Raw genomic sequence first — 115343 nt, 5'->3', positions numbered from 1 at the left:
TCGACTTCGACAACCGCATGGAGGAGCTGATTGCCGGCGCCAAGGCGGTTGTCGCGATGGGCGGTTACAACACCTATTGCGAGATCCTGTCTTTCGACAAGCCCGCGCTGATCGTGCCGCGCGTCGAGCCCCGCGAGGAACAACTGATCCGAGCACGGCGCGCAGCCGAACTCGGCCTCATCGAAATGCTTTTGCCGGAAAAAGCCGAGGACTCCCAGCGGTTTGCCGATGCACTGGAGGTGTTGCCGGACCGGCCCCGCCCATCGCAGAGCAATCCGCATCTGACGCTGGAAGGGCTGCCTCATATTTCCGAAATCGTCGCCGAACTGCTCGACCGGCGGGCCGGCCTTCACCTTTCGGTCATCGAAGGCATGAGCTGAGTTGCAACATCGCAAAATCGTCGTGGTTCTGAAGGGCTATCCGCGGCTGTCGGAAACCTTCATCGCGCAGGAGCTGCTCGGTCTGGAGCGTGCGGGGTTCGACCTTATACTCGTCGCGCTCAGGCGGCCGACCGACGCAAAACGCCACCCCGTCCATGACGAGATCAAAGCGCCCGTCCATTATCTGCCGGAATATCTGCATGAAGAGCCGCTGCGCGTAGCCCGCTCGCTGTTTGCTTATCTGCCGCGGCCGGGCTTCTGGCGCGCGCTCGGATCGCTGGCTACCGATATCCGCCGCGACTTTACGCGCAATCGCGCGCGCCGCTTTGGGCAAGCGCTCGTGCTGGCAGCCGAATGGCCGCAAGACGCGGGCTGGCTGCATGCACATTTCGCGCACACACCGGCATCGGTGACGCGCTACGCCAGCCAGCTTCGTGGACTGCCTTGGAGTTGCTCGGCCCATGCCAAGGACATCTGGACTTCGGCGGACTGGGATCTGGCTGGCAAGCTTTCCTCGGCGCGCTGGACGGTCACTTGCACGAAAGCCGGCTTCGACCGCCTGAAAAAACTCGCTAACGGCAGCTCGACTGTGCATCTGAGCTATCATGGGCTCGACCTTGATCGCTTCGGCAGTTTCGGCGCGGAGCGAAAACAGCATGATGGCTCGGCGCCGGGCGAACCGGTTGTCGTTCTGAGCGTCGGGCGCGCCGTTGAAAAGAAAGGTTACGATACCTTGCTGGAGGCGCTTGCCCTCTTGCCTGGCGAATTGGCGTGGCGTTTCGAGCATGTCGGCGGCGGCGAGCAACTTGAACGGCTCAAGGCGCTGGCGCAAAAGCTCGGACTGGATGGTCGCGTCTCCTGGAAAGGCGCACTTGCGCAGGAGGAGGTGCTTGAGCACTACCGAGGCGCCGACATTTTCGCCCTGGCCTGCAGGATCACCGCAAATGGCGACCGGGACGGTCTGCCGAATGTTCTGGTGGAGGCGGCCAGCCAGCGGCTTGCCTGCGTGTCGACCGATATTTCCGGCGTGCCGGAGCTTTTGTCGCCGGATGAAACCGGGCTGCTGGTTCCGACGGAAGACCCAATTGCCCTGGCGCAGGCGCTGGAGCGCCTGATCCGTGATCCCGCGCTGCGCGCCCGCCTCGGCGAGGCCGCGGAGCGGCGCGTGCGAAGCAATTTCGATCATATGGCAAGCATTGGACAGCTCAAGCAACTGTTCCAGCAGGAGTGGCAGGCTGCCGAATGAAGCGGCTGCGCGCTTTCTTCTATGTCCAGCACCTGCTCGGTATCGGCCATCTCGCGCGCGCCAGCCGCATTGCGGCGGCTCTGGTCGATGACGGGTTTGACGTAACCGTCGTGACCGGTGGAGCGCCGATCGCGGGGTTTCCGGGACCGGGTGTAAAATCTGTAACCTTGCCACCCGTCACTTCCGGTGATGAGGGATTTTCCGCGCTTGTCGACCTGCAGGGCAAACCCATCGACGATGATTTCAAGAAATGCCGTTCAGAGATGCTGCTGCAGGCATTCCGGGATTGCAGGCCCGATATCGTCATTGTCGAGGCGTTTCCATTTGGACGCCGGCAGATGCGTTTCGAACTCTTGCCGCTGATCGAGGCCATCGAGGCGACGTCGCCCAGACCGCTGCTGGCGACGTCCGTCCGGGATATCCTTCAGGAGCGCGTCAAGCCGGGCCGAGACGAGGAAACGGTCGATCTCGTCAACAGGCATTTCGACCTTGTCATGGTCCACGGTGATCCGGCTTTCGCAACCATCGACAAGACATTTCCGCTGGCCGGGGCGATCAGGACCGAGGTCACCTACACAGGGCTCGTTGCCGCGCCGCCACCGCCCGCGGCCGCCGAGCGCTTCGACGTTCTGGTGTCGGTTGGCGGCGGGGCTGCCGGAAAGAGCCTTGTCAGCTCCACCATCGCAGCGGCGCGGAAGGCCAGCAACGCTTGGAAATGGTGTTTGATCACCGGCCCAAACCTGCCGAAAGACGAGTTTGACCCGATCGCACGCGATGCGACGCCGGGCCTGTCCATCTTCCGGTTCCGCGAGGATTTCGCCAGCCTGCTGACCGGCGCCCGCCTGTCGGTCTCGCAGGCGGGTTACAACACGGTCTGCGATGTCCTGCGCGCGGGTTGTCGCTCCCTGCTCGTTCCGTTTGCAGCCGGCGGGGAAACCGAACAGACGGTACGCGCCCTGATGCTCGAGGAACTCGGTCTTGCAACGGTGCTGATGGAAAAGGACCTGACGCCTGGAGGTTTGGCGCAAGCGATCGAACAGGCGCTTGTGGGACCGACGCCATCCGCGCATCGTCTCGATCTGGAAGGCGCGCGTCGCTCGGCGCAAATCCTGCGCGAGCGATATCGAACATGGTCCCTAAAAGGGGGGCCCGATTCCGGAAAAGTTCACGATCAAACAGCCGCTGGACGCTAGACCGTGATGGCGTTTCGTTGAATCGCCATCACGATCTAACTCTTTGTTGGAGCATGATCTTTCTCCGAAAACCGGTTCCCACTTTTCGGGATCATGCTCTAACGGACGTCGCGTCCGATGAGATTTGTGCGAAGCGCTTCAAGTCATTGTTTTTATGTATGTCGTTGTCCCGTGAACGCTACGGACTCTTGGGCAAAATGCATCAAACAGTTCCAATCAGCATGAAGCGCGTATAATTTTTTGTCGGCAGTTCGCCGGAGAACCGCACCTCCCGCAGCGCCGCCATTGCTTCGAAGGCTGCAAGTGAAGCCACGCAATTGATGTGCGTTGGCTCGCTGAAATAATCGTTCGATTGCAGCAGTACATTCGCGCCCCGCGGAAGCAGAGCAAGCCAGGCGCGCAGATCGGCTATGTGTTCGCAGCTCGTATTGACCGTCAGGTCGGGCCGTCCGGCCGCATAGTCGAGTGCGTACATATCTGCCGTCAGCGCCCGGAACCGGTCACCGGCTTGCCGGTTGAGGGTCCTGGCGACCGGCGCGACTTCGGGATCGATGTCGATACTATCGACCGCCGCGATGTCGAAGCGGGCGTCGTTGAAAAGCATTGCCGGCAATACGCCGTACCACCCACCCAAAACCCATATGCGCCCGAACCGGCCGCCGCAGCTTTCGAACAGCCTGTCGAGCGCCCACATCTTGCAGGCGACCTGCTTGTGGTTGAAGGCGTTGGCGATATCGGCCTGCGGATGCTTGGCGATGACGCGCGCCAGCCCCGCCACGAGAGGGCAGTCGACATAGGCGGCAATTCCCCGCGTGAGGTCCAAGGCTTGCTCGTGCCAGTCCATCCCGGCATTGCGTGGTTGCGTGACATCCATCATATTCGTCTTGTATGTTGGGATTTTGGGCGACACAACGCAATCTTGCCTCCCGCAAGGCTGTTTGATTCGCGGACATAATTATGCTGCAAGCCGCTTCGCCATTGCCCGGTGCCGGTGAGAGCCGCTTGCATCTGTCCGGATCATCGGCGTCGATCGACCAGCACCAGCCACCCAGCCGCGGCCTCGTGCTGCTCGGCTATTCGCCAAAACCATACGGAAGCCGCGAACCGTTTGGCGAGCTACTTCTTTCGCTGGCCGACAATGCCCATCCTCGACCATCCGCCGGAACTGGATCGCCCCGCCCCGCAGCTTCCTTCCACCGTCGAACGCAGGGCGATCTCTTTGCTTCCTTCCAACTGAAATAGTCGCATGGAACCCAGCCTAGCCCGCTATATCTGGACGCACACCAGGAAGCAGCAGCTCTGGATATTGACGATCGTCCTGCTTTCGATGATCCCGTATTTCATGTCCTTCGACCTGCCGAAGCTGATCGTCAACGGCCCGATCCAAGGTAAGGGCTTCGAGCAGCCGGGCGCGACCCAGTCATTCATGAGGCTACACTATAACCTGCCGTTCATTGGAGAGGTGCAGTTCTTCTCCGGTTTTCAGCTCGACCGCACGGCGACGCTGTTTGCCCTCAGCGTTGTGTTCCTCTTACTCGTCATCATAAACGGGTTGTTCAAATTATACATCAACACCTACAAGGGCCGTCTCGGCGAACGCATGCTGCGGCGTATCCGCTTCGACCTGGTCGATCGTGTGCTGCGGTTTCCGCCGATTTATTTCAAGCGGGTGAAATCCGCCGAAGTGGCGACCATGGTGAAGGACGAGGTGGAGCCGCTTGGCGGCTTCATCGGCGACGCCTTCCTGCAGCCGGTGCTGCTCGGCGGCCAGGCGCTGACGGCCATGCTGTTCATCATGGTCCAGAACTTCTGGCTCGGAATGATAGCGGTTGTGATCGTGGCGATCCAGATCGTGCTCATCCCGCGAATGCGGCGGCGGCTCATCGTGCTCGGGCGCAAACGGCAGTTGACGGCGCGCGCGCTTTCGGGCCGGGTTGGCGAAATCGTCGACGGCATCGGCGCGGTTCACGTCCACGATACGTCAAACTACGAGCGCGCCGACATTGCTGCACGGCTCGGGCTCATCTTCAAGATCCGCTTCGATCTTTACCAATGGAAATTCATGGTGAAGTTCCTCAACAATTTTCTCGCGCAGCTCACGCCCTTTCTATTCTACATGATCGGCGGATACCTGGTCATCCAGGGGCGGCTGGACGTCGGCCAGCTCGTGGCCGTGATCGGCGCCTACAAGGACCTGCCCGGACCGATGAAGGAACTGATCGACTGGGATCAGGATCGGCAGGATGTCCAGGTCAAGTATCAGCAGGTCGTTGAGCAGTTCACCGTCGAGGGTCTCATCGCGCCGAGAATCGGGGCATTGACGATCGACGATCCCGATCCGATGACCCACCCGCTGTCGGCGATCAGTCTATCCATGGCAGACGATGGCGGTGCAATGCTCCTCGACCGGATCTCCCTCCAGGTCAAGCCCGGTGAGACGGTTGCGCTGGTCAGTACCGCAACAGGCGGAGCGGAGGCGCTTGCGGAAGCCTTCGCGCGGCTGAACTGGCCGGCCAGCGGAAGGGTCGCTTCCGGCGCCGACGACCTGCTTGAACTCCCGGAAGCCGTGACCGGCCGGCGCATGTCCTATGCCTCGTCGGATGTTTTCCTGTTCCAGGCAAGCCTGCGCGACAACCTGCTCTACGGATTGAAGCACGCGCCCTTGACATCGGTGCCTTATGACGGTGCCGCGGCAGAGCAGCAGCGCTGGAACATCGACGAGGCGCGCCGCTCGGGCAATCCCGAGCTTGATATCCACAGCGACTGGATCAACTATGCTTCCGCCGGCGCTACCGGCCCGCACGACCTCTTTGAAGCCGTACGTCGGGTGCTCGACGCGGTTGTTCTGTCACGCGACATTCTGGATCTTGGCTTGCGCTCTTCGGCCGACCTCACGCGTCACACGGAGCTTGCCAGACGGATCGTCGAACTGCGTGCTGCGCTGCGAACCCGGCTGGAACGCGAAGGGCTGAGCGAACTGGTGGTTCCTTTCGAACCTGGCGCCTACAACAAGGAAGCAACGATCGGCCAAAACCTGCTCTTCGGCGCCGCCGCCGGCCCCGAGCTGGCCGACAGGGCTCTCGCGGCCAATCCGTATTTTGCTTCCGTGCTGAGGCAGGCCGGCCTCGACCGCACGCTCTACGAAATGGGCATGGAGATCGCCCAACAGGCGATCGAGCTGTTTGCCGACCTGCCGCCCGATCACCAGTTCTTCCAGCAGCTCACCTTCATGAGCGCCGAGGAGATACCCGCCTACGAAACCTTGCTGCAACGACTCAAGAACCGTCCGTACGAGGCGGTTTCGGAGAACGACCGGGCCATGATCGTCACCCTGAGCTTTGCCTATATTGAGCCCCGGCACCGCTTTGGCCTGCTCAGCGACGAGCTGATGAGCAAGATCGTCGCTGCACGCAACCGGTTCTATGAAAATCTGCCGCCCGAGCTGCAAAATGCGATCGAACGGTATGATCCTGCCAAATACATTGCCGCAGCCACCGTGATGGACAATGTCCTGTTCGGGCGTGTGGGCAACAACCATCCCGACGCGCCGGATCGCATTCGGTCCATCGTCTATGACATTGTTGACGAATTGGGGCTTTATGCCGAACTTCTGGATGTCGGCCTGGACTTCAACGTCGGCGCCGGCGGCAGACGGCTGACGGGCGGACAGCGACAGAAGCTTGATGTTGCCAGGGCCCTGCTCAAGCGTCCCGATTTTCTCATTCTCAACCGCCCGCTGTCGGCGCTCGACCAGCGCATGCAGGATAAGGTGCTTCGAAACGTACTCGAGGAAGCCAGACGCGACGGCCATTCGCCGGCAATTGTGTGGGTCGTGACGAATCCGGCAATGGGGCTGATGTTCGATCGCGTTGTCGTCTTCGATTCAGGTCAATTGGTGGAAGACGGAACACACGAGACACTTTTGGCAGGGAGCGGTATCTTTAAGGAACTGGTGTCGTAGTCTAGTCTGGCAAACGCGAATTTTGAGGTTTGCGACAATGCTGCTCAAGGATGAAGTTGGAATGCTGCAACGCGTTCCCCTGTTCTCTGGCATCGAGCCGGCAAAGCTCAAGCTGCTTGCGTTCACATCCGATCGCGTGAGCTACAGCGCCGGCCAGATCCTTTTCCGGCAAGGCGACGAGGGAGACGCGGCCTATGTCATCCTTTCAGGCACGGCGGATATTCTGGTCGATTCCGACAGCGGACCGATAAAAGTTGCCGAATTGCTGCCAAATTCGATTGTTGGCGAGATCGCCATATTGTGCAACAGCTCCCGCACCGCCACCGTCAGAGCGGCAAGTCCGCTGGAAGCCTTGAGAATCCGCAAGGATCATTTTCTGAGGCTTATGAAGGAGTTCCCGGAAATGACGATCGAGATATTGCGGGTTCTTGCCGATCGCCTGAGCCATACGACCGCGGATCTGATCGACGCACGAATCGCCAGATAACGAATGACGTGCGCTCAATCCTCGCCGTTGTGACGGCACTGGCCTCTTGCTTAGAATATCTCCCGGAGAAACCTGTCTCGCCTAGCAGCAGTTGTTTGGCTACGATAGGCGACGGGGACTGCGAAGGGCTAGCATGGACGACGACGTTTTCCTGGTCAGATTTTGGGGCGTGCGCGGCAGCATTTCGGTATCGGGGCCAGAATTCTCTCGCTATGGCGGCAACACGATCTGCATTGAGATGCGATGCGGCAAGCATACGCTTCTGTTCGACGCGGGCTCCGGCATACGGCCTGCCGGCTGGGCGCTTCGGGCGTCGGGCGTGAACGATGTCGACCTGCTTTTCACCCATTGCCATTACGATCACATCATCGGCCTGCCGGCTTTTGCTCCGATCTATGACCGGAGCGTCAAGGTTACGCTTTGGTCCGGGCATCTCGCAGGACGCATGACGACCCGGCAGATGGTCGATGAGTTCATTCGCCCGCCCTGGTTTCCGGTGACAATGGACGTTTGCAAGGCAAGCCTCGACTGCCGCGATTTCGTATCCGGAGACGTGCTTCGGCCGCGCGAAGGGGTGGTGATCCGAACCGGCAGTCTTACCCACCCGGGCGGCTGCATAGGCTACCGGGTCGAATGGGGCGGCCGCGTCGTGGCGGTGATCACAGACACCGAACACGAGCCGGACAAGCTCGATCTGGCGGTGCTCGGCCTGATCGAAGATGCCGACCTCGTCATTTACGATTGCACCTACACCGAGGAGGAAATGGAACCCCGCCGCGGCAACGGGCACTCGACATGGCAACAGGGCGTCAAGCTCTGTGAGGCGGCCGGTGCGCGGGGGCTTGCGCTGTTTCACCACGATCCGACTCGCACCGACGAGGAATTGGACGAGATCGAGAAACTGGCCAAAGACAGGTTTGCCGGCGCTTTCGCCGCGCGGGATGGCCAGACGCTCAAATTTCCCGTCTCATTGCACAAAAAGCGCTGAGCTATTTGCCCCTACCTCCTTGTTTTGACGCAATTCCGGACGGAAACCGCTCACACTTTTCCTGGAATTGCTCTACCGGCGCTGCGCCCGATCAATGTCCTGATCGGAAGCCATGCGCAGGCTTCAGTCCGTGCGGTGACTGTGAACAGCCGTTCGAGGAAAAGCCAGGCCGATTCATCATGTACGAGATGGTGGGTGAGCAGGCCGACCGGCTCGCCGCCGTCGTGCCGCAATTGCGCTATGATAGCCTGAACCAACACGTCATGATCGCGGCAGCCGCGCGTGCCATGCCAATCCATGATGTCGACATTGCTGTTGACGACCGCCAGTGAAGCCGGCTTCGGCGGCCCATAGACAGACAATGCCGCAAATCCTATCGATCCAAGGTCGGATACCAAGCCGGCGTCGATCCTGTTCCAGGGTGGCACCAGCATCGGAACGGCACGTGCGCCGTGCAGGCCGGTCACGTGCGACAGCCCGCGAGCCAGATCGTCGAGCACCGCCTCGCGCGGCCGATGCGCGCCGAGCTCCTGCTTTTTCTGGTCCTCGGGCGCATGATTTCGGTGCGCCCAGCCATGGGTGGCGACCGTGGCATGCGGCGCCTCGTCAAGCCGGACGACAAGCTTCTCATCAGTCAGCGCCGGAATGACCGCCAGAGTGACCGGAACCGCGAATTCAGCGGTGAGGGCGAGCAGCCGATCAAGTGCAGGCGTCGGATCCACGGCGTCATCGTCGCGCAGCCAGAACTCCGCCTTACGGCCCGCCCGTCGCCGGAAAGCCAGTTCTTCCACCAGGGGCTGCCAGATCTGATCGGATGTCATGAAACCGGGATCTTCGCAAGAAGTCCGACCAGACGCGCCACTGCGGCACCGAGGGAACGTTCTTCGAGGATGAAGCGTCTGGCTTCCGCGGCCATGACGGTTCTTTCGTCGTTACCAGCCAGAAGCCTTTCAATGGCGGAAGCGAACGCCGCCACATCGCCCGGCGGGGTGAGAAGCCCGGTCCGGCCGTGCCGCACGACCTCCGGAACGCCGGCGATGTCCTGAGCCACCACCGGAAGGCCGGCGGCCTGCGCTTCAAGATAGGCAACGCCATAGGCCTCGCCGCAACCCGGCCAGACGTAAATTCCCCCACTGTAGAGGACATCCGGCACGGCGGCCGGCTCGATCGCGCCAAGCCATTCGATACGGTCGGCGGGCAAGCCGGCGAATTGCGCTTTGACCTCGTCGCGGGCAGGCCCGTCCCCGACGACCGACATGGTCCAGGGCAGATGGCCGATCGGACGGAGCGCTTGCGCCAGCATGCGATAGCTTTCGGCTTTGTCGCCCGGACGCATCATGGCGACGGTAACGAGGCGCGTCGGACAACCCCGTGCCGGCGTTTCTCGGAACGGCGAGGTGTCGATGAAGGGCGAAAGCATACCGAAAGCGGCGCCGGGAAGCGCCTCTGTCAGTCCCTGACGATCCCTTTGCGTGAAGCAGATGTTCAGCGCTGCCTGTTCGACGGCTCGCACCACCAACGCTTGCGTATCGGCCCACAAGCCGGCGTTGCGCCGCCTCGAATAGGAGGCTTCCGCAGTCACATAGGGGACAGCAAAGGCCGACGCCAGCTCGGGCCCGATCAGATCGGGCGCCTTGTAATAGGGATGATAGCAGAACCAGAGATCGGGCTTGCCGTCACGATCCCAAAGCTTAGTCAACCGCGCGGCTTCCTCTCGGGCCGCGATCTTGAGCGCATCGAAACTTTTCGCTTCCGGTTCGCGTAGATAGAAGCGCAAATCGGATGCCAGTTCGACGCTATGCCCTCCATGCTCCAGCGCCTTGACCAGCATCCGTGCCATCTGGCGGTCGCCGGAGGCAACGGGATCGTTGGGCGACTTCAGCGGCGCGTAGAAGGCTATTCGCATCGCCAGACCCTATCATCGGAAAGCCTGTGCAAGTCAATTTCGAAGCATGATCGACATCACCTTCAAGCAGTGGAATGTGCTATCTGATGCTCATGGAAACAGCTGCCGTGCCCGACCCGTTTGTCGCTTCTTTGCCGGTCTTCGCAAAGTTCGAAAGCGTTGCCGATATCGATAACTATCGTCCCATCCCGGATGGCTGGGCGCTGGCCACCGCCGACATCGTCGGCTCGACCAAGGCGATCGGGGCCGGGCGCTATAAAACCGTCAATATGGCCGGCGCCAGCGTCATTTCGGCGCTGCTCAATGCGCTGGGTCGGCAAGATCTCCCCTTTGTCTTCGGCGGCGACGGCGCGCTCGTGGCGTTTCCGGGCTCGGCGCTGGAGGTCACCCGCAACGCGCTTGCGGCTGTGCAGAGATGGGTGGCGGACGAACTGGACCTGACCTTGCGCGCCGCAATCGTGCCAATAAAGGATATAAGAGCGCAAGGCCTCGACGTTCGGGTGGCGAGGTTCCGGGCCTCCGAAGCGGTCTTCTATGCCATGTTCGCCGGCGGTGGCGGCAGTTGGGCGGAAGCCGAGATGAAAGCGGGGCGCTACCGCATCGATCCTGCGCCGGCCGGCGCGCGGCCGGATTTGACAGGTCTCTCCTGCCGCTGGAACCCGATCGAAGCCCGGCATGGCGAAATCGTCTCGATCATCGCCATACCGGGGGTATCGCGCGACTTGCGCGGTTTTCAGTTTCTGGCCTCCGACATCATCGCCCTTGCCGGCAGGCAGGAACGCGACGGCCACCCGGTGCCGGTGAACGGGCCGGACTACAGTCTACTGCCCGCCGGTCTCGATATCGAGGCGCGGGCCGTGGCGCCGGCAGGACGGCGGTGGCTGGCGAAGCTGTGGGTAGTGTTCCTGATGACGCTTACGGCTGTCACCGATAGATTTGGCTGGACGATCGGCAGTTTCGATCCGAAGGTCTACAAGCGCGACGTGGCGAGCAATTCGGATTTCCGGAAATTCGACGACGGCTTGAAAATGACCATCGACGTTGACGCGGATGTGTTGCAACGGATCGAGAACCGGCTGAAACAGGCGGAAGAGGCGGGCATCTGCTACTATGGCCTGCACCGCCAGAAATCGGCCTTGATGACATGCCTCGTCGCTTCGCCGCTGCAGCGCGATCACGTTCATTTCATCGACGGCGCCGCCGGCGGTTATGCAATGGCTGCCGCAAGCCTGAAGGCGAAGATGCCGGACTGACGACGGCTTGCGGAAATTCGATTTTCCGAGACTCTTCGAGGAAAGGGGTCTGATCCCGTCGTTTTTTCGATGTCAGGATCATGGTTGCAATCCGCCGGCAGCCTCGACACATAATACCCCAGGAAATAGATGCAGTTGCGCCTGCTCCTTGCCGGCAAGGATAGTCATTCGAGAAATTCTTCGCCGGCTTTTGTCGCCCAAGCCGGCCTCGTTGACTAGGGTCCTATCTTTGGGTCGGTGGCGGACTGTGTTATGGCGGATCAAAGGATAATGGCTCGTCTTCGACGGGTTTTGGAGATCGTATGAGCACGGCGCAAGCAGAAATTTCCACCATTCTCATGGATAAGGTTGCCGATTGGCTGAACCAATCGGCTCTGGCGGGCAACGACCTGGAAACATTGGTAAAAGGCTTTTGCGAACGGCTGGCTGCTGCCGGCCTGCCGCTGAAGCGGGTGCATCTGAGCTTTTCGATGCTTCATCCGCTTTATGATGCGCTTGGCTTTACCTGGCTTCGCGGCAAGGGCATGGAAGTGGAAGGCTTCCGCCATAAGGCCGGCTTGCCGTCTGAAAGATTCCTGACCAGCCCCTACTACCATCTGCTCAGCAACAAGCTCGAGCATCTGCGACGCCGGCTCGACCCATCGGTGCCGTCGGAGTTTCCTGTTTTCGATGACCTCCGACTTATGGGCATCACCGATTACATTGCTTTTGTCCTTCCCTTCAGCGGCAACACCAGTCAGGGCATGATGGGGTCCTGGTCCACCGACAGTGCCGCGGGCTTCAGCGACAGCATGATTTCGGCGCTGCTGCGCATCCAGAGCCATCTCGCCATCGCAACCAAGATGGCGGTGCTCACCAAGCTCGCCGACAACATGATGACCACTTATCTCGGCGGCGACGCCGGCAGGCGCGTGCTTGACGGTCAGATCAAGCGCGGCGAGGGCGATACGATCCGGGCCGCGCTGGTCATGGGCGACATGCGCGGGTCGTCAAGGCTTGCCGAAACCTCGGGCCGCGAAATCTATATCGATACGCTGAACCAGTTTTTCGACGCCGTTGCTGCACCTTTCAATCGCAAAGGCGGGCAGATCATGAGTTTCATCGGGGATGGCTTCATTGCCGTCTACCCTTGCGAAAGGCATCGCTCACAGTCCGAGACCGCCTGCCAGGCTGCTCTTGCGGCAGCGCACAAGGCCGCGGCGCGCATGGTGGATCTCAACCTGCGCAGAAAGGAAGAGGGGTTGTCCGACATAAAATTTGGTATCGGTCTGCATGTCGGCAATGTGATGTTCGGCAATGTCGGGCTTACCGACCGGCTCACATTCTCTGTCTTCGGTTCGGCTGTAAACGAGGTTCAGCGCCTCCAGATCCTGACCAAGAAATATCCGCACAGCGTTCTCGCCAGCAAAGACTTCGCCAGCTATTGCGGCGACAGCAGCTGGCTGACGCTCGGCAACGAGGAACTGCCTGGCATCAAGCAGAAGCTGACGGTACTTTCACCCGATCTATCGGGCGCTCTCGCACTCGATGAAGACGGTGCGCTGGAGCCGATTTACGACCGAATGTCGGATGCCGAGCAGGTCATGCTGCTCCATCGCGATGCCTCGCGGCTGTCGGCGGGCGACCCGAGGAAGCTCCAGTAACCGCCACGACCTGGCCCGAACGCGCGGTAGGCGGTCCAGTCGCCGGTTACGCCGCCGACGGCCGTTGCGAATCCAAGTTGCTCTGGGCTGGCAATGCGCTAGTCTCGCTTTCTGGATCTGCCAGAGTGGGGCTGGTGTGGAATGAATTCGGGTGTTGATCTGCTGCGGATCGAGGATGTTGGCATCTCCTTTGCCATAATCGGGGGACCGTTGCATGCCGTCAGGCGCGCAAATCTTCGCGTCCTGCCCGGCAAGGTTACCGCGCTTGTGGGCGAGTCAGGTTCCGGAAAATCGGTCCTCAGCCAGGCGGTGATGGGCATTTTGCCAAGCTCGGCCCATGTTCGCGGCCGTATTCTGTTTTCCGATCCTGAAAAGCCCGGCACGACGCAGGATATCCTGCAGATGCCGCGTGATGGACCCGAAATCCGGGCGTTGCGAGGCAGCCGCATCGGCAAGATCTTTCAGGAGCCGATGACATCGCTATCGCCGCTGCACACGATCGGCAACCAGGTTAGCGAATCCCTGCAGATTCATTCGCCCATGGCTCGGGCGGACCGAAAGGAGCAGACCGAGGAAATGCTCGGCCTTGTCGGCTTTCCCAATCCCAAACGCGCCTATCACATGTATCCCTTTGAACTTTCGGGAGGATTGCGTCAGCGCGCCATGATCGCCATGGCGCTTATCTGCCGGCCGGCCCTGTTGATCGCCGACGAGCCGACGACGGCGTTGGACGTCACCATCCAGGCGCAAATCCTGCAATTGCTGCGCGGGCTTCAGACCAAGCTGAACATGGCGATGCTGCTGATCACGCACGATCTCGGCGTGGTCGCCAATGTCGCCGACGAGGTGGTGGTCATCTACCATGGCGAGATCATGGAAGCGGGACCCGTCGAGGCGATTTTCCGCCGGCCAGGCCACCCTTACCTGAAGGGCCTGATGGCGGCCGTTCCGCATTTCGACCTGAAGCCTGGCGAAAGGCTAAAAGCGCTCCGTGAGGTGCCGGTGAATGTCGGGAACCTGCTCGGCAAGCAGACGGCGCCGGCATGGAAGGGACCGGACGACATCCTGCTGTCGGTCAGAGATCTGAAAAAGGTCTTCACCATCCACAAGTCCGGATGGTTCGGCGGGGATCATCAAACCACTGTTCGCGCCGTGGACGGCGTGAGCTTCGATATCAGGCGGGGTGAGTGCCTGGGGCTGGTCGGCGAAAGCGGCTCCGGCAAAACCACCGTCAGCAAGATCCTCATGCGGGCTGTCACCCCCAACGGCGGCTCTGTGATCTTCAACGGCCGCGATGGAGCGATCGACGTCTTGCAAGGCGACGGCGACGCCCTGCGCATGTTGCGCGCGAAAATCCAGATGGTCTTCCAGGATCCGGTTTCATCTCTTTCACCTCGCATGACGGTCGAGAACATCTTGAGCGAGCCGTTGGAAATCCATCAACGTGGCAATGCCGCGTCCCGTCTCGCCACGGTCAAGAGCCTGATGCAGGCAATCGGGCTCGATCCGCGCTTCATCAAGCGCTATCCGCACAGTTTCTCCGGCGGGCAGCGTCAGCGTATCGGCATCGCGCGCGCGTTGGCGCTGGGACCTGAACTGCTGATCTGCGACGAGCCGGTTTCGGCGCTCGATGTCTCTGTCCAGGCGCAGATCCTGAACCTTCTGAAGGACCTGCAGAAGGAACTGGGCCTGACCTATCTGTTCATATCCCACAACCTGGCGGTGGTGGACTACATGGCAGACCGCATCGCGGTGATGTGCGGCGGGCGCATCGTCGAGCTTGCGCCGCGCGAAGTTCTGCTCAGGAAACCCGTCCACCCCTACACGCGCTCGCTGGTCGCCGCGGTGCCTTTCCCCGACCTCGACAGGCCGATGGATTTCAAGACGCTGAAGCTCAGCGGCGCTTCCGACACCAGCGCGTGGGGACCGCAATTCCGCGACGAGGGCGACGAGGACATGCTGTCGCCGCTCGATCTTGGCGGCGGCCACCTCGTGCTGGCCCGACGTTCGGCCGATGTCAGCGAGCTACGCCATTGATCAGCCGGCGCACAGTCCTTGGCTTCATGGCTTCGGCATTTCTGCCGGGCACGTTGCGCGCCGGCGATCTGGAGCCGGAATTTCTTCAGCCGCAACTGAAGGCCAGGGCGCTGCCGGCACTCGCCGAACGCCTGCCCAAGAGCCCGCGCGCGTTGAATCTCGCTGCGATGGGCCGGCAGCCCGGCCAGTATGGCGGCACGCTGCGCACGATCATCGGCAGCCAGAAAGATATCCGGATGATGACGATCTACGGGTATGCTCGCCTGGTCGGCTATGACGAAAAGCTCAACATGCAGCCCGACATTCTCGAAAGTTTCGACGTAGCGGATGATCGCGTCTTCACTTTCAAGATACGGGAAGGACACAAATGGTCTGACGGCAGCCTGCTGACGCCAGAGGATTTTCGCTATTGCTGGGAAGATGTCTGGCTGAACGATGAGCTTTCGCAGGGCGGGCTCGCCCCGGTCCTGCTGGCGGACGGCAAGCCGCCGCGCTTCGAGATCGTCGATCCTTTGACGGTCCGTTATAGTTGGGATGCGCCCAATCCCGACTTTCTGCCCAAGCTCGCTGCCGCTTCGCCGCTATCGCTCGTTCTGCCGGCCGCCTATCTCAAGCAGTTCCACAAAAAATACCAGGATCCATTCCGGCTCGCCGGCCTGATGAAGGAGAACCGGGTCCAGAAATGGACGCTCCTGCATATCCGCATGTCGCGGCAGTATCGCCCGGAGAACCCGGATCTGCCGACGCTCGATCCCTGGCGGAACCGGACCAAGCCGCCGGCTGAGCAGTTCGTCTTCGAGCGGAACCCGTTCTTTCATCGAATAGACGAGAATGGCCGGCAACTTCCCTATGTTGACCGGATCGTCATGAATGTCAGCTCGTCGGCGATCATTTCCGCCAAGACCGGTGCGGGCGAGAGCGACCTGCAAGGCATGGGAATTGACTTCAGCGATTACGCCTTCCTGAAGGATGCGGAGAAGCGCTACCCGGTGAAGATGCATCTCTGGAAGCGCACACAGGGTTCGCGGCTGGCGCTGCTGCCCAATCTGAATTGTGCCGACAAGGTGTGGCGTGGCCTTCTTCGCGACGTGCGCGTGCGCCGCGCGCTTTCGCTCGCTGTGGACAGGCGCGAGATCAATCTGGCCGTGTTCTACGGATTGGCGCAGGAAAGTGCCGATACGGTCCTGCCGGAGAGCCCGCTCTACCGGCCGGAATTCGCGAAAGCCTGGGTCGCCCATGATCCGGACCAGGCCAATGCCCTGCTCGACGAGGTCGGGCTTAAGACGCGTGACGATGACGGCTTGCGGATACTTTCCGACGGGCGCCCGGCGCAGATCGTAGTGGAGACGGCCGGCGAAAGCACGCTGGAAACCGACGCGCTCGAACTCATCACCGATCACTGGCGCCAGATCGGCATCGCCCTGTTCATCCGGACTTCGCAGCGCGACATCTTCCGCAGCCGCGCGCTTGGCGGCCAGATCATGATGTCGATGTGGTCGGGCATCGACAATGGCGTGCCGACCGCCGACATGAACCCATACCAGCTGGCCCCCACCATCGACGACCAGCTGCAATGGCCGCTCTGGGGCGCTCACTACCTGTCTCATGGCACGGTCGGTGAGGCGCCCGATCTTCCGCCTGTGGTCGAGTTGATGGCTTTACTCAAGCGCTGGAACGCATCGACCGAAGCCGCCGAGCGCGCCGAAATCTGGAATTCAATGCTGTCGATCTACACCGATCAGGTGTTTTCGATCGGCACGGTAAACGGAACGTATCAGCCGGTCCTGGCATCCTCGCGGCTGCGCAATCTGCCTGACAAGGCGCTCTACGGCTACGACCCGACCGCCTATTTCGGTGTCTACATGCCGGATACATTCTGGCTTGGAGAGTCCTGAGCGTGCTTCGATATATTGTCTGGCGCATCGCTGTGATGGTTCCAACGCTGCTGATCATATCGGCGTTGGTGTTCACGATCATCGAACTTCCCCCAGGCGACTACTTCGACAGCTATGTCGCCGAGCTTCGGGCTCAGGGCGAAGCGGTGGATTCCGATCGCATCGTGATGATGCGGAAGGAATATGGCTTCGACAAGCCGCCGGTCATTCGCTACTTCTACTGGGTCGGCGGGATGCTGCACGGCGATTTCGGCTATTCCTTCGAATATGAGTTGCCGGTTCGCGACGTCATCGGGGACCGAATGTGGCTGACCGTAATGGTTTCCTTCGTCACGATCGTCTTCACTTGGCTCATCGCCTTTCCGATCGGCATGTACTCCGCCACGCATCAATACAGCTGGGGCGACTACGGCCTGACTTTCTTCGGCCTTCTCGGGCTTGCCATTCCGAACTTCATGCTGGCGCTGATCCTGATGTATTTCGCCAACATGTGGTTCGGCACGTCCATCGGCCATCTCATGGACCAGCAATATCTCGGCGAGCCGATGAGCTGGGCCAAGGCGAAGTCGATCCTCGCCCATCTCTGGATCCCGGTCTTGATCATCGGCACCGGCGGCACGGCGAGCATGATCCGGAGGCTGCGCGCCAATCTGCTCGACGAGCTTCACAAGCAATATGTCGTGACGGCTCGCGCCAAGGGCCTTCATCCCTTCAAGGCGCTGGTCAAATATCCGCTGCGCATGGCGCTCAATTTCTTCATTTCGGATATAGGCTCCATCCTGCCGGCCATCATCTCCGGCGCCGAAATCACGGCGATCGTGCTGTCTTTGGAAACGACCGGACCGATGCTGATCAAGGCGCTGCAAAGCCAGGACATGTATCTAGCAGGGTCGTTCCTGATGTTCCTCGCCTTCCTGACGGTCATCGGCGTCCTGATTTCCGACCTGGCGCTGGCGCTGCTTGATCCGCGAATTCGATTGCAGGGCGGCAGCACCAAATGAACACCCAATCGCCGCTGCCCGCTCCGGGTGCCCCGCTGCAACACTACGTTTCCATCGCGCCCTTCGACCTGCAGTCGGTCGAGGCGATGACGCCGGAGCAGTCGAAGGTCTTTCAGGCGTCGCAGTTGCGGCTGATGTGGTGGAAATTCCGGCGGCACAGGCTTGCCCTTATATCCGGCATATTCCTGGCAGCGCTTTATTTCGGGATACTGATCTGCGAGTGGCTGGCGCCCTACAATCTACACACGCGCAACATGGACTACATCTATGCGCCGCCGCAGCGGGTGCACCTGTTCCACAACGGCCAGTTCGTCGGGCCCTTCGTCTATGGCCGCCAGATGACGCTGGATATGGACACGCTCAAGCGGAACTACGTCGACAAACAGGACGATGTTCAGCGGATCCGTTTCTTCTGCAAGGGCGACAGTTACCGGTTCTGGGGCCTGATCGAAGGTGACAGGCATTTTGTCTGCCCTGCCGAAAACGGCCAGCTCTTTCTGGCCGGCACTGACAGGCTGGGGCGCGATGTGCTCTCGCGCATCATCTATGGCGCACGCATTTCACTGACAATCGGCCTCGTCGGCATCAGTTTCAGCTTCCTGCTCGGCATAGTCATCGGAGGACTGGCCGGTTATCACGGCGGCATCTTCGACCTGGTCGTTCAACGGATAATCGAAGTTCTGCAATCGATCCCCAGCATTCCGTTATGGATGACTCTGGCGGCGATCATGCCGATAACCTGGAGTCCGATTCTGATCTATTTCGGCATCACCGTCATTCTCGGGCTGCTCGACTGGACCGGACTGGCGCGGGCCGTGCGTTCAAAGCTTCTAGCCTTGCGGGAGGAGGATTACGTTCTGGCCGCGCAATTGATGGGTGCCAGCAGCGGCCGCATTATCCGGCGGCACCTCATTCCCGGCTTCATGTCGCATCTGATCGCGGCGGCGACGATCTCCATACCCGGCATGATCCTGGGCGAGACGGCGCTGAGCTTCCTCGGGCTCGGCCTGAGGGCGCCGATCACCAGTTGGGGTATCCTGCTCACCGAGGCCCGCAGCGTCAGCGTGATCGCGTTCTATCCATGGCTGCTTTTGCCGATACTCCCCGTCATTCTCGTCATCCTGGCGTTCAACTTCCTCGGCGACGGCTTGCGGGACGCCGCAGACCCCTACAAATGAGATCGCTATTCCACCGCGCGGGGTGCCGGTAAGGTCCTTGTCGGCGGCCTGTCCGATTGTTGCAATGTTCATTGTTGGCCTCTATACGCGGCAAGGTCCGATCGGGGTTTAACACGCCGCTCTCGGGTTTCAGCCGCCAAACGCCCTGGTCGGAGGCATTGCCGATTTCGTGGACCGGTTCAGGACATACGATCGCATATGAGTCGCCTCGATAGTTTCATCCGCAGGATGACGGCACAGCGCGACATTCTCGATCAAGTCTGCGCGGAAGTGGCGAAGATGGAGGGGCCGGTGATCGAGTTCGGCCTCGGCAATGGACGGACGTTCCACCATCTGCGCGAGCGCCTGCCTGGACGCCGGATCGTGGCGTTCGACCGCGCGCTTGCCGCACACGCCAGCTCAATTCCCGAGCCTGAAAACCTCGTGCTCGGGGAAATACGCGAGACGGCGATCAGGTTCATCGGCATCGACGCCGCTCTTGTTCACGCCGACATCGGCACCGGCTATGAAGATCGCGATGCAGTGACCGCTACCTGGCTTCCCGATCTGACCGCGCGCCTGCTTCGCGTCGGCGGCATCGCGGTCAGCGGCACGCCGCTCGATCACCCGCGGTTGCAACGCCTCCCGCCGCCGCCCTCGGTGCCTGCCGATCGTTATTTTGTCTGCAGGCGCGTGTGAGGGCCCGAGACGACCGAAGTCTTCAGGGGATCGTATATATCGCTATCTCCCGCTCAATGCCGCGCAGCGAGACTTCGTGGGGCACGGGCGTCAGCGCGTTCCTGTGCAACAGATCGGCGGTAAGATTGTCGTCGACCACCGCACGAGTGGCGAAGATCGCCTGTGCGTTGGCAAGGTTCTGGACCCGCGAGGCAATGTTGACCGTCTGGCCGAAATAGTCCTGTCGCTCATTCATGGACACGGCGATGCAGGGGCCGGCATGGACTCCGATCTTGAGCAGCAGATCCTCGCGACCGCTCTTGTCGTTGAGCGCACGCATGGCATCGCGCATCCTGAGGGCCGCAGCAATCGCACGATCAGGCGTCGGGAAGGTCGCCATCACCGCATCACCGATCGTCTTCACCACCGCGCCTGCCTCCGCCGCGACGATCTCGTGCAGAACCTGGAAATGCTCGCGCACGAGATCGAAGGCTGAAAGGTCGCCCACCCGCTCGTAAAGCTCGGTCGATCCGCGCAGGTCGGTGAACAGGAAGGTCAGGCTGGTGATCTTCAGGCGCTGGTTGATGTCGAGCGTGTCCGTGCGGTAGAGATCGCGGAACGTCTGGTTGGTGAGCAGGCGCTTGGCGGTCAGGAAAGGCCGGCGTTTGCCCAGGAGATCATGCAATTCCCGGCCGGCGATGAAGACCGTCGGCAGCACGCGGGTGTCGGTCCTGTTTTCCAGCGAAATGCGCAACGGGCCGGGTTGCATCTCCAGCGTCTGGCTCTGGACATGCTCGCGGTCGAAGACCAAAGAGAGGCTTCGGCGCTCCCTTGTTGGTTCGCCCTTGACGTCGATGAACTGCACCGAATGGGTGACCGGCTCGAAGACGATGATGAATTCGGACGGAAGCTGTATGGGCAGAACCGCCCTTTCACCGGGCGCAAGCTCGATATCCTCCAGCGAGAACGCTTCCATCGTTTTCGCGAAATCCTCTTCCGGCAGATCGACGCCGGACCCCCAGTAGATCTGGCGGAAATATTCCACCAACGGCAGTTCGTGTGGATTGTGGGCGGCAATCCTGCGCACGCGGGGACTGACGGTGAACGTCACCTCGACCATCTCGTCGAGGGTTGGCGAATAGCCCTCGGAGCACAGCGCGCAGGTGTATTCGTCCTTCTGCAGGGTTTTCAGCGTGGCGTTGGTGTCGAGCACGCCGCCACAGCCGGGGCATAGAACATTCCAGGAAATGTCGAAGATGCCCACCCGCGCCGCATGGAGAAAGGCGCTTATGGTGCGTTCCTCGTCGAGGCCATGCTTGCTGGCGAAGGCCGGCGCGTTGATGCGGCAAAGTTCGCGGTCCTTGCCCTCCGTGACGGTTCGCTTGATCGCGTCGATTGCCTGTGGATCGACGTCGGTCGATTGCCGCAGAAGCGAGAACAGATCCTGAGCTTCGTTCATCGTGCAGGCTCCGGAAAATGCGCCCCGAGCCGTGTTGACCGGCCGGTCCTCGGTCCGAGCGTTCCATCTTACTTCGAAACGGGCCGTACGGCCATTCGAATGGATAAACCTGGTGACAGTTCAATTTCCGTTCGGCGGATTTTCACCGGCCGCAAGCGGCACTATGATGGTCCCTAGGGCATTCATGTTTGGGACTTCTCCCATGCCGACATCCGACAACCCGCCATTTCCCGCGGCCCTGCGGCTTTTCTCGGCGGTTGTCATCATCGTCCTGATCGTAGGCGCCGGCCTGTTTTTCGCGCCCGTGCTGGTCAAGCCGCGCTGGCCCTGGGCCGTCACGCCGTTCAATGCCCGCTTTCTCGGGGGCTTCTACACGGCCGAAATGGTCGTGATGGCGGCGCTGCTGGTCTGGAATCGCTGGTCGCCCGGCAGGCTCGTGCTCGTTATGGCCTTCATCTTCACCGTCATCGTGTCGGGGGCCTCGTTCGTCAATCTCGGCTATTTCAATTTCGAGCGCAAAGCGCCCTGGCTCTGGTTTTTGGTCTATCTGGGCTCGGTCGCTGTATCCGGGCTGTTCCTGTGGCGGACCAGGGCCCGTCCTTCTGCAAAAGGCGCGGCCTTAAATCCCGCATGGCGCGGCTACATGGCCGTGGAATCGGCGATCCTCGGGCTCTATGGCGTCGGCCTGCTGCTGTTCCCCCTGCCATTCAGCGGCTTCTGGCCATGGCCGGTCGATGGCTTCCACGCTCAGGTCTACAGCGCCATCTTCCTTGCCGGTGCCGGCGGTACATATCTCGTCTGGAGAAGCGCGCCGCGCGAGGAACTGCTGGTGCTCGGCCTGGCGCAGTTTCTGGTTGGCCTGCTTGCCATCCTTGGCCTCGCCCTCACCGACGCTGCGGTGCACCGAATCGACTGGAGGGCGACCGGGACATTGTGCTGGCTCGCCCTTTTCGGGTGGATCGGCGTCAGCGGCGTCTTTAAACTCTACGCCGCCTCCCGGTATTTTAGCTCGCAACCGGCGTCATAGGCTGCGGAGACGGCTGGATTTTCAGGTGCCGTCCGGTGCATCGTGCCGGGCCGATTGTCTTCGCCGGAACGCCATGACCAGCACGACCTCGCCATCCTCCGCTAAAATCCAGCCGCAGCTCCGGCCAGTCCGGCCAAGCGACGCGGAGGCGCTTTGCGCCATCTTCAACATGCCGGGCTTCCGCCGCGGCACGTTCAGGATGCCTTTCGAGATGGTGGAGCAGGTGGAGCGGCGCATCGCCAAGTCCGGCCAGGAGACCACCTGGATCGTTGCGGAATTGGACGGCAAGGTCGTCGGCCATGGCAAGCTGGTCGTGCAGGGTTCGCCGCGCCGTTCGCATGTCGGCGAGATCAATATCGGCCTTGACGATGCCTTTGTCGGCAAGGGCATCGGCTCTGCCATACTTGGCGCGCTGCTTGACGTGGCCGACAACTGGCGCGCCCTGAAGCGGGTCGAATTGACCGTCTATGCCGACAACGAACCGGCCATCCGTCTCTACACAAGCCACGGCTTCGAGGTCGAGGGCCGGCATGTGAAGGCAGGTTTTACCGACGGGCAGTACCAAGACCTCCTGAGCATGGCCCGGCTGCGGTTCTGAGTCCCGCTGTTTGGCCCTGACTGTTTAGCCGTCTAACAGTTCGCGCCGAGACCCGCGAACAGGTGATTGCTGGAGAACTCCGTTGGATACGCTCAATTTCGTCTCACACCATCTTGATCGAATTGACGATCTTCGTGTGGCCGGCCGCATCCAGCACGTCTGGTCTCCCTTGGCGTTTGCACCGCAAAGCGGCTAGACGAAACCAATGACCGCCGCAGTTGACCCTATCCCTACGCCTCCGGTGGAAATTCTGGCTGTGCTGTCGCTGCTCTGCCCGGAAGTCGTGCGTGACATCGAGCAGAACTGGAATGCACCGGTTTCCGACTACGCCCGCCATCTGTGGCGGCCGGTGGCAAAGCCCGCATCGGGCCCGGCGGTCGCTGCCCGCTCGATCCTGCGCGAAGTCCTGCATCGGCGCCTTGGTGTGATCATGCAGCCCGAAGAGATCGGCAAGGCCCTCGAAGAATTCGAGCAGAGACCGGTGATTCAGGCCGGCCTGCACTGCTTGCTTCTGATGGACCGGATCACCTTCGATGCCCTCCTGCTTGCCTGGCTCGGCGCGGTCGAAAACGGGCTGTCGGCCTTCTTCGGCTTCATGGGAACGACGATGACCATGGAGACAATTGGCCGGGAGGGGCCGGGATGGCTCGATGTCGGCGACGACAAGGTCAACCTGTTTGGCATGGGGCGCCACAAACTGTGCCGCAAAAGCGCCTGCGCGGCCGGTCCCGTCACTCTCAACAAGCGCGCGCTCGAAGCGGTGGGCGACGAAACGGATGCCAGCCGCTGGCTGGGCACACTGCTTGCCAGCCAGGACAAGGTGTTTGGAATCGCCGCCGATGCGCTGACAGCCCTCAACGAAGATCTGGTGGCCGATTGGGATCGTTGCGGCATGACCCTGCCGGTTTTCATCGATGATCGGCTCGCCGCGGCCGCCATGGCGCGGCATCTGGAATATGACGGCAGCCTTCTTTCGAGGCTGCTGATTGAGCCTGCAAGGCGTCAGCGTCTCGAACGTGCCTTAAAAGAGGCCGCATCGGGCCCGTTTGGCAGATTCCTGCCCGATGCCACGGCCTATTTCTGGGGCATCCGAGAGGAGCGTGTGCGCAAGCTCGTCCTCGAGGACGGGCACCTGATCGAGCCCGACAGGCCGCATGGTCTTTCCATCCCGTTCGAGCGGCCGCATCTCAAGCAGGCGCTGCTGGACGGGGTGCTGCTGCCGAACCTGTTCCTGACGTTCCTCGTCCTCGCCATATTGCCGCGCGTGCGGGTTGTGGGCGGCCTGAGACAGATTGGCTATGTGGCGCTTTTCCACTCGATCCTGCTGGCTGCGCTGGACGAAAACGCACCGGAAGAGCGCGATCTGGCTGCGGAGCTGCAGGTTCGGGAAAATGCCTGGGGCATGCGGGTCATCGATGAAAAGATCTCGGTCCGCGACCAGCTTGCCGGTCTGCCGGAAGGGGCGCTCTTCCCGGACCTGCTCCGGCAATACCGTTTGCGGACATTTGCCGAGACGACCGACGGCCTGAAACTGGTTCGCGAAGACGCCCGGTGGCGCAAGATCGGCCAGGCCGAGATCAAGGCGACCTGAGCCTCGCTTCAGGCCTCATTTCAAGTTAACGGCAGCCAAACGGAAACAAACGGTCGCGGAGGGTCCATCGCGATCGGCTGCAGTTCAAGGCCTGACCTGACATGGCCTCACCGGTCATTGCACGATACCGGCCTTGCGGAGCCCCTCCACCACGAGTTCGAAATCGGCAGGGTTCTTGTAGGGCAAGACTTTGCGACGGTAGTCCAGCGAATAGTCGGGATTGACGCGAAGCACCTCCTGCCAGGCCGTGCGGGCCTCGGCGAAACGGCCCAGATGGCCGTAGCTGGCGGCCAGAAGCGCGCGCGAGACGTCGGTGACAGCGTTGCGAGCCAGCCGTTGCATCAAGAGGTCAACGGCCTCCTCGTACCTTCCTAGTTGAAACGAGGCCAAAGCCTGGAAGTGCAGAAGCACATCCGGAAAGTATGGATTCAAGGCCTTCCCCCGGGCGAAGCTCTCGAGGGCCTCCTCGGACCTGCCCGAATAGTACAGCGCCTCGCCGAGGATGACGTGCCCTTCGGCGAAGTTCGGATTGAGGACTATCGCGCGCTCGGCCTCGTCGATGGCCCCATCGTGCCGTCGTGTGTACAGCTTGACGATAGCCAGCGCCCAGTGCGCCCAGGGATCGCTGTCATCCAGCATTACCGCTCGCGTTGCGACCTCTTCCGCTTGCGCCATCGATTCCGGCGGCGACGCACTCCACCTGTTCAGGTAATCGAGCCCGTGCGTGAGGGCGAGGAAGGCGTGGGCAGAGGCAAACTCCGGATCCTGTTCGATGGCACGTTGCAAGAGGTCGCGGGCTGCGATGTTCGTCTCCTTCGTCAGCCGGTACCACAGCTCTCGGCCCCGCAGGAAACAGTCATACGCCTCGATGTTGCGCGGGTGCTCGGGCGCCAGCCGCTGACGGTCACCCTCAGTCAGATTGAGCGCCAGCGCACCGACGATCTGCTGCGTCACGTCGTCCTGCACGGCGAATATGTCGGTCAGGTCGCGATCGAACCGCTCCGCCCAAAGATGGCCGCCCGAGGTCGCATCGATGAGCTGCGCGGTGATGCGCACCCTGTTCCCAGATTTGCGTACGCTGCCCTCAAGCACATGCCGCACGCCGAGCTTCGTGCCCACCTCCTGCACGCGGACGTTCTGGCCCTTGAAGGTGAACGACGAATTGCGTGCGATAACGAAGAGCTGCGACAGCTTGGACAGCGCCGTGATGATGTCTTCAGAGATGCCGTCGGCGAAGTAGTCCTGTTCGGCGTCACCGCTCATGTTGGCGAACGGCAGGACGGCGATCGACAGTTTCGGCGGCGCGGCCGTCGCGAGACGGCTCGCCGCGGTTTCCGAGGCCGCGGCCGCCTTGGTCCCGGCGCCGACTTGCAGCGAATAGACCCGGATCGGCTCGGCGATGTTCTTGAGCTGTGTGCTGCCGAGATCGCTGACCGAGAGGTCGAGCCTCGCCTTGACCTGGCGATAGGCATCCTCGGATAGGCAGATGGCGCCGGGCGCCGCGACGCCCTCCAAACGCGAGGCGATGTTGACACCGTCGCCCATCAGGTCGCCGTCGCTTTCTTCGACCACATCCCCCAGATGGATGCCGATCCTGAACTCGATGCGGCGGTCCTGCGGCACGCCGGCATTGCGCTCGACCATACCGTTTTGAACCTCAACGGCGCAGCGCACGGCATCCACCACGCTGCGAAACTCAACCAGCGCCCCATCCCCTGTGCGCTTGATCACCCGCCCGTGGTGCACTGCGATGGTCGGATCGATCAGGTCGCTGCGCAGCGCCCGCAATCTCGCCAAGGTACGATCTTCGTCCGCGCCCGCGAGCCGGCTGTATCCGACCACATCTGCAGCCAGGATTGCGACCAGCTTACGATTCTCGCTCATGGTCCGTCACCTCATCTCCACGATAGCAGGAGACGGAGGGTAAGAGGGAATTTTCGCAAACGACGGCCACGCAGCCGCCCGAATCGGCGGCGCTCTGCCACCTGACCCGCACGGATCGCTCGATGCCATTTGCGCTGCCGCTTGCTGGTCGACGGTTATCGGTTCATCCTTGTGAATATTGCGGCCGTGAAGTGCGTAGCGCGATCACGTCGTCACGGCCCCAAGTGAGGTCTTGTTCCATGGACTGCTCGGGCTGCGGTTTCGAGGTTGAGGGCGGTTACGCCTTCTGTCCGAGGTGTGGCAGGCGCCAGCCCGTGCCATGCGCCAGCTGCGGCTACCTCTGCGCACCTGATTTCGAGTTCTGTCCGAAATGTGGGGCAAGCGTCGGTGCGCCGGCAAAGGCCGTCGAACGGCCTGCTCCGACACCAAGCCGGACCATCGTGCCGCCATCTCGAACTCCGTCGCTGCTTCCGAACATCGAAAGCGAAGAAGGGCTGCATCCCGTCTCTGACGCCGATCGCCGGACGGTAACGGTCCTGTTCGCCGACCTTTGCGGCTTCACCACGCTCAGCGAGCAGCTCGACCCCGAGGTGATGCAAGCGCTGCAGAACGAACTGTTCAAGGAATTGACGGCGGCCGTGCGAAGCTTCGGTGGTTTCGTCGACAAATTCATCGGCGATGCGCTGCTCGCCTTGTTCGGTGCGCCGGTCGCGCATGAGGACGATCCGGAACGCGCGCTTCGCGCCGCTCTCGACATGATCGCCCGGACGGCGCGGCTCGGCGAAAACGCCCCCCACTCCGGATCGCCTCTGTTGCTCCACATCGGCATAAACACTGGTCCGGTCGTCACTGGCGGATTGGGCATCGGCACCGCCAAATCCTATTCGGTGACCGGCGACACGGTGAATACGGCGCAACGCCTGCAATCGCTGGCCGCACCGGGTGAGGTGCTGGTAGGCGAGCTCACTCACAGGCTGACCCGGCATGCCTTCTCTTACGAGCCGTTGGGTGATGTCGTGCTTCGCGGCAAGGCCGGCAGTGTTCTCGTCCATCGACTGGATGCACCGCTTGCGGCGCCGCGCGCAGCGCGCGGACTCGAGGCGCTCGGCCTCAGCGCGCCAATGGTAGGTCGTGGTGCGGAGCTCCAGAGAATGCTGGCGAGCCTTGACCAGGCGTGCAGCGGCTCGGCGCAACTCGTCCGCCTCGTCGGAGAAGCCGGTATCGGGAAATCGCGGCTGGTGAAGGAGTTCGTTGCCCGCGTCGGCGACGAGGATCGTTTTCGCAATGTCGCCGTGCGGCAGGCCACGTGCTCACCGCTGGGTGAACAATCATTTGGCGCCTTGGGCGCAGTGGTGCGCAGCGCTGCCGGGATGATGCAAAACGACAATGGGGACGAAATGCGGGGCAAGCTCGCAGCCTTGCTTACCGATCTCGGTCTGCAGGGCGAGGAGGCGCAGCGGCTGATGCCTTTGCTCTACCATGTGCTTGGCCTTGGCGACCCCGATGCTACGTTGCAGCATGTCGAGCCCGAGCAGCTGCGGCGGCAAATTCTCTACGCAGTCCGCACAATCGTCGAACGGCGGCTTGCATTGTCGCCCCTGTTGATCGTTGTCGAAGACCTGCACTGGGCCGACGCCGCTTCGCTCGAGGCACTGCGTTTCGTGATGGACAGGTTGGAACGCACGCGGTTGATGGTGCTGGTCACGCATCGGCCGGCGCCGGACAGTGGCCAGCTCGACTCAAGTCGGGTCAGTCACACGGCGCTCAGGCTTTCACCGCTCAATAGTAGTGACGGACGCAGCTTGCTGGCGGCGCTTTTCGGCGAGAGCTGGGTAAAGTCCGCAGGAGGGCTTCTCGACCAGATCCTCGAGCGCGCGGGCGGCAACCCCCTTTTTATAGAGGAGATCGTTCGCGGACTTATCGATCGCGGTGTACTGACGCGCGAGGGCCAGCGATGGCGGACTGTGGGGGGCGAAGTTGCAACCGGCATTCCCGCCACCATCCAGGCAATGCTGCTTGCTCGCGTCGACCGGCTGCCCCAGGAGGTGCGCCGGTTGGCCCAGGAGGCCGCGGTGATCGGCCCGCGCTTCGATGCGACACTTTTGAAAGCCGTGACAGCCGACCCCGGCCGGCTGGAAGCCGGCTGCGAGCTGCTTTGCGATGCCGAAATCATCGAGGAAGTCGCCGGATCGGGCTCGGTCTCGTCGCAAAGCTACCGCTTTACGCAAACATTGCTGCAGGACGTGATCTACCAGAATCTGCTCCTGCAACGCCGGACCGACATCCACGGACGGGTCGGTGCCGCCTTGGAGCGACTGTGCGGCGACAAGCCGGAACGGCTCGAGGATTTGACCGTGCTCGGCCATCACTTCGCACAGAGCGCCGAGCGGGAGAAGGGCGCGCAATACCTGCAGGCGGCTGGCGATCGCGCTCGCATGATATACGCCAACGACGACGCCCTTCGTTTCTACGAGCGAGCACTGACCGCGTTGGGCGCGATCGGGCAAACGCCGCTCAAACTGGCAATCGCAGAGCGCATTGCCGATTTGAGCGGCCCGGCAGGCCGCCGCGAAATCGCGCACCACCACTACGAGACGGTGTTGCAGGCATACCGCGACGCAGCCGATCGTGTCGCTTCGGCGCGAGTTTTGCGCAAGATCGGTCGGCTGCTCTGGGACGTCGGCAAGCGGGACAGCGCAGAATCCCGCTACGCTGAAGCCGCAGCGCTCCTCGATGGAGCGGATGCCCCGATCGAGCAGGCGCATCTGTGGCAAGAACGTGGCCGACAGGCGTTCCGTAGCGGAGATCACGCTCTCGCGGCAAAATGGGCGGACGCCGCCCTGGATGGCGTACGCACCCTGACAACAGAGCATGTCTCCGAGGTAGGGCGTGATGCCACTCTTGTGACCGCCGAGGCACTCAACACCAAGGCTGTCGCGCTGGCTCGCCTTGGGCGAAACCTTGAAGCGGTGCGTCAGATTGAGCGTAGCATTGAATTGGCCGAAGACGCCGGTCTGCTGGGAGCGGCCTGCCGCGGCTACACCAATCTCGGCGTGCTTTACACGACCATCAATCCGGCGCAGGCCATAGAGGTCTGTCGGCGCGGTCTTGAAGTGGCGCGCCATATTGGTGATTTGGGTTTCCAGGCGCGCCTCCTCGCCAATCTGGCGGTCGCATGTTGTACTTTCACGGATCGCTGCCCGACGGAAGGCGTGCCTGCCGCGGAGAAGGCCATCGAGATCGACCGGGCGCTCGACCAGCGCGAGCACCTGCCGGTGCCGTTGATCGTGCTTGGGCAGATCCATCAGTGCAACGGCCGTCCGGAACTGGCGGTCGGCTTGTTCCACGAAGCACTGGACGTGGCCCGCGAAACGGGCGAGCCCCAACTGCTGTTTCCGTGCTATGATGGTCTCGCAACGCTTAATCTCGACCTCGATAATCTGGCCGAGGCCGAACGCTACTTTTCCCTGGCGCAGGGTATTTGCGCCCAGCACGGGCTCGACCCGGAAGCGCTTGTGGTGCTGCCTTTTCTCGATTAGCCGGGCGGGAGGTTGAAAAATGTCCGCGCGTATTGACTTGGTACCGCTTCAACCGGGCGACCGTGCGCCGAACGTGGTGCTCGATGCCATTACCCAGGAAGGCAAGATCGCGCTCGACGACTTTCGCGGACAAAAACCGCTGCTGGTCGGCCTGTTTCGAGGTCTGCATTGTGCGTTTTGCCGGCGCCATATCGCCGCCCAGGCGCGACTTGATCCGGAGCTGCGCGAAAAGGGCGTGCAAAGCCTGACGGTGGTCAACACGCCGATCGAACGGGCGCGTCTCTATTTCCGCTACCACCCGATGCCGAATCTGCTTGCGGCCTCCGACCCTGAACGCGCTTCACATCGTGCTTTTGGACTGCCCAATCTCGAATTCACCGAAAACGAGACGGTCTGGCCGTACAAGGTCTCGATGGCGGCGGCGAAGGATATGCGGGTCGACGTACCGGGCGAGTTGCCTGGTCCAATGGATCCTTTTGCGGCCAGCGAATTCCTCGACAAGAAGGACAATTACGAAGTGACCGAGGCCGACGAGCAGATGATGGCGACGGGACACGGACAACTGATCGGTCAGTTCCTGCTGGACCGGCAGGGGGTCGTCCGCTGGAGCTTCACGGAGGTTCCGGAGGGTGGGCGATACATGTTTGGGGCGCCGAACCCGCAGGAGCTGATGTCAGCCGTGTCACAGGTCGCCCAATAGACTTGCGAACGAGGCGACGTGGCGGGACACTGAAGAAAAGCGGAACCAATTTGTCACAAATCTAAAGCGCGTCGCGATCTTTCAGATTCGCTCCCTGCGCTTTAGGGTTTGATTTTACGCATGTCTCTGTCCCGAAACCGGTTCCCACTTTCGGGAGACATGCTGTGGACGCTGGCCTCGGCGAGCCAGAATGTACGGTTCTGGCAATGACCGGCACGCTCGTGCCAGCTCGCACCCGGCTGACAAGTTCACCGTTCATTCGAGCACGGCCTCGACACGGGCAACAAAGTCATCGAGCGAGCGATCCCCGCGAACCTCGATGCGCGGAAGGTCGATGGGATCGCAATCGAGGTCCGCCGGCCCATGTTTGCCGCCGAAGCCGATCCGATAGCCGCATTCCTTGGCCAGCCGGCCGAGCCGTCGGTCGGTGACAGAGAAGGGTGCCGCGAACGCCGTGGTCGGCCGACCGGTCCACCGTTCGACGAACATGCGGGAGCGCAGGAGCTCGGCGGCCAACTCAGAACTCGACAGACCATCGATCGCGCGATGCGTCGCCAGATGGCTTCCGAAGAACGCACCCTCGCCGGCGAGGCGTCGCACCGTCCCGGCGTCCATAAGCTGCGTCGGCGGACCGCTGTCGACATCCCACCGTGCACTTTCACCCACCAAGTCCGTTACCAGGAACACTTCCGCGGTCAGGTCGTTCGCGCGTAAGATCGGCCAGGCATGGTCGGCAAAATTCTGGAAGCCGTCATCGAAGGTGATGAGCACCGGGCGACCAACGAAAGGTTCACGGTTGGCGATGGACCATCCCAGCTGCTCGGACGTGATCGCGTGAAAGCCATTGGCGCGCAGCCATGCCATCTGGCTGCCGAATGCTGCGGGCGTGAGCCGAAAACGGGCGAGCGCGGCCGGACCATCATCGGCGACGCTGTGATACATGAGGACAGGCATACGCTGCCGCCGCTCGCTGCGTGCGACGTCGCGGCGCAAGGCCCGTGCCCCGCCCCAGACGACATTTCGCGCGACTCCAATACCGATGGGCGCGCGGATTGGCACATGATCGATCACCGGTTCCGTAGCCACGTCGTCTGGTGACAGGCGGCGGAAGCGGTCTATGCGATAGAGCTCGGTCTGGATCGATTGCTCGAGGACGAGGCCTTCGGTCGCTGCCAGCGTCTGCGAGATCGCTTGTGCACCGAAAGTGTTCCAGTCGAAGCCCGTCCTTTCTACATTGTCACGGAGCACGAATGCGTGTGCGCTGACGAAACTGCCGCCGGGCGCCAACGCCGCAACGATTTTTTTGGCGATGCGCCGCAACTCGTCGAGATCATCTAGGTAGTAGAGCACTTCCGAACAGACGATCAGATCCATCTCGCCCGGCAGCGTGTCCGCAGAAAAATCCAGTACGCCGAACTCGACATTCGGCTGATCGCTGCATCGCGCGCGCGCCCGCCCGACGGCTACGTCGGAGATGTCTGTTGCGGTCAAATGGCCCACTCGCGGCGCCAGTTGCCGCGTGAAGTGGCCCTCCGCGCAAGCCAGCTCAAGCGCGCGTCCGATGGGACCGGCAGGCAGAATTTCGAGCTGCCGCTCATACTTTTCCTGCTCATAGGGCGAACGATAGTTCCAGGGATCCTCGGTCGCGAAACGGCGATTCCAGAACGACGTGCGATCATTGTCGTGTCCATCCGCGGCTCGTCCGCGGCGCGGCGCTGCAATAGGCTCCGCAGGTTCGGCGCTCGACCGAACCAGCCGCCGCGCCTCCGCGGCCAATCGCGCGAGTTTGCCGAAGTGGCTGTCCCGATCAGGCCGGCGTCCCGCCATGGACAACGATGCCTTGGCTGCAGACATGTCTGACTTGTCGGCACCGGTTTGCGATGCAAGCCGCTCAGGGGGCACGAAATTCAGCGCCAACTCAATCCAATGACGCCTTGTCACTTTCCCGAGTGCGCCGAACTGCGCGCGAGCCTCGATCCGGCCATCCATCATCAGATAGGCATAAATTTGATCGATTCCTTCCGGGAGGTCGGTGGAGGCCGGATTTCGAGCGTCGACGCGGATTCCCAGTGTCCGCGCCAGTCTGCGCGGCGCGGCAAGGTCGTCGAAGTCGAGAAGCATTTGCTCAAGGTGATACTGGACGCGGCGACCCGCCGCTGAATCGTTCCAGACCTTGCCGAGTTCGACGATCAACTCGGTGATGGAACCGCCAAACCTGTCCCACCTGGCAGCCAATTGGACGGGCGCCGATAGGCTTCCTGCCACAAGGCCATCGAAGGCCACCTCGGCGATCTCACGCGCCCACTTGCGCCCTGCCGGGAGCGCGTGCAGGGACTGCGGGTCGATCGAGCGCGCGCCGCGGCCGCAATCCGACGCGGCGTTCCACAACGCGAACCACGCGAGGGCTTCGGAAGCGGTGCCGCCATTCGCCGAAATCGCTCCATTGGCGTGAGCCGGTGCTGGGCGTTTGACCCTGGGATCAGGAGAAAAGCCGCGGGCGATCACGATTTCCGCATCTGCCAACATCTGCGTCGAATTGCGGGTGAGCGAGTTGGGGCCGACCCGATAGAAAGCGAGCGGTTCGTCGACCATCACCCAACGCTTGCCTAAACGTGCGAGGCGCTGCCACAGATCCCAGTCCTCGCAGGTGCGCAGCGACACATCGAAACCGCCCAATTCGACAATTGTCTCCCGGTCGACCAGCAGCGCGTGAGTGCGAACGGCACATCGGCGGGCGAATGTTTCGAACGGCTGGATCGCAACCTCCGTCGAGATGCTCGACGGGGTGAGTTCGCCATCGGGCATCACGCGCCGACAACCGCAATAGGCGGCCACTGCATCGGGAGCGCTTTTCAGTGCGGCCAGCATTTTGGCAAGGAAGCTGGCAGCCACCCAATCGTCCGCATCCAGAAACATGAGCCATTGGCCGCGCGCTGTCGAAGTCCCGCTATTGCGCGCGCCGGCGGCGCTATGCGCGCAAGAGCTCAGCGTCCGAAATCGGGCATCGCGCTCCACATAACCGGCGATGATCGCGGGGGTGCGGTCCGTGGAGGCGTCGTCGACGATGATCGCCTCCCAATCCACTATCTCCTGATCGAGAAGGCAATCGAGCGCGCGCGCCAGCGTTGCCTCCGCATTGTGCGCAGGAACCACGATTGAGACCAAGGGATTATGCGCCACGCCGTCTTACCCGCGCCTGGTTCGAAGGTAGGGCAAGAGCCCCGAGACATAGCCGGCGATTTCCGGCCAACGGAAACGGTCGTCAGGGACGCTGCGTCCAAACAGTCTCCTGCGAACTCTCCCGAGATACCACAGCGGCTTCCATTTGAAAGCCCGGCCGTCCCGAAACCTGACAGTCCGGTGCCGGCCTCAAGCTGGCCTGTCAGGGATGCGCCGCATGGCAGTCATTTCTAAAGTCCTGTCGATTCATCAAAAGTAGACATCGCTAATGCAAAGGTCGCAAGCAGCCTTGCGCCAATAACAGCCGTTGTCCCTGCATTCTCGAACAGCCATTCTCCGTCCGAAAGAAGAGCTTCCTTCCAGCGTTGGGCCCGCGTCGGGGGCTGACGGGCGCAGTATACATCCGGGTGCGAGAAAGTACCTGCGCCTCCAGGTCAACGAACTGCAATGCATCAAAGGACTATTTTAAATTTATTTTCGATCCAGCAGATATAGCCTGACATTACTCCTTTCGGTAGTAGATTGCATCAAATGGTCAATTTGGATATCTGGTTATTTCCGCTATCAAAAGAGGTAAAGAGCGACATCAATCGGAACTCGCGCATTTGTTGTCAGTCCAACAGGCGTACAAGCGGCGCACGAATCGGCTCGAACCAAGAAGATTTCGGCTTGCGGGTCGGGTATTTGTCTGACATAATTTTTGCTTCCGAGTTCTGCACTGGGCAATTGGGGCATAGTGATGGCTAAGGAATCTTCGAGTGCCGCTTCTTCAGCAAATAAAGCGGACGCAAATCTGATAGGTAATGCAGAGGGAAACGGGCTGAACTTCATGGCGGGCCAGGCTCGCGAGGGTGGGGCCTCGGGCGATGCCGTAGGTGTCGACAAGATACGTGATCTGCTGTTCGGCAACCAGATGCAGGACTATGACCGCCGCTTTTCCAAGCTTGAAGAACGGGTCCTGCAGCGCTTCAAGGATGTCGAGTCCGAGGCCAAGCGCAATCTCGAAATGTACGAGTCGAACGCGAAGAAGCAGGTTGACTCGCTTGCGACGCAATTGCGGAACGAAAAAGATGCACGGGCCGAGGCCGACAAGGAGATTGACCGGAACCTTCGCGATCAAAATCAGGCACTTGAAAAGCAGGTGCGCGCGTTGTCGGATCAATTGAGCGATCTCGAGCGCGAAGTTGCGGACCGGATCAGTCGAAACGATCATTTGCTGCGTGAGGAAATCAAGCAAAAGTACGAAAGCGTTCAGATGCTGATAGAGAAAGTGTTTTCCGACCTCAGCAACGTCAAGACCGACCGAAATCTTCTGGCTGGCCTGTTTGTCGAGGTCGCAAAATGTCTGAATCAGGATCCCGTCGGCAGCAAGGGCAACTCGGAGCGTAACTGGAAAGCGAGTTGATCGGAACTTGACGTCGAGCGTCGACCCAATCAGCCTTCCTCAAAAAGCAGCTTCGAACGATACCGAGATTGATCGCGAGGCTCTGGCTCGCCTTTTGATCGAATTGCCCGGAACGTTGATCCGGATCATCGTGCGCGCCTAGAAGGCGTTCCGACTGCTGATCCTCGCATGGAAACGCTTCGCCAGCTGCTGGTCGGCGGCGAGATTTCGGAGCTTTCACGCGTTACGCACCTGCTCGACGAACCAGAGCAGCTTGCGGCTGCAGTGGGAGGCGTTCTCCCCAGTGCAGCCTCGCTCGCGCCTCATGCGCAACTCGGCGAGGCCCTTGCACCAGCTGTCGAGAGGGCCGCGCAACGGTCCATCCAGAAGAACCCGAGCACGCTCACGGATATATTATACCCGGTGTTCCTGCCGGCTATTCGCAAGTCGATCGGCGAAAAAATCGACCAAACCTTTCAATCGCTGAATGAATCTTTAAGACATATATTTACCTGGCATGGACTTAAGTGGAGATTTGAAGCTTGGAGAACGGGAACAAGCTTCTCGGAAGTTGTCCTTAATCATTCTCTCGTCTATCGTGTAGAACATGTTTTTCTCATTCACCGCACCTCCGGGCTTTTGATCGCGCATGTAACTGCTGAAAACGCTACGAGCGAAGACCCTCAACTGATTTCTTCGATGCTTAGCGCAATTCAAGATTTTGTAAGGGACTCATTCAACGAGAAAGAACAGAGCGGGCTGGACACTATCCGGTTCGGAGAGCTTCGCCTGTGGTCGGAGGTTGGACCGTTTGCGACCTTGGTTGCGGTGATCCGGGGAAATCCGCCGGAGGAATTACATGAAATAATTCGCGATGCATTGCTTCGCATCCATGAAGATTGCTCACAGGCTTTAGAGCAGTTTGACGGCGACAGCTCGCAGCTGGCCGGCGTGGAGACGCGGTTGCAGACCTGTGTTGAACTGCAGCACGCGGACTCAAACCAGGGATTTCCGTGGCTTGTGGTGACGGCAGTCCTGCTGGTTTTGATTCCGGCAGGCGGCTGGTTCTTTCTTTCCTGGCAAACCGGGCAGCGCTGGCAGGCCTATGTGTCGCGGCTGGAGACCCAGCCGGGCATCATCGTTGCCGAACAAAAGGTGCGCGGTGGCCAATTCTATATTGCCGGCCTGAGGGACCCGCTTGCCGCCGACCCGCAGTCGCTGTTGTCCGGAACTGAGGTCGATCCCGCTCGCGTTCATTCAAACTGGCAGTTCTATCAGAGCCTCGAGCCGGAGTTCGTGTTGAAGCGGCTGACGGCGTCGCTCACGCCGCCGGATTCGGTACGGCTTTCGATCGTCGATGACCGCATCGTTGCCGAGGGCGAGGCTACCGCCACGTGGATCGACCGGGCGCGGGCCGCCGCCCAGCAACTTTCGGCGGGCGGGCCGGTATTCGATATCGCCAGGGTCCGCGATGTGATGAGCCCCGAAGAACGCGCGGCGGAACGCTGGCAGGCCTACGTCTCGCGGCTGGAGGCCCAGCCGGGCATCGTCGTCTCCGAACAAAAGATGCGCGACGGCCAGTTCTATATTGCCGGCCTGAGGGACCCGCTTGCCGTTGACCCGCAGTCGCTGTTGTCGGGAACGCAGGTCGATCCCGCTCGCGTTCATGCAAGCTGGCAATTCTATCAGAGCCTCGAGCCGGTGTTCGTGTTGAAGCGGCTGACGGCGTCGCTGTATCCGACGGATAAAGTGCGACTTTCGATCGTCAATGGCCGCATCGTTGCCGAGGGTGAGGCTCCCGACACCTGGATAGATCGGGCGCGCGCAGCGGCAAGACAGCTTTCGGCAGGCGGACCGGAGTTCGACATCTCCAAGGTTCGTGATGTGAGCCCCGATGCACGCGCGGCGGAGCATTGGCAGTATTATGTGTCGCGACTTGAGGCCCAACCGGGAATCATCGTCGCTCAACAAACGGCGCGGGGCGGACATTTCTACATTTCCGGTCTGAGAGACCCTCTTGCCGCCGACCCGCAAGCTCTGCTGTCCGGAACGGAGGTTGATCCTGCCCGCGTTCATTCACAGTGGCAATTCTATCAGAGTCTTGATCCGAAGTTCGTGGTGAAGCGGCTGACGGCGTCGCTGTCCCCGCCGAAATCGGTTCGGCTTTCGATCGTCCAGGGTCGCATCGATGTCGTGGGCGAGGCACCTGCCGGCTGGATCAGCCGGGCGCAGGCCGCCGCCGACCAACTTTCGGCGGACGGAGTGGTTCTGGATGTCTCGCAGCTGCGCGAGCTGAACCTTGCAGAACTTAATCATTTGAGAGAGTCTATCCAGACGACCGATATTTTCTTCTCTTCCGGTAGAGTTGTCCCGGGGGCGGAGCAGACGCCGGTGCTCGACAGATTGGCTGATCAGTTGAAGGAATTCGCCCAAAATGCCCGCAAGGCAGGCGTGACAGCGCGGTTCATGTTGACCGGCCATTCGGACACAACGGGCCGTGAGACGGCCAACGCGTCGATCAGCGCCGCCCGCGCCGAGACAGTTCGCGCGCTTCTCAATAAGCGCGGCGTCGCGCCGGAACTGCTGCAGGTTCGGGGCGCCGGCACCTTTGAGCCGGCGGTGCCCGAAAATGAAAATAGTCGAACTGGGAACTCCACCAATCGCCGGGTCTCGATTACTGTGAACCTGGAGTAGTGCGGAGCCCGGGATGCTGCAAAAAAAGATCTGCATGTTGGGCGGGTTCGCTGTCGGAAAGACGAGCCTGGTGCGCAGGTTTGTCCAAAGCATCTTCTCGGAAAACTACCTGACCACGGTGGGCGTGAAAATCGACAAGAAGAGTGTCGTACTCGCGGACAAAACCGTGGATCTGATTTTGTGGGATTTGGCCGGCGAAGACGATATCGGCTCATTCCGCGTCAGCTATGTGCGAGGTGCGACCGGGCTGGTGCTTGTCGTCGATGGAACCCGGCCCGCTACTCTTGCCGTGGCGCTCACGCTGCGCGAGCGGGTCGAGGCCGAATTCGGCGCGATGCCGTTCATATTGCTGTTCAACAAATCCGATCTCACCGATCGGTGGGCGATATCGGATGGTGAGATCGACGAACTGAAGCAGCGTGGATGGCAAATCTACCTGACAAGCGCGCTTTCGGGCGAGCATGTTGACGATGCGTTTCATCAGCTTGCTTCGATGGTCGCCAAGTAGACCATGCCCAGATTGCCGAAAGACGTCAGAAGCTGGATATTCGATTTCTTCTATAATGAGCGCTCTGCCGCATATCTGAAAATTGACGCTCGGCAATGCATAGCCGCGAAGGGCGGCAACATCGAACATTACGGACTCTCGTCGCTTCGCACTGGCAAGCCTGTTGCCGATCAGCTTGAATTCATGGAAGGGCTGCTGCCTTGCCCGGAGCTTCCATATCATATGCCCATGGTGGAGCTGCCCGGAGGGCGTGTCGCGGACCTTCATCTCTTTGGCGACGGCGGCTCGGTGTGGCTGCTCTTTCTCGACGCCACTGCCGAACGCGACAACCAGCAGCGGCTTCAACAGAAGGCTTATGAAATGACGCTCCTGCAGGAGAGGGAGCGTCAACTCAATGCGAAGCTGCAATCGACGAACGAGGCATTGAGGGAGAGCCAGGAGGGATTGACGCGTGAATACCAGCGCGCCGAGTCCCTGCTCCTCAACATTCTTCCGGCGTCGATCGCGGAGCGGCTGAAAGCGGACGAGCAAATCGCAGACAACCACGCGGAGGTCAGCGTGCTTTTTGCCGATATCGTCGGTTTTACGGAAAGAGCGAGGAGCGTCGGAGCCGTGACGACGCTCGCTATTCTAAATTACTTCTTCAAGGCGGCGGATCTGCTCTCGGAACAACATGGCTGCGAAAAAATCAAGACCATCGGCGATTGTGTGATGGCGGTCGCTGGCCTGCCCGCCGCGCGATCCGATCATGCAGAAGCCCTTGCGCACTATGCGCTCGAGCTGCGGGAGGCGGCCAGGCGCGAGCGCTTCGCAGGCGAACCGCTAAGTCTCAGAATTGGAATTCACTCCGGACCGATCGTGGCGGGCGTCATAGGCAAAAGGCGGTTTGTCTATGACCTGTGGGGCGACACCGTCAATCTCGCCGCACGTATTCAAAAGTCCGCGGAGCCGGATGAAATCCGTATTTCGGATGCAACTCACAAACTGCTTGGACCAGATTTTGCTTGCGACCCACTCGCGGAAACGGAATTGCGCGGCACAGGTCGTGTGCGAATGTGGCAGCTCCTGGCCTGATGCCGCTTGGCCGACCTGGAGCGCATTGCATCTCAAGCTAATGCATGTCGCCCAGAAGTGTGTAGCGGTTCTGGGGCAACGACATGCATCAAAACAAAGACTTGAAGCGCGTCGCCTGAATCCGTTTCAGTGCGACGCGCTTTAGTCAAACACCGCGTTCAGAGTTCCCGATAGTCGAGCCCGATATCGAGGATCGGGGCGCTGTGAGTCAACCAGCCGATGGAGATCAGGTCGACGCCGGTCGCGGCGATGACCGGCGCCGACGCGGACGTTATCCTGCCCGACGCCTCGGTGATCGCCCGGCCGGCTACCATGTCAACCGCCTGGCGCAGTTCGTCGGCCGACATATTGTCGAGCAGGACGGCATCCGGGCCAAGCGCGAGGGCTTCATCCAGTTGCGCCAGCGTGTCGACCTCGACTTCGATCTTGACGAGATGGCCGGCGCCGGCCCGCGCCCGCTCGATCGCCGGGCGAATGCCGCCGGCGATAGCGATATGGTTGTCCTTGATCAGGATGGCGTCGTCGAGGCCGAAACGATGATTGGAGCCGCCGCCTGCGCGCACGGCGTATTTTTCGAGCGCGCGCAATCCGGGTGTCGTCTTGCGCGTGCAGGCGATTTCCGCCTTGTGCGCGCGAACGGCATTCACGATCGACGCCGTTGCCGTGGCGATGCCGCTGAGACGGCACAGGAAATTGAGCGCCGTGCGTTCTGCCGTCAGGATGGCCCGGGCCGGGCCGCTCACCGATGCGACGGCTTGGCCTTGCGTGACCTTGCTGCCGTCAGGAGTGTGCACCACCACGTCCACATCCTGGTCGAGCAGCCGGAAGGCGAGCCTTGCAATATCAAGCCCGGCGACAGTTCCGCTCTGACGCGCCGCAAGGACGGTCGTGGTTCGGCAGTCCTTCGGAACAATGCAGTCCGTGGTCAGGTCGCCAGCCCGGCCGAGATCTTCGAGAAGAGCTGCTCGCACCAGCGCTTCGAACATGATTGTGGGTAGTGGCGAGAGGTTTTTCATAGGGCCTCTTCTGGCCTTCGGACGTGATCGAGCTCATGCGCCGCCGCCAGGGCGGCGTCGAGCGTCATTCTGGGGCGCCGGTCGACGGCTGCATGGCCGGGAAAATCCGTGCGGAAATGAGCGCCCCGGCTTTCCTGACGCTGCAAGGCGGCAATCGCGATCATCAAACCGACGGCGGCGGCATCGGATGAAGCGTCGTTCCGCTGCGCCAGCGGCAGCAAGGCGCGCGCTGCGTCCTTCAAGCCTTCGCCATCCCGCGTGACGCCGAGGGCGCGCGACAGGAGAAGGCGCGCAGGCCTTGGGTCGGGCCTCGGCTCCTCAGTTGCCGCAAGCCGCGTCCCAGGGGCGGTGGCAAACGAGCCAGCCACGCTCTCGGCAACCCAGCGCGCGCAGACGATCGCTTCGGTCAGCGAGTTGCTGGCGAGCCGGTTGGCGCCGTGCAGTCCTGTCGAGGCCACTTCTCCGCATGCCCAAAGTCCGGGGACCGATGTGCGTCCTGCCAGGTCCACCGCGATACCGCCCATGTGGTAGTGCTGCGCCGGCCTGACGGGAATGAGGTCCAGGGCCGGATCGATGCCGGCGGTGCGGCAGGCAGATGCGATCGTTGGAAAATACCGCGCGAATGCCGGGCCCGGCTTTTGGCGTGCGTCGAGGAAGACCTGATGGCCGCCTGCCAGATGTCTCCAGACCGCGCGCGCCACGATGTCGCGCGGCGCGAGTTCGGCGCCCGGCACGCCATCGAGGAAGCGCCGACCTGTCTGATCGACCAGGATTGCCCCTTCGCCGCGAACCGCCTCGCTGACGAGCGCCATCGGACGGCCCGGCCCGTCGAGCGCGGTCGGGTGGAACTGGATGAACTCCATGTCGGCCAGAAGGGCGCCTGCGCGTGCGGCAAGCGCCAGGCCCTGCCCAAGACTGCCAAGTGGATTTGTCGAGTCCTGAAACAGCCCGCCGATCCCGCCCGTGGCGAGGACGACCCGCCCCGTGGCAAAGAGCACTTGACCTGTGTTTGAACTCGCCTGCACACCGACGATCCTGCCATCCGACACGGCCAGCCGGCGCGCCTCGACACCCTCGAGGACCGTTATCGTCGGCGTCGACCGCACGGCGGCCACAAGTCCGCGCATGACTTCGCGGCCGCTGCCGTCGCCACTGGCGTGAGCGATGCGCCGGCGGCTGTGCGCCGCCTCCAGTCCAAGCCGCAATGCTCCTTCGGGCGTCCGGTCGAAGCGAACTCCGAGCCGCGCCAAGTTTTCGATCGCGGACGGGGCGGCATACACGATGTGCCGCACGGCCTCCGCATCGCAAAGCCCGTCGCCGGCGGCAAGCGTGTCGGCAAGATGGAGTTCCGGATCGTCGTCACCGCCCAGGGCGGCGGCGAGCCCGCCCTGAGCCCACGCGCTCGATGCATCCGCGCCAAGCGGCGAGCGTGACAAAAGCAGCACCGGTTCGGGCGCCAGATGCAGCGCCGTCATCAGTCCGGCTATGCCGCCGCCGACGATGACCGGCCGGCCGGCGAGGTCTTGGACATCCAGGATCATACGGCCAGCATCCGCTCCACGGCCAGCCGCGCGCGTCCAGCCACCTCGGCATCGACGGTCACGGCATGGCGGTTCCGCTCCAGCGCCGCGCGGATGTTGGCGAGCGTTATGCGCTTCATGTGCGGGCAGAGATTGCAGGGGCGCACGAACTCGACTTCAGGGTGCTCGACGGCAACGTTGTCGCTCATCGAACATTCGGTCATCAGCACCACGCGCGCGGGCCTATGCCGTCCGACATAGTCGGACATCGCCGCCGTCGAGCCCGCGAAATCCGCTTCCGCGACAACCTCCGGCGGGCACTCGGGATGAGCCAGTACCGTGACATTGGGATAAGCCTGCCGCAGCTCGCGAATATCGGCGGGCGTGAAGCGCTCATGCACTTCGCAGTGCCCCTTCCAGGCGATGATCTCGATCTTTGTCTGAGCCGCGATGTTCCTGGCCAGATATTCGTCGGGCAGCATGATGACCCGCGGCGCCCCCAGCGATTCCACCACCGCCAATGCATTGCCCGAGGTGCAGCAGATGTCGGACTCGGCCTTCACGGCGGCCGAGGTGTTGACGTAGGTCACCACCGGCACGCCGGGATAGCGCTGCCGCATCAGGCGTACGTCCGAAGCCGTGATCGAGTCGGCCAGCGAGCAGCCCGCGTCCAGATCCGGAATGAGCACCGTCTTGTCCGGATTGAGCAGCTTGGCCGTCTCGGCCATGAAATGCACGCCGGCCAGCACGACGACATCGGCTTCGGTCGACATTGCCCTGCGGGCAAGCGCAAGGCTGTCGCCGACAATATCGGCCACGCAGTGGAAGATTTCCGGCGTCTGATAGTTATGCGCCAGGATGACCGCGTTGCGCTCGCGCCTCAGCGTGAGAATGGCGTCGATGTCGTCGGTGAAGGCCGGCCATTCGATCGGCGGGATCACCCGCCGGACGCGATCGTAAAGCGACGCGGCGGTAGGCAGCGAACTGTGCATTGGCGCTCCAATTATTCTCAGTATGAGTATAATTACGCATATACTCACTGTGAGAATAAGAGTTGTCAAGCCCGCGACGATGGCAATTTCGTCCCCGCCACCGCCCGCTCGTCGAGAACGGCGTGACGGAAGCGGAAAAGCTTCGCCGGCCGTCCGACCGTGTCGGCTGTTGTCTCTCCCGCTTCCTCGACCAGCTCCTGCTGTTCGATCAGGCGCCGGAAGTTCGGCTTGTGGACCAGCCTCCCGGCGAGCGCCTCCACGGTCCGCTGTAGCTGAAGCAGGGTGAAGAGAGGCGGCATCAGCTCGAACACGACAGGCCGGTACTTGATCTTGGAGCGCAATCTGGCGATGCCGGTTGCGAGGATGCGGCGGTGATCCGCCCCCATGGACGAGCCAGTGGCCGATCGGACATCATTGTTCAAGCCGCGATGCGCTTCCCCCACCAGGGCAGCCTCATAAAGCAGCTCGTAGCGTTGCAGCACCAGCTCCTCGTTCCAGCCGTGACCCTCGAGGCCGAAGGCAATGGCCATCCGCTGCCGGCGTTCGCCTCGCATCGAAACGTTGTCCGCGGCGTCTGCCCAGGCGTCCAGCCGCGGGACAATCACCTGATGCAATGCAGGCGGGACGCCGTGGCGATGATCCTCCCAGGGGAAGTAATCATACCAATCGCACCATGTCGCCTTGCCGGCGGGCGCCGACTGCTCCTCACGGGTGAGGGCTAGATAGCTGATCGAAATGATTCGTCGCGACGCGTCTCCCACGCGGTCTCGGTCGGCGAAGGTATAGAGTTGCTCGATGTAGCCAAGGGGATGCCGCGTCTGCTGTTCGACCCAGTCCCTCAAGCCGGACTGCAGCGAGCGGTGCCCAAGTTCGAACGGGCCGGAGGGCAGGGCCTTGCCATTATCGATGGTCATCACGCGCGGTTGACCATTTGTCACCGCGACCAAGACCGCGATCAACTCGGCGGCGATTGAATGTGACAGTTCGTTTCCGCGCCGGTTTGTCTTTGATGCCACCTTGCATCTCGCCTCAGAATCCAAACCCAAGAATATCGGGACGCAACATACGTGACACCTTGAAGTCCTTGAACCTCACCGTTTCGACTTTTTGTCGTTTGCAGAGGCCATCGATGGCGTATCGAAAGACGGTGCCAACACGCCGGGTCGTTGGACCAAATACGCCGAAAATCCGTGAAACACGCTTAAGCGCGCCGTACGCACCGAAAAATTCAACGATTTCATCGGTTTGCAGAACCAGAAGCGTGGAGGCTTCGGCGGAAGGGTACAGGGGAGAAAGGGGATGGTGCCCAGAGGCGGATTCGAACCACCGACACGCGGATTTTCAGTCCGCTGCTCTACCAACTGAGCTATCTGGGCCTGTGCCGGCTAACGGGATCGCCCGCCGGGTTTCGCGAGAGCGCCGGGCGGCGCCCCTTGAAAGCGCGTGGGTTATAGCACGGGAATTCGGCCTGTCCAGCGCTTAGGTGTTGATAAAGAAAAATCGCGGGAAACGGCCAATTGCCGCGCGCGTTCACGGCTCGTCCTTGGGCGAGGGGCCTTGCTTCGAGCCATCGTCCTCTTCATCCTCATCGTCGCGGCCGGGGATGACGTAGGCGCCCTTCAGCCAGCGATTGAGGTCGATGTCCTTGCAGCGCGCCGAGCAGAATGGATAGTGCTCGCGCGCGGAAGGCTTGCCGCATTCGGGGCAGGGCCGCTTCGGTCGGAGCGGAGTAACCTTGTCGTCCGGGCTCATGGGCGCGCGACGTGCCAGTTCCGATGCGCCTTGAAACCCTCGCCGGAAAGCAGCGCCACGCTCTCATAGAGCGGCAGGCCGACCACATTGGTGTAGGAGCCGACCAGCTTGACGACGAAGGAGCCAGCGAGGCCCTGTACGGCATAGCCGCCGGCCTTGCCGCGCCATTCGCCGGAAGCGACATAGGCGTCGATCTCCTCGCGCGGCAGCCGCTTGAAGCGGACCCTGGTTTCCACCAACCGTTGGCGCAGCTTGCCGCCCGGCGTGATCAGGCAGATGCCGGAGTAGACACGATGCGAGCGGCCGGAAAGCAGGCCGAGGCAGTTCACGGCGTCGTCGATCGTCTCGGCCTTGGGCAGGATGCGCCGCCCGACCGCCACCACCGTGTCGGCGGCGAGCACGAAGGCCGGCCCATAGTCGTCCTCGCTCTTCAGCGAGGTCAGCGCCTTCTCGGCCTTTTCCTTGGAGAGGCGTTTCGCCAGCGAGCGCGGATGTTCGGCGCGCAGCGGCGTCTCGTCGACGTCGGCGGGCAGCACGCGGTCCGGCTCGATGCCGGCCTGCTGCAACAGCTCGATCCGGCGCGGCGAACCCGAGGCAAGCACGAGCTTCTGCAGGATGCTCATCGCGGTTCGCGCCAGACTGTTACTTGAAGCGGTAGGTGATGCGGCCCTTGGTCAGGTCATAAGGCGTCATCTCGACCAGGACCTTGTCGCCGGTCAGCACGCGGATGCGGTTCTTGCGCATGCGGCCGGCCGTGTGGGCGATGATCTCGTGTTCGTTTTCGAGCTTCACCCGGAACATCGCATTGGGCAGCAGTTCCGTGACCACGCCCGGAAATTCGAGGACTTCTTCCTTCGGCATTCGATACCTTTGCTTGGATGGCGGTTCCGGCGCCTAGAGCATGATGCCGAAAAGTGTCAAGCGGTTTTCGGACGACATCATGCTCTATTTCTTTGATCTGGAGTCGGATGATTTCCGGCCGAACCGGCCGGAAATCATCCGACTCCGGCCGGAATTTGCGGCGGAACCTATATGATAATCGCCCGCTTGTGAACATGCTTAGAACCTTTCCGGCCTGGATAGAATCGGCACCTTCCGCAGAACGGCTCAATCCGGGCCGGAAAGTTCCCAATCGGTGGCGCTTCTTCACTCCGGCGGCGCGAAACGCTTGGCAATGCGCGCTTTCAGCCGCTCGCGCACATCGCGATAGGCCGCCATGATGTGCTCGCGCGTGCCGCCGGTGTCGGTCGGATCGGGCATTGGCCAATACTCGACCTCGACGGCGAGCGAGCGGGTGAGCTCGAGCGCGGCGTGGTGCGCTTCCGGCGCCAGCGTCACGATCAGGTCGAAATAATCGTCTTCCAACTCGTCCAGCGTTCTGGGCTGCCGCTCGCCGAGCGTCAGACCCTCCTCGGCAAGCACGGCGTCGACGAAGGGATCCCGCTCGCCGCTGCGCACGCCGGCCGAGGCGACGAAGGTGGTGGCGGGCAGCAGCCGTCGCGCCAGCTGTTCCGCCATCGGCGAGCGCACGGCATTCATGCCGCACACAAACAGGATCGAATGTGGCAACCCGGTCAGGATCAGCCCCGCCAGTGCAGCACGCAGACCAGCGTGAACAGCCGGCGCGCCGTGTCGAAGTCGATCTCGATCTTGCCGGCGAGCCGGTCCATCAGCGTCTGCGAGCCTTCATTGTGCAGGCCGCGCCGGCCCATGTCGATCGCCTCGATGTGACTGGGCGTCGAGGAGCGGATGGCCTCGTAGTAGCTTTCGCAGATCAGATAGTAATCCTTGACGATGCGCCGCAACGGCGTCAGCGACAGGATGTGGGTGACCACGTCGGCGCCGTCCTCGCGGCTGACGGCGAACACCAGGCGCTGCTCGGCCAGAGACAGCTTCAGCCTGTATGGACCGGCACCATCGTCATTGACCGGCCGAAAACTGTTTTCCTCGATGAGGTCGAAGATCGCCACCGCCCGCTCATGCTCGACATCGGGCGTCGAACGACCGATCGATTCGTCGAGCTCGACGTCGATCAGCCTGTGGCGGTTTTGGTGGCGGCCGGACATCGCTACATGTTCAGCCGGATCGCCACGGAGCGTGCGTGCGCGTCGAGCCCTTCCGCCTTGGCGAGCGCGATCGCCGCAGGCGCCAGCGCCTTGAGCTGTTCCGGGCCGAGCTTCAGGGTCGACGTGCGCTTGACGAAATCGAGCACGGACAAGCCCGACGAGAAGCGCGCCGAGCGTGCCGTCGGCAAGACATGGTTGGAGCCGCCGACGTAGTCGCCGATGACTTCCGGCGTGTGCCGGCCGAGGAAGACGGCGCCGGCATTGCGCATTTTTGCTAGGAAGCCCTCGGCGTCGTCGAAGGCGAGTTCGACATGCTCGGCAGCGATCCGGTCGACCAGCGGCAGCGAGGCCTTCAGCGTCGGCACCAGGATCACCGCGCCGAAATCGCGCCAGCTTGCCGCTGCCGTTTCGGCGCGCGGCAAGGCCTTCAGCTGGCGCTCGACCGCTTGCCCGACCGCCTTGCCGAATTCGGCACTGTCGGTGATCAGGATCGACTGCGCCGACGCATCATGCTCGGCCTGGGCGAGCAGATCGGCGGCGACCCAGTCCGGGTCGTTCTCGGCGTCGGCCACGACCAGCACTTCCGAAGGCCCGGCAATCATGTCGATGCCGACGGTGCCGAACACCTGGCGCTTGGCGGCGGCGACATAGGCGTTGCCCGGTCCGACGATCTTGGCGACCGGCCTGATCGTCTCGGTGCCATAGGCGAGCGCGGCGACGGCTTGAGCCCCGCCGACGCGGTAGATCTCGGAGACGCCGGCGAGGTCGGCCGCGACCAGCACCAGCGGATTGATGACGCCGCCCGATGCCGGCACCACGATCGCGATACGCTCGACGCCGGCGACTTTCGCCGGCACCGCATTCATCAGCACCGAGCTCGGATAGCTCGCCGTGCCGCCCGGCACATAGAGACCGACGGCCTCGATCGCCGTCCAGCGCGAGCCGAGCTCGACGCCGGCGGCGTCGGTATAACGGTCGTCCTTCGGCTTCTGCCGCTCGTGGTGGGAACGGATGCGGTCGCGCGCGAATTTGAGCGCCTCGACCGTGGCGGGGTCGGTCGCCGAATAGGCCTTGGCGATATCGTCTCTGGACACGGCGATGCCGAGCTTGTCGAGATCGGCCTTGTCGAATTTGAGCGTATAGTCGATGAGCGCCTTGTCGCCCTCGGCGCGCACGCGCGCGATGATGTCGCGCACCACGGCCTCGACATCGGCCGAAACTTCGCGCTTGGTGGTGAGGAATGCCGAGAAACGCTGCTCGAAATCGGCGTCGGTCTGGTTAAGCGTGATGGCCATTATGCGGGCTCAGGTCCTGTGCAGGGGTCGCGAGGTGGCTTCCCAGGAACCGCCGATATCGGCGAGCCGAGCCTCGATGCACTCGACGTCGAGCATGATCGTGCCGCCCCCCGAAAACACCAGTTCGATGATGCCGGCCGGCTTGCTGATCGCAACGAAGCTGACCGCCAGCAGCGACAGCACCTCGGCCGGTTTGTCGCGTTGAATGCCGCTGGTCTTGGCGCCGAGCACGCGGTCGAAATGCAAAACGCTTTGCCGCCGCTCGTTGTGTTGGCGAAAGAGGCCCGATTTCGCCTCCCAGACGAAACGGTTCATGGTCAGCACGAAGCGCTTGGCCGCCGGCAGGTATTCGAGGTCGGAGACCTTCATCACGGCGTCCTGGACATGGGCCGAGACGATGCTCAGATCCTGGTCGTCGAGCGCGATGAGCTTGAGAGCCATGCGGAATTCGCACCTGAAGGTTGATTATTCAATCTTCTGTTATGCGGTCTTTCCGCTCTGCGCAACCGAGGCGCTTTGTCAGCCCGAAATCCGCTCGATCACCGCGCCGCAGCCGGAGAGCTTCTCCTCCAGCCGCTCGAAGCCGCGGTCGAGGTGGTAGACCCGGTTGACGGTGGTCTCGCCCTCGGCGGCAAGGCCGGCGATCACCAGCGACACCGAGGCGCGCAGGTCGGTCGCCATCACCGGCGCGCCCTTGAGCTTGGCGACGCCGTCGACGATCGCGGTCTGGCCGGAAAGCGTGATGTGCGCGCCGAGGCGGGCAAGCTCCTGCACATGCATGAAGCGATTCTCGAAGATCGTCTCGGTGATGCGCGACTTGCCCTTGGCCATCGTCATCAGGCCCATGAACTGCGCCTGCAGGTCGGTCGGGAAGGCCGGGAAGGGCGCGGTCGTCACGTCGACCGGAGCGATGCCGGCGCCGTTGCGCTTGACGCGGATGCCCTCGTTGGTGGGCGTGATCTCGGCGCCGGTCTCGACAAGAACGTCGAGCGCGGTCTGCAACAGGTCGGGCCGCGCGCCTTCCAGCATCACGTCGCCCCCGGTCATCGCCACCGCCATGGCATAGGTGCCGGTCTCGATGCGGTCGGGAATGACGCGGACCCGCGCCCCGGACAGCGCCTCGACGCCCTCGATCGTGATGGTGGAGGTGCCAGCGCCGTGAATCTTGGCGCCCATGGCGATCAGGCATTCGGCGAGGTTGACGATCTCCGGCTCGCGGGCGGCGTTTTCGAGCACCGTCTCGCCCTTGGCGAGCGAGGCCGCCATCATCAGCACATGCGTGGCGCCGACCGAGACTTTCGGGAACACGTAGCGATTGCCGTGGAGACGGCCGTTTTTCGTTTTGGCGACGACGTAGCCATTGTCGACGTCAAGGTCGGCGTCCAGCGCCTGCAGGCCCTCGAGGAACAGGTCGACCGGACGCGTGCCGATGGCGCAGCCGCCGGGCAGCGACACCTTGGCCTCGCCCATGCGGGCAAGCAGCGGGCCGATCACCCAGAAGGAGGCGCGCATCTTCGACACCAGCTCGTAGGGCGCGGTGGTGTCGACGATGTTGCGGGCGGAGAAATTGATGGTGCGCGAATAGCCTTGCTGCTGCTTCTCGCGCCGGCCGTTGACCGAATAGTCGACGCCGTGGTTGCCGAGGATGCGGATCAATTGCTCGACATCGGCCAGATGCGGCACGTTCTCCAAGGTCAGCGTGTCGTCGGTGAGCAGCGAGGCGATCATCAGCGGCAGCGCCGCGTTCTTGGCGCCCGAGATCGGAATGCTTCCGGCAAGCTTGTTGCCGCCGACAATTCTGATGCGATCCATGAAAGAACGTCCCCTCGGCCCGGACGGGCTGGTTTCAATCGGTTGAGTATGCCCGGCTCTAGACTATTGGCCGATGCGGTTCAAGAAATAGGATTTCCCCATCTGTGGACCAAGTGTGGTCGGCCAGTGTGGCTGATTTGAGTTACTTTTTTTGCATTTTTCCAGCAGACGGCAGTCCCTCAGGCCGCTTGTCAGCGTCGCCAGCGCGCCGGGAACGCGCCTGCGCCTTGCGTTTCTGCAGGTTGGCGCGCAACGCCTCGGCGAGCCGGTCCTTGCGCTCGCCGCCGCTCTTTTTGGGTGGATTTGCCTTGTCGTTCATCGTCCGTCCCCGCAGGCGGATAGCCGGCTGTGGTTCCGGCATAGTTAACATTGTGGCGCGGCCATGTCATGGACGCCGCTTGGAAGCGGCTTTCACAGCCGCGGCATTCAATGCATGTCGCCCAAAGGCGCGCAGCGGTTTTGGGACAACGAGATGGCGTCGTTTTAAGGTTTTCTTGGCCTTGCGCTTGCCGGTTCGTTATGGCAGAAGCGCCGCCATCGCAGGCTGCGGTAGCTCAGTGGTAGAGCACTCCCTTGGTAAGGGAGAGGTCGAGAGTTCAATCCTCTCTCGCAGCACCAGCCCGCTTCGGGCACCTCATCCCCCCTTGATCAGAGCTGTCATTCGTTATCGATGACTTCCAGGACGCCAGCTGCCCAGGTGGGTCTACCGCCGTTCTTCCCAGGCCCTATGAGAAGCACGGGCCTGCGGAATACACGTTGACGCCTCAAACGCCAGCTCTTTGACGAGGAGACCGGTATTGCCCCTGTGCCCGCCGATGATGCGCCACTTGAAATCCCCCGACCTGTTTGGCGCGATCGACCGTGTGCCGGCGCTTGGCGCGCCGTTTGGCGGGCGTAGATTTGAGGTCTTCAATCCATCGACCGGCGAACTCTTGGCGGAGCTTCCGGACATGGGCGTCGAGGAGACGCGCGCGGCGATCGACAAAGCCTATGCCGCTCAGGCCGAATGGGCGGGGCTGACTGCCCGGGAGCGCAGCGAAATGCTGTGGCAATGGCACCAGTTGATCGTCACCCATACCGATGATCTCGCGGCGATCCTGACCGCGGAGATGGGCAAGCCGCTTGCGGAAGCCAAATCGGAAGTCTCTCACGCCGCCGCCTATCTGCAATGGTATGCCGAGGAGGCCAATCGCATCTACGGCGAGACGATCTCGGCGCCGTCGACCGACCGCCGCATGCTGGTGATCAAGCAGCCGATCGGCGTCGTCGGCACGATCACGCCATGGAACTTTCCCGCATCGATGGTGGCGCGCAAGATCTCGCCGGCGCTGGCGGCGGGGTGCGCCATCGTGCTGAAGCCCGCCGAACAGACGCCGCTTGTCGCGGGCGCCATGTTTGCGCTCGCCGCCGAGGCCGGTTTTCCCGACGGTGTCGTGAACCTTGTCTACGCCTCCGAGGGTGCCGCGGTGGGGCGTGAGCTCTGCCACAATCCCAAGGTGCGCAAGATCAGCTTTACCGGATCGACCGAGGTCGGGCGCCTGCTGATGCGCCAGTGCTCGGACCAGATCAAGAAGGTCAGCCTCGAGCTGGGCGGCAACGCGCCTTTCATCGTCTTCGACGACGCCGACATCGACGCCGCCGTGGACGGGGCGGTCCAGGCGAAGTTCCGCAATGCCGGCCAGACTTGCGTTTCGGCGAACCGCCTTTACGTCCAGTCAGGCGTGCATGACGAGTTCGTCGATAAATTCGTCGAACGGGTTCGCCAGCTTCAGGTCGGTGACGGTTTCGATCCCGGTGTCGCCATCGGCCCGCTGATCGACAGCCACGCGCTCTCCAAGATCGAATCCCACATCGCCGATGCCGTGGGAAAAGGCGGTGCGATCCGCTGTGGCGGAGGCCGGATTGGTAGAGACGGCACCTTTTTCCAGCCGACGGTCCTGACCGATATCTCCAGCGCAATGACGGTGGCGCAGGAGGAGACGTTTGGGCCATTGGCACCTGTCATCCGCTTCGAGGATGCGGATCAGGTCGTGCGTGAGGCCAACGACACGATCTACGGCCTCGCCGCCTATTTCTATGCTTCCAACCTGAAGCGCGTCTGGCGTGTGGCGGAGGCCCTGGAATATGGCATGGTCGGTATCAACACCGGACGCATGTCCTCGGAAGCAGCACCCTTCGGTGGAGTGAAGCAGTCCGGCATCGGGCGCGAGGGGTCCCGCCACGGCCTCGAGGATTACCTTGAGATGAAATATCTCTGCATGGGCGGCATTTGAGGCATAAGCGGCCGGGCCGCTTGTGAAGAACGACGTGCCGCGGAATTATGGCCCGCAGAGGTCGCTGGGTTCCGCTCGCCGGTTCAGTTGCTGATATGCGACAACGCCAGGTCAGCCTCGTCCTGAGCCTCCAACAGGAGTTCCTCCGCCGACCGGAACATGTCCTCGAACGCCAGTTCATGCTCGAAGACGACGCCGCCGACGCGGATGGCAAGCACGTCCTTGTCGCCTTTCGGCGCGAAATAAATCTGTCCGACCGTTTCTCGAACGCGTTCGCCGATTTCCTTAGCCTCCTGCTTCGTCGCGCCGGGGAGGAAAACGCCGAACATCGAGTTTCCGATACGGCCGATCAGATCGTCCTTGCGCACCGAGGATCGGATAGCCGAGGCGATGAGACGCAACGCTTCGTCACCCCAGCCGAGACCGAAGCGCAGGTTGATCGATGCAAGATGTTCCGGGTGGATGACCAGGAATGCGCCCGAACGCGGGCCGGCCGGCCTCGCCGCCCTTCTGTCGACCATCGACGTGAACACCGCCCCGTTGAGGCAGCCGGTCAGCCGGTCGTAGGTGCCGGATCTGGTGAGTTCCTGCCGGCAGCGGCGGATCTCGACCTCTCTCCAGCCGAGCAGGGCAAAGAGCGGCAGGCCGATGACGATGGGCACAAGCGTCGCGGTGATGACGCTGCGGCCGAATGGCGTCAACGCGTCGCTGAGCAGGAGCAGGTAGTTCAGGCCGAGCGACAGGGCGACGCAGCCGGCCGTGCCCAGCAGGGACAGCCAAAAGACATGCTTCCATGCCTTTGCCGGCGCGGTCTCGGTTTCTGTGCTCACTGGCCAATCTCCTGTTGGACGCATTGGCTTAAAGACGGTTTGTTACGATTTCCGTTTCAGCGAGGTCTATAATTTGAAGGAAATCAGCGTCTTTCTCCCTGATGCGCGCTCGCCAGTGGTTGCGGCCCGGTTTCTCGCTTCGATGATTTGATTCGGTCGCTAAAAACAGGTCAGCATTTGGTAGGATCGCTGAACGGCTTTAACCATTCCGTTTTTACGCAATCCCGAACGGAAAGCCGTTAAAGCATGTCTCCCGAAAGTGTGACCGGTTTTCGGGACAAAGACATGCGTAAAATCAAAAACCTAAAGCGCATGGAGCGAATCTGAAAGATCGCGTCGCGCTTTAGGCACTTTTCCTGGAGCGCTCTATTGCGGCGGGCCGAAGATGCCCATCTTGGCGCCCCTGGCCACGGATTCGGCCTTGCCGTAGATGCCCGAGGCCGACGCCATGGCCCAGCCATTGGCAACCAGCCAGGCGCCGACATCCTGTTTGCCGAGCGCGCAGGGCGCGGCGATGGCGAAGCGGTCGCCGTCGGGCGGCAGGACACATTTGAGCGCCCGGCCGCGTAGCCAGGCGTTGAAGGCGGCGCGGGCGCGCTGGCCGCAGGGCCAGACGGCATCGCCGAACACGCAGGTCCTGTCGGGGTCGATATCGACGGTCCCGCTGATGATCACCTTGCGTCCCATGGCTTCGAAGGCCGCCGACGAGGTGGCGACCGGACGATAGAGCAGCGTCTCGCGCCAGCCCTGCGGCATCGGCGTCCTCGGCGGCGAGGCGAGGCCGAGTTCGCCGAGCGGAGGGCGGGGCTCGATGCGCTCGATTCCCGACGCATCGAGCGGCGGCGGCGCGATGAGGTCCTCCGCAATCCTGCGCGCCGGCTGGCCTGGCCGCATGTCATGAACGGCGACGCCAGAGGCGGGCCGCGCTTCCCCTGTCTCCTGGGCTGGCGGATACGAGGGAGGCTCGGTCGCCAGCCGGTGCCTGGACCCGGCGATCAGCAGCGCGCCGGCGACCAGCCCCAGGCCGCCGAGCATCGTGGCAAGCCGGCCGGTCGATTTCACCTCGCCCACAAGCGCCTCGTCGTTTCACCAGATCATACATTAGGCGCTGGCGACATTGCTTGAAAAGCAAGGCGTTGCGTTAAGTCTCGCGCAACCAATGCGGCCTACACTCGGCAGCGGACGTCGAGGGGATGACATGACGCGCAAGCCGACACTCTTCTTTGCCTTCCCGGCCCTCATGCTGTTCCTGCTGGCGGCCGAGCGGACGGCGACGTTCCTTCTTGGGACCTATTCGGCAAGCCCGACCATGTGGCGAATATGGCTCGAACTGCGGCCGTTCTCGACGATGTTCTGGCAGCAGGTGGATTTCTACCTCGGCGGCTCGATGAGCCTTGACGCCGCCATCGTCCTCGCCGCCTCGGCCGCCTGCTGGATGGCCTGCCAGGCCAAGAGATCCGCCGGCTTCTTCCTCGCCAACCACGCCGCGCTGCTGTTCGCAGGACTGATGATCGCGGCCGGCAGCCATTCGGAAACGGCGAGCACGATCGCCACCTTCACCGCGCCGCGCGGCTTTCAATTCTCGTTGGCGATCGACTTCAGCTGGAAGAACTGCCTGGTGTTGTGCCTTGGGCTTGCGGCCTGCGCCTATTGCCATGTCGCCTTCCTGCGCGAGGCGAGGCTGCGCGCCGAAGCCCGCGCCGTTCGTATTTTGGCGCTGCAGCGAGACCTCTAGAGCAATTCCAGGAAAAGTGTGTAACGGTTTTCCGTCCGGAATTGCGTAGAAACAAATAGTTAGAGCAGTTCGGCGTTTCCGCGAAACGGTGAACTGCTCTACGCGAGCGTCCGGCTGCGAAGACCTGCCGCGTCAGTTGATCTTCTTGTAATAGACCTTGCCGTCGGCCTGCTGGATACGCTGATAGGACGGATTGGGTCCAGGCGGCGCGACCTTCCGCTTGAATGCGGGCGAGCCGTCGGAGTCCTGCTCGGCGGGATTTTCAACTGCTGACGCCTCAGCCACCGTCGTGCCGGAAAACGCGGATGGCTCGGGCGCGCGGGGCATCTCGGCCTCGGCGGCAGCGGGCTGGCCCTGCTCCAGCCGGGCAATATTGCCGTTGATGTGGCCGAAGCTCGCCTGCAACTGCCGGTCCAGCGTCTCGAACCGGCTCTGGAAGCCGTTGTTGACCGTATCGATGCGGGCGCCGATCCGCTGCTCGAACTGGCCGAGCTGGTCGAGCCGCGCCTCTATCGCCCGAAGGTCATTGACGCCGCGATAGAGATAGATGGCGGCGGTCACGTTGACGAAGGTGACGAGCGCGGCGCCCACCATGACGGCGCCGATGGTTCTCGCCCGGTTCGGCCTGCCCGGCGCTTTTTCCTGTTCGCCGAGCTCGATTGCCGGAACGTCCGGCACGCTGATCATCGTCATTCAACCACCACCTTTGCGCCCACCGCGACGCGCTTGAAGAGATCGATCACATCTGTGTTCGTCAGTCTAAAGCATCCGGACGTGCCGTCGAAGCCGACCCCCTTGGGATCGTTGGTGCCATGGATGCGATAGAGCGTGTCGCGCCCGTCGCGCGCGAGGTAAAGCGCCCTGGCGCCGAGCGGGTTGTAGGGGCCGGCCGGCACCATCGCCGGCAGTTCCGGCTGGCGCGCGCGCATCTCCTTGGGCGGGCGCCACTCCGGCCATTCGGTCTTGGCCGCTATCCTGACCGTGCCGGTCCAGCCGAAGCCGTCGCGGCCGACGCTGATCTGGTAGCGCAGCGCCCGGCTCTGGCCGGTGACCAGATAGAGCGCCTTCTCGTTTTTGCGGATGATGATCGTTCCCGGCTGCTCGCCGGTCTCAAAGGCGACCGTCTTGCGCAGGCTGGGCCCCATGGCGGGAAGCGGCGGCAGCCCCGATCCGGCTTCCGCGACACCGCAGGCCGACATCGACGCGATGCCGAGCAGGCAGGCGCCGGCCAGGGCGGCGGCGAGACGCGCGGTGATCGGGCGCCTAGCGCTGGGCATTGTCCAGCCGCTCCTTGAACATGCGCTTCAGGTCCTTGTTGAAGCGGGCCCGCCCGTCCACCTCGGAGGGCAGGATGGCGCGGTTCAGCGCATCGGCGAGCAGCGCGTTGTCGAGCGCCAGCGACTTGATGTGCGGCGCCTTGAAGATCTTCTCCAGCTCGCTGCGCGAGAAGTGGTTGCCGAACCATTTGCGCTTGTGCTTGTTGGCGACCAACGTGATCGAGACGGCGTTGCCGCGCAGTTCGCGGATCTTCTTGTAGAGCCGCTTGCCTTGCCGAAGCGAGGCGACGTTGAGCTCGAAGACGATGAAGATCTCGTCGCTCGTCTGCAGCACCGAATTGTGCCACGGCGTCTCGATGTTGGGCAGGTCGATGACGATGTCGTCGAAGCGGTAGGCGACGAGGTCGAGCAGCCGGAACACGAAATCGGCGCCTTGCGGCTCGAACGGCAATTGCGGCCGCTCGAAGGAATAGAGCGTGAGGCCGGAAGGCCGCGACAGCTTGATGACGTCCATCAGCTCGACATCGAGCCGGTCGGGCTGGCCGATGATGCCGGCGAGGTCGAACTGGTTGAACTGGTTGAGATAGGCGCCGCAATTGGCGCTCTGGAAGTCGAGGTCGACGAGGCAGGTCGAGGCGGCCCGCTCGGAAGACTTCGAGGCAAGATGCTCCGCCGCCGAGATCGCCAGCGTGGTCGCGCCGGCGCCGCCGCTGGCGGCGATAAAGGTGACGATCCGGCTCTTGGTGCCCTGGTTGCCGGTGTCGTGGAAGGTGACGGCGTTGAGCAGCTCCTTGGCGTCGAGCGGCTTGTGCAGCCAGTCCGACGCATTCATGCGCACCAGCACGCGCGTCTGCTCGGACGTCAGCTCGCCCGACACCGCGATCAGCGGCACCGAAGCCCAGGCCGAGCGCGCCTCGACGAGCGCATTGTTGCCGAGCAATTCCCCATTGCCGAGATCGAGGATGATGATGCCCGGACGTGCATCGACCGGCGGCCCCTTGAGGAACTCGACCGCTTCCGAAACCCTGACGTCATAGATCGCCAGCGCATCGAGCCGGGTGGTGACATCGTGCCGGAAATTCGCATCGGAAGAAAACAGCGCGACCTGCTTGCGTTTGGTGGGCAGAACTCTGGTGTCGATGGCGTTCATGGCGACGTACTCTTTAAATCTTCACCCGTTACTGTACTCAGCATGGAAGGCACTGTGAGGTTCCCAAACCCGAGCAGCCCGCCCAGGAAGAAGAACTGGAAGTCGATGTTTTGCAGGCTGACGGTGATGGTCGGCACCGGGCCGCCCAGCCGTGTCTCGTAGCCGAGGCCGGTGGCCGTGTAGGTCACCACGACATTCTTGCGTTGAAGGCCCGGGAAGAAATGGCACATGCCCGGTCTCTGGCTTACTGGGGCGGGACAGGCATCGTCATTTGTGTTTGCGGTGTCGCCGCGGAAAATGCGGCTGAAAGCGGCCGCGCTGAAGACGCCGCTATTGGTGCAGGAGCCGTTGCCCGCATTGTCATAGGTGCAGACAAATGGGCCATATGCTCCCGCGACAACCGGAGCGCCCGGATTCGAGGTTGGCGCGGCCGTCGTAAGGGCTGAAGCCACAGGGTCGGAAATCGAGGCAAGTCGTGCGCCGACCTGCACGGCTTTGGTCGCCGCATTCCATTGATAGAAGGCATATCCGAAGTCGATGAAGCCGAGGGTGAGGCTGAGCAACAAGGTTATGGCGATGGCCATTTCGACCATTGCCGTTCCGTCCTGCGATTTTGCGAACCGCTTCAGCATCATCAAAACCGGATCAACCGCTCCTGATGGCTGCTTGAGAGCGTGATCGGGCCAATGTTGAGGAGGGATAGCATTCCGACACCGGTGTATGCGTATGTTCCCGACGCGGTCACGATGCAAACCTGCGACGTCGTCGAGAGATAGAGGACAGTGCCGGTGCTGGGGTCGACCGCGTCATGGCAGGTGGTGGAGTCGCCGATGGTCACAGTCACGTCGGATTTTTCCCAGCCACCGACGCGCGCGCTGCCGGTTCCCGCCACGTTGCCGAAGACAGCAATGTTGGTGGCGATGTCGGCGCAGTCGATGGCCGAAAGCCCGGCTTTGGTATAGAGCGCGCTGTTGCAGCGCGCCGCGAAACGCGCTCCGTCATTGAGGCCAGCCTCCATCAACAGCTTGTCGTGGATGAGATTGCCGAACTCAAACACGCCCGCTGACAAGATCAGCATCAGTGGCGCAACGAAGGCCATCTCGACAAGTACCGTGCCGCGCTGGTCGGAGCGAAACTGTCTCAGGATACGGGATAGCGTTCTCGACATTGCCGTCACCGATAGAGCTGCGCTTCGTCGCGCAGGAAATTGTCGAGCGTTCCCTGTCCACCGCGTCCGGTTATGTCGACGAGTTCGACAAAGACGGAGGCATCGTCCGATGCCGAGGAAACCGGCTCGGTAAGAAAGAAGCTGCCGAAGGCTTCGACTGGCAAATCGGTGCTGTGACCTGACAGATCATTGTTTTCGTCGAGCGCGGCACAGTTGAGGATCGCGCCATAGATCAAGCGCCGGTCGACCGAAGTCACAGGCGGCTGGCAAGCGCTCGGCGGCGTTCCGACCTCGCCTCCTGCGGAGGCGGTCCCTGCCAGATTGTTTGCGATCTCGTATTTGTAGACATCGTAGCGGGTGGGCTTGGTAGTGTCCCAAGAGGAAGGATGCGACGCGCTGCTGAAGTTGGTGCTCCAGTAGCCGGAGAGGTTCCAATTTCCGTCCCCCATTCGCCCGTTCATGTAAGGCGTGGTGGCGTCCCTGGGCAGGCCCATGTTGGGGCTTCCAAACGTCAACTGGTTATAGCTCGGGCACTGATTGCCGCCTCCGTTGCCATTACCGTTGCCGTTTCCTCCCGCCGCCGCACCCTTTCGGACGTTGGCCGCCGGTCCATATTCAGCACTATTGAAATGACCGCCGCTGGCCTTGATCCCGAACCGGACATTGAAGGCGTCCTGGACAGGGCCGGCGTTCTGGCCGGTCTTTGTCGTGACTCCTTGAGCTGAATAGCAGCCAATGGGCTTGGAAGTGGCGATGGTCTGCGCAAGCGCCTGCGCGCCGTTGCCAACTCCTTCTGGCGGCTCGAGAAAGCCAAAGTTGCCTGGACCGGCCGCGGCACCGTTTCCAACCTTACGGAGCTCGATCAGGCGGCGGTGGAGGGCCGGGTTTGAAACGGCCTCTTCGAGGGTGTGTCCGTCGGGATCGTTCTCGTAGGGATTGCAGATGAAGACTGGGGTGAAATCGCACACTCCGGAGGTGAAACCGGCCACCGAGACAGCGCTGACATTGTAGCTTGTGTCGGCCGCACTTCCCGAGGAAGAGAAGGAGACCGGGAAAATCGACGTGAACGTTTCCGGCTGGGCGCTAACCTGGATAAAGCGGGTCAGAATTGCTGACGCTGCATAGTTGGCTGATGTAATCGGGTCGGAGTCACTTGCCGGGATACTTGCGAGGAAGCACCATGAAATCTGCCCCCTCGACCGGCACGAGGAATAGGTTGGATTGACAGTGGTGCTGCCGGTATTCGGCAATATCACGATTCCTGCATCAGAGAATCTGGTGCTGTTGGAAACCAGGTTCGCAAGAGCATTCTCAGCACGCGTCCAGGCATCGGACCTGCCGTTTAACTCGGCCGCCGCGGCCAGCGCCAGCGCATCGGTGGCCTTCTGCAGATCGTTGTGCAGATTGTTCATCCGGCTCATGTCGATCGCTAGCAGCGAAAAACCGATGATCGCCGGCAGCATGACGCTGACGAGGATCAGCGCTACTCCCCTCTGATCGTGCCAGAACGCGCGAATGGTTCGCAGCATGGCCTTACTCTCTACCCCTTCGCACCTAGGCCCCTCTTACGCCCGGCGCACCCGCATCCTTCCGTTCAAATCACTGCGTGCTTGCGCCCGACGGGCCGACATTGACCGTCATGTTTGTGGTCGGCGGCGGGGCCGGCGGAACTTTGTACCTCTGAACGACGCCGACGGAACGCGCGCCGTCGCCTTCGATCTTCGTGTTGTTTGAAGCCGGATTGAATGGGTCGACCGTCTGCAGCAGTTGGTTGGCTTTCTGCGAATCGCCCGATGCCAGCGTCATCGTATCGTAATTGTTCAAATAGTCGGCGGCGCAGCCCGCAAGCAGGCTGGAGCCGAGGAGGACGAGCAGGAGCTTATTTCTTGACATAGACCAGCTTGTCCTTCGATTTGACATCCAGCATGTGCCCGTAAGGGCCGGTGACGCCTTCGCCCAGCTCATACTTCCGGATCATGTCCTTGCTGACCTCTAGCTGGCCAAGCAGCATGAGCTCCGGATCATTGGCCGGCCTCGTCTTGTCGAAAGGCGTCGCCAGTTGTTCGCCGGGCTTCACCGGCCGCACGACATGCGGCGTGACGATCACGACAAGCTCGGTCTCTTCCTTCTGCGTGCTCGAATTGTGGAACAAGGCGCCGATGATCGGCACCTGGCCGAGCCACGGCACCTGCTCTTGAAGCCTTGTGTTCTTGCTCGACAGGAGGCCGCCCACGGCGAAGCTCTGGCCGTCCCGCAGGTCGACCGTGGTTGCCAGCTTGCGATTGGTGAAGATCGGATCGCCGGCGGGCGTGAATCCGGTCAGGTCGCTGACTTCCGGCGCCAGCTTGAGATGGATCTTGCCGTCGTCAAGCACCACCGGCGTGAAGTTCAGATTGACGCCGAACTGTTTGAATACGATCTGGATTTCGCCATTGCTGCTGATGCTGCGGATCGGCACTTCGCCGCCGGCATTGAAACTGGCAGTTTCGCCGGAAACTGTGGTGAGGTTTGGTTCGGCCAGCAGCCGAACCAAACCCTTCGACTCGAGCGCTTCAATGTACAAGTCAACTTTGACGTTGCTGTCGATTACGCGTGTGAGCAGTGCTCCGAATGGACTGGAGTTGGAAAGGAGGCCACTGAGCAAAGTGCCCGACCCGAGCACTGCACCATCTTTATCAACAGCGGCAATACCGGTTCCGACTTTTGTCGAGCCGTCTCTGTTCGTGCTCTTGAACGACACGCCGAGATCGCGGTCGGCGTTGCGCTTTGCCTCCAGGATGCGCACGGAGAGATTGACCTGTTCACTGTCATCGATGGTTACGGCATTGATGATGGAGTCGGGGCCATATTGCTGCGTCACCTCGACGATCTGCGCCAGCGTCGCGGCGTCCTTGACATGGCCGCTCAGTCGAACCTTGCCGTTGATCGAACCGATTTCGATGCGTGCCCTCGGCGCCACCTGGCGGATCGCGGCGGCCATGTCGCTGACATCCTGGCCGACCTCGATCTGGAGGGCGCCCAGCGAGCGCTTGTCTTCCGAAAACAGATTAACGGTGGTGGTACCAAGGCTCTTGCCGATGATATAGAGCGTCTTGTCGGTCATCGGCTGGGCATCGGCGATCTTCTCGTCACCAACAACGATATCGCCGAGTGTGGAATTGACCTGGATCGTGACGGACTGCGACACGGGCACGAACACGCGGTGTAGTGACGGGCTCGATACGTCGATGAAGCGGTCAGCGGCATGAACCGCGGGGCTCAACGGCAACACAATATAGAACCAGGCCAAAGCGGCCGCGGCCAGTGATCCCCGAAAAATTCGCATCTAGATCGTCCCCCTTGCGGACCCACCCGGATCCCCCTTATCCGAATGCTCTTTTCGCTATCTTTGTCGCGGCACGTCGTATGTTTCGAGCTTCACGCCGCGAAACACGCCGATTGTAGCGCGGGCTGGCGGCTCCGGCTGCACATATTTGACCACTTCCTTTACAACCTCTTGCGGCTGTGGTGCAGATGCCACAGTGGGCTTGACCTTGCTCAACTGATCGATCTGGTCGCCGACCCGTTCCACTGCCTGGGCCAGCCCGGTAATCTTTGCGTCCGAGCGCTTGCGCTCGTCCTCCGCGCGCTTGCGTTCCTCCGCGGCTGCGGCGTCGGCGGCCTTCTGCCGCTCGAGTTCCGCCTGCCTCTTGGCGACATCTTCGGGGGTGTCGCCGGTCAGGTCGGCGAGCGTGACGCGCTCGGTCATTTCTCCTTGGCTCGCCGCGGCCTGCCGAAGTGCAAGCGACAATTGCCCCGTTCCTGCCGCGAGTGTCAGCTTCTGCGCATCCTTGGTGCTAACCTCGACAGTCACCGCCTTCACGACGGTTGGGTTTTCCTTGCTCTCGTCGGCGACCTGATCGATCGCGAGCACCTTGACGCTCTGCAACAGAACATCGACGAAACTCTTGTCGGCGCCATCCTGGCCGCGTGACTGGCGCGTCAATAGTATATCTACCCTGTCACCCGGGAAGACAAAGCCTGCAACGCCAAGCACGTCGTTGACCCGTATGGAGACGGCTTTCATGCCTTCGGCCAGCACCGCCGAAAGCGTGGCGCGCTGGCCGGCGCCGGTCACCTTGGTAGTAAGAACCGGTTCGTTGGTGCTGATGGCTTGCAGCGCCTGTCTCGTGCCGTTACCGGCTAGCGCGTCTTTAGTCGTCTTGAACGCACCCGTCGGAATTGCCCCCGACGGCCAAGAGATTTCGCGCAATTTGTCGGCGGTCAGCGTGTCGCCAAATTTGAGCGGGACCGCCGCGACCACGATAGTGTCTCGCTGAGCGCCGTTCGACTGAGCCAGAGCGCTACGCTGATTGGCAAGCCACATATTGGCAAACACCACCGCGAGCACGCCAAACACGCAGGCCAGAACGATCATTATAACGGTATTGCCACGCATGTGCCCAAACCCCAATAAGACCGTAGTCCGGTCGAAAGCCCCAATTATCGACCAGCGTCAGGCCCGGGTTTTCCCGGGCCTGACTTGGTATGAATTATCAGCTGCCGGTACCGGCTGCCGCGTCGCAGGTGCCAGTTCCGCCGCCAGCAATCACGCCGTTGCCGTCGAGAATGCCGCACAGGCCCGTAAAGCGTCCGCTGACCCAGAGACCGATAGCGACGATCGCAAGAATCGCTGCGCCGGCGATGATGCCGACCAGGATTGAATATTCGACCATAGCAGCGCCGTTTTCATCGTCGCGGAACTGCCGGGCCATCGTCATGAGCTTCTTCATGCCAATTTCTCCCTTTGGAGGTTGAACCCGACGAGACGAGCCTAAGGATGAACCCCATACCCAAGCATCCCCCGTCGAATTCAATCCTTGTCCCGCAAAAAAGCCGAGTCAAACGGATTAACAGTCCCTTAACCTTTCAATACTCGATTCAAGACCCTTTCGATTTTGACAACAGCTTGATTCGCCTCGATTTTCAAGTGATCTTAACCATTCGTTCACAATTCGGCCACACCTGCGCCCGTGGGAGCGCACATTAGAGGTATGACATATCCGTTTATATTAAAGAGGTTGGCGGGGTAATCGCCAGAGGCACTGCCAAAGGTCCTAGGACTTTAGTCGGTGAGACTGGAGCAAAGCACAATAAAACGATTTCCCAGATCTCTATTTCTTAACTATGTCGCAAGTAATATGCTCAGTGTGTCCTCCAGACGCTTGTGCCCCTCGTGGTTAACGCTTAGTTTCAATCCGGGGTAGTCGCAGGGGGTAGAGCGGCATGCTTGGTCGCTTCATCAAAGGATCGAATGAACAGCGAGCGCTGCAGCCGGCGCCAGCCGTCGTGCCTTCTAACGGATCGGCAAGCGCTCCCGCGGTGGAAGCCGAACAGAATGACGATTTCCTGACACTCAAGGTCGAGCTGCACCGTCATCTCATCGACCGCTTCAATCTGACGGCTCTCGAAAATGCCTCCAAGGATGAGATCCTGAACGAGATCCGGCCGATCGTGCGGGAGTTCGTTCGCAATCGAAACGTGCCGCTCAACGCGCGCGAACTCGATCAACTGACCAGCGACACTGCCGACGAGATGCTAGGGCTCGGCCCGATCGAGCCGCTGCTCAAGGATGACTCGATCGCCGACATCCTGATCAACACCCACAACCACGTCTTCATCGAGCGCCGGGGCGTGCTCGAGGAAACCTCGATCCGCTTCCGCGACGAGGCGCATCTGTTGCGCGTCGTCAACAAGATCGTTTCCAATATCGGTCGAAGGGTCGACGAGTCCGCGCCGATGGTCGATGCGCGCCTCGACGATGGCTCGCGCGTCAACATCGCGGTGCGGCCGATCTCGGTGGACGGTCCGCTGGTGTCGATCCGCAAATTCTCCAAGCACCCTTACTCCCTGGAACGGCTGATCGCCTTCAACTCGATCAGACCGCCGATGGTCGACTTGCTGCGCATCGCTGTGCAGGCGCGCAAGTCGATCCTGGTTTCAGGTGGCACCGGCAGCGGCAAGACGACACTACTCAATGCTTTGTCGAGCTATATTCCGGCCAGGGAGCGCCTGATCACCATCGAGGACGCGGCGGAACTGCAGCTCCAGCAGCCGCATGTCGGCCGGCTGGAGACCCGCCCCCCCAATGTCGAGGGCAAGGGCGAGGTGCGCCAGCGCGAGCTGGTGAAGAACGCCTTGCGCATGCGGCCCGATCGCATCATCGTCGGCGAGGTACGCGGCGAAGAAGCCTTCGACATGTTGCAGGCCATGAACACCGGCCACGAAGGCTCGATGACGACAATCCATGCCAACACGCCGCGTGACGCGTTGTCTCGATTGGAGCAAATGGTCGGCATGGCCGGCATGCCCATGACGCATGAATCCATTCGGGCGCAGATCGCTTCGGCCATCGACATCATCGTGCAGACGCAGCGTCTTTCGGACGGCGGTCGACGGGTGATTTCCATATCGGAACTGACCGGCATGGAGGGCAACGTCGTCCAGTTGCAGGAACTCTATCACTTTGTCCGCCGCGACGTGGCCGCGGACGGCCAGATTGTTGGCGAATTTCGCGCCACTGGCATCCGTCCGCGCTTTGCACAGGAAGCGGCGACCTTGGGTTTTCATTTCGCCAAGGACGCTTTCAATCCACAGGTTGCGCTCTGATGCTGACTGGCCAGACCCTTCTCTATTTCATCTATGTGCTGGCGGCTGCATCGGTCATCTTGGCGGCCGAGGCACTCTACGTTTCCTATTCCAAAGGCCGTTCGCGAGCCGGCGCGATCAACCGACGGCTCAAACGCCTTGCGGAAGAGGCTCCTGCGGAAAAGACGTTACAAGGTTTGCTGCGCGAGAGAGGTTTGACCAACTCCGGCGACTATGCTTTCGGCGTGGTTTGGCTGAACAGGCTTTATACTCAGTCGGGCATCACCGGAAATCCGCTGACACTTGCTACCAGCTTTATCCTGGCAGGATTAATACTGGCATTGCTTCTGAATGTGCTGGCGAGGGTAGCGGCGTTCCCGACTCTGCTTTCATTCCTCATTGTTGGATTCGTTCTGCCTCTGCTGTACCTTCGCCGGGCTCGCAACAAGCGGATCATGAAATTTGCCAAGCAGCTGCCCGACGCGCTCGACATGATCGTGCGCTCGTTGCGCGCCGGTCATCCAATCTCGGTGGCGGTCGGATTGGTGGCGCGCGAAATGCCTGACCCGCTTGGCACTGAATTCGGCATCGTCTCCGATGAAATCACCTTCGGGCTCAGCATGGAGCAGGCTGCGCGAAAGCTGTCGGAGCGCGTCGGCTTCGAAGGGCTCCAGCTTCTTTCGGTATCGTTGTCCATCCAGTCCAGGACAGGCGGCAATCTTACCGAAATCCTTGCCAATCTATCCAAGGTCCTGCGTGAAAGACAGAAGCTAAAACTGAAGATCAGGGCGCTTTCCGCCGAAGGTCGCTTCTCGGCGTGGGTCATCTCACTCTTCCCGATCGTCATGTTCCTGATCCTTGCGATCGTTGCTCCGAGTTACTATGGGAAGGTTTGGGGCAATCCTTTGATTTTTCCGGTCTTCACGATCTTCGGCTGCTGGGCGCTGCTAGGCGACTTCATTATGTATCGCATGATCAACTTCGATTACTGATTGGAGCGGGACATAACTATTCTCTCGAACATCCTAGATTCCGAGCTCCTGGTCTCGCTTTCGGTTTTCTTGGCTGCCGTGGCGCTTTTCCTGTTCGGCGCGCTCATCTTTTTGCCTGTCCTGCAGACGAGGAAGCTGGTCACCGAAAGTCTGATCTCGGAAGGAATTACCGACCGGCGTTCGCTCGATGCACAGCAGCAATTGGTAAGGATTGCTGCGCAGCGCCCGATAGACGCTTATTTCCGTTCGGTCGAAAAGGAACGCGGCGACCCGAATGCGCTTGAGGCAAAGCTGTTCCGGGCAGGCTTTTATCAATCCAGCGCGCCCGTCATCTACACGCTGTCTCGGATGGGTGCCGTCGCTGTAGGGTTTCTTGGTTGCTATGCCGGGCTGAGAACAGTGGTGCCGCCCCAAATGCCTGGCATTATCCCGCTGGCCGGATCCGCCCTGTTCGGGCTCGCTTGCCTCGTCATTCCGAGCATCATGCTGGATCGTCTCGAGAATGCACAGAAGAAGATCTACCGCCGCGGCTTTCCCGACTTCATGGACATGATGATCACCTGTGCCGATGCCGGGATGAGCCTTGAAGCGGCAGTCGAGCGGGTCAGTCAGGAAATGGCGGGCACCCATAAATGGCTAGGCATCCAACTGACAATCATGAACCTCCAACTGCGCGCCGGCAAGCCGCTGCGCGAGGCGTTGCGCGAGCTGGCGGATCGCATCGGCCTGGAGGAGGCGCGCTCGCTCGCCGTGCTGTTTCGGCAGTCGGAGGAACTCGGCACCAGCCTGACTGAGGCACTGCGAATCTACAGCGATGAAATGCGGACACAGAGAATCCTTCAGGCTGAGGAGCAAGCTAATGCGCTGCCGGTCAAGATGATGATCCCTCTAGGCATCTGCATCTTTCCGCTGGTGCTCATGATCGTCCTGTTGCCAGTAATCATTCGCATGAGAGGCATTTTCTTCTAGCCGGCCGTATGATTAGCCTCTAAAACCGATTCGGGGACTCGTGGGACACACAATGATGCGGCCAAAGCGCCTCGCAGTCGCGACTAGCCTGCTGTTTATCTTCCTTGCGGGCTGCCAGACAAAAGACATCGCGGACGGCGTGGTTCGCACCAACGAGCCGGCCAAAGGCGACTACACCGCCTTCGGCGACGCCTTCGATGGGCTGAAGACGGTCAGCGACGTCGACTATTACGCCTCGGACCAGGCGGTTACCGAGGCCAAGACCCAATTCCGTTCCGAAAATTACGGCAATGCGGGCGCGCTCTTCTACAAGGCGACACGATTGGCGCCCAACGATGGCGTTGCTTGGCTCGGCCTTGCCGCCTCCTGCGACCGCATCCGGCGCTTCGATCTGGCCGACCTCGCCTATGGCCGCGCCTATCGACTGCTCGGCGCGACGCCGGAATACTACAACAATGTCGGCTATTCCTACCTGCTGCGCGGCAAGCTGCAGGAGGCGCGTAGCAACTTCCTCAAGGCTTATGAGCTCGCGCCCAACGACCCGACCGTGGCCAACAATTTGAAGCTTCTATCCTCCAGCGTGCGCAACATCGAGCGGTCATGAGCCTTTTGCTTGCCGCGTCGTTGCTGCTCAAGGCGTTGGCCGTTCCATTGCTTGCGAGGGTCGCCTGGGTCGATTTCTCCACCCAGAAGATCTCCAACCGCGACATTCTGCTGCTGCTTTGCATGGGCCTTGGTTCGCTGCAGCTTTTCTCGGTTCAGACGGGGTCATGGTGGGATATGGGCCTGAGCGCCATCGCCGGCCTGATCCTGTTCATCGCGCTCTTTCCGTTCTGGGTCCTGCGCAAGGTCGGGGCCGGCGATGTCAAACTGATAGCTGTCACTCCGCTCCTGATTGGCGGAAGCAATCTCACGGTGTTTTCGGTGTTGCTGCTGGTTTTCGCCATCGCCACGGCGGCTGTGGTCAAGAATCCTTTTCTGCTGCCGGCCGGAATGTTTCGGCACTACGTACAACACATGGATCGAAAAGGTGTGGTCCCGTTTGGCGTGCCCATCTCCGCGGCTGCGATCTGCACGATAGCTTTGCAAATGTACCAAGCTCTCATGGTGGCAACGAGTTCCGGGGTATTGCAGCAGCTCAACTGAGCTTGCCGCCCCTCTAAAACCCAGCCGTCTGTTTCTCCACCAGCTTCAGTCTACCTTTTTCCACCTTGAAGAACGGCATCGATCTTTGGCTCGAGCCGTCGGCGCGGAAGCGGAACAGGCCGGTCGAGCCGCGAAAACCGCTCGCATTCTCCAGCACCTGTTTGGAGAAGCCGTTCGGGCCGACCGAGCTCGCTATGCCGGCCGACAGCGCCACCATGTCGTAGGCGTAGGCGACGTTGACGTCGGGCTGGTAGTTGTAGGTCGCCTTGAAACGGTCGGCGATCGGTCCGGTCTCGCCCTGGTCGAGCGTCGCGATATAGGCGCCCTCGTAGAGCGGGTCGATCGGACGCTCGAGCCAGCGGTCGGTGCCGATCAGGCTCACGGTCTTGCCCGGAATGCCTTTCGCCTTCAGCGCCGCCAGCACGGCGGTGGGGCTGCCGTCGCCGCTGGCGACGACGACGGCGTCGGGAGCGTCGACCAGCGAGCCCATGTCGGACGCCGCCTTCGCGCCGTCCGACGCCGAATAGGGGAGCGTCACGGCAAGCGCCGCGCCATAGATGCTGAGCGCGTTGGCGACCCTGGCCTCGACGGCGCCGGCGTCAGCGCCCGCCGGCACCATGAGCACGAATTTCTTGGCGCCCTTGCCGGCGACGGCGGCCGCGCCCGCGGCCGCGCTGTCGGCTTCGCTGAGGCGCACCGAATAGACGCCCGGGCCGCCGGCGAAATTGTCGGCCAGCGCCAGCACCGGCGGCCGCTGCGTGCCGGAGAGCTTGGCAAGGTGCTGCGCGGCGCCGATCTCGGCCGGGCCGATGATGGCCTTCGCGCCGCCCGAGGTGATCGCCTTCACCGCCAGGTCCTTGGCTAAGGCGCTGTCGCCGCGCGTGTCCTCGATCGTCAGCGTCACCAGCTTGTCGCCGAGATCGGTCATCGCGAGGCGCGCGGCATCGTACATCTTCCTGCCGTTCTCGCCGGCGCTGCCGGAGGCCGAGAGCGGCAAAAGCATCGTTATCTTCGTAGGGCCCGTGCCGAGCGTCAGATTTCCCTTCGGCGCGGGGCTTGCAGGGCCGCCGGCTTGCTGCGCGGGCTGGGCGGCGGGGTTGTTGGCCTGGCTGCCGGGCGCGGCGATCGCCGAGGGATCCAGCACCGCCGATGCGCCGTTCTTCGACTGGCAGCCGGAGACGGCGGCGACAACGACGAGCGCCAGAGCAATTCCAGGAAAAGTGCGCAGCGGTTTTCCGTCCGGAATTGCATGAAGGCAAGAGTGAGCAATTCCAGGAAAAGTGCGCAGCGGTTTTCCGTCCGGAATTGCATGAAGGCACGAGTGGGCAATTTCAGGAAAAGCGTGCAGCGGTTTTCCGTCCGAAATTGCGTCAAAACAAAGAGATAGGAGATTTCGCCGTTTCCGCGAAACGGTGAAATGTCCTGGAGCAATTTCAGGAAAAGTGTGCAGCGGCAAGGCCCGGAAGCGACGCCGCCGGAAATGCCAGGCGGCGCCGGCATACGCGTCAGCCGGCGCCGGGCACGCGCAGGCAACCGCCTCCGCCCAGGCTCTCATGACCATCATCGCGGCCGATCGGCGCAGCGGGTCAGTTCAGTGCATGTACTCGACCATGCGGTCGTGGAAGCACTCGCACTTGTTGAGGTAGTCCTCGTCCTTGTAGTTCGTCTTCAGGTAGCCATAGGCCTTGCCGCAGGCGACCTTGGCTTCCGATGCCCAGACGAAGGCCGGGCGCGACGAGTTGATCCATTCCGGGCTGTTGGCGACGGCGATGGAGTCGTCCATCAGCTTCACCACCCGGTCCTTGAGCTCGACCATGTTGTCGGTCAGCACCAGGTCCGACGTGCCGACGGTGCGGCAATAATTCACCGCCGGCTCGCCGATGATGTCGGCGGCAAAGCCCGTCGATCCGGCCAAGAGCAGCGCTATGGCCGAAGCCAGAAGTTTTGCACCACGCTTCATGTAAGTCCCTCTCCAAATTACTAATTCATGGTTCGCTAATGCATAGCACGGGAGTATGGCTTCACGCCACGCTTATACGGTCGTCGTTTGCGGTTGTGCGTGTATCCCATCGTCGTAAAGGATGTTGATTGTGCCGGCTGCCGGATGGGGCGTCAGATCCGCAACCTCGACGAAAGTGGCGCCGTTGCCCGCTCCGTCCGTGTCGACGCTCAGAACGCCTGTGCCGGCGTCATATTTCACGAAGTTGGCGACGTCGGCGCCACCGGTCTGGAACAGCGCGGTGAGATCGATCTTGTCGCCTTCGCCGGCATTGTAGTCCGTGATCAGGTCCTTGATGTTCAGTTCGAGATGGTCGAGCTTGAACGTGTCGGCACCTGTGCCGCCGGCAAGCGTGTCGTGACCAAGGCCGCCGATCAGGAGATCGTTGCCATCGCCGCCATTGAGCGTGTCGGCTCCGGCAAATCCCTGCAAGATATCATTGCCGCCGTTGCCGTTCAGTATGTCGTCATTGGCCGTGCCCTGCATGGTCTCGGCATCCGCCGTGCCGGTATAGGTAACGCCATTGACGACGTGAACGTCCAGTTGCTGTGCCGTCGACGTATCGCCGTCCGCGTCTTTCAAGGTGACGTTGAGGGTCAGATCTGCATTTTGCGCAGTGGTGGTCGTCGTGACGAAACCGATGTCGGTGAACTTGATCACGTCGTTGTCGCTCGTAAAGGCCTCAGTGCCGCTCGATCCACCTGTATCGCCGGTATCCTTATTCAGATTGATACCGGAGCCGGTGATACCTTCGGTCGAGGTCAGCAATTGCATCCCGGTAATGACATAGTTTTCGCCAGGATTGATGTTGTAGTCATTGCTCTCGATGATGACGACGCCGTCGGCACTACCATAGCTGATGTTGTAGGGATTGCTCTGACCCGCCAGATAGACATCCGCATAGTCGACCACAACGGCTCGCGTCGTGATCTGGTTGGTGTCAGGATCCAGAAGCTTGAGGATGACGACAAAATCCTCGCCGGCTCCTAACTGCTCAACCTTGAAATAGACCGACGACACCTGGGCATCTGCGGGGTTGTTGGTATTCGCTCCGGGGTCAGAGGTGTAGAAATTCATGTCGACGACTTCGCCGCGCTGGATCGTGCCACTGCCGGTACCGATATTGGCATTGTTAGCAAACACCTCTGTGTCGGCGGCGTGGAAGAGATCGCCCGCAGCATACGCCGTGGCGCTGCCAGGGGCTCCAGTCGCCGTCAGTGGCACACCATTGCCACCCGAGGTCGGTTTGTCGGCGGTGAACTGGACGAAGAAGTTGGTGTCCAACTGCGCTACCACGACGGCCGCCGGCCCGCTGGTATCCGCCGAACCGTCTGCGTTGTAGCCGTCGAAAGCACTTGCCCCGCTTGTTGTCAGCACGGTCACGGAGTTGATCGGGTCGGCCAGATCAACAGTATAGGTTCCCGCCACCTTGTCGAAAGTGAGGGTGCCCGTTTCCTGGGTTGTCACGTCACCCGTGAGATAGCTGAAGCTGATGTTGAACACGGCTTCAGTCGAGGTCTCGGAGGCCCAGGTCACGGTCGGCGAGGTGATAGCGTTCCCGGCCACAGTGCCGGTCAGTGTAATCGCCGCAAAGTCGGAAATGAAGCTGCTGTAGGTCGCATGTCCGTCAGCACCGATGGAGTAGTCGAACACACCGGTTCCGCTGACGGTCCCGCTGTTGGAAAAATAGAGATCCGTCTTGTCGAGAACGGTCGGCCCGTCGTCGTCGAAGGTGATCTGGCTCGACACGTCGGCCGTGTTGCTGGTCGCCGTGTCGTTGTCGCCGTCCTTGACCGTGACGGTCACGCCGAGGCTGCCGTTGGCCAGGGCCAGGGTCTCGTCATAGCTGTTGAAGCCGTTGCCGGCCGTCGCTTCGGCCGGATGGTCGAGCGACAGATACTGCTCGACCGTCACCGCGCCGGTTGTCGCATTGATCGAGATCGCAAATGCCGCCTGGCCATTGAACGTGCCGCCGGACACGACACCGACGACCGCGCCATTGACCAGCTGCAGGCTGATCGCCGAGCCGTCCGTCAGCGTCAGGCCCGAGTTGGCATTCGTCACCGTCAGCGCATAGACCGTGCTGCCCGAGGCAGCGGCGCCATCCGCGCCGAACAGCGCGTTGACCGTCACCAGCGCTCCGACGCTCGTCGCCGTCGAGATATAGCCCGAGCCCGACACGTCGGGATCGTTGCCCTTCACGATCGCGCCGGTGTCGATTGTGGCGACGCCGCTCGAAGTCGCCGTCTCGTCAAGCGCGACCTTGACCGTCGAGGCCGCGGCAATCGTCACCGACGGCCCGTCGTCGTCGAAGGTGATCTGGCTCGACACGTCGGCCGTGTTGCTGGACGCCGTGTCGTTGTCGCCGTCCTTGACCGTGACGGTCACGCCGAGGCTGCCGTTGGCCAGGGCCAGGGTCTCGTCATAGCTGTTGAAGCCGTTGCCGGCCGTCGCTTCGGCCGGATGGTCGAGCGACAGATACTGCTCGACCGTCACCGCGCCGGTTGTCGCATTGATCGAGATCGCAAATGCCGCCTGGCCATTGAACGTGCCGCCGGACACGACACCGACGACCGCGCCATTGACCAGCTGCAGGCTGATCGCCGAGCCGTCCGTCAGCGTCAGGCCCGAGTTGGCATTCGTCACCGTCAGCGCATAGACCGTGCTGCCCGAGGCAGCGGCGCCATCCGCGCCGAACAGCGCGTTGACCGTCACCAGCGCTCCGACGCTTGTCGCCGTCGAGATATAGCCCGAGCCCGACACGTCGGGATCGTTGCCCTTCACGATCGCGCCGGTGTCGATTGTGGCGACGCCGCTCGAAGTCGCCGTCTCGTCAAGCGCGACCTTGACCGTCGAGGCCGCGGCAATCGTCACCGACGGCCCGTCGTCGTCGAAGGTGATCTGGCTCGACACGTCGGCCGTGTTGCTGGACGCCGTGTCGTTGTCGCCGTCCTTGACCGTGACGGTCACGCCGAGGCTGCCGTTGGCCAGGGCCAGGGTCTCGTCATAGCTGTTGAAGCCGTTGCCGGCCGTCGCTTCGGCCGGATGGTCGAGCGACAGATACTGCTCGACCGTCACCGCGCCGGTTGTCGCATTGATCGAGATCGCAAATGCCGCCTGGCCATTGAACGTGCCGCCGGACACGACACCGACGACCGCGCCATTGACCAGCTGCAGGCTGATCGCCGAGCCGTCCGTCAGCGTCAGGCCCGAGTTGGCATTCGTCACCGTCAGCGCATAGACCGTGCTGCCCGAGGCAGCGGCGCCATCCGCGCCGAACAGCGCGTTGACCGTCACCAGCGCTCCGACGCTGTCGCCGTCGAGATATAGCCCGAGCCCGACACGTCGGGATCGTTGCCCTTCACGATCGCGCCGGTGTCGATTGTGGCGACGCCGCTCGAAGTCGCCGTCTCGTCAAGCGCGACCTTGACCGTCGAGGCCGCGGCAATCGTCACCGACGGCCCGTCGTCGTCGAAGGTGATCTGGCTCGACACGTCGGCCGTGTTGCTGGACGCCGTGTCGTTGTCGCCGTCCTTGACCGTGACGGTCACGCCGAGGCTGCCGTTGGCCAGGGCCAGGGTCTCGTCATAGCTGTTGAAGCCGTTGCCGGCCGTCGCTTCGGCCGGATGGTCGAGCGACAGATACTGCTCGACCGTCACCGCGCCGGTTGTCGCATTGATCGAGATCGCAAATGCCGCCTGGCCATTGAACGTGCCGCCGGACACGACACCGACGACCGCGCCATTGACCAGCTGCAGGCTGATCGCCGAGCCGTCCGTCAGCGTCAGGCCCGAGTTGGCATTCGTCACCGTCAGCGCATAGACCGTGCTGCCCGAGGCAGCGGCGCCATCCGCGCCGAACAGCGCGTTGACCGTCACCAGCGCTCCGACGCTCGTCGCCGTCGAGATATAGCCCGAGCCCGACACGTCGGGATCGTTGCCCTTCACGATCGCGCCGGTGTCGATTGTGGCGACGCCGCTCGAAGTCGCCGTCTCGTCAAGCGCGACCTTGACCGTCGAGGCCGCGGCAATCGTCACCGACGGCCCGTCGTCGTCGAAGGTGATCTGGCTCGACACGTCGGCCGTATTGCTGGTCGCCGTGTCGTTGTCGCCGTCCTTGACCGTGACGGTCACGCCGAGGCTGCCGTTGGCCAGGGCCAGGGTCTCGTCATAGCTGTTGAAGCCGTTGCCGGCCGTCGCTTCGGCCGGATGGTCGAGCGACAGATACTGCTCGACCGTCACCGCGCCGGTTGTCGCATTGATCGAGATCGCAAATGCCGCCTGGCCATTGAACGTGCCGCCGGACACGACACCGACGACCGCGCCATTGACCAGCTGCAGGCTGATCGCCGAGCCGTCCGTCAGCGTCAGGCCCGAGTTGGCATTCGTCACCGTCAGCGCATAGACCGTGCTGCCCGAGGCAGCGGCGCCATCCGCGCCGAACAGCGCGTTGACCGTCACCAGCGCTCCGACGCTCGTCGCCGTCGAGATATAGCCCGAGCCCGACACGTCGGGATCGTTGCCCTTCACGATCGCGCCGGTGTCGATTGTGGCGACGCCGCTCGAAGTCGCCGTCTCGTCAAGCGCGACCTTGACCGTCGAGGCCGCGGCAATCGTCACCGACGGCCCGTCGTCGTCGAAGGTGATGGTCAGCGTGCCGGTCGCGGACGAGTTGTCGGCATCGGTGATGGTGTAGGTCAGGCTGGTCGTCGGATCGATCGCGTTCTCGTCGTTCGGGCCGCCCGCATGCAGCACGTTGTCGAGCAGCGTCACCGTATAGGCGCCGGTTGCCGGATCCGTCACATGGACCGTGAACAGGGGGTGCCGATGCGGTCGCCGCTGGTGGTGGTCGCCGTCAGCGTGTTGGTGCCGGCGTCCCAGCTATAAGTCACATTCTCCTGGCCAACCGTGCCGGAGGTGCCGTTAAGGGTGGCGAAGGAGAAGCCGTTGGTGCCGGCGCCGTCGCCGCCGAGGCTGCCGCCGAGCGTGCCCGAGAAGCTCGCCTCGCTGCTGGCCGGACCGTCCGCATCGCCGATATTGGCGTCGATGTCACCCATCGTGCTCGCCGGATTGCCGCCTGCAAGACCGTCATCGTCGACCAAGGCCGCGGCCGTGCCGCTCGTCGGCGTATTGGCATCGGTCACCACGAAGCTGATGCCAGCGGTCGCCGTATCGCCATCGCCGTCCGTCACCGTGTAGGTTGCGGATGCGGCACCAGTGCCGGCAACCGAGCTGTCGGCGGTAAAGGAGTAACTGCCGTCGGCCTTGACCTTGATGAGGCCGTCGCCGATGTCGATCGCCTGCGAGTAGCCGTCTTGGCCGAAGACCAGCAGCGTGCCGTTGATATGCGTCACCGTGGCGCCGTCGGCGCCGGCGGCGAAGTCCAGCGTTCCGGTGATCGTTGCGCCTTCTGCGACGTTCTGCGAGGCCTCGACCGAAGCCGTCGGTGCATCGTCATTGAAGGTGATGGTCAGCGTGCCCGACGCAGTGGAACTGTCGGCGTCGGTGATCACATAGCCGAGATCGACCGTTGCATTGTTCTCGTCGTTTGGACCCTGTGCGTGGACCACATTGTCGAGCAACGTCACCGTGTAGGCGCCGGTTGCCGGGTTCGTTACATGGACGGTGAACAGAGCGCCGCGCGGGCCTGTCGCCGTCAGCGTGTCGGTGCCGGCATCCCAGCTATAGGTCACGCTCTCCTGGCCGACCGTGCCGCCGGTACCGTTGAGAGCCGCGAAGGAGAAGCCATTGGCGCCCGCGCCGTCGCCGCCGAGGCTGCCGCCGAGCGTGCCCGAGAATGTCGCTTCGTTGTTGTCGCCATCGGTATTTGGCACGGCGATGTCGCCCGTCGTGCTTGCGGCGTTGCCGCCGGCAAGCCCGTCATCGTCGACCGAGGCCGCCGCCGTACCGGCGGTCGGATGGTTGGCGTCCGTCACGACGAAGCTCAAGCCGGCCGTTGACGTGTCGCCGTCGCTGTCGGTCACCGTATAGGTCGCCGAAGCCGCGCCGGTGCCGATCACCGGATTGTCGGCTGTAAACGAGTAGCTGCCGTCGGCCTTGACCTTGATCGAGCCGTCGCCGATGTCGATCGTCTGCGAGTAGCCGTCCTGGCCGAAGACCAGCAGCGTGCCGTTGATATGCGTCACCGTGGCGCCGTCGGCGCCGGCGCCGAAGTCCAGCGTGCCGGTGATCGTCGCGCCCTCGGCGACATTCTGCGGGGCCTCGGTCGAAGCCGTCGGCACGTCGTCGACGATATTGACGGAGAGCGTGCTGTTGGCGCTCTGGCCGTCCAGGTCGGTCAACGTGACGTCGAAATTCTCGAACAGGCTGTTGGAGCCCTGAACTGCGTCGTGCGCTTCATTGTCGACGAGCGTGTAGGTGTAGGTGACTTCACCGGTGGCGGCATTGTAGGCCGTCACTTCCAGCGTATTGCCGAGAGCGGTAGTGAAGGAACCGGCAGTGAACGTGCCATTGGTGATGAAGTCATGTCCGTCGATCGCCAGCGAAGCGATGCCGTCGGGCGAGTGGATGGTGAAGGTGCCGCCCTGGGTGGTGCTTTCCTTTGACGTGTCGGAGCCGTCCGACTCGCCGGATCCGCGGCTGGCCAAGAGGTCATCCTCGTTGACGACGACGTCGCCGCCCTGGGCCTCCGGCGTCAGGTCGGTGATCTCGGGCGTCGAGTTGCCGATCGAGATCGTCAGCGTGGTGTGCGAGGTGTCGCCGTCGCCGTCCTTGATCGTATAGGTGAAGACGTCGTTGACGCCGCCGGGCGTGTTGGCGTCGCGCACATAGGTGTAGCTGCCGTCGGCGTGGAGCGTCAGCTTGCCGTAGGCGCCCTGGATCGCCGTGTTGAGCGTGCTCGCGTCGTCCAGATCGGCATTTGTCGTGCCCTTGGCAACGCCGACCACCGTCGCGCCGTCGGCGCCTTGGGTGTCGGCAACGCCGTCCGTCGTGTTGGCATCGCCCGCATCGGTGCCGCCAACCAGCACATTGCCGGTCGCCGGGCCGATTTGACCGGCCGCCACGCTGTCGGTGTCGGCGATCGCCGTCGGCACGTCGTCGATGATGGCGACGGCAAAGGTGGTGCTGGCCGTATCGCCGTCTGAATCCGTGACGGTGATGCTGAAATTGTCCGGAACCGTGTCGGTCTGATCGAATCCGTCCGTCTGTTTGGGATGCGTGACCGACTCGGTCACCGTATAATTGTATTCGATAGCGCCGGTGTTCGGATCGAACGAGACGATGGTCAGGTAGCCGAACTGGCCCTGGATCTGCTGGCCGGTGCCGGTGACGGTGACGCCGTTGATGACGATCGATCCGATGCCGTCCGGCGCATCGATGCTGATCGTTCCGATGCTTGACGTTTCCGCGTTGCTCGGCGCGTCGCTGCCCGGTGATTGTCCCTGTCCGCCGTTCAGGCCGGTCTCGCTGGCCGCCTCGTCCGGGCTGAGCAATGACACGGCCACGACTGAAATGCCCCTATCGACTACGGACGGGAACAGCTCGCGGTTCTCCGGCTGTCCGAACTGCAATGCCGTCGGCGGCAAAAGCGACGTCAGGCCGAAGCCGTCGCCGATACCGCCGGGAGGAACCGAGAAGTTTCCACCGGCGCTGCCGGGCGCGCCATTTCCGCCGGCTGAGATCGAGCCGTCGGCGCCGAAGGCGACATCGACATGGCTGGATTCAAGGGCCGCGATCAGGGCAACGCGCGGCACTTCGACGTCGCCGATGATGAAGGTCGGCACGTTCAGCGCGCCGTCCTTGATGACGATCTCGGATCCGTCGGGCTGCACCAGCACGAGATTGTGTCCGTCGACCTTGATGTTGTCGATCGAGACATTGGCCGGAAGCTTCACGACGTTGCCGGCCTCGGCATGGTATTCATGCGGAACGTTCGAGGCCGCCGCGTTCGCCGCCGGCGCATTCCCGGCGGGAGCGTTGGCGTCCGCCGCCGGCTTGTCTGCCCCCTGTACATTCTGCGCGTTGTCCGCGCCCTGTGCCGGCGCGCCTTTGCCGACATCGACCGGTACAGGTTCACCGCTCTGCGCTGCCTGGCCGCCGGCGGCCTGCGCGACTTGCACGCCCGCCGAGACCGGATGTTCGCCAACAGTCGTGTGCTCGTCCGAGGAATTTGAAACGGCGTCGAATTCGATACTGGTCGTCATAGCTCAAGCCCCCTTCGGCATTTCCCGGAAAGAGACATGTGAGCGTCGAACTTTGCAACACACCTTCAATCTTTTTCATATACTTGAATATGTAGAGATTTGTATTTTTTACACTTGGTAAATCGTCATCATATATCCGGTTATGTATTATTGGAGGCGCCGTCGGACCGGTTGGGAAATGCGGCGCCGGTTCGGTTAGCAAAAGTATAAATTTAAATAAAATTTGACACAAAGCAGAATAGATTGATTCGCGGAACTTTACCCACCTTCCTTTCCGATAATTTGAGACAAGATCGGTAGCGTCCACAGTCAAAGGTGGGCGTTATGAAAATACAAAAAGCTGCTCTGGCGGCATCGGGGATCAAGGTTCTGCTGCTGGCCATCGGCCTCGCCGGTCTGCCGAACGCGTCGTCCGCCAGCGCGATTTCCGTCGGAAATCCCGCCTCTCGAACGGTGCCCGCGCCTGCCAATCTCGGCGGCGTTTCGCTGGCAAGGTTGCAGCCTTGGCAGCCCGTAGCCGCTTACCGGATGACCGGTGTCGACAGCGCCTACGGACCCCTCGAAGCTTACCCTGCGGTGGACTCTTCGAGCGGAGAGGGCGCCCTTGGCATCGATCCGATCCAGGTTGACCCGATCCAGACTGGGGCGATCATCCCTGGCGTATTCGGGTCGGTGGCCTTGTCCATGCGCAACTTCCCGGTCGCCGCGCGCTGGGCTCCCGTCTACAAGGCCATCCTCGACTGCACGTCGGGCAGCGCCTGCGATCGTGAGAACGCGGCTTTTAGCGGGATCATCGACATTGCCGGCAGCAAGGGTTTTCGCGACAAGCTGGCCTTCGTCAACAGCTCCATCAACCGCCTGATCGCCTATCGCAAGGACAGCGCCGTCTACGGCAAGCTCGATTACTGGGCAAAGCCTTCGGAGATCCTCGAGCATCGCGCCGGCGACTGCGAGGATTTCGCCATACTGAAGATGGCGGCGTTGTTGCGCGCCGGAATCCCGGCGCAGAGCATGTCGCTCGTCGTGCTGCAGGACCGCCGCCGGAAATTTTTCCATGCCGTGCTGTCGGTGAGCACCGGAAGTGGCGCCTTCATCCTCGACAGCCTCAGCAACAATGTGGCGATGGACAGCGATCTTCCCGACTATGTCCCGCTCTATTCCTTCAGCACCGATCGCGCCTGGATCCACGGGTCGAAGTCCGGCGCGCGGATTGCCGACATCGCTGGCGGTTTCGCCACGGTCGCTCCGGGCGAGGGCGCCTCGCCCGACATAGCGGCGACGCCAGCGACATCTGGTTTCGGTCCGAAATAGGCTGCTTGTACGTCCATGCCGTGACTTCCGAGCGCCGCTGCGGTGCAGGCAATTCGGAATGCCGGCGCGAAGGAACACGACCGATCTCACCCTTGCGCCGCGACAGTCTTCAAGGCATGCGATCTGCCGGCGCAAGCACGATCCGGCTATTCAAAGCTACCCGTTGAAGACGAACGCCATAAGAAGTTCCGGCTCGGTCACCGGCGCGCGCACGGCACTGAGCTGGCCCCGGTAACGGCGCTCGCCGGTGCCGATGACGAAGCCGGTGGTGACGGGCGTGTCGCCATTGGCATCAAGCCGGGCGAAAACGTCGGTGACGTTGAGGTCCAGCGCCAGCTTGAGGTCCTGCCGCCCGTCCTCGCCCGGTGCGTTCGGCAATTGGCGCCTGACCAATTGCTGGAAGGACGTGTTGAAGGTCAGGATCTTCTTCGACGACGACAGCGCGAAGGCGGGCGAGGGGCAGGCGACCAGGATCGCGTTGATCGTGCGGATCGAGGCGAGCTTGCGCAGCTCCATGCTTTCCTCGGCCAGCCCCCGCATGCACGCCACCCGGATCGCCGAGGTGAGATTGCCCTGGTCGGGATGGCTTTCGGCGATCTCCTCGACCAGCATGCCGATCGTGCATTTGCGGCTTTCGGCCATCTGCTTCAGCGATGCCCAGAAGGCGCGCTCCAGCCGGATGCCGCGGCGCACGCCGCCACGCGCCACGACGCGGAACTCCGGGCCGAAATCCTCGGCCGCGAGCGACGGCAGCAGCCGGTCGCGCGAAGTCTCGGGGCGTGCGGCGCTATCGCTCACTCATCGCCTCCTGACGCGCCTTGTTGATCGGCTTCAAAAGGTAATTGAGGATCGTCTTGCGCCCGGTCTTGATATCGACCGAGCAGATCATGCCGGGGATGATCGAATAGCTCTTGCCGTTCCTTTGCAGTGTGGATTTCTCGGTGGCGACGCGCACCTGGTAATAAGGCTCGCCCGTCTTCTGGTCGACGAGACTGTCGGCGGTGATGTTCGAGACCTTGCCCTCGATGCCGCCGAAGATCGAAAAATCATAGGCCGTGACCTTGATCAGCGCATCCTGCTCCGGCTGGATGAAGGCGACGTCGCGCGGCGAGACGCGCGCCTCGACCAGCAGCGTCTCAGAGGTCGGCACGATGCCGGCAACGACAGCGCCCGGCTGGACGAAAGCGCCGAGCGTGTTGACGTCGAGCGTGTTGACGATGCCGTCGACAGGCGAGCGGATATCGGTCCGCGCCACCTTGTCGGTGGCGCCGCGAATGGTCTCGTCGACCACCGAGAGATCGGCCAGCGCCTGCGTCAGGTCGCTCAGCGCCTCCTGCTGCAATTGCAGGCCGAGCTCGTCGACCTGAAGCTGCGCCTCGGTGATCGCCGCCTTGGTCTTCTTGATGGTCTCGCCGGCAAGATTGAGCTGTCCGTGAAGGTCGGTCTGTTCGCGCTCGACCCGGATCTGCTCGGTCTTGGCCATCAGGCCCTTCTTGACCATCGATTCGACCAGCGCCGTTTCCTGGTCGCTGACGGCCAGGCTCTTGGACAGGCGATCGGAATTGGCGGTTGCCTCGTCGAGTTCCTTCTCGCGCTGATCGAGACGCGATTTGAGCACCGAGAGCTTCACTTCGAAGTTCTCGCGGCGCGCCACGAGCAGCTTCTGCTCGTTGTCGCAGATTTCCGGCGCAGCCTTCTGGATGTCCGCCGGGCACGGAAACGACCCTTCGACATTGCCGCTCTGTTCGAATTTGAGCCTGGCGATGCGCGCCTGCAGGGCGCGGGCCTTGGCCTGCTCCTCGCCGAGGCTCGAGGTATTGCCCGTGTTGTCGAGACGGATGATCAGGTCGTTCTTCTTGACGGTCTGGCCGATCTTGACCGCGATTTCCTGGACGACGCCGGCTTCACTCGCCTGGATGATCTGCGTCTTGGAGGCGGGAATGACCTTGCCGTCGCCGCGCGCGATCTCGTCGACCTCGGCAAAGGATGCCCAGGCGGTGAAGGCCACGAACAGTGCCCCTATGATGTAGACGGACGCCGATGCGAAAAACGGCGGCCGATCTTCCCTTGCAAACATTCCCCAACGTACCCCGGTCAGGCATTCGCCTTTTGCAATGCCTGGATGACTTGTTCCTTCGCTCCGTCTGCGACCACGCGACCCTGCTCGATGACGATGAGGCGCTCGACCAGTTCCAGCATGCTGTAGCGATGGGTCGACACGATCAGCGTCGTGTTGCGGTCGAATGCGACCTTGAGCTGCTTGATCAGCTGCCGTTCCGAGGCGAGGTCCATCGAGCCCGACGGCTCGTCCAGGAAGACGATTTTCGGCTTGGTCAAAAGTAGCCGCGCGATCGCCACCGCCTGCCTCTGGCCGCCCGAGAGGTTGGTGCCCCGCTCGCCGACATTCATGTCGTAGCCGCGCGGATGGCGCGAGACGAAGTCGTCGACGCCCGCGGCCTTCGCGGCATCGATGATCTCCTCGTCGGTCGCTTCCGGCGCGGCCATCAGAAGGTTTTCCTTGATGGTGCCCGAAAACAGGTCGCCCGCCTGCGCGACGATGCCGACCGCGGCGCGGACTTCCGACGGGTGGTATTGGCGCATGTCGATGCCGTCGATGAGCAGCTCTCCGGAAGTCGGCAGGAAGAGCCGGCCGATCAGGCGGCCCATTGTCGTCTTGCCGGAGCCGATGCGGCCGATGATGCCGATCCGCTCGCCTGGCCGTATTGCGATGTTGAGCCCGCTCAGAACCTCGTTTTCGGTGCCTGGATAGGCGAAGCCGACATTCTTGAAATGCATCGCGCCGCTGCGGATCGGCCGGTTGACGAAGCCGACCGTGTCTGGCCGGTCTTCCGGCTGCGACATGATGGTATTGATGATCCTGAGCGACAGCATGGCCTGCCGGAAGCGGGAGAGCGTGATGGCGATCTGGCCGAGCGGCGCGACTGCCCGGCCCGCCAGCATGACCGTGCCGATGATGGCGCCTGTCGAGACCTGGCCCTCGGAGAAGGCGTAGGCGCCGGCGACCACCAGGGCGACGGTCACCAATTGCTGGATGGCGCCGGTGATGTTGCCGGCGGCGGCCGAAAGCTCCTTGATCTTTTCCGACGTGTTGGCCGCGTTCTTCGAGTGCTCGCCCCATTTGCGCAGCAGATAGGCCTCGGCGCGCAGCGACTTGATCGTCTCCAGCGTGGAAATGGATTCGACCAGCAACGCCTGGCGCTGCGCCGCCTCGTTCATCGAAGCGGCGACCCGCTTGCCGATGCGCCGCTGTGTCACCAGCCCGACGATGACGGCGATGACGAAGGCCACAGCCGGTATGACCACCAGCCAGCCGCCAATGGCGTAGATGACCAGCAGGAAGACGAACACGAAAACCGTGTCGATGAAGACGCTGATGGTGTTCGAGGTGAAGAACTCGCGCACGAACTCGTACTGTGTGACGCGGTTCGCGTATTCGCCGGTCGATCCGGGTCTGGCTGACAAGGACGAGTTGAGCACCTTCTCGAACAGCAGATAGGAAATCCTGAGATCCGCTTTGCGCCCGGCATAGTCGATGAGCGAGGCGCGGGCCGTCTTCAGCAACAGATCGAACAGGATCGCCGCGCCGATCCCGAGCGCCAGCACCCAGAGCGTCGAGATCGCCTTGTTGGGCAGGATGCGGTCGTAGACGTTCATGGTGAAGATCGGCGAGGCGATCGCCAGGAGGTTGATGAAGACCGCCGACAGCACGACCTTCGAATAGGTGCGCCAGAACGCCCCCATCGTTCCGGTCAGCCAATGGCGCCTTTCGATCCTCGGCGCCGTGCCGACCGTCATCTCCTCGGCGGTGTTGGCATAGGTGATCGAGAACGAGGCGCCGCCGCTGATATAGCTCTCGGCCAGCTCCGATTTGCCGATCGCGGTGCGGCCGTCTTCCTGCGGAGCCGTAAGATATTGCCCGGTCTCGGTCTCGGCAAGCAGCGCAACCGGCAACTGGCTGGCGCGGAAGACGATGGCCGGCAGGTCGACGCGGCCGCGCACGAAATCGCGATGGCTGAACGCCTGGACCTCGAGACCGATGCGTTCGGCAAGGTGCCTGATGTCGTCCGGCTCGATGCGCGTCTCCGAAATCGGCACCCCGGCAAACAGCACGGTCTCCGCGCTCGGCCGGCCGAGATAGGCTGCAATCGCCGAGAAGCAGGCTTTGAAAGCCTCCTTGGGCGAGACGATGTTAGGCTGTTGGTTCACGATCCGCCCCGAAGGACCTGAGATCGATGCTTACATCGGCTGCTTCTTCCTGACCGGCGCGAGGATATCGAACGGCAGATCGTTCTTCTGCTCCGACGGCGTTCGCGCATAGGTTTCGGTGTCGGCCGTTGCCGGCACACCGAATTCCGTTCGCGCGTAGGCCGCCGATTGCCTGGCCGGCTGGATGTTCAACGTCTTCAGCAACTCCCCGGTCGCGGCCAGTAGCCGGTATTCGGCGAACAGCGACGCATAGGAAGAGGTGTCGGCCAGCGTTGCGGTGTTGAAACGCGTGTTCTGCGCGTCGAGCACGTCGAGCAGCGAGCGTTGTCCGACCTTGAACTGCTCGCGGTAGGACGCGACCAGCTTTTCGTTGGTGGCAGCCTGCAGCCGCAGCGTCTGCGCAAGTTCCGCCTGGCGGAAGCGGCGATCCCACGAGGTGCGCACGGCTTCCTCGATCTCGCGCAGCACCTGATGCAGCGCAAGACGCTGCTCGCTGGTGCGGCGGATCTGCTCCTGCTCGTTGGCCTTGTCGATGCCGCCGCGATAGAGGTTCCAACGCAGCACGACGCGCGCCTGCAGGTCGCTGGTGTCGCCGTCGTCGCCGTCGATGTCATAGCCGCCCCGGGCGACGCCCTCGGCAGTGATCGTTGGGCCGAATTTCGCCCGCGCGGCATCGACCAGCGAAGCCGCCGCGTCGATGTCGCTATTTGCCATATGGACGCGGGGATTGTTCTGCCTGGCAAGCCCGATCGCGTCGTCGAGCGACCGCGGCAGCGCGCCGGCCACATCGGCCGGCCGCGACGGATTGGTCAGCGGCTTGCCGACATTCTTGAAGAAGCGGATCTTGGCCGCCTCCAGTTCTTCCGTGGCCTCCTGCATCCGCGCCTTGGCGGCATAAAGGCGCTCCTCGGCCTGCTGCCGATCGGCATCGTTGAGCGCGCCGCCCGCGATGCCCTGCTTGATATCGCCGAGTATAGACTGATGGAAGGCGAGGTTCTTCTTTGCTTCAGCGACGATCGACGCCTGCAGCATATATTCGAGATAGTCCTGGACGACGGAAAGTCCGATGAATTCGGACCGTTCCAGCACCCTGAAGGAAGCCCCGTCCACGCGCGAGGCCTGCCGATTCAATTCGGCCCGCCTTGCCCCGCTGTCATAAAGCGTCTGCGTGACGGTGAGATCGGCCTCGTCCGGCGAGAGGGCGTCATCCTTCTCGCCGAGCGCGCGACGGGAAGAATTGTCCAGGCGGCGAACGCCGGTCGACGCTTCCAGATCGACGCTGGGAAGATAGAGGCCTTTTGCCTGGCGCAGCTCGAATTCGATGGCTTCGCGGTTTTCGATCGCCTGCCCAATCTCAGGATTGGACTCTACGGCGACTGCTATGGCTTCCTTGAGCGTGAGCGCGCTGGCGCTTCCACAAGTCAGCATCGACACCGTCATGGCAAGCGCAACGCGCCAGCCGACGGTCACTTTACCCGTCCTGGTCATTTTTACCCCGTGACTATCCCCGCGCCTTTTTGTTTTTGTCGACGCTTATTTGCCCAAGCCTGCCACCGGAGCTTGCGATGAGTATCTATCAGATTTTTCGAGGATGTGAGCGCTTAATGATTTAGAGGCGCACAAAAGCGAAGATTCGGACCATTAGTCCCGACGGTTGTAGCAAAAATGGCACAGAAACGGTGCCGGTCTGGATTGCAATGGGCTGAAACCGACGGCGATCACGATTGTCCTCAACAAATAACGGGCCCGCTTAAGGAATCGCCAGGCGCTCGTAATCAGCGCCGCCTCCCTCGGCAAAATCGGGTCCCGGGCGCGAGCTTTGCCATCGCGTCCTTCCTGAAAGTCTGCTTGCCGGTGCATCCGGCCGGTCGCGGTGCGAAAGCCCGAGCGCCGCGGACTGTTGCGGCAAATCTGCTCCGGTTCTCTAAGGCATGGACCGGAAAATGCCATCTGTGGCTGGTTTTGTTGGCAAACGGGGGTCGTTCCCTGTATTGCGGGCCGAAGCAAAGAATGGACGTTCTTGTATGACAAATGTCGCCCTGACCGGGCTTGCCCGCGATCTCGCCCGGCGCGCCGCCGAGGGCCGTCCCGTGCGCATCGGCGTCATCGGCTCCGGCGAGATGGGCACCGACCTGGTGACCCAGGGCATGCTGATGCCGGGCATTTCGGTCGCGGCCATCTCCACGCGCCGCCCGCACACGGCCCGCGACGCAATCCGCATCGCTTATGGCGACGACGCAATGGCTGCGGAAGCCGAGACCGCCTCCAAGGTCAGCCAAGCGATCGAAAACGGCAGGATCGCGATCACCTCGAACGAGATGCTGGTCACCAGTCCGCTGATCGACGTCGTCATCGATGCCACTGGAAAACCCGGCGTCGCCGCCGATTTCGACCTGATGGCCATGGAGCATGGCAAGCATCTGGTGATGATGAATGTCGAGGCCGACGTCACCATCGGCTGCTATCTGAAGCAGCAGGCCGACCGACTGGGCGTGGTCTATTCGGTCGGCGCCGGCGACGAACCGTCGAGCTGCATGGAGCTGATCGAGTTCGCCTCGGCGCTCGGCTACACCATCGTCTCGGCCGGCAAGGGCAAGAACAACCCGCTCAACCACGATGCCGTCCCCGACGACTATCGCGAAGAAGCGCTGCGCCGGAACATGAACCCGCGCATTCTGGTCGAATTCGTCGACGGTTCCAAGACCATGGTCGAGATGTGCGCCATCGCCAACGCCACCGGCCTGGTGCCCGATGTCCCGGGCATGCATGGCCCCAAGGCCGATCGCGACCAGCTCGCCAAGGTGCTCGTCCCGCGCGAGGACGGCGGCATCCTGTCGAGGAAGGGCGTCGTCGACTACACCGTGGGCAAGGGCGTGGCGCCGGGCGTCTTCGTCATCGTCGAGGCGACGCATCCGCGCGTCGTGGAACGCATGGACGACCTCCATGTCGGCCACGGCCCCTACTATAGCTTCTTCAGGCCTTACCACCTGACCTCGCTCGAGGTGCCGCTGACCGCGGCCCGCATTATGCTCTACGGCAGGCCGGACATGGTGCCGCTGCCGAAGCCGGTGGCCGAGGTCTGCGCCGTCGCCAAGCGCGATCTTGCCGCCGGCGAGACGTTCGACGCCATCGGCGAGACCTGCTACCGCTCCTGGACCATGACGGCCGCCGAGGCGCGCGCCAGCCGCGCAGTGCCCGTCGGGCTGCTCGAAGGCGGCAGGGTGCTGAAGCCGGTCAGGAAGGGCGAGCTGCTGACGGCCGAGAACGCCGCGCCCGATAAGACGACCAGGCTTTACGCTTTGCGTCAACTGCAAGATGAGATGCTCTACGGCACCTGACCTAATGCGCGATTCCACAACGAGCGCACTCGCTTTGTCATGACAAGTCCACTATACTGTAGTGACAAGGAAGCGGAGGTTGTTCGGATGAATCTCCAGATCAGGGACCCGCGAGCAAGGGAGCTTGCCCGGCAGCTCGCCGAAAAGCGCAAAATCTCAATGACCGAGGCGGTCATCGAAGCACTAGAGTCGGAGTTGCAACGCGAGCACGAACAAATCCCGCTGGCTGAGCGCCTGGCGGCTATCGCACAAGAACTCAAATCCAAGGCAGGTGCCGGTGGTAGGGCCTTGAGCAAGGACGAGATCGACGAGATGTGGGGCCATTCCTGATGTTTGTCGACACCTCTGTGGTGGTCGCCATCTTGGCGGACGAGGAAGACGCCACCGACTGGAGCGGCAAGATAGGACAGGCGGCGAGGAGGATAACGTCACCACTAGTCGTGCTCGAAGCAGCTATGCGACTTTCTTCACTGCTTGCAGTGGAGCCACGCATTGTGGAAACGGCGATAGAGGCCTTTCTTCGCCAAGCCGAAATCGAAGTTGTTCCGATCGAAAGCGGCGATGCGAAACTCGCGATCCAGGCCTTTTCAGACTATGGCAAGGGTCGTGGTCATCCGGCCCAACTCAACCTTGCCGATTGCCTCTCATACGCCTCAGCGAAGAGTCGCGGGATGCCACTGCTTTATAAGGGTAATGATTTCTCACACACAGATCTTGCGTGACTGGACGGACTTTACTTCCCCAACTCTATCGACCTGAGCCGCGCCGCTTCCACCGCGTCGGTCAAAAGCTTCGTCAGCCGGTCTTCGCCCATCAGCACGGCAAGTGCCGCGGCGGTGGTGCCGTTGGGGCTGGTCACTTGCCGGCGCAGCACACCGGGCTCTTCGTCGCTTTCGGCGGCGAGCGAGGCGGCGCCGTAGACGGTCTGCATGGCGAGCAGCTTGGCCGTCTCGGCCGGCAGGCCGGCCTTCTCGGCGGCAACCGTCAGAGCCTCGATGAAATGGAAGATATAGGCTGGGCCGGAACCGGAAACCGCTGTCACCGCATCCATCAGGCTCTCGTCGTCGATGGTCGTCACGACGCCGCTTGCCGAGAGCAACTCGGCGACGAAGCGCCTGACGTCGTCTAAGACCAGCGGGTTGGAAAACACCACCATCATGCCCTTGCCGATCGCCGCCGGGGTGTTCGGCATGCAGCGGACAATCGGCGCGAGATCGCCGAGGATCTCCGCGAAAGTGGCGACCGGCGTTCCGGCGGCGATGCTGACGAAGGTGGTCCTGCCATCGCCGAAACGCTTGTAGCTTTCCGTCACATCGCGGATCACCTGCGGCTTCACAGCGATGACGACGAGGTCAGGGACCGCATCGGCCGGAATGGCGGAGGCGTCGGCGGCGCTGCTGCAACCGAGATGTTCGGCGCGCTTGCGCAATTCGGCATTGGGCTCGACCACGAACACCGCCGAGGGCTCGAGCTTGCCGGATTTCAGCCAGCCCGAGAGCATGGCGTAACCCATATTGCCGCAACCGGCGAGAACGAGCCTGATGGTCATGAAAACCTCCGCAAGGACGGCTCTCCTTAGCCGCTTGCGCGGCGGCGGAAAAGTCCAGTCTTAAGGAGATCGATCGGCCAGGGTAAGCAATTCCAGGCATGGGGGAATGGCATTCGGAGCGCTTCCGCAGCTTATCCCGGCAGACCGAACCTCTAGCCACGTTGCGCAGCCATGAATTCAATGCCCATGACTGGACAGTTCCCAAGCGCTCCAAGAATATGGATACCAGGCCTATGCGCGCGCAGTTACGAATGGGCATCCCAAGGAGGCGGCCATGAGGAGCGATACCGAATATCTGCGTTTGGCCGTGGAGATCGCCACCGAAAGCCGGGCCAATGGCAATCATCCCTTCGGGGCGCTGCTGGTCGGGCCGGAGGGCGACGTGCTCCTTTCATCGGGCAACACCTACGCGCGGGATCGGGGTGTTGGCCACGCAGAGGCAAACGTGGCCCGCGCCGCCGCGCGGCAATACGACCCGACCTTTCTCGAGCGATGCACGCTGGTGACCTCCGTCGAGCCATGCTGCATGTGCGCCGGGGCCTGTTACTGGGCTGGCATCGGCACCGTGGTCTACGGACTGAGCGAAAGGCGGTTGGCCGAGCTGACCGGAGACAATCCGCAGAATCTGACCCTCGATCTGAGCTGTCACCAGGTGTTCGCCGCCGGACGGCGCCATGTAGCGATCCGTGGCCCATTTCCTGAACTCGAGGAAGAGATCGTAAGCGACCACAAGGATTTCTGGTGACGGAACCCATCACAAAGGAACAGGTGTCGACGAAGAGTCCGTAACCTCTGCGGCGCCACTAGCTCCAGTCAACAGCCTGCTAATTTAGTAGGAGCGATGCCCGGGGATCGGCCGCAGCGAAACCTGCCTCAGGCCGAGCACGCTGAGCACGAAGAACAGCCAGACGGGATCGGCGCGGCGGAAGAAGAAGCTTTCGAGAAAACCGTTCAGCGCCGCGAACAGCACCACCATCATGAAGAAGTCGCCGAGATAGATGTTCTCGTTGCGCAGCGGGATGCGCATGTAGTCCCTGAGCGGCGCGATCAGGAAGGTGTAGACCGCCACGCAGAGCGCCGGGATGCCCATCAGCACGGCGATGTCGAGATAACCATCATGGCCGTGCACGATGGTGCGGATGTCCCAAGGCCGGTCGAAGGGCTGGTCCTGGTTGAGCAGCAGCGGCGTTCCCCAGAAGCTTTCATAGCCGTAGCCGGTCCAGGGCCTCTTCGCCAGCATCTCGCCGGCGAACTCCCATAGCGTCGTGCGGCCGGTATAGGTAAGATCCGGAAAATAGACCGCCGCCAGGTGCTTCACCGGCGGGATGAAGACGATGCCGAGCGTGCCGACCGCGGTCGCGACGATCGCCGACAGAAACAGGATCGGCGTGCCGAGCCGCATGCCGATGAGGCTGGGCAGCACCACGATCAGGATCGAGAACGGCACCAGTCCGACGGTCGTCTTCGAGCCGGTGTGCAGCATGAAGATCATCGCCGCGGAGAAGATGCCGATGCCCCACCAGCGTTGCCCGCGCCGCCAGAGATAGAGCCCGGCGAAGCTGAAGCAGGCCATTACCGGTCCCGCGATGTTCTTGTGGGTGAAGACACCGCGCCACAGGCCCGCATGCTCGGGTTCTTGCGAGTCGGCGGTGTGAAGCGCCTCGTGCGGAAAGACGATGAGCCCGACATAAGAGAGCCCCATAACCACGACGGCGGTGAAGATGATGACCCTGGCGAAGGAGTCTGCATCGCGCGGCAGCACCAGGATCGTCGCCATGGTGATGATGCCGATCATGGTGAAGGAGGCGGCGCGCATCGCCGACGGCGGATCGGTGGCAAGGATCACCGACAGGAAGAAGAAGCCCAGCATCAGCGCCCAGGACGGGCTGACGATCGAGCGCACCACGCGCGGATCGGCGAAAGCGAGCAGCGAGAAGATCGAGATGGCGCCGAGCGAGCCGAAGCCGAGCTGGTTGACGATGTCGCCGCCATCGCCGGTGAGTTCGGCGCCGGCCGGCTGGAAGGGACGGAAGGAGATGATGATGACGGTAAAGAGCAGCGCAGCGATTACCGTCGCAACACCCTCGCGCGTGAAAGCGGCGCTGAGCGGCGCGCGCTCAGTTCTTCTCAGGCTGTCGGTACTGCTCATTGGTATATCCGAATTCGGCAAGCACCCGGCCGAGCGCGACATAGACGGGATAGAGGCTTGTTGCCAGCGACCCCGTGCGCGCCAGCCTTGTGGCGCCGCGCAGCGGCGAGGCGGCAAGCAAAGCCAGGCTCTTCAGCAAAACCTTGGTCCCGGAGAACGGCGTGCCGGCACGCTTCTTCTTTTCCACCAGGGTGGAGATGACACCGTTGCGCAGGCTGCGGGCGCGGATCCAGCCGGCTTCCACGCGCCGGGCCGGGACCGTTTCCCTGACCCTTGCCTCGGCGCACCAGCCGAGCGCGAAACCCCTCTGCGCCGAGCGGCTCAGGAAATCGGAATCGCCGCCGCCCATGAAGTTGAACCTGAGATCGAGGAAGGGCGGTCCCATAGCGACAAGCACATTGCGTCCGACCAGCAGATTGCCGGACGAATAGAGCGCCGGCACGCGGCCCGTTTCGCGGTATGGCGGCGCGAAGACCGGATGATCGGCCCATCTCGCATGGGAGGGATCGGCGAAGACGGGCACTTGCGGCCCGCCGACGATATCGGCCCCAAGCGTCTCGGCGGCCTTGCACATGCGCTCCAGCCAGTCGGGCTCGGCGATCTCGTCGTCGTCGATCACCAGCAGATGCTTGAAGTTGGGGAAGTGCAGCATCGCCGTCTGCCAGCCGGCATTGTAGGCGCTGCAATTGCCGCGCTCATGCGCGATGATCACCAGGCCCGGCATCTCGCCGCGCTCGAACAGCGGCAATGCCGCCTTGGTGCCCTCGCGCGCCTCGGCCTCGTTCTCCATGACGATGACGGCGAAGCGACGCGCGGTTTTCTGGGCCTTGAGCGAGGCCAGCGTTTCCAGGAGCAGTTGCGGCCGCTTGAATGTCGGCAGCGTGACGACAGCCTCGACGGTCTCGGCGGCAAGCCCCGGAGACCGCCCCGCGATCGACACCCCCGCGATCGATACAAAAGCGTCCGATGGCAAAGGGATCATCCGTTTCCAGCCGTGTGGGTCCGGCCCTCGATAGCAGCCCGATGATAACGCTTCGTTAATCACCTTTCACGGCGAGGTCAGCGAAACCTCGGCTTTCAGCCTTTGACGGTGCCATTTAATCAAGGCTTCACCGCGTTTTGCTACCGGCTACACCAATGGATAGGTGAGATGCATCTGCTGTTCGCCACATCGATCGTGCCCGACGGCGCCCTCGCTTCGGGCTACGAGATTGCCAACGCCGCGATCATCGAAGCGCTGCGGCGTGCCGGCGCGCGCGTGACGGTGATCGGTTTCAACTGGCCGGGAAAGCCTGCCGTCGATCCTGAGAACACCATCGTCCTCGGCGCCATCGACGTGCGTACCGAAAGCGCCTCGCCGCTGCAGAAGCTGGCCTGGGTGGGCAAGGCGATGCGCATGGGTCTTACCTTTGCCTCCGTCAAACTGCGCGTCGTTTCCGCTGCGGATGTCCACGCGGCGATCGAGCACGCCGGCCCGTTCGACGGCTATGTCCTCAATTCCGTGCAATTTGCCGGCGCCTTCGAAAGTGTCCTGGGCGACCGGCCGTCGATCTTCGTCGCGCACAATGTCGAGCACCGCTCGGCTGAGGAGAACGCCGCAGCGGCCGGCAGCGTCCTTCAACGCTGGCTGTTCCGCCGTGAGGCTAGGCTGCTCGAGGTCATTGAGAAGCGTCTGTGCCGCGCAGCGCGCTTCGTCTTCACGCTGGCCGAAGAGGACCGCGCGGCGCTCGGCGTTGCGTCCGACGACCGCTCGGCAGTGCTGCCGCTTGTGACGCGCGCCGAGGCGCCGGCGAACAAAGGCCCGCGCCGCGTCGACTGCGACGCGGCTCTGATCGGCACCTGGACCTGGCAGCCCAACCGCATCGGGCTCGACTGGTTCTTGACCAAGGTCGCCCCGCATCTTAAGGCGGATTTCCGCATCAGGATCGCCGGCAACATGCCGTCGGGCGTGACGTCGACGCATCCCGGCATCCAGTTCGTCGGAAGGGTTCCGGACGCCCAGGCTTTCGCGCGCGGCGGCGCGGTCGTTCCGCTGATCAGCACCGCAGGCAGCGGCGTGCAGCTGAAAACCATCGAGACTTTCGAGCTTGGCCTGCCTTCCGTCGCCACCAGCCGCTCGCTGCGCGGCATCGGCTATCGGCCGCAAAACTGTGTCGTGACCGATGATCCTGTCGCCTTCGCTTCGGCGCTCGAGGCGGCGGCGGCCGATGTCCGCGATGTCGACGGCAGCGCCTTCCATCGCCGGCAGGCGAGGGCGCTCGATGCCGCGATCAGGCTTGGGCTGGAGAAGCTCGGCGCCATCAGGCGGGAGGTCGCGGCATGAACATGCATGCCGCCCGCTCCGCCTTCGGCTTCGACACGCTGAAGACGATTCTCGGCATCTCCGTCCTTGCCATTCGCTGGGACGATGCCGTCGCGCTGCTTTCCCGGCTGGTCGCCGAGCGGCGCTTCACCAAGGTGAGCTTCCTCAACGCGCACAATGCCAACCTCGCCTGCAGCGATCCGGTGTTTGCCGAAGCGCTCGACGACTTCCTCGTGCTGCCGGACGGCGTCGGCGTCGACATTGCCGCAAAGCTGCTCTACGGCGCGCCTTTCCCCGACAATCTCAACGGTACCGATTTCGTGCCCGCCTTTCTGCAGGCATCGACGCGGCCGCTGACCGTGGCGTTGCTTGGCGCGACGCGGGTCAATGCCGAGGCGGCGTCCGTCAAGCTTTCGGCGCTCGCCGTGCAGCACAAATTCGTGGTCGTCCATGACGGCTATTTCTCCGCCGCCGAGGAGCCGGCGATCGTCGCGCGCATCGCCCGGCTGCGGCCGGACGTCTTGCTGGTCGCCATGGGTGTGCCGCGCCAGGAATTGTGGATCGCGCGCCATATCGATGCCCGTCACTGCATACTGCCGATCGCGGTCGGCGCGCTGCTCGATTTTCTGAGCGGCACCGTGCCGCGCGCGCCGCTGTGGATGCGGCGCCTACGGCTCGAATGGCTGTTTCGCCTCTGGATCGAACCCGGCCGCCTGTGGCGCCGCTACGTGGTCGGCAATCCGCTCTTCCTGTGGCGTGTCCTCAAGCAGAAATTGTCGCACGGACCGCGGCCAGCGGAGGCGCGCCGTTGAACAGCCGCTTCGTGCCCGATGCCGCCGCCAGGATCGAGCCGCTGCCGCGCACGCCTTCGGCCGCGGTCGTGACGGCGAGCTACGCGCCGGATTTCGAGCGCTGCCGGCTGTTGTGCGAGACGATGGACCGCCATGTGACCGGCGTCGCGCGGCACTACATCCTCGTCGAGCCCCGTGACATGGCGCTGTTTCGTCAGCTTGAGGGCAGCCGCCGCACGATCGTCGACGAGCGGAACCTGCTGCCACGCTGGCTATACGTTTTTGACGATCCGCTCAGCCTGTTCCGCCGCCGTATCTGGCTGAGTTTCAGGACCCAGCCGCTGCGTGGCTGGCACGTGCAGCAGCTTCGCCGCATTGCCATTGCCGCGCATGCCAGGGAGGACGTGCTCGTCTTTTGCGATTCAGACGTCGCCTTCCTCAAGCCGTTCGATGCGAACGCCTTCTGGCGCGACGGCAAGGCGCGACTGTTCCGGCGCGATGGCGTGTTGGCCGACGACGGCCACGACGAGCATCGCATCTGGTCGCGCAATGCCGGCTCCGCGCTCGGCATCGACCCGGCGAAGCTTCCGACCCACGATTACATCTCGACGCTGATCGCCTGGCGCCGTGAGACGGTAAATGCGATGCGCGAGCGGATCGAAGAGACGCACGGTCGCGACTGGGTCAGCGTCGTCGGCTCGGCGCGCAAATTCTCCGAATGCATGCTCTACGGCCGTTATGTCGACGACGTGCTGGAAGGGGCGGGTCATTTCCATGGCTCAGAAGAATTCTGCCGCGTCCACTGGAACGGCCAGGCGCTGTCGGATGACGAGTTCCGCCGCTTCGTCGACACCATGGCGCCCGAGCAGGTGGCGATCGGCATGCAATCCTTCATCGGCACCGATGTCGGCCGCATCCGCCGGCTGATCGGGCTCGACCGCTAAATCAGATTGCCTTGGCTGGCCTGCGCATCGCCGAGTAGGTCAAAAGCATCGAGGCGAGATAAAGCAGCAGGAAGACGATGTTGAGCGACAGCACCAGGTTGGACGTGTCGGGGATCGTCGTCAGCACATAGGTGAGCAGCACCGCCTTGAAACCGGCGAGCAGGCCGAGATTGATCGCCCGCACCGCGGTCTGGCCGCGCGCGAACAGCAGCTCGGCTTGGTATTCGACGAGATTGCGCAAGCCGGGCACGCACACCGCCAACGCCACCAGGGGTGCTGCCTCGGCGACATTCTTGCCGAGCGCATTGGGGAAGAAATGCAACACGATGCCGAGCGACAGGAGCGCCAGCGTCGAGACCAGGAACACGCCGCCTTCGATGCCGCTCTTGACTGCCAGCCGGGACAGAAGTTCGGGCGCGCGCATCATGCGCTGCACCAGCATCATCGAGAAGGTGCGGATCGGGATTGCGGTGAGGTCGACCAGCCGCATGATGATGGCGTAGATGCCGGCGAGGTGCGGTCCACCGATCGACAGCACCAAAAGCTTGTCGAACTCCATCTGCAGATAGAACAGCACCTCGGCCCCCGCGACATAGAGGGAATCGGCGAGGCGCCTGAAATAGAGCTCGGTGCGTAGCCTGAGCCGCTGGCGTGGGTAGAAGAAGACGAAGGCGACGATCAGCGAGGCGGTGTTGGCGCCGATATAAAACCACGACCAGACGCCGATGGTGCGTTGCGCGGCGAGCATGAACAGCACCGCGCCGACTGCCCTGAGCGCCGTCGCCAGGATCGTGAGCACCGCCGCGCGGCCGAACTTGCCAAGACCGTTGTTGACGATCAGCACCACCTCGACCGGTCGCCACAGCAGCGCTTCGGCAAAGACGACCGCGGCGAAGACCGACAGCGGCACCGTGCCGGCGAAGAAGATCAGATAGACGCCATAAGAAGCGGCGGCGAGCGCCGGCAGCGAGGCCACACCGAGCAGCAGGAAGCCGGCGGTGAAAGTGCCGATCAGATTCCGGCGGATCGTCGCCGTGCGATAGAGCGCCGAGATGAAGCCGAAGGCGAGGATGCGCGACAACATCACGCCTGCCGCCGAGGCGGTGGCGAACATGCCGAATTCGCTGATCGACAGCGTGTTGGCCAATGCCACGAAATAGGCGAGCGAGAACACCAGCCGCCCGCCGGCGCCGCTGATCGCCGAGAAATAGTCTAAAACCAGCCTCCGGCGCGCGGCCACGAAATGGCCGATCCGCGCGAGCGTCCGCCTTTGCGGTATGTCGCTGGTCTGGGTCATAGATTAGCCGAAGCATAGGCCGGAAAGCTTAACGTGCCGTTCTGGCAGTGCCCCGGCGGCTTGGGAAAAGGCTGCAATCAGGACGAGAAACTGTGGTTCCCTGGCTCCAAAATTAACCTTTTATTTTCCATGCCTGTTTAGCGTGACTTAACGATTGGCCGACCGCCGCTCCAAGCCGCCAGAGAGTAAGTTCCAGGACATGGTCGACAGGGATAACCGTGACGATTGGAAGCGCGAGCGCTCTTTGCTTGCGCTCGGCCGGGCCGTGCGCGGCGAGGACAGCCCGGACGCATCGCTGGTTTCCATCGGCGACAAGGCCAACCCGTCTTGGCGCGAGGATGCCGCCGCGCGCCACCGCGCCGCGCGCTTCGAGCGCGAAGGGCGGTCGAGCCCGCAGCCCGCGAACACCGACGAGCCCGGCCAACCTCAGGTCGATCCGATTTCGGAAACGATCCGGGCCGAGGACGGCTGGGCGGAGCGAGCAGTCCATCCGCAGATCGGACAGCGCGAAGAGAACCGTCCGCCGGACAATTCCTCTGCGGCCACGTTCGAACCGCGCTATGCGGAACCTCGCTACGCAAGCCGGCCGTCGGCCGGCACCGACGCACAGGAATGGAAACCGCTGATCGACCCGATGCAGGTCGTTCGCGGTATCACCCGTTCCAAGGCGCTGATTCTTTCGACGACGATCCTGGGGGCCGCGCTCGGCATCGCCATCGCGCTGTCGACGCCGAAGAAATATGAGGCCACCACCGAGGTCATCGTCGACCCGCGCGACCTCAAGCTCACCGACCGCGACCTGACGCAGAACGTGATCGCCTCGGATGCGACGCTCGCCATCGTCGAGAACCAGGCCCGCATCCTCACCTCTGGCGCGGTCCTCAACAAGGTCGTCACGGATCTCAACCTCACCAATGATCCTGAGTTCAACGGCCAGGGCAAGGGCGGCATCGGCCTGATGTCGATGCTCCGCTCGATCCTGTCGCGGCAGGATGGGCAGGGTCCTGCCGACGAGGCGCGCCGGCGTGCGCTGGCGGTCGGCAATCTGGCGGAAAGCCTGGACGTCGAGCGGGGCGGCAAGACTTTCGTCGTCTCGATCACCGCCACGACCGAGAGCCCCGACAAGTCGGCCCTGATCGCCAACACCATGAGGACTGCCTTCCAGCAGATATCCAGCGAACTCCAGTCCAACACGGCGGGCCGCGCGAATGACGAGCTCACGGCCAGGCTCGACGAATTGCGCAAGGGCGTCGAGGCTGCCGAGCGCAAGGTCGAGGATTTCAGGGCCACGCATGATCTTGTCGACGCCCAGGGTCACCTGATCAGCGACGATCAGATGCTGAAGCTCAACGAGCAGCTCTCCGTCGCCCGCGCCCGCACGCTCGAGCTCAATGCCCGCGCCGCCTCGGCCCGCGCCTTGAACGTCAACGCGGTTCTCAACGGCACCTTGCCGGAAGAGATCAACTCCAACACGATGGGCGAGCTGCGCTCGCAATATGCGGCGCTGAAACAGGAAGCCGATCGTGCCGCCATCAAGTTCGGGCCGCGGCATCCGGAGCTGCAGGCGCTCAACGCCCAGCTTGCCGGCGCGCGCGAACGCATCGGCGCCGAATTGCAGCGCATCGCGTCCTCGCTGCAGGTCGAGCTGAAGCGCTCCGTGCAGCTCGAGCAGGACCTTGCCTCGCGTCTGGCGCAGGCCAAGGTGCAGAGCGGCGACGTCAACAACGACCTGGTTTCGCTGCGCGAGTTCGAGCGCGAGGCCGCCGCCAAGCGCTCGGTCTACGAGCAGTTCCTGCTGCGCGCCAAGGAAACCGGCGAACAGAAGGACATCAACACCGCCAACATCAGCTTGATTTCGGAAGCCTATGCGCCGCTCGAGGCCAAGGGCCCGTCGCGCGCCGTCAAGGCGCTGGCCGGCCTGCTTGCCGGCTTCCTCGCCGGCATCGGCCTCGGCGCGCTGCGCGGCGTCTATGCCAGCCTGCGCGAGACGGCGGGCACCCGCTCACGCCGCAGGCCCGAAGAGCGTGCGCCGGCTTTCGAGGACAAGGCATATCGCGCGGCGCCGCCGAGCCCTCCGCCGCCAGCGCCCCCGCCAGTTGCACCGTTCACATCATCGCCTGTCCCCGCCAATGAGGCCGGCCGGCCGGGCTTCTTCGGATCGCTGACTTCGCTGCGCAACTTCATGCTGCGCAGATCGGACGAGCCGACTGATGCCGGCTTGGACCGGCGTGCTGGCGCCCGGAACGCGCCGCCATCGAACCTTGGCTTCGGGGCGCCGTCTCAGCAAACCCACACCTATAGTCCGGACTACCCGCAACCCGCGGGGCCATCCGACGACGCGTACGCCTCGTCGGCGGCACCTTCCCATCCGCAACCGCCGGTCGCCGAGGCGCGCCAGGCTCCAGACGACCAGCAGAGCCAGGTCGACGAGCTCCGCGCCAGCCTGCGCGAGTTCCGCGAGGCGGTGCGCGACCTGACCGAAAGCCGCACGCGCCGTCGCTATTTCTAAAGGGCGCAGCCTCCGATAAAAGCGGCCGGTTTCGGGTTTACGGCATCCGACGACGTTTTGACGGGATTGCCCTGTCGAATTTTCGTGAAAATGCCGCGCGGCATTCGATCGCCCGCGCTCGGCGCCTGGCGGATCGCGATGCCGGATTGAGGATCAGGGCTACGCGTGAGCGCGGCCATAGAACAGTGTTGAAGGTGAATGATGGCCGAAGTGATCGATGGAAAGAGTGTCGCCGAAGACGTGGTTCAAAAGGTCAAGGCGCTGACATCAGAGCTGTCGGCCAAGGGCGCGACCCGACCCGGTCTGGCGGTTGTGATCGTCGGCGAGGACCCGGCGAGCCAGGTCTATGTCGCCTCGAAATCGCGCACGGCCAAGGAGTGCGGCTTCCATTCGCTCCAGCACACGCTGCCGGCCGAGACCACCGAGGCGGAGCTGCTCAAGACCATCAGCGACCTGAACGCCGATCCGTCGGTTCACGGCATCCTCGTGCAGCTGCCGTTGCCTGGCCATATCGATTCCGGCAAGGTCATCCAGACGATCGCGCCCGAGAAGGACGTTGACGGCTTCCACTTCATCAATGTCGGCAAGCTTGGCACCGGCGAGTTGGAGACGGCATTCGTGCCCTGCACGCCGGCCGGCTCGATGCTCTTGATCGAGCGCGTGCGCGGCAAGGATCTTTCCGGCCTCAATGCCGTCGTCGTCGGCCGCTCCAACATCGTCGGCAAGCCGATGGCCAACTTGCTGCTTGCCGCCAACTGCACCGTCACCATCGCCCACAGCCGCACCAGGGACCTGCCGGCGCTCGCCCGCACCGCCGATATCCTGGTCGCCGCCGTCGGCCGCCCGGAAATGGTCAAGGGCGATTGGGTCAAGCCGGGCGCCACTGTCATCGACGTCGGCATCAACCGCATTCCCGCCCCGGAAAAGGGCGAAGGCAAGTCGCGGCTGGTCGGCGACGTCGCCTATGCCGAAGCGGCCAAGGCCGCCGGCGCCATCACGCCCGTGCCCGGCGGCGTCGGGCCGATGACCATTGCCATGCTGATGGCCAACACTGTAGCTTCCGCCTACCTCGCGGCCGGATTGAAGCGGCCGTCCTTCTGATCAGAAAGCCTTAGCGTTGCCGAACCTATCTGCCTCCGTTGAACGGCCGGTCATGAACGATCCCGTTCAAGGGGGGCGGCAGTTCGGCTTCCTTCTGGTCGACAAGTTCTCGATGTTCTCGCTTGCCGCGGCGATCGACTGTTTCCGTTCGGCGAACCGGTTGCTTGGTCGCGACTTTTACGGCTGGACGACGATTTCGGCGGATGGCGACGCGGTCATGGCCTCCAACGGCCTGCCGCTCAAGATCGACTATTCCGTCGCCGATATGCCGCCGGTCGACATCCTGTTCGTCTCGGTCGGGCTCACCACAGAATTCCCCGGCAAGAGCAAGGTGTTGGCGGCGCTGCGCAGCTGGGGCCGGCGCGGCAACGCGCTCGGTGCGCTGTCGGTCGGCTCCTACCTGCTCGCCGAGGCCGGCCAGCTCGACGGCTACCGCTGCACCATCCATTGGGAAAACCGCGCCGGCTTCATGGAGCGCTTTCCCGACATCACCTGCACCGGCAATGTCTTCGAGATCGACCGCAAGCGCTACACCTGCGCCGGCGGCACCACCTCGATCGACCTGATGCTGGAGATCGTGCGCGGCGATTTCGGCTCCAACCTTGCCAATGGCGTCGCCAACCAGTTCCAGCATGAGCGCATCCGCTCGGCCGGCGACCGCCAGCGTGTCGGTCCCGAGCGCGATCTCACCGGCAAGTCGGAGAAGCTGAGACGCATCGTTGAGCTGATGGCCGACCATCTCGATGAGCCGCTGTCGGCGGTGCAGCTTGCCAAGTCGGCGGGCCTGTCGGTGCGCCAGGTCGAGCGGCTGTTCCTGCGCCACCTCAATGTCACGCCCGGCCGCTACTACATGCGGCTGAGATTGGAGCGAGCGCGCGAATTGCTGCGCCAGACCAATATGCCGATCCTCGACGTGGCGATCGCCACCGGCTTCACCTCGCACTCCTATTTCGCGCAGAGCTACCGGCTGCAGTTCGGCCGTCCGCCGTCGGAAGAGCGCCGCACCACCTACTGAGCGACTTTGCTGGCAGTCGGGCTTGTCTCCAAAGGCCGCCTCAAATAGCTTTCCCGGCGCGGACACGGGGGCTCACTCAGGAGATTTTCATGGCGGGACTGGCACGGAGCGTCGCTACGGCGATCCTCCTTTTGTTGACGACCACGTTTGGCTTTGCCGCCAACAAGGTCATCATCATTCTCGATGCATCAGGCTCCATGTGGGCCCAGATCGACGGCAAGCCGAAGCTGGAGATCGCGCGCGAATCGCTGCGTACGGTGCTGCAGTCGGTGCCGGCCGACGACGAGATCGGCTTCATGGCCTACGGCCATCGCCAGAAGGGCAGCTGCGAGGACATCGAGCTGATCGTGCCGCCGCAGGCGGGTTCGGCAAGCGCGATTTCGGCCGCCGCCGACAGCATGAAATTCCTCGGCAAGACGCCGCTGACGGCCGCGGTCAAGCAGGCCGCCGAGGCGCTCAAATACACCGAGGACAAGGCCACCGTCGTCCTCATCACCGACGGGCTCGAGACCTGCGGCGGCGATCCGTGCGCGCTCGGCAAGGAGCTGAAGGAAACCGGCATCGACTTCACCGCCGACGTGGTCGGCTTCGGCCTGACCGCCGACGAAGGCAGGCAGATCGCCTGTCTCGCCGAAAATACCGGCGGCAAATACATCCAGGCGTCGGACGAGAAGGCGCTGCAGCAAGCGCTGGTGGAGACCGTGGCGGCGCCGGCTCCCGCGCCTGAGCCCGCTCCAGCCCCCGCGCCGGCGCCCGAACCGGCCAAGCCTGAATTCAATTTCATGCCGAGCGTGGTCATGGCCGAGGGCGGCGATCCGATCACCGACGGCAATGCCTGGGAGATCTATAAAGCCGCGGCCGACGGCACGCGCGGCGATCAGGTCATGACCGAGTATGGCGAGCTGAAAACCAACCTCGAGCCGGGCGACTATGTCGTCGTCGGGCGTGACGACGAGGCAAGGAGCGAGCAGAAGATCAAAGTCGAGGCCGGACAGACCTACAGCCCGCTGTTCACGCTGAACGCCGGCACCCTGGTCATCCACCCGCATGCGAGCCAGGGCTCGGAGATCAGCGGCGAGGCGCGCGTCGACTTCAACTATCCGGGTGGCAACACCACCCACTATGGCGACGCCAAGGCCACCGTGCCTGCGGGCGAGCAGAAGGTGACAGTGCAGATCGGCGCGGGCACCGCAACGGAGACCGTCCAGCTTGCCGCCGGACAGACCGTCGAGAAGGATGTCGTTGTCGGCGTCGGTCATGCGGTGCTCAACGCCTACTACACCGCCGGCGGCGACCAGGCCGACAATTCCGGCATCGGCTTCGAGATCGTCAAGGCCAAGAAGCAGATCGACGGCTCGCGCGAGAGCGTCGAGCACTCCTACGGTCCCGACAGCAAGTTCTGGCTGCCGCCGGACGATTATGTCGCCATCACCACGCTCGATCTCGCCGTCGTCGAGCAGCCCTTCAGCATCAAGGCCGGCGACAATCAGGACGTGAAGGTGGCGCTCGACGCCGGCGTGCTGGCGATGTCGGCGCCCGGCGCCTATTCGATCGAGGTGTTCTCATCGAAGAAGGACATCGAAGGCAAGCGCAAGTCGCTTGGGCTAAGCTATGGCGATAGCTGGCAGCAGACGATTCCCGCCGGCGACTATGTCGTCGTGCGCCACATGTCCGACCAAGGTCAGGACAAGGAAATGCCGGTGACGATCAAGGCCGGCGAGCGGACCGAGATCACGGTTCAATAGGCGCTGTAGCTAGTGGTAAAAACCTAACGCTTGATACCCACAGGGAATGGCGGGAAACAACCCCTTGCAGACCTTCCCTGAAGGCGGGTCAAGGGAGGGTCGTGACCCAACTCGGACGTTCGCCCCGCTCGCGCCTACGGCAGCGCATGGGCCTGGCGGTCATCACTAACCGAATGAGCAAGGCAGTAAAGGCCGCGAACTCCCTTTCACCCTTCGCTGGAATATTAGCGCTCGCTTATGCGGCGCCGGGGGGCTAGAGTTCGCATGGGCCGTGCCACGTCGGCCCAAGGGTGGTCCTGATGTCGTTCGATTACATCATTGTCGGCGCCGGATCAGCCGGCTGCGTGTTGGCCAACCGACTAACCGAAGATTCAGATCGCACGGTCCTGTTGATCGAGGCGGGCGGCGAACCAGACCCCAGGCTCGCTCACATTCCGGGAGCCGCTTCGTGGATGCAGAACTCCAGGGCCGATTGGGCCTTTTCCACTACGCATCAGCGTGAACTGTTCGACAGGCGCATCGCCTATCCAAGAGGTCGCGTTGTAGGCGGCTCAAGCATCCTCAACTACATGGTCTACATCCGCGGCAACTCGGGTGACTACGGCCAGTGGGCCCAGTTCGGCAACCACGGCTGGTCCTACGATGACGTCCTGCCCTATTTCATACGTGCAGAAGCCAACGCCGCGATTGACGACATGTACCACGGGACAGACGGTCCGCTCAGTGTCGAGACCAACCCGCATCGGCACCCGCTCTGCGAGAAGTTCATCGAGGCTGCGGTCTCCGTCGGCCATCGGTTCAATCCCGACTTCAACGGCGCGGTTCAGGCTGGTTGTGGCTACTATCAGGCGACGTTGAGAAACGGACGACGCTGCAGTACGGCTTCGGCTTATCTCGATCCAGCGCGTTCTCGTCCCAACCTGACCATCATAAAGCAGGCGCTCGTCACCCGCGTCGTCGTCGAGAAAGGCCGTGCTCGAGGCGTCGAATACTTCGCTGACGGCCGCCGCCTCGAGGTCGCTTCCACCGACGGCGAAGTCATCCTGGCGGCCGGCGCGATAGGTTCTCCACATCTTTTGATGCTCTCAGGTTTAGGACCCGCCGACCATCTAAAGGCGAAAGATGTGGAGGTCGTCGCAGACCTGCCGGGTGTTGGACAGGACCTCCAAGATCACATCAGCCCGGGCACCATAAGCGGCTGGGTCAAGGACCCGGATGCCGTCTACGGCCAGGTTCCATTGAAGTTCGATGATGCCGTGACCGAGTTTGAGGAAACCGGGGGTGGCCTGCTGGCAACCCATTATCTTGATGTGGGCGCTTTTATGTCGGTTGACCCCGGCGAGGCTTACCCATCTCTGCAGACCTTCTTCTATCCGGGGATCTCCGAATTTTGCCGCACAGATGGCGTACCTGATCGACGAAGGTTTGGCGTAGGCGGCTACGTCTGCAAACCAGGCAGCCTCGGTAGTGTGACGCTTGCCTCTGGCAGCCCGCTCGACCCGCCGATTATCGACCCAAATTACTTCTCTGATCCGAACGACCTGCGCCTGTCAATCGAACTGGTCCGCAAAGACCGCGAAATCCTGAACGCAGCGCCGTTCAACGATATCCGGCGGGGCAACGCAACGCCTGACACCGATGATCCGAAAGGGATCGCCACCTTTGTCCGTCAGAACGCGTCAACCACTTGGCACCCAACCAGCACTTGCCGGATGGGAATCGATGAGCGCGCCGTTGTCGGGCCCGACCTGCGCGTGAACGGATTAGAGGGGCTCAGCGTCTGCGATGCGTCAGTGATGCCGTCAATGGTGAGCGGCAACACTAATGCGCCCGTCATCATGATAGCTGAAAAAGGTGCCGATATACTGAGGTCGAGACGTATATAAGCCGCGATCGTGAGCGAACGCGCTACTTTGTTGCCAAATACTACCAAACGGAAGCGACATGCTTGGCCCACGGAGCAATAGCCGCTTCTGGCGCTGGTTGGTTGTCTGGTTAATCGGACGTACGACAAGAAACCACCCGTTGCGGTCGTGTCGTCGGGTATCAAGCGTCAGATTTTCACCACTAGGCAGAAAAAGGGCGGCTCGGAGCCGCCTTTTTTGTAAGGCACATTGGGGAAGAAATCAGGTGTTTGCGAACGCTGCGGCGCCGTGGTCGGCGCGTCCGACCAACTGCCGGAAGCCGGCGAACAGCTCGCGGCCGAAGCCGAACTCGTTGCCGATGAGATCGGCATCGGCTGTCCGGCGCAGCGCGAATTCCGTCCCGGGCACCAGCACTTCCAGCGTGCCGGCATCGGCGTCGAGGCGGATGATGTCGCCGTCATGGATCCTGGCGATCGGCCCGTCCTCGACCGCTTCCGGCGTCACATGGATCGCCGCCGGCACCTTGCCGGAGGCGCCGGACATGCGCCCGTCCGTCACCAGCGCGACGCGCTGGCCGCGGTCCTGCAGGATGCCGAGCACGGTGGTCAGCTTGTGCAGTTCCGGCATGCCGTTGGCCTTCGGCCCCTGGAAGCGGATGACGGCGACGAAGTCGCCGGTGAGCGTGCCGGCCTTGAAGGCATCGTTCAGCCCCTGCTGGCTGTCGAACACCTTTGCCGGCGCCTCGATGACGCGCCGCTCGGGCTTGACGGCCGAGGTCTTGATCACGGCATGGCCGAGATTGCCGGCAAGCACCTTCAGGCCGCCGGTCGGCTGGAACGCCTTCGCGAACGGCGCCAGCACCTTCTCGTCGCCGCTCTCCAGCGGCGCCGCTTCACGCAAGACGCTGCCGTCGGCGCCGAGCTTCGCCTCGACCGCATAGGGCCGCAAGCCTTCGCCCCACACCGTCTGCACGTCCTCATGCAGGATGCCCTCGTCAAGCAGCTCGCGGATCAGGAAGCCGAGCCCGCCCGCGGCGTGGAAATGGTTCACGTCGGCGAGCCCGTTCGGATAGACGCGGGCCAGCAGCGGCACGGCTTCCGAGAGGTCGGAAATATCCTGCCAGGTGAGCGCGATGCCGGCCGCCGCGGCCATCGCGATCAGGTGGATGGTGTGGTTGGTCGAGCCGCCGGTGGCGTGCAGCCCGACCACGCCGTTGACGATCGAGCGCTCGTCGATCATGCGCCCGATCGGCGTGTAGGCGTTGCCGAGCGCGGTGATCGCCAGCGCGCGCTTCGCCGCTTCCCTGGTCAGCGCGTCGCGCAGCGGCGTGCCTGGATTGACGAAGGAGGCGCCGGGCGTGTGCAGGCCCATTATCTCCATCAGCATCTGGTTGGAATTGGCGGTGCCGTAGAAGGTGCAGGTGCCCGGCCCGTGGTAGGATTTGGATTCCGCCGCCAGCAGCTCGGCGCGGCCTGCCTTGCCCTCGGCATAGAGCTGGCGGACCTTGGCCTTCTCGTCGTTCGGGAGGCCCGACGTCATCGGTCCGGCCGGGATGAAGACGGCCGGTAGGTGGCCGAAGGTCAGCGCCGCGATCACCAGCCCCGGCACGATCTTGTCGCAGACGCCGAGGAAGACGGCGGCGTCGAACATGTTGTGCGAGAGGCCGATCGCGGCCGCCATGGCGATCACGTCGCGTGAAAACAGCGACAGTTCCATGCCCGGCTGGCCCTGGGTGACGCCGTCGCACATCGCCGGCACGCCGCCGGCGACCTGGGCGATGCCGCCGGCCTCGCGCGCGGCTTCCTTGATCAGCGCCGGAAACGTCTCGAACGGCTGATGCGCCGACAGCATGTCGTTGTAGGAGGTGATGATGCCGAGGTTCGGCACGCGGTCGCCGCCGAGCGCGACCTTCTCCGACGGGCTGCAGACGGCAAAGCCGTGCGCGAGGTTGCCGCAGGAGAGCACCGCGCGGTTGGCGGCGCGGCCGGATGCCTCCGCGATGCGGCCGAGATAGGCTTCGCGGCCGGCTTTCGAGCGTTGGCGGATGCGTTCCGTGATGGCTTCGATGTCGCGTCTGGCTGTCATGGTCGGTCCTTTCGAGCCCCGGAAAACGTCCTCCCACAGCCTCCGGAGCTGTTCCTTGGTGAAATCAGGGTGCCCAGAACACCTCTACCGGTATCGGCGCGGCCTCGAGCACTTCGCGGATGGGCTTCTTCACGCCCGCTCCCATCGCGCCGTCGAAGGCGGTGCGCTTGTCCTCGCCTTCGATGTGGAGCGCGATGAAACCGGCGGCAACGATCCGCGCCATCGACAGCGTCAGCCTCGGCTCGCCGGCGCTCGGCGCGTGCACCGGGACCACGATCCGCTGTGAGGACGGGTCGAGCAATTCAGCGAGATTGCCGGCATCGGGAAAGAAGGAGGCAGTGTGGCCGTCGGCGCCCATGCCGAGAACGACGACGTCGAGCGGCCATGCCAAGGACTGCAAGGCCTCGCTGTCCGAAGCCGCCGCGGCCTCGATGCTGGCCGCTTCATGGTAGAGCGGCACGAAGTGCGCTGCCGCCGCCTTGCTCTGGAGCAGCTTGGCCGCCACCAGGCCGGCATTCGAGCGCGGCGAGGTGGGCGGCACGAAACGCTCGTCGACCAGCGTCACCGTGACCTTGTCCCAGGCGATCGGTATCGAGGACAGCGCGGCGAAGAATTTTGCCGGCGTCGTGCCGCCGGATACGGCGAGCAGCGCCGTGCCGCGCTCGGCAATCGCCTTGGTCAACCGGGCGGCGACGTTGCCGGCAAGGGCTGCCGCCAGCTGCTGGCGGTCGGCAAAGCCGTTCCAGGCGTAGGCGGCCCCGCTCAATTGCTCTCGTGCCATGTCCGTCCGTCACGTTCGATGAGCGCGATGGAGGCCGAGGGCCCCCAGGTGCCCGCCGTATAGCCCTGCGCTTCCTGCCTTGCGCTTTCCCAGGCATTCTGGATCGGGTCGATCCATTTCCAGGCCGCCTCGACCTCGTCCCGGCGCATGAACAGCGTCTGGTTGCCGCGCACCACATCCATGATCAGCCGTTCATAGGCGTCCGGCGCCCGGCCTTGGAACGACTGCGCGAAGCTCATGTCGAGCGAAATCTGGCGCAGGCGCATGCCGCCCGGCCCCGGGTCCTTGATCATGATGAACTGCTTGACGCCCTCGTCCGGCTGCAGGCGGATGACGAGCTGGTTGGCGAAGATCGGTCCGGCGCTTTCGCCGAAGATCGAATAGGGGATCGGCTTGAACTCGATGACGATCTCCGAAACGCGTGTCGCCAGCCGCTTGCCGGTCCTCAGATAGAAGGGAACACCGGCCCAGCGCCAGTTGCCGATCTCGGCCTTGATGGCGACGAAGGTCTCCGTGTCGCTGGTCTTGCCCAACTCCTCGACATAGCCTTTGACGGCTCCGCCGGCCGAGGCGCCGGCGCGATACTGGCCGCGCACGGTGTGCTTGGGCGCCTCGTTGCCGTTGATGCGCTTCAATGCCCTCAGCACCTTCAGCTTCTCGTCGCGCACGGCATCCGCATCCATCGACGACGGCGTTTCCATGGCAACCAGGCAAAGCAATTGCAGGATGTGGTTCTGCACCATGTCGCGCAGCGCGCCTGCCTTGTCGTAGTAGGTGACGCGGTCCTCGAGACCCACGGTCTCGGCTACCGTGATCTGCACATGATCGATATGAGCCGAGTTCCACAGCGGCTCGTAGAGCGCATTGGCAAAGCGCAGCGCCATCAGGTTCTGCACCGTTTCCTTGCCGAGATAGTGATCGATGCGGAAGATCTGGCTTTCGTGGAAATCGTCGCCCACCGCGTCGTTGAGCGCGCGCGCCGAGGTGAGATCCCGCCCGATCGGCTTCTCCAGCACGATGCGCGAGTTCGGTGTGATCAGCTTGTGCTCTTTGAGCTGGTGCGAGATGTCGCCGAACAGCGCCGGCGCCACCGCGAGATAGAAGGCGCGGATGCGGTCGCTGTCGCCGATCGCCTTCTTGAGCTTGTCGAAACCGGCGCCCGTGGTCGCGTCGGCCGAGACATAGGAAAGCCTGGCCAGGAAGCTCTCCAGCTCCTTGGTATCGACATCGGCGGGCTTCACATGCTGGGATATCGCCTTCTTGGCGAAGGCCTGGAATTCGGCATCGGTCATCTTCGCGCGCGACGTGCCGATGATGCGCGTCGGCTCGGAGAACTGGTGACCGCACTGGCGATAGTAGAGCGAGGGCAGGAGCTTGCGTTCCGACAGGTCGCCGGTGCCGCCGAAGATGATGAAGTCGAAGGGGTCGACGGGGATGATCTGGCTGGTCATGGTCAGTCCGGTTTGATGCCGCTAGCCGGTAGCGGGGCTGATATATTCTAATCGATTTAAATCGTCTAGTGCCTTGGTGTCGCATCAAGGGCCAATCGCGGGGGATTGATTGGGTCTAGACGTGCCCCTGATACTGGCGCTACCGGAAGGCTTGTCGGCAAGCGATGTCTTCCGGCAGCGTTCGCAGCTGCAACATAGAACGTGAATGTGACGAAAGCCAATGCATGTCGCCTAAAAGTGCGCAGCGGTTTTTGGAGAACGACATGCATCAAAACGAGGATGCATGTCGCCCAAAAGTGCGCAGCGGTTTTGGAGAACGACATGCATCAAAACAAGGATGCATGTCGCCCAAAAGTGCGCAGCGGTTTTGGATAACGACAGGCATCAAAACAACGACTGAAAGCGCGTCGCCTGAATAGGTTTCGACGCGGCGCGCTTTAAGGGAGAAATCATGAGCGCGACATCGCGCCATGGCCAGCTCCGGGTGCGGATGAACTAGAATGTGCGGGAAAACCATGCGTCTGGAAAACAAGGTTGCCATCATCACTGGCGCGGCGTCGGGTTTCGGCGAGGGCATGGCGAAGCGCTTCGCCGAAGAGGGCGCGCGCGTCGTCGTCGCCGACCTCAACGCCAAGGGCGCCGAACGCGTCGCGCAAGAAATCGGCGACAGCGCGATCTGGACCCAGACCGACGTCTCGCTGCGCTCCGAATTCGACGAGATGGTCTATGCCGCCAAGAACGCCTTCGGCCGCGTCGACATCATGGTCAACAATGCCGGCTACACACACCGCAACGGCGACCTGCTCGGGGTCGACGAGGAAACCTTCGATCTGATCACTGCCATCAACATGAAGGCGATCTATCATGCCGCCCTTGCCGTGGTGCCGATCATGGATCGGCAGGGCGGCGGCGTCATCCTGACCACGGCCTCGACGGCGGGGCTTCGCCCGAGGCCGGGCCTCACCTGGTACAATGCCTCCAAGGGCTGGGCGATCACCGCCACCAAGTCGATGGCGGTCGAGCTCGCGCCGAAGAACATCCGCGTCAATTGCCTCTGCCCGGTCGCCGGCGAAACCGGCATGTTGGTGAAGTTCATGGGCGCCGACACGCCGGAGATCCGCGAAAAATTCCGCGCCTCGATCCCGCTCGGCCGGCTCTCGACGCCGCTCGATATCGCCAACGCGGCGCTCTGGCTGGCGTCGGACGAGGCGGCCTTTATTACCGGCGTGGCGCTGGAGGTCGATGGCGGGCGCTGCATCTGAGCGGCCGCTCCAGCGCGAAACGGTTTTGGCGGCTCTTAAAGCATGTCTCCCGAAAGTGGGCCCGGTTTCGGGAGGAAGACATGCTTAAAATCAAGAACCTAAAGCAGGTCGCGTGAATCCTTTTTCACGCGACCTGCTTTGGTGCTTTACGGCCGACTCCAGCCGAGGAAACGGATCAGGTGCCGGTCTTTAGGTAGGTCTTCCAAACCCAGCCGTGCTTGCCGTTATAGACGATCTCGCACCATTTCTTGCAGCTCATTACCTGCACCGATGCCTTGGCCGGCACCGTGATGATTGCGGATGCGCCTTTCTTCGGGCCGCTCCGCATGGTGACTGCCCGCAGGATGCGTCCATTGGCGCCGGCGCTGACCTTCTGGGGCTTCGGCTTGTCCTGGGCCGCGTCGGTTGCCGCCGGCTGAGCCTCTGGAGCCTGCGGCTTTGCGTCCGGTATGGCGGCGGTCTGGGCGCCGTCCATCCTGGCATCCGGTTTTTTCGCGTCTGCCGATTGGTCGGCCGGCGCAGGCGCCGCAACCTTCGACAAGGCGGCCGAAGCATCATTCTCCGATGCGGATTCGGCGAAAGCGGCGACGGCTGGCTTGTCGTTCTGCGTTGCCGGCTTCTCCGCGGCCTGAACGGATGAGGCCGGCGGAGCCTCAGCCGCGGCGGACGCGGTCGCCGCATCCGCGCCGGTCCAGCGCGGGCTGTTGGATGCCAGCGCCGGGATGGCGGCTTCGCGCACGGCAGTGACGGGCGAAACCGCGTCGGCCTTGCGCGCGACCTGCGGCGCGGCGACGGAGACAGCTGCGCTCGCAACGGCCGGTTCGATCTTCTTCGTCTTGACCGGGATCGCGGGCACGGTCTGCTCCGCGCTTGCGATCGCCTGCCGTTCATTGGCCGGCAGGGCCAGCCAAAGCGCCACTGCGGCCACGCCAAGCAGCGCCGCGGTGCCGATGGCCGCGATCACCAGATGCGCGTTCGACTGCAGGCCCTGCCAGAAAGACGGCCGCATGTCATAGCCGAACTGTACTGCAAAGCGCCGTCGTTCCGGCGCACCGAAACTGAAGGGCTCGTTCACTTAGACCACCTCCAAAAAGCGGGCCGACGTTCTTTCGATCCTGCCGCAAAAAGTTCGCGGCTGATCGGCATCGGTCCCAAAATTCCAGCGGGCAGGCCCGCGCAAATCCCCGTTTTATCGCCCAGAACCGGCATCTTTTGCCGCTGATTATGGCATCACTGCGCCTTTTTGCGAAATTCTGCGCGTTCGTTAAGGATTCTGCAACATGCCGTTGGGGAAGCAGACTTGTCGAATCAACAGCTTCCTCGAGATGTCCGGCCTCAGATCCTGTCGCGCAAAGCGAACCAGTTGAGTGCCAGAAACAGCAGCGGCGCGCGAAAACGTCGGCCGCCGGGGAAAGCGGGAATCTTCAGATCCTCGATCAGTTTCAACCGGTCGCGGTTGCCGGCGACCGTCTCGGCATAGAGCTTGCCGAAGAAGTTGGACAGCGTGACCCCGTGGCCGGAGTAACCGCCCATCGAGATCACGTTCGGCATCACTTCGCGCACGAAAGGCTTCCTCGGCACGGTGATGCCGACATACCCGCCCCAGCCATGCGTGATCTCGACGTCCTTCAGCGCCGGATAGAGCTCGGCGATCTGCCGCCGGATGTGGATATGGATGTCCTTCGGATCGTTGACGGCATAGACCTCGCGGCCGCCGAAAAGCAGCCGCCCATCCTTCGACCTACGGAAGTAGCGCACGACGAAGCGGGAATCGTCCACTGACTCGCCCCCCGGCAGCACTTTGGATTCGGCGCCGAGCGGCACGGTCGCGCCGATGAAGGAGCCGATCGGCATGATGTGCGACGCGCTCACCGGCTCCAGATTGCCGCCATAGGCATTGACCGCGATCAGGCATTTCTCGGCCGATATCGTGCCTTTCGCAGTGGTCACCCTCACCTTGCCGCCGCTCGCGGCAATGCCGGTCGAAGGCATGCGCTCGAACAGATGCGCGCCGGCCGCGGCAGCCACTTTCGCCGTGCCGATCACCAGCTTCAGCGGGTGGATATGTCCGGTCCCGGTATCACGCGTGCCGCCGAAATAACGCGTCGAGCCCAGCCGTTCCGCGGTCTCGTTGGCATCCATGAAAGAGACGTGCGGATAGCCGAAGCGGCTCGCCATGATCTCGGCATGGGCCTTGTAGTCGTCGACATAGCGCCGCTTGTGCGCCACCGACAATTGGCCCGGCATGTAGTCGATCTCGATTGCGTTGGCGGCGGCGAAGTCGAGGAGGTGCGTCTTGGCCTCTTCCGCCAGATCGAACAGCGACTTGGCGCGCGAGAAACCGTATTCGGCCTCCAGTTCCTCGGCCCAGGCGCGCTGGCCGGTGCCGAGCTGGCCGCCATTGCGCCCCGACGCGCCGTCGCCGAAGCGATGCGCCTCGATCAGCACGACATTTGTGCCGGCCTTGGCGAGATGCGCCGCCGCCGACAAGCCGGTGAAGCCGCCGCCGACGATGACGACGTCGCAAGTCCGGTCACCGTCGAGCGCTGGATACTCAGGCCGAGGGCCGGCCGTGTCCTCATACCAGGACCGGCCGGGGGAAATGGGGGATTGGTAGGGCATGATTCGCCGGAACTGGAGGCTTTTTGAGTAATGGAAAGCGAATAGCGAGTAGGGAGTAGCGAATAGGGAATGAAGTTGGTGTTGTTTCTATTCGCTATTCGCTATTCGCTCTCTCACACATTCAGCAACAGATACTCCCGCTCCCACGGACTGATCACTTCCATGAAGGTCTCGAACTCGGCGCGCTTGATCGCCGCATAGGTGGCGGCGAAGGATTTGCCGAGTATGGCGCCGAGCTCCTTGTCGCCCTCGAACAGGTCGACGGCCTCGAGCAGGTTGCGCGGCAGATCGATCTCGTCCTCGTTGGCGGTGGTGAGCACCGGGGCCGAAGCCTTTTCCTTTTTCGTGATGCCGATCAGCCCGCAGGCGAGCGAAGCGGCGAGCGCCAGGTAGGGGTTGGCATCGGACGATGGAATGCGGTTTTCGACGCGCCGCGCCGCGGGGTCGGATCGCGGCACGCGGAAGGCCGTCGTGCGGTTGTCGTAACCCCATTTGGTGTTGACCGGCGCCGAGGCCGCCTGCGTCAGCCGGCGGTAGGAATTGACGTAGGGCGCGAACATCACCAGCGCGTTAGGCACATGCTTCTGCATGCCGCCGATGAAATGGAAGAACGCATCCGTCTCGGAGCCGTCCTCGGCCGAAAAAATGTTCTTGCCGGTCTTCTTGTCGAGGACCGACTGGTGGATGTGCATGGCCGAACCCGGCTGCCCCTGGATGGGCTTGGCCATGAAGGTGGCGTAGATTTCGTGCTTCAGCGCCGCCTCGCGGATCGTGCGCTTGAACATGAAGACCTGGTCTGCGAGCTCGATCGGATTGCCGTGGCGCAGGTTGATTTCGAGCTGGCCGGCGCCTTCCTCGTGGATCAGCGTATCGATCTCCAGGCCCTGCCGTTCGGAGAAATGGTAGATGTCGTCGATCAGCTCGTCGAACTCGTTGACGCCGGCGATCGAATAGCCGGCGCCGCCGCCGATCGGCCGCCCCGAGCGCCCGACGGGCGGCGTCAGCGGATAGTCCGGATCGGGGTTCTTGCGCACCAGGTAGAATTCGATCTCGGGCGCCACGACCGGCTTCAGGCCGCGCTCGTCATAGGCGGCTAGCACGCGCTTCAGCACATTGCGCGGCGTGAATTCGACGGAGCGGCCGTCCTGGTGGACGAGATCGCAGATCACTGCCGCCGTCGGGTCTTCTTCCCAGGGTACGACGGTCAGCGTCGAGAGATCGGGCAAAAGCTTCAGGTCGCCGTCATCCTCCGGATAGTGGAAGCCGTTGCCGTCTTCCGGATAGCCGCCGGAGATCGTCGTCATGAACACCGCCGAAGGCAGCGCCAGCGATGTGTTGGAGGTGAATTTCTTCGACGGCATCATCTTGCCGCGGGCGACGCCGGCCTGGTCCGGGGTGATGCATTCGATGTCCTCGATGCCGCGCCATTCCAGCCAGGCGCTGGCTTCCTTCCAGTTCTTCACACCGCGTTCGTTTTTCAGGAAGGCAGGCGTGCGGGCGCGTCCCCCCGGTTTGACGGACGGACTTCCTTTTTCTCAGGCGGCATCATTCACCAGATTGTGTTGCGGATTTCGAAGTATAGCCGGGCGCCGTGGGGGAAGGGAAGGGGAGGCGCCTCGGGCGGGTAACCGTCTTCAGGCTGGCGGTGCGGCGCCACAACGTTTACACCAGCCACCTGCAACGAACGGTGTCCGCTTATGTCCGTCCCCCATTTGACGACGATCGGCTTCGATGCCGACGATACGCTGTGGCAGAACGAGCAGTTCTTCCGCATGACCGAGCAGCGCTTCGTCGCGATGCTTGCCGAACACGGCGAGGCAAGCCAGGTTTCGGCAAACCTGCTTGAAGCCGCAAAGCGCAATCTCGGCATGTATGGCTTCGGCATAAAGAGCTTCACGCTATCGATGATAGAAACGGCGATCGAGGTTACCGACGGCCGTGTTCCAGCCTCGACCATCGCCGAAATCCTGGCCGCCGGCCGCGACATGCTCAGTCACCCGATCGAGCCGTTGCCGCATGCGCATGAGACGGTCGAAAGGCTCGCCGGTGCCTATCGCCTGGTGCTGATCACCAAGGGTGATCTTCTGGACCAGGAGCGCAAGCTAGCGCAGTCTGGGATGGGCGATCTCTTTGATGCCGTCGAGATCGTCAGCGACAAGACCGCCGCCACCTATGCCCGCATCTTCAGCCGCCATGGCGACGGCCCGCAGAACAGCATGATGGTCGGCAATTCGCTCAAGTCCGACGTGGTTCCCGCCATCGAGGCCGGCGGCTGGGGCATCCATGTCCCGCATGAATTGACCTGGGCTGTCGAACACGCCGACGCGCCTGTTGCGGCGCCGCGTTTCCGACGGATTGCCGACCTTGGCGAGTTGCCGACCCTGGTCGAGACCATCGCGCGGACTGGCTGAGCTCTGTCCAGGTTGTTCCGGATGGAAAACCGGTATGCACTTTTCCTGGAATGCTTAGAGCAATTCCAGGAAAAGTGTGAAACGGTTTTGCGTCCGGAATTGCGTCAAAACAAAGAGATAGAGCGGTTTGCCGTTTCCGTGAAACGGTAAAACGCTCTAGCCGCGGCCGACCAGGCGCTCGATCACCGGTTGCAGCCTTTCAGGCGTGATCGGCTTGGCAACGACCGCGTCGATCACGCTCGACAGGCCAAGGCTGTCCGGTGTGCCATTCCTGGTTGAAAGCAGAATCACCGAGGGCTGCGCCCTGTCGGAGGCGCGCCGCAGCGCGTCGATGCCGGACAA

Annotated in this window: 96 protein-coding genes and 2 tRNA genes (2 of these 98 running past the window's edge); 46 read left to right on the top strand and 52 right to left on the bottom strand. The window is 62.7% G+C overall.

What is annotated here, in order from left to right; translation table 11 throughout:
* The 3 genes in view from EJ071_RS35790 to EJ071_RS35780 are tightly spaced (at most 1 nt apart) and all read left to right on the top strand, a layout consistent with a single transcriptional unit that may run on beyond the window.
* Positions 1–380 carry the final stretch of a glycosyltransferase family protein gene (locus tag EJ071_RS35790; protein WP_126102057.1) on the top strand. It extends 835 nt beyond the left edge of the window, so the window shows 380 of its 1215 coding nt (coding positions 836–1215); its start codon lies beyond the left edge, outside the window; it ends in the stop codon at positions 378–380.
* A 1-nt stretch (position 381) separates the two neighbouring features.
* Complete coding sequence (locus EJ071_RS35785; RefSeq protein ID WP_126102056.1) at positions 382–1626, top strand: glycosyltransferase; 1245 nt, start codon at positions 382–384, stop codon at positions 1624–1626.
* Entirely contained in the window at positions 1623–2819 is a 1197-nt protein-coding gene (locus EJ071_RS35780; RefSeq protein ID WP_126102055.1) for a glycosyltransferase family protein, read from the top strand. The genes EJ071_RS35785 and EJ071_RS35780 overlap by 4 nt, the downstream gene beginning before the upstream one ends.
* A 202-nt stretch (positions 2820–3021) precedes the next feature.
* Here the strand turns inward: EJ071_RS35780 and EJ071_RS35775 are convergent, their stop codons facing one another.
* Complete coding sequence (locus EJ071_RS35775; RefSeq protein WP_126102858.1) at positions 3022–3693, bottom strand: class I SAM-dependent methyltransferase; 672 nt, start codon at positions 3691–3693, stop codon at positions 3022–3024.
* A gap of 372 nt (positions 3694–4065) precedes the next feature.
* Here EJ071_RS35775 and EJ071_RS35770 point away from each other — a divergent pair, with 372 nt between their 5' ends.
* From EJ071_RS35770 to EJ071_RS35760, 3 genes are all read left to right on the top strand, one after another.
* A complete protein-coding gene (locus EJ071_RS35770; RefSeq protein WP_126102054.1) occupies positions 4066–6780 on the top strand; it encodes an ABC transporter ATP-binding protein in 2715 nt (904 codons plus the stop codon).
* A 37-nt stretch (positions 6781–6817) separates the two neighbouring features.
* Positions 6818–7267 (top strand): cyclic nucleotide-binding domain-containing protein, encoded by a 450-nt coding sequence (locus tag EJ071_RS35765; protein WP_126102053.1) that lies wholly within the window; start codon positions 6818–6820, stop codon positions 7265–7267.
* Between the two features lie 133 nt (positions 7268–7400).
* The gene (locus EJ071_RS35760; RefSeq protein ID WP_126102052.1) at positions 7401–8255 is read left to right on the top strand and encodes an MBL fold metallo-hydrolase; all 855 of its coding nucleotides are present in this window, start codon (positions 7401–7403) and stop codon (positions 8253–8255) included.
* Between the two features lie 50 nt (positions 8256–8305).
* Here EJ071_RS35760 and EJ071_RS35755 read toward each other — a convergent pair whose 3' ends face one another.
* Positions 8306–9076: a polysaccharide deacetylase family protein gene (locus tag EJ071_RS35755; protein WP_126102051.1), complete on the bottom strand. Its 771-nt coding sequence runs from the start codon at positions 9074–9076 to the stop codon at positions 8306–8308.
* Complete coding sequence (locus EJ071_RS35750) at positions 9073–10161, bottom strand: glycosyltransferase family 4 protein (protein ID WP_126102050.1); 1089 nt, start codon at positions 10159–10161, stop codon at positions 9073–9075. Before EJ071_RS35750 ends, EJ071_RS35755 begins: the two co-directional genes overlap by 4 nt.
* A gap of 74 nt (positions 10162–10235) precedes the next feature.
* On the opposite strand from EJ071_RS35750, the gene EJ071_RS35745 reads away from it, so the two are divergent.
* From EJ071_RS35745 to EJ071_RS35715, 7 genes are all read left to right on the top strand, one after another.
* A complete protein-coding gene (locus EJ071_RS35745; protein WP_126102049.1) occupies positions 10236–11414 on the top strand; it encodes a DUF3095 domain-containing protein in 1179 nt (392 codons plus the stop codon).
* A gap of 302 nt (positions 11415–11716) precedes the next feature.
* Entirely contained in the window at positions 11717–13057 is a 1341-nt protein-coding gene (locus tag EJ071_RS35740; RefSeq protein WP_126102048.1) for an adenylate/guanylate cyclase domain-containing protein, read from the top strand.
* Between the two features lie 141 nt (positions 13058–13198).
* Entirely contained in the window at positions 13199–15094 is a 1896-nt protein-coding gene (locus tag EJ071_RS35735) for an ABC transporter ATP-binding protein (RefSeq protein ID WP_126102047.1), read from the top strand.
* Entirely contained in the window at positions 15091–16989 is a 1899-nt protein-coding gene (locus EJ071_RS35730; protein ID WP_126102046.1) for an ABC transporter substrate-binding protein, read from the top strand. Before EJ071_RS35735 ends, EJ071_RS35730 begins: the two co-directional genes overlap by 4 nt.
* A 2-nt stretch (positions 16990–16991) precedes the next feature.
* A complete protein-coding gene (locus EJ071_RS35725; protein WP_126102045.1) occupies positions 16992–17990 on the top strand; it encodes an ABC transporter permease in 999 nt (332 codons plus the stop codon).
* Positions 17987–19168, top strand: a complete 1182-nt coding sequence (locus EJ071_RS35720) for an ABC transporter permease (RefSeq protein ID WP_126102044.1) — start codon at positions 17987–17989, stop codon at positions 19166–19168. The genes EJ071_RS35725 and EJ071_RS35720 overlap by 4 nt, the downstream gene beginning before the upstream one ends.
* Positions 19169–19366: 198 nt before the next feature.
* Positions 19367–19846 carry a class I SAM-dependent methyltransferase gene (locus tag EJ071_RS35715; protein WP_126102043.1) on the top strand — a complete coding sequence of 160 codons (480 nt, stop codon included), beginning with the start codon at positions 19367–19369 and terminating at the stop codon, positions 19844–19846.
* Between the two features lie 22 nt (positions 19847–19868).
* On the opposite strand, the gene EJ071_RS35710 is transcribed toward EJ071_RS35715, so the two are convergent.
* Positions 19869–21284, bottom strand: coding sequence for an adenylate/guanylate cyclase domain-containing protein (locus EJ071_RS35710; RefSeq protein ID WP_126102042.1), 1416 nt, complete (start codon positions 21282–21284; stop codon positions 19869–19871).
* A 34-nt stretch (positions 21285–21318) separates the two neighbouring features.
* Here EJ071_RS35710 and EJ071_RS35705 point away from each other — a divergent pair, with 34 nt between their 5' ends.
* The 3 genes from EJ071_RS35705 to EJ071_RS35695 all read left to right on the top strand — a co-directional run bounded on the left by EJ071_RS35705 (position 21319) and on the right by EJ071_RS35695 (position 24500).
* Positions 21319–22311, top strand: coding sequence for a hypothetical protein (locus EJ071_RS35705; protein ID WP_245460102.1), 993 nt, complete (start codon positions 21319–21321; stop codon positions 22309–22311).
* Positions 22312–22384: 73 nt separating this feature from the next.
* Positions 22385–22909, top strand: a complete 525-nt coding sequence (locus EJ071_RS35700) for a GNAT family N-acetyltransferase (protein ID WP_126102040.1) — start codon at positions 22385–22387, stop codon at positions 22907–22909.
* Between the two features lie 205 nt (positions 22910–23114).
* Complete coding sequence (locus EJ071_RS35695) at positions 23115–24500, top strand: hypothetical protein (RefSeq protein ID WP_126102039.1); 1386 nt, start codon at positions 23115–23117, stop codon at positions 24498–24500.
* A gap of 114 nt (positions 24501–24614) precedes the next feature.
* Here EJ071_RS35695 and EJ071_RS35690 read toward each other — a convergent pair whose 3' ends face one another.
* Entirely contained in the window at positions 24615–26384 is a 1770-nt protein-coding gene (locus EJ071_RS35690) for an adenylate/guanylate cyclase domain-containing protein (RefSeq protein ID WP_126102038.1), read from the bottom strand.
* A 239-nt stretch (positions 26385–26623) separates the two neighbouring features.
* On the opposite strand from EJ071_RS35690, the gene EJ071_RS35685 reads away from it, so the two are divergent.
* Together EJ071_RS35685 and EJ071_RS35680 are read left to right on the top strand one after the other, a co-directional pair.
* The gene (locus tag EJ071_RS35685) at positions 26624–29923 is read left to right on the top strand and encodes an adenylate/guanylate cyclase domain-containing protein (protein WP_189521341.1); all 3300 of its coding nucleotides are present in this window, start codon (positions 26624–26626) and stop codon (positions 29921–29923) included.
* A gap of 19 nt (positions 29924–29942) precedes the next feature.
* Positions 29943–30623: a redoxin domain-containing protein gene (locus tag EJ071_RS35680; protein ID WP_126102036.1), complete on the top strand. Its 681-nt coding sequence runs from the start codon at positions 29943–29945 to the stop codon at positions 30621–30623.
* Between the two features lie 255 nt (positions 30624–30878).
* On the opposite strand, the gene EJ071_RS35675 is transcribed toward EJ071_RS35680, so the two are convergent.
* Positions 30879–33788 (bottom strand): trifunctional glycosyltransferase/class I SAM-dependent methyltransferase/polysaccharide deacetylase, encoded by a 2910-nt coding sequence (locus EJ071_RS35675; protein ID WP_245460101.1) that lies wholly within the window; start codon positions 33786–33788, stop codon positions 30879–30881.
* Positions 33789–34542: 754 nt separating this feature from the next.
* Here EJ071_RS35675 and EJ071_RS35670 point away from each other — a divergent pair.
* From EJ071_RS35670 to EJ071_RS35655, 4 genes are all read left to right on the top strand, one after another.
* The gene (locus EJ071_RS35670) at positions 34543–35208 is read left to right on the top strand and encodes a hypothetical protein (RefSeq protein WP_126102034.1); all 666 of its coding nucleotides are present in this window, start codon (positions 34543–34545) and stop codon (positions 35206–35208) included.
* A 168-nt stretch (positions 35209–35376) separates the two neighbouring features.
* Positions 35377–37881: an OmpA family protein gene (locus tag EJ071_RS35665; protein WP_245460100.1), complete on the top strand. Its 2505-nt coding sequence runs from the start codon at positions 35377–35379 to the stop codon at positions 37879–37881.
* Positions 37882–37894: 13 nt separating this feature from the next.
* Positions 37895–38389: a Rab family GTPase gene (locus EJ071_RS35660; protein WP_126102033.1), complete on the top strand. Its 495-nt coding sequence runs from the start codon at positions 37895–37897 to the stop codon at positions 38387–38389.
* Between the two features lie 3 nt (positions 38390–38392).
* On the top strand, positions 38393–39463 hold the full coding sequence (locus tag EJ071_RS35655; RefSeq protein WP_126102032.1) for an adenylate/guanylate cyclase domain-containing protein: 1071 nt from the start codon (positions 38393–38395) through the stop codon (positions 39461–39463).
* Between the two features lie 158 nt (positions 39464–39621).
* Here EJ071_RS35655 and nadC read toward each other — a convergent pair whose 3' ends face one another.
* The 14 genes from nadC to EJ071_RS38885 form a co-directional block, all read right to left on the bottom strand.
* Positions 39622–40479, bottom strand: a complete 858-nt coding sequence (gene nadC / locus EJ071_RS35645; RefSeq protein ID WP_126102031.1) for a carboxylating nicotinate-nucleotide diphosphorylase — start codon at positions 40477–40479, stop codon at positions 39622–39624.
* A complete protein-coding gene (locus EJ071_RS35640) occupies positions 40476–42020 on the bottom strand; it encodes an L-aspartate oxidase (RefSeq protein ID WP_126102030.1) in 1545 nt (514 codons plus the stop codon). Before EJ071_RS35640 ends, nadC begins: the two co-directional genes overlap by 4 nt.
* Entirely contained in the window at positions 42017–42991 is a 975-nt protein-coding gene (gene nadA, locus EJ071_RS35635; RefSeq protein WP_126102029.1) for a quinolinate synthase NadA, read from the bottom strand. The genes EJ071_RS35640 and nadA overlap by 4 nt, the downstream gene beginning before the upstream one ends.
* Before the next feature lie 65 nt (positions 42992–43056).
* Positions 43057–44007 carry a hypothetical protein gene (locus tag EJ071_RS35630; RefSeq protein ID WP_126102028.1) on the bottom strand — a complete coding sequence of 317 codons (951 nt, stop codon included), beginning with the start codon at positions 44005–44007 and terminating at the stop codon, positions 43057–43059.
* Between the two features lie 284 nt (positions 44008–44291).
* Positions 44292–44367: transfer RNA gene (locus tag EJ071_RS35625), tRNA-Phe, on the bottom strand.
* A gap of 154 nt (positions 44368–44521) precedes the next feature.
* Positions 44522–44743: a DNA gyrase inhibitor YacG gene (gene yacG, locus EJ071_RS35620; protein ID WP_126102027.1), complete on the bottom strand. Its 222-nt coding sequence runs from the start codon at positions 44741–44743 to the stop codon at positions 44522–44524.
* Positions 44740–45366 (bottom strand): Maf-like protein, encoded by a 627-nt coding sequence (locus tag EJ071_RS35615; protein ID WP_126102026.1) that lies wholly within the window; start codon positions 45364–45366, stop codon positions 44740–44742. The genes yacG and EJ071_RS35615 overlap by 4 nt, the downstream gene beginning before the upstream one ends.
* A 19-nt stretch (positions 45367–45385) precedes the next feature.
* Positions 45386–45604, bottom strand: a complete 219-nt coding sequence (infA, locus tag EJ071_RS35610) for a translation initiation factor IF-1 (RefSeq protein ID WP_006200926.1) — start codon at positions 45602–45604, stop codon at positions 45386–45388.
* Between the two features lie 285 nt (positions 45605–45889).
* The gene (locus EJ071_RS35605; protein ID WP_245460099.1) at positions 45890–46282 is read right to left on the bottom strand and encodes a low molecular weight phosphatase family protein; all 393 of its coding nucleotides are present in this window, start codon (positions 46280–46282) and stop codon (positions 45890–45892) included.
* 41 nt (positions 46283–46323) lie between these two features.
* Positions 46324–46809 (bottom strand): UPF0262 family protein, encoded by a 486-nt coding sequence (locus EJ071_RS35600; RefSeq protein WP_126102024.1) that lies wholly within the window; start codon positions 46807–46809, stop codon positions 46324–46326.
* A 2-nt stretch (positions 46810–46811) separates the two neighbouring features.
* Positions 46812–48104 (bottom strand): histidinol dehydrogenase, encoded by a 1293-nt coding sequence (gene hisD, locus EJ071_RS35595; protein WP_126102023.1) that lies wholly within the window; start codon positions 48102–48104, stop codon positions 46812–46814.
* Between the two features lie 9 nt (positions 48105–48113).
* Complete coding sequence (locus EJ071_RS35590) at positions 48114–48545, bottom strand: DUF2948 family protein (RefSeq protein WP_126102022.1); 432 nt, start codon at positions 48543–48545, stop codon at positions 48114–48116.
* Between the two features lie 78 nt (positions 48546–48623).
* Complete coding sequence (gene murA, locus EJ071_RS35585; protein WP_126102021.1) at positions 48624–49916, bottom strand: UDP-N-acetylglucosamine 1-carboxyvinyltransferase; 1293 nt, start codon at positions 49914–49916, stop codon at positions 48624–48626.
* Between the two features lie 142 nt (positions 49917–50058).
* On the bottom strand, positions 50059–50235 hold the full coding sequence (locus EJ071_RS38885) for a hypothetical protein (protein ID WP_189521340.1): 177 nt from the start codon (positions 50233–50235) through the stop codon (positions 50059–50061).
* A 224-nt stretch (positions 50236–50459) separates the two neighbouring features.
* Between EJ071_RS38885 and EJ071_RS35580 the strand changes: the two genes are divergently transcribed.
* Both EJ071_RS35580 and EJ071_RS35575 read left to right on the top strand, forming a co-directional pair.
* Positions 50460–50534, top strand: a tRNA-Thr gene (locus EJ071_RS35580).
* A gap of 200 nt (positions 50535–50734) precedes the next feature.
* On the top strand, positions 50735–52189 hold the full coding sequence (locus EJ071_RS35575; protein ID WP_245460386.1) for an NAD-dependent succinate-semialdehyde dehydrogenase: 1455 nt from the start codon (positions 50735–50737) through the stop codon (positions 52187–52189).
* Between the two features lie 83 nt (positions 52190–52272).
* On the opposite strand, the gene EJ071_RS35570 is transcribed toward EJ071_RS35575, so the two are convergent.
* Together EJ071_RS35570 and EJ071_RS35565 are read right to left on the bottom strand one after the other, a co-directional pair.
* A complete protein-coding gene (locus EJ071_RS35570) occupies positions 52273–53019 on the bottom strand; it encodes a GGDEF domain-containing protein (protein ID WP_245460098.1) in 747 nt (248 codons plus the stop codon).
* Between the two features lie 366 nt (positions 53020–53385).
* A complete protein-coding gene (locus EJ071_RS35565; RefSeq protein WP_245460097.1) occupies positions 53386–54090 on the bottom strand; it encodes a thermonuclease family protein in 705 nt (234 codons plus the stop codon).
* 127 nt (positions 54091–54217) lie between these two features.
* Here EJ071_RS35565 and EJ071_RS35560 point away from each other — a divergent pair, with 127 nt between their 5' ends.
* A complete protein-coding gene (locus EJ071_RS35560; RefSeq protein WP_126102018.1) occupies positions 54218–54754 on the top strand; it encodes a hypothetical protein in 537 nt (178 codons plus the stop codon).
* 132 nt (positions 54755–54886) lie between these two features.
* Here the strand turns inward: EJ071_RS35560 and EJ071_RS35555 are convergent, their stop codons facing one another.
* The 10 genes from EJ071_RS35555 to EJ071_RS35510 form a co-directional block, all read right to left on the bottom strand.
* Complete coding sequence (locus EJ071_RS35555) at positions 54887–55447, bottom strand: hypothetical protein (RefSeq protein ID WP_126102017.1); 561 nt, start codon at positions 55445–55447, stop codon at positions 54887–54889.
* A complete protein-coding gene (locus EJ071_RS35550) occupies positions 55444–56031 on the bottom strand; it encodes a L,D-transpeptidase (RefSeq protein ID WP_126102016.1) in 588 nt (195 codons plus the stop codon). Before EJ071_RS35550 ends, EJ071_RS35555 begins: the two co-directional genes overlap by 4 nt.
* Positions 56018–57181: an AAA family ATPase gene (locus EJ071_RS35545; protein ID WP_126102015.1), complete on the bottom strand. Its 1164-nt coding sequence runs from the start codon at positions 57179–57181 to the stop codon at positions 56018–56020. Before EJ071_RS35545 ends, EJ071_RS35550 begins: the two co-directional genes overlap by 14 nt.
* Positions 57178–57816 (bottom strand): TadE/TadG family type IV pilus assembly protein, encoded by a 639-nt coding sequence (locus tag EJ071_RS35540; protein ID WP_245460096.1) that lies wholly within the window; start codon positions 57814–57816, stop codon positions 57178–57180. Before EJ071_RS35540 ends, EJ071_RS35545 begins: the two co-directional genes overlap by 4 nt.
* Entirely contained in the window at positions 57816–58349 is a 534-nt protein-coding gene (locus EJ071_RS35535) for a TadE/TadG family type IV pilus assembly protein (protein WP_126102855.1), read from the bottom strand. Before EJ071_RS35535 ends, EJ071_RS35540 begins: the two co-directional genes overlap by 1 nt.
* A 5-nt stretch (positions 58350–58354) precedes the next feature.
* Positions 58355–59878: a pilus assembly protein TadG-related protein gene (locus EJ071_RS35530; RefSeq protein ID WP_126102014.1), complete on the bottom strand. Its 1524-nt coding sequence runs from the start codon at positions 59876–59878 to the stop codon at positions 58355–58357.
* A gap of 70 nt (positions 59879–59948) precedes the next feature.
* Positions 59949–60242, bottom strand: a complete 294-nt coding sequence (locus tag EJ071_RS35525; RefSeq protein WP_126102013.1) for a hypothetical protein — start codon at positions 60240–60242, stop codon at positions 59949–59951.
* A complete protein-coding gene (locus tag EJ071_RS35520) occupies positions 60229–61674 on the bottom strand; it encodes a type II and III secretion system protein family protein (RefSeq protein WP_126102012.1) in 1446 nt (481 codons plus the stop codon). The genes EJ071_RS35525 and EJ071_RS35520 overlap by 14 nt, the downstream gene beginning before the upstream one ends.
* A gap of 57 nt (positions 61675–61731) precedes the next feature.
* Complete coding sequence (gene cpaB / locus EJ071_RS35515) at positions 61732–62787, bottom strand: Flp pilus assembly protein CpaB (protein WP_126102011.1); 1056 nt, start codon at positions 62785–62787, stop codon at positions 61732–61734.
* Between the two features lie 97 nt (positions 62788–62884).
* Entirely contained in the window at positions 62885–63121 is a 237-nt protein-coding gene (locus tag EJ071_RS35510; protein WP_245460095.1) for a Flp family type IVb pilin, read from the bottom strand.
* Between the two features lie 493 nt (positions 63122–63614).
* On the opposite strand from EJ071_RS35510, the gene EJ071_RS35505 reads away from it, so the two are divergent.
* From EJ071_RS35505 to EJ071_RS35485, 5 genes are read left to right on the top strand one after another with little or no spacing between them, the layout of a single operon-like run.
* Positions 63615–64997 (top strand): CpaF family protein, encoded by a 1383-nt coding sequence (locus tag EJ071_RS35505; protein WP_126102010.1) that lies wholly within the window; start codon positions 63615–63617, stop codon positions 64995–64997.
* Positions 64997–65968: a type II secretion system F family protein gene (locus EJ071_RS35500; protein ID WP_126102009.1), complete on the top strand. Its 972-nt coding sequence runs from the start codon at positions 64997–64999 to the stop codon at positions 65966–65968. Before EJ071_RS35505 ends, EJ071_RS35500 begins: the two co-directional genes overlap by 1 nt.
* Positions 65969–66937, top strand: a complete 969-nt coding sequence (locus tag EJ071_RS35495; RefSeq protein WP_245460094.1) for a type II secretion system F family protein — start codon at positions 65969–65971, stop codon at positions 66935–66937.
* 52 nt (positions 66938–66989) lie between these two features.
* Positions 66990–67541, top strand: a complete 552-nt coding sequence (locus EJ071_RS35490) for a tetratricopeptide repeat protein (protein WP_126102008.1) — start codon at positions 66990–66992, stop codon at positions 67539–67541.
* Complete coding sequence (locus EJ071_RS35485; protein WP_126102007.1) at positions 67538–68083, top strand: prepilin peptidase; 546 nt, start codon at positions 67538–67540, stop codon at positions 68081–68083. The genes EJ071_RS35490 and EJ071_RS35485 overlap by 4 nt, the downstream gene beginning before the upstream one ends.
* 13 nt (positions 68084–68096) lie before the next feature.
* On the opposite strand, the gene EJ071_RS39860 is transcribed toward EJ071_RS35485, so the two are convergent.
* Entirely contained in the window at positions 68097–69086 is a 990-nt protein-coding gene (locus tag EJ071_RS39860; RefSeq protein ID WP_245460093.1) for an ABC transporter substrate-binding protein, read from the bottom strand.
* Between the two features lie 97 nt (positions 69087–69183).
* Here EJ071_RS39860 and EJ071_RS39855 point away from each other — a divergent pair, with 97 nt between their 5' ends.
* The gene (locus EJ071_RS39855) at positions 69184–69336 is read left to right on the top strand and encodes a hypothetical protein (protein WP_245460092.1); all 153 of its coding nucleotides are present in this window, start codon (positions 69184–69186) and stop codon (positions 69334–69336) included.
* Between the two features lie 338 nt (positions 69337–69674).
* Here the strand turns inward: EJ071_RS39855 and EJ071_RS35475 are convergent, their stop codons facing one another.
* The 4 genes from EJ071_RS35475 to EJ071_RS35460 all read right to left on the bottom strand — a co-directional run bounded on the left by EJ071_RS35475 (position 69675) and on the right by EJ071_RS35460 (position 78246).
* Complete coding sequence (locus EJ071_RS35475) at positions 69675–70043, bottom strand: hypothetical protein (protein ID WP_126102005.1); 369 nt, start codon at positions 70041–70043, stop codon at positions 69675–69677.
* A 72-nt stretch (positions 70044–70115) separates the two neighbouring features.
* On the bottom strand, positions 70116–73379 hold the full coding sequence (locus tag EJ071_RS35470) for a DUF5801 repeats-in-toxin domain-containing protein (protein ID WP_126102004.1): 3264 nt from the start codon (positions 73377–73379) through the stop codon (positions 70116–70118).
* Positions 73376–74884: a DUF5801 repeats-in-toxin domain-containing protein gene (locus EJ071_RS35465; RefSeq protein ID WP_126102003.1), complete on the bottom strand. Its 1509-nt coding sequence runs from the start codon at positions 74882–74884 to the stop codon at positions 73376–73378. Before EJ071_RS35465 ends, EJ071_RS35470 begins: the two co-directional genes overlap by 4 nt.
* Positions 74881–78246: a VCBS domain-containing protein gene (locus EJ071_RS35460; RefSeq protein WP_126102002.1), complete on the bottom strand. Its 3366-nt coding sequence runs from the start codon at positions 78244–78246 to the stop codon at positions 74881–74883. Before EJ071_RS35460 ends, EJ071_RS35465 begins: the two co-directional genes overlap by 4 nt.
* 324 nt (positions 78247–78570) lie before the next feature.
* On the opposite strand from EJ071_RS35460, the gene EJ071_RS35455 reads away from it, so the two are divergent.
* Complete coding sequence (locus EJ071_RS35455; protein WP_126102001.1) at positions 78571–79557, top strand: transglutaminase-like cysteine peptidase; 987 nt, start codon at positions 78571–78573, stop codon at positions 79555–79557.
* 156 nt (positions 79558–79713) lie between these two features.
* Here the strand turns inward: EJ071_RS35455 and EJ071_RS35450 are convergent, their stop codons facing one another.
* Genes EJ071_RS35450 through EJ071_RS35435 form a run of 4 tightly spaced genes read right to left on the bottom strand, consistent with a single transcriptional unit; the run spans position 79714 to position 85272 of the window.
* On the bottom strand, positions 79714–80355 hold the full coding sequence (locus EJ071_RS35450) for a ribbon-helix-helix domain-containing protein (protein WP_126102000.1): 642 nt from the start codon (positions 80353–80355) through the stop codon (positions 79714–79716).
* Positions 80345–81634 carry an HlyD family type I secretion periplasmic adaptor subunit gene (locus tag EJ071_RS35445; protein ID WP_126101999.1) on the bottom strand — a complete coding sequence of 430 codons (1290 nt, stop codon included), beginning with the start codon at positions 81632–81634 and terminating at the stop codon, positions 80345–80347. The genes EJ071_RS35450 and EJ071_RS35445 overlap by 11 nt, the downstream gene beginning before the upstream one ends.
* Before the next feature lie 17 nt (positions 81635–81651).
* The gene (locus EJ071_RS35440) at positions 81652–83784 is read right to left on the bottom strand and encodes a type I secretion system permease/ATPase (RefSeq protein WP_126101998.1); all 2133 of its coding nucleotides are present in this window, start codon (positions 83782–83784) and stop codon (positions 81652–81654) included.
* Between the two features lie 30 nt (positions 83785–83814).
* Positions 83815–85272, bottom strand: a complete 1458-nt coding sequence (locus EJ071_RS35435) for a TolC family outer membrane protein (protein WP_126101997.1) — start codon at positions 85270–85272, stop codon at positions 83815–83817.
* Between the two features lie 536 nt (positions 85273–85808).
* Here EJ071_RS35435 and EJ071_RS35430 point away from each other — a divergent pair.
* From EJ071_RS35430 to EJ071_RS35420, 3 genes are all read left to right on the top strand, one after another.
* Positions 85809–87122, top strand: a complete 1314-nt coding sequence (locus tag EJ071_RS35430; protein WP_126101996.1) for an NAD(P)H-dependent oxidoreductase — start codon at positions 85809–85811, stop codon at positions 87120–87122.
* Between the two features lie 87 nt (positions 87123–87209).
* The gene (locus tag EJ071_RS35425; RefSeq protein ID WP_126101995.1) at positions 87210–87452 is read left to right on the top strand and encodes a type II toxin-antitoxin system VapB family antitoxin; all 243 of its coding nucleotides are present in this window, start codon (positions 87210–87212) and stop codon (positions 87450–87452) included.
* Positions 87452–87844 (top strand): type II toxin-antitoxin system VapC family toxin, encoded by a 393-nt coding sequence (locus EJ071_RS35420; RefSeq protein ID WP_126101994.1) that lies wholly within the window; start codon positions 87452–87454, stop codon positions 87842–87844. The genes EJ071_RS35425 and EJ071_RS35420 overlap by 1 nt, the downstream gene beginning before the upstream one ends.
* A gap of 11 nt (positions 87845–87855) precedes the next feature.
* On the opposite strand, the gene proC is transcribed toward EJ071_RS35420, so the two are convergent.
* Positions 87856–88671 carry a pyrroline-5-carboxylate reductase gene (gene proC / locus EJ071_RS35415; protein WP_126101993.1) on the bottom strand — a complete coding sequence of 272 codons (816 nt, stop codon included), beginning with the start codon at positions 88669–88671 and terminating at the stop codon, positions 87856–87858.
* Positions 88672–88945: 274 nt separating this feature from the next.
* On the opposite strand from proC, the gene EJ071_RS35410 reads away from it, so the two are divergent.
* Complete coding sequence (locus tag EJ071_RS35410; protein ID WP_126101992.1) at positions 88946–89416, top strand: nucleoside deaminase; 471 nt, start codon at positions 88946–88948, stop codon at positions 89414–89416.
* Positions 89417–89500: 84 nt separating this feature from the next.
* Here the strand turns inward: EJ071_RS35410 and EJ071_RS35405 are convergent, their stop codons facing one another.
* Together EJ071_RS35405 and EJ071_RS35400 are read right to left on the bottom strand one after the other, a co-directional pair.
* The gene (locus EJ071_RS35405) at positions 89501–90820 is read right to left on the bottom strand and encodes an O-antigen ligase (RefSeq protein WP_126101991.1); all 1320 of its coding nucleotides are present in this window, start codon (positions 90818–90820) and stop codon (positions 89501–89503) included.
* On the bottom strand, positions 90789–91802 hold the full coding sequence (locus tag EJ071_RS35400) for a glycosyltransferase (RefSeq protein WP_126101990.1): 1014 nt from the start codon (positions 91800–91802) through the stop codon (positions 90789–90791). Before EJ071_RS35400 ends, EJ071_RS35405 begins: the two co-directional genes overlap by 32 nt.
* Before the next feature lie 168 nt (positions 91803–91970).
* Here EJ071_RS35400 and EJ071_RS35395 point away from each other — a divergent pair, with 168 nt between their 5' ends.
* Genes EJ071_RS35395 through EJ071_RS35385 form a run of 3 tightly spaced genes read left to right on the top strand, consistent with a single transcriptional unit; the run spans position 91971 to position 94857 of the window.
* Entirely contained in the window at positions 91971–93143 is a 1173-nt protein-coding gene (locus EJ071_RS35395) for a glycosyltransferase (RefSeq protein ID WP_126101989.1), read from the top strand.
* A complete protein-coding gene (locus EJ071_RS35390; RefSeq protein ID WP_126101988.1) occupies positions 93140–93934 on the top strand; it encodes a WecB/TagA/CpsF family glycosyltransferase in 795 nt (264 codons plus the stop codon). The genes EJ071_RS35395 and EJ071_RS35390 overlap by 4 nt, the downstream gene beginning before the upstream one ends.
* Positions 93931–94857, top strand: a complete 927-nt coding sequence (locus EJ071_RS35385; RefSeq protein WP_126101987.1) for a DUF6492 family protein — start codon at positions 93931–93933, stop codon at positions 94855–94857. Before EJ071_RS35390 ends, EJ071_RS35385 begins: the two co-directional genes overlap by 4 nt.
* A gap of 1 nt (position 94858) precedes the next feature.
* Here the strand turns inward: EJ071_RS35385 and EJ071_RS35380 are convergent, their stop codons facing one another.
* Complete coding sequence (locus EJ071_RS35380; protein WP_126101986.1) at positions 94859–96154, bottom strand: lipopolysaccharide biosynthesis protein; 1296 nt, start codon at positions 96152–96154, stop codon at positions 94859–94861.
* Positions 96155–96353: 199 nt separating this feature from the next.
* On the opposite strand from EJ071_RS35380, the gene EJ071_RS35375 reads away from it, so the two are divergent.
* The 5 genes from EJ071_RS35375 (at position 96354) to EJ071_RS35355 (ending at position 104410) form a co-directional block, all read left to right on the top strand.
* The gene (locus EJ071_RS35375; RefSeq protein WP_126101985.1) at positions 96354–98663 is read left to right on the top strand and encodes a GumC family protein; all 2310 of its coding nucleotides are present in this window, start codon (positions 96354–96356) and stop codon (positions 98661–98663) included.
* Positions 98664–98864: 201 nt separating this feature from the next.
* Positions 98865–99764, top strand: a complete 900-nt coding sequence (folD, locus tag EJ071_RS35370; RefSeq protein WP_126102853.1) for a bifunctional methylenetetrahydrofolate dehydrogenase/methenyltetrahydrofolate cyclohydrolase FolD — start codon at positions 98865–98867, stop codon at positions 99762–99764.
* Between the two features lie 52 nt (positions 99765–99816).
* Positions 99817–100779, top strand: coding sequence for a GlxA family transcriptional regulator (locus EJ071_RS35365; RefSeq protein WP_126101984.1), 963 nt, complete (start codon positions 99817–99819; stop codon positions 100777–100779).
* Between the two features lie 89 nt (positions 100780–100868).
* On the top strand, positions 100869–102524 hold the full coding sequence (locus tag EJ071_RS35360) for a VWA domain-containing protein (protein WP_126101983.1): 1656 nt from the start codon (positions 100869–100871) through the stop codon (positions 102522–102524).
* A gap of 299 nt (positions 102525–102823) precedes the next feature.
* A complete protein-coding gene (locus EJ071_RS35355) occupies positions 102824–104410 on the top strand; it encodes a GMC family oxidoreductase N-terminal domain-containing protein (protein ID WP_126101982.1) in 1587 nt (528 codons plus the stop codon).
* A gap of 240 nt (positions 104411–104650) precedes the next feature.
* Here EJ071_RS35355 and edd read toward each other — a convergent pair whose 3' ends face one another.
* The 3 genes from edd to zwf form a co-directional block, all read right to left on the bottom strand.
* Positions 104651–106474, bottom strand: a complete 1824-nt coding sequence (edd, locus tag EJ071_RS35350) for a phosphogluconate dehydratase (protein ID WP_126101981.1) — start codon at positions 106472–106474, stop codon at positions 104651–104653.
* 64 nt (positions 106475–106538) lie between these two features.
* A complete protein-coding gene (gene pgl, locus EJ071_RS35345) occupies positions 106539–107255 on the bottom strand; it encodes a 6-phosphogluconolactonase (RefSeq protein ID WP_126101980.1) in 717 nt (238 codons plus the stop codon).
* A complete protein-coding gene (zwf, locus tag EJ071_RS35340) occupies positions 107237–108706 on the bottom strand; it encodes a glucose-6-phosphate dehydrogenase (protein ID WP_126101979.1) in 1470 nt (489 codons plus the stop codon). Before zwf ends, pgl begins: the two co-directional genes overlap by 19 nt.
* 515 nt (positions 108707–109221) lie before the next feature.
* Between zwf and EJ071_RS35335 the strand changes: the two genes are divergently transcribed.
* The gene (locus EJ071_RS35335) at positions 109222–109968 is read left to right on the top strand and encodes an SDR family oxidoreductase (RefSeq protein ID WP_126102852.1); all 747 of its coding nucleotides are present in this window, start codon (positions 109222–109224) and stop codon (positions 109966–109968) included.
* Between the two features lie 175 nt (positions 109969–110143).
* On the opposite strand, the gene EJ071_RS35330 is transcribed toward EJ071_RS35335, so the two are convergent.
* The 3 genes from EJ071_RS35330 to EJ071_RS35320 all read right to left on the bottom strand — a co-directional run bounded on the left by EJ071_RS35330 (position 110144) and on the right by EJ071_RS35320 (position 114071).
* On the bottom strand, positions 110144–111043 hold the full coding sequence (locus tag EJ071_RS35330) for an SH3 domain-containing protein (RefSeq protein WP_126101978.1): 900 nt from the start codon (positions 111041–111043) through the stop codon (positions 110144–110146).
* Between the two features lie 260 nt (positions 111044–111303).
* Complete coding sequence (locus tag EJ071_RS35325; RefSeq protein ID WP_126101977.1) at positions 111304–112590, bottom strand: FAD-binding oxidoreductase; 1287 nt, start codon at positions 112588–112590, stop codon at positions 111304–111306.
* Between the two features lie 113 nt (positions 112591–112703).
* Positions 112704–114071 (bottom strand): glutamine synthetase family protein, encoded by a 1368-nt coding sequence (locus EJ071_RS35320; RefSeq protein ID WP_245460385.1) that lies wholly within the window; start codon positions 114069–114071, stop codon positions 112704–112706.
* A 216-nt stretch (positions 114072–114287) separates the two neighbouring features.
* On the opposite strand from EJ071_RS35320, the gene EJ071_RS35315 reads away from it, so the two are divergent.
* Positions 114288–115001: an HAD family hydrolase gene (locus EJ071_RS35315; protein ID WP_126101975.1), complete on the top strand. Its 714-nt coding sequence runs from the start codon at positions 114288–114290 to the stop codon at positions 114999–115001.
* 156 nt (positions 115002–115157) lie between these two features.
* On the opposite strand, the gene EJ071_RS35310 is transcribed toward EJ071_RS35315, so the two are convergent.
* Positions 115158–115343, bottom strand: the 3' end of a protein-coding gene (locus EJ071_RS35310; RefSeq protein ID WP_245460091.1) for a response regulator. It continues 231 nt past the right edge of the window; only the last 186 of its 417 coding nucleotides appear in the window; its start codon lies off the right edge, out of view; it ends in the stop codon at positions 115158–115160.

The organism is Mesorhizobium sp. M1B.F.Ca.ET.045.04.1.1, assembly GCF_003952465.1.
Classification (GTDB): domain Bacteria; phylum Pseudomonadota; class Alphaproteobacteria; order Rhizobiales; family Rhizobiaceae; genus Mesorhizobium; species Mesorhizobium shonense.
Note: the sequence above shows the minus strand (reverse complement) of the source record. Positions and strands in the feature narration are given on the sequence as shown.

What these genes read in the sequence shown, in the direction of transcription:
- EJ071_RS35775 (WP_126102858.1), bottom strand. Translation starts at nt 3,693, where the DNA reads ATGGATGTCACGCAACCACGCAATGCCGGGATGGACTGGCACGAGCAA.
- EJ071_RS35745 (WP_126102049.1), top strand. Translation starts at nt 10,236, where the DNA reads ATGTGCTATCTGATGCTCATGGAAACAGCTGCCGTGCCCGACCCGTTT.
- cpaB (WP_126102011.1), bottom strand. Translation starts at nt 62,787, where the DNA reads ATGCGTGGCAATACCGTTATAATGATCGTTCTGGCCTGCGTGTTTGGC.
- EJ071_RS35390 (WP_126101988.1), top strand. Translation starts at nt 93,140, where the DNA reads ATGAACATGCATGCCGCCCGCTCCGCCTTCGGCTTCGACACGCTGAAG.
- EJ071_RS35505 (WP_126102010.1), top strand. Translation starts at nt 63,615, where the DNA reads ATGCTTGGTCGCTTCATCAAAGGATCGAATGAACAGCGAGCGCTGCAG.
- EJ071_RS35560 (WP_126102018.1), top strand. Translation starts at nt 54,218, where the DNA reads ATGACGCGCAAGCCGACACTCTTCTTTGCCTTCCCGGCCCTCATGCTG.
- EJ071_RS35715 (WP_126102043.1), top strand. Translation starts at nt 19,367, where the DNA reads ATGAGTCGCCTCGATAGTTTCATCCGCAGGATGACGGCACAGCGCGAC.
- proC (WP_126101993.1), bottom strand. Translation starts at nt 88,671, where the DNA reads ATGACCATCAGGCTCGTTCTCGCCGGTTGCGGCAATATGGGTTACGCC.
- EJ071_RS35400 (WP_126101990.1), bottom strand. Translation starts at nt 91,802, where the DNA reads ATGATCCCTTTGCCATCGGACGCTTTTGTATCGATCGCGGGGGTGTCG.
- EJ071_RS35380 (WP_126101986.1), bottom strand. Translation starts at nt 96,154, where the DNA reads ATGACCCAGACCAGCGACATACCGCAAAGGCGGACGCTCGCGCGGATC.
- EJ071_RS35520 (WP_126102012.1), bottom strand. Translation starts at nt 61,674, where the DNA reads ATGCGAATTTTTCGGGGATCACTGGCCGCGGCCGCTTTGGCCTGGTTC.
- EJ071_RS35490 (WP_126102008.1), top strand. Translation starts at nt 66,990, where the DNA reads ATGATGCGGCCAAAGCGCCTCGCAGTCGCGACTAGCCTGCTGTTTATC.
- murA (WP_126102021.1), bottom strand. Translation starts at nt 49,916, where the DNA reads ATGGATCGCATCAGAATTGTCGGCGGCAACAAGCTTGCCGGAAGCATT.
- EJ071_RS35555 (WP_126102017.1), bottom strand. Translation starts at nt 55,447, where the DNA reads ATGACGATGATCAGCGTGCCGGACGTTCCGGCAATCGAGCTCGGCGAA.
- hisD (WP_126102023.1), bottom strand. Translation starts at nt 48,104, where the DNA reads ATGGCCATCACGCTTAACCAGACCGACGCCGATTTCGAGCAGCGTTTC.
- EJ071_RS35355 (WP_126101982.1), top strand. Translation starts at nt 102,824, where the DNA reads ATGTCGTTCGATTACATCATTGTCGGCGCCGGATCAGCCGGCTGCGTG.
- EJ071_RS35475 (WP_126102005.1), bottom strand. Translation starts at nt 70,043, where the DNA reads ATGAAGCGTGGTGCAAAACTTCTGGCTTCGGCCATAGCGCTGCTCTTG.
- EJ071_RS35770 (WP_126102054.1), top strand. Translation starts at nt 4,066, where the DNA reads ATGGAACCCAGCCTAGCCCGCTATATCTGGACGCACACCAGGAAGCAG.
- EJ071_RS35550 (WP_126102016.1), bottom strand. Translation starts at nt 56,031, where the DNA reads ATGCCCAGCGCTAGGCGCCCGATCACCGCGCGTCTCGCCGCCGCCCTG.
- EJ071_RS35335 (WP_126102852.1), top strand. Translation starts at nt 109,222, where the DNA reads ATGCGTCTGGAAAACAAGGTTGCCATCATCACTGGCGCGGCGTCGGGT.
- infA (WP_006200926.1), bottom strand. Translation starts at nt 45,604, where the DNA reads ATGCCGAAGGAAGAAGTCCTCGAATTTCCGGGCGTGGTCACGGAACTG.
- EJ071_RS35510 (WP_245460095.1), bottom strand. Translation starts at nt 63,121, where the DNA reads ATGAAGAAGCTCATGACGATGGCCCGGCAGTTCCGCGACGATGAAAAC.
- EJ071_RS35710 (WP_126102042.1), bottom strand. Translation starts at nt 21,284, where the DNA reads ATGAACGAAGCTCAGGATCTGTTCTCGCTTCTGCGGCAATCGACCGAC.
- EJ071_RS35545 (WP_126102015.1), bottom strand. Translation starts at nt 57,181, where the DNA reads ATGAACGCCATCGACACCAGAGTTCTGCCCACCAAACGCAAGCAGGTC.
- EJ071_RS35315 (WP_126101975.1), top strand. Translation starts at nt 114,288, where the DNA reads ATGTCCGTCCCCCATTTGACGACGATCGGCTTCGATGCCGACGATACG.
- EJ071_RS39860 (WP_245460093.1), bottom strand. Translation starts at nt 69,086, where the DNA reads ATGCTTTTGCCGCTCTCGGCCTCCGGCAGCGCCGGCGAGAACGGCAGG.
- EJ071_RS35360 (WP_126101983.1), top strand. Translation starts at nt 100,869, where the DNA reads ATGGCGGGACTGGCACGGAGCGTCGCTACGGCGATCCTCCTTTTGTTG.
- EJ071_RS35755 (WP_126102051.1), bottom strand. Translation starts at nt 9,076, where the DNA reads ATGACATCCGATCAGATCTGGCAGCCCCTGGTGGAAGAACTGGCTTTC.
- EJ071_RS35720 (WP_126102044.1), top strand. Translation starts at nt 17,987, where the DNA reads ATGAACACCCAATCGCCGCTGCCCGCTCCGGGTGCCCCGCTGCAACAC.
- EJ071_RS35460 (WP_126102002.1), bottom strand. Translation starts at nt 78,246, where the DNA reads ATGACGACCAGTATCGAATTCGACGCCGTTTCAAATTCCTCGGACGAG.
- EJ071_RS35760 (WP_126102052.1), top strand. Translation starts at nt 7,401, where the DNA reads ATGGACGACGACGTTTTCCTGGTCAGATTTTGGGGCGTGCGCGGCAGC.
- EJ071_RS35420 (WP_126101994.1), top strand. Translation starts at nt 87,452, where the DNA reads ATGTTTGTCGACACCTCTGTGGTGGTCGCCATCTTGGCGGACGAGGAA.
- EJ071_RS35575 (WP_245460386.1), top strand. Translation starts at nt 50,735, where the DNA reads ATGCGCCACTTGAAATCCCCCGACCTGTTTGGCGCGATCGACCGTGTG.
- EJ071_RS35685 (WP_189521341.1), top strand. Translation starts at nt 26,624, where the DNA reads ATGGACTGCTCGGGCTGCGGTTTCGAGGTTGAGGGCGGTTACGCCTTC.
- EJ071_RS35445 (WP_126101999.1), bottom strand. Translation starts at nt 81,634, where the DNA reads ATGTTTGCAAGGGAAGATCGGCCGCCGTTTTTCGCATCGGCGTCCGTC.
- EJ071_RS35425 (WP_126101995.1), top strand. Translation starts at nt 87,210, where the DNA reads ATGAATCTCCAGATCAGGGACCCGCGAGCAAGGGAGCTTGCCCGGCAG.
- EJ071_RS35410 (WP_126101992.1), top strand. Translation starts at nt 88,946, where the DNA reads ATGAGGAGCGATACCGAATATCTGCGTTTGGCCGTGGAGATCGCCACC.
- EJ071_RS35660 (WP_126102033.1), top strand. Translation starts at nt 37,895, where the DNA reads ATGCTGCAAAAAAAGATCTGCATGTTGGGCGGGTTCGCTGTCGGAAAG.
- EJ071_RS35455 (WP_126102001.1), top strand. Translation starts at nt 78,571, where the DNA reads ATGAAAATACAAAAAGCTGCTCTGGCGGCATCGGGGATCAAGGTTCTG.
- EJ071_RS35735 (WP_126102047.1), top strand. Translation starts at nt 13,199, where the DNA reads ATGAATTCGGGTGTTGATCTGCTGCGGATCGAGGATGTTGGCATCTCC.
- EJ071_RS35535 (WP_126102855.1), bottom strand. Translation starts at nt 58,349, where the DNA reads ATGTCGAGAACGCTATCCCGTATCCTGAGACAGTTTCGCTCCGACCAG.
- EJ071_RS35540 (WP_245460096.1), bottom strand. Translation starts at nt 57,816, where the DNA reads ATGATGCTGAAGCGGTTCGCAAAATCGCAGGACGGAACGGCAATGGTC.
- EJ071_RS35690 (WP_126102038.1), bottom strand. Translation starts at nt 26,384, where the DNA reads ATGAGCGAGAATCGTAAGCTGGTCGCAATCCTGGCTGCAGATGTGGTC.
- EJ071_RS35695 (WP_126102039.1), top strand. Translation starts at nt 23,115, where the DNA reads ATGACCGCCGCAGTTGACCCTATCCCTACGCCTCCGGTGGAAATTCTG.
- EJ071_RS35325 (WP_126101977.1), bottom strand. Translation starts at nt 112,590, where the DNA reads ATGCCCTACCAATCCCCCATTTCCCCCGGCCGGTCCTGGTATGAGGAC.
- EJ071_RS35525 (WP_126102013.1), bottom strand. Translation starts at nt 60,242, where the DNA reads ATGTCAAGAAATAAGCTCCTGCTCGTCCTCCTCGGCTCCAGCCTGCTT.
- EJ071_RS35680 (WP_126102036.1), top strand. Translation starts at nt 29,943, where the DNA reads ATGTCCGCGCGTATTGACTTGGTACCGCTTCAACCGGGCGACCGTGCG.
- EJ071_RS35405 (WP_126101991.1), bottom strand. Translation starts at nt 90,820, where the DNA reads ATGAGCAGTACCGACAGCCTGAGAAGAACTGAGCGCGCGCCGCTCAGC.
- EJ071_RS35605 (WP_245460099.1), bottom strand. Translation starts at nt 46,282, where the DNA reads ATGAATGCCGTGCGCTCGCCGATGGCGGAACAGCTGGCGCGACGGCTG.
- EJ071_RS35665 (WP_245460100.1), top strand. Translation starts at nt 35,377, where the DNA reads ATGGAAACGCTTCGCCAGCTGCTGGTCGGCGGCGAGATTTCGGAGCTT.
- EJ071_RS35365 (WP_126101984.1), top strand. Translation starts at nt 99,817, where the DNA reads ATGAACGATCCCGTTCAAGGGGGGCGGCAGTTCGGCTTCCTTCTGGTC.
- EJ071_RS35430 (WP_126101996.1), top strand. Translation starts at nt 85,809, where the DNA reads ATGACAAATGTCGCCCTGACCGGGCTTGCCCGCGATCTCGCCCGGCGC.
- EJ071_RS38885 (WP_189521340.1), bottom strand. Translation starts at nt 50,235, where the DNA reads ATGAACGACAAGGCAAATCCACCCAAAAAGAGCGGCGGCGAGCGCAAG.
- EJ071_RS35395 (WP_126101989.1), top strand. Translation starts at nt 91,971, where the DNA reads ATGCATCTGCTGTTCGCCACATCGATCGTGCCCGACGGCGCCCTCGCT.
- zwf (WP_126101979.1), bottom strand. Translation starts at nt 108,706, where the DNA reads ATGACCAGCCAGATCATCCCCGTCGACCCCTTCGACTTCATCATCTTC.
- pgl (WP_126101980.1), bottom strand. Translation starts at nt 107,255, where the DNA reads ATGGCACGAGAGCAATTGAGCGGGGCCGCCTACGCCTGGAACGGCTTT.
- edd (WP_126101981.1), bottom strand. Translation starts at nt 106,474, where the DNA reads ATGACAGCCAGACGCGACATCGAAGCCATCACGGAACGCATCCGCCAA.
- nadA (WP_126102029.1), bottom strand. Translation starts at nt 42,991, where the DNA reads ATGCACAGTTCGCTGCCTACCGCCGCGTCGCTTTACGATCGCGTCCGG.
- EJ071_RS35655 (WP_126102032.1), top strand. Translation starts at nt 38,393, where the DNA reads ATGCCCAGATTGCCGAAAGACGTCAGAAGCTGGATATTCGATTTCTTC.
- EJ071_RS35600 (WP_126102024.1), bottom strand. Translation starts at nt 46,809, where the DNA reads ATGTCCGGCCGCCACCAAAACCGCCACAGGCTGATCGACGTCGAGCTC.
- EJ071_RS35740 (WP_126102048.1), top strand. Translation starts at nt 11,717, where the DNA reads ATGAGCACGGCGCAAGCAGAAATTTCCACCATTCTCATGGATAAGGTT.
- EJ071_RS35670 (WP_126102034.1), top strand. Translation starts at nt 34,543, where the DNA reads ATGGCTAAGGAATCTTCGAGTGCCGCTTCTTCAGCAAATAAAGCGGAC.
- EJ071_RS35590 (WP_126102022.1), bottom strand. Translation starts at nt 48,545, where the DNA reads ATGGCTCTCAAGCTCATCGCGCTCGACGACCAGGATCTGAGCATCGTC.
- EJ071_RS35435 (WP_126101997.1), bottom strand. Translation starts at nt 85,272, where the DNA reads ATGACCAGGACGGGTAAAGTGACCGTCGGCTGGCGCGTTGCGCTTGCC.
- EJ071_RS35750 (WP_126102050.1), bottom strand. Translation starts at nt 10,161, where the DNA reads ATGCGAATAGCCTTCTACGCGCCGCTGAAGTCGCCCAACGATCCCGTT.
- EJ071_RS35500 (WP_126102009.1), top strand. Translation starts at nt 64,997, where the DNA reads ATGCTGACTGGCCAGACCCTTCTCTATTTCATCTATGTGCTGGCGGCT.
- EJ071_RS35615 (WP_126102026.1), bottom strand. Translation starts at nt 45,366, where the DNA reads ATGAGCATCCTGCAGAAGCTCGTGCTTGCCTCGGGTTCGCCGCGCCGG.
- EJ071_RS35700 (WP_126102040.1), top strand. Translation starts at nt 22,385, where the DNA reads ATGACCAGCACGACCTCGCCATCCTCCGCTAAAATCCAGCCGCAGCTC.
- EJ071_RS35485 (WP_126102007.1), top strand. Translation starts at nt 67,538, where the DNA reads ATGAGCCTTTTGCTTGCCGCGTCGTTGCTGCTCAAGGCGTTGGCCGTT.
- EJ071_RS35530 (WP_126102014.1), bottom strand. Translation starts at nt 59,878, where the DNA reads ATGCTGCGAACCATTCGCGCGTTCTGGCACGATCAGAGGGGAGTAGCG.
- nadC (WP_126102031.1), bottom strand. Translation starts at nt 40,479, where the DNA reads ATGAAAAACCTCTCGCCACTACCCACAATCATGTTCGAAGCGCTGGTG.
- yacG (WP_126102027.1), bottom strand. Translation starts at nt 44,743, where the DNA reads ATGAGCCCGGACGACAAGGTTACTCCGCTCCGACCGAAGCGGCCCTGC.
- EJ071_RS35765 (WP_126102053.1), top strand. Translation starts at nt 6,818, where the DNA reads ATGCTGCTCAAGGATGAAGTTGGAATGCTGCAACGCGTTCCCCTGTTC.
- EJ071_RS35780 (WP_126102055.1), top strand. Translation starts at nt 1,623, where the DNA reads ATGAAGCGGCTGCGCGCTTTCTTCTATGTCCAGCACCTGCTCGGTATC.
- EJ071_RS35375 (WP_126101985.1), top strand. Translation starts at nt 96,354, where the DNA reads ATGGTCGACAGGGATAACCGTGACGATTGGAAGCGCGAGCGCTCTTTG.
- EJ071_RS35640 (WP_126102030.1), bottom strand. Translation starts at nt 42,020, where the DNA reads ATGATCCTGGATGTCCAAGACCTCGCCGGCCGGCCGGTCATCGTCGGC.
- folD (WP_126102853.1), top strand. Translation starts at nt 98,865, where the DNA reads ATGGCCGAAGTGATCGATGGAAAGAGTGTCGCCGAAGACGTGGTTCAA.